Raw genomic sequence first — 110,612 nt, 5'->3', positions numbered from 1 at the left:
AACAGCTTCACCGCCGCCGAAGCCGAAATGCCGAACCGTTTGGCGGCAGACCGGCGGCTTTCACCACTCAAAACCGCCGCCACCACCCGCTCGCGAAGATCATTGGAAAGGGGTCGAGTCATCAGATTCTGGCCTCCACTCCAGCCAGCATCTTGAATCACAAAACCCACAAATCTGGAATCCCCTTCGATTCCATCAAGCCGTGAACCGCTCTAGCGCAGTTCGGTGCGGGGCGCGCGCAAAAATCGGCTCTGGATCAAGGGTTTCCAGGTGAGATTGGCGAAATTCTTTTCGAAGGCGTCCTTCTCCCCGTCACTATACGGGGAGAAGTGCCCGGCAGGGCGATGAGGGCAGCGCAAACCTGAAGCGATCAGGGAGATGTCCGCCGGGCTTCGAACGGCGTGTCAGACCGTGGCCTTGGGCTTCCTGGTCTTCTTGACGGGCGCCGGCGGGGCGGCCTTACGGCCGAGGCCGATTGCCTTCGCCAGTTGCGAGCGCGAGGCCGCATAGTTGGGGGCAACCATCGGATAGTCGGCCGGCAAGCCCCATTTGGCGCGGTAGGCGTCCGGTGTCAGCCCGAAATGAACACCGATATGGCGCTTCAGGGATTTGAACTTCTTGCCGTCCTCAAGGCAGACGATGTAGTCCGGCGTTACCGATTTCTTTGGGTTGACCGCGGGGATCAGCGGCGCTGCCACCGGAACGGCGGGTTGTCCGAGTCCACCTATCGACGCGCTGACGCTCGCGATGAGATCGCCGAGGCCGGAAGCGGGCAAGCGGTTCTTCTCGACGTAGGCGGACACGATGTGAGCGGTCAGCTCGAGAAGGTCGATGTCCTTGCGGGCCTTGTTGCTGTCGTCGGTCAATCTATTTTCTCCGTCCGTGGGGGTCATAGAGTTCCTAGTCGGCAAATCTGCGTAACGCAATGACGCCGAGCCACGTCGCACATTATTTTGAATAACAATACTAACGGCAGGGTCGGTTCAACAGGTCTGACCCCAAACCGCCATAATATCAGATAATCAGGGATTTGTCGCGCCACAGTCGAAACCCACCTTCGAAGGCGCGTGTGTTGTCGCCGCGCCTGCAACCGGCAGGCAACTCGTCGAGTTCGTCGACATTGCCGCCGCCGATGACCACATAGTCAGGCTGCATGGCGGCGCGAAGCCGCTCGATGACGTCGAAGACGTGCTTGCGCCATTTCTTCCTGCCGCGCTTCTCCAGGCCGCGTTCGCCGACATAGTCCTCGAAACTGCGGCCCTTCTTGTAAGGAAGATGCGCGAGCTCCATCGGCTGGGCGACGTTGTCTACGATCATCGCAGCACCCAGGCCCGTTCCCAGACCCAGGAACAGCATGCGCCCACCCTCGTAGCTGCCGACAGCCTGCATCAACGCGTCGTTGATCACCTTCACCGGCTTGCCGAACTGCGCTGCGAAGTCGCATCCGACCCAGCCCTTTCCGAGATTGGCCGGGTCGGTCAGCGGCCGGTTGTGATGCACCGGGCCGGGATAACCCATCGAGACGACGTCGTAGGGCAAGCCATCGGCGAGTGCCTGCACGGCCGCGATCATCTGCTGCGGCGTCAGCCCGGGTCCGGAATCGGCCTTGCGCTCCTCGCCGCCGGCGCTGGTAAGGATCTTGACATGGGAGCCGCCAATATCGATCGCAAGCACGATCTTTTCGCTGTCCTGTGCCGGCTTTTTCGCCACCTTGGCCATTGCGTCGCCTCTCCAATTCATTTCGCCGGATTGATCCAGCCGTTCGGCGGTCCAAACCCGGCCATCGCATCGGCAGGCCCCCATGTCCCCGGCTCATAACGCGGGGGCGGCGTGGTGTCGCCAAGCACCGGGCCGACGATCCGCCAGGCAAGCTCGCTGGCGTCTTGGCGGGTGAACAACTGGCCGTTGCCGTTCATGGCATCGCCGATCAGGCGCTCATAGGGCGGCATGTCGTCCTTGCTGTCGTCGAGCGCGGTCAGCTCGACCTGCTCGCCGATCATGTCGTCACCGGCGGCCTTGCGCTGGGCGCCGATCGAGATCGCTACTTGCGGATCGATGCGGAAGCGCACGTGGTTGGCGTCGTCGGGCTTGATCGGGTCGAAGACGTCGAGCGGCGGCCGCTTCAGCCGCACGATTACCTCGGTGGCGTGCACCGGCATCGATTTGCCGGCGCGGATGAAGAAGGGCACGTCCTGCCAGCGCCATGTGTCGACGAAGAAACGCACCGCCGCGAAGGTCTCGACCGGCGAATTCGGCGCCACCCCGGGCTCCTGGAGATAGCCTTTGAATTGGCCGCGCACGACATCGTCTTTGGTCAGTGTCCGGATTGCCCGCAGAACCTGCACCTTCTCGTCGATCAGATCGTCAGCCGAGCGGCCAACGGGCGGTTCCATGGCGAGCAGCAACAGGATGTTGAGCAAATGGTTCTCGATGACGTCGCGGATGCAGCCGACCTCGTCGTAGAAGCGGCCGCGGCCTTCGACGCCGAAATCCTCGGCCATGGTGATCTGCACGCTTTCGACGAAATTGCGGTTCCAGATCGGCTCGAGAAAGGAATTGGCGAAGCGGAAATAGAGCAGGTTCTGGATCGCCTCCTTGCCGAGATAATGGTCGATGCGGAAGATCGACTGCTCATCGAATACCAGATGCAGCACCCGGTTCAGCCAGCGCGCCGATTGCAGATCGTGGCCGAAGGGCTTTTCCACCATCAGGCGCGCACCCTGGGCCGCACCCGACTGCTCCAGCCCCTGGATGACCGTCTCGAACATGGTCGGCGGAACCGCCAGATAGTGCAGGGGATGCTGCGCGGTCCCCAGCACGCTTTTCAGCTTCTCGAATGTCGCAGCGCCACGGTAGTCGCCGCTGACATAGCGAAGCAGCGAGGCGAGTTTCGCGAAGATTTTTTCGTCGACCTTGCCGGTCGCCTTGACGATGCCGTCGCGGGCTCGCGCCTGCAACTGCTGCAGGTCCCAGGCGTCGAAAGCGACGCCGATCACCGGCTCGGTGAGCGTTCCCTTGGCGACCATGGCGTAAAGTGCGGGGAAGATCTTCTTGTGGGCGAGATCGCCGGTTGCCCCGAAAAGCACCAGCGTATCGGACCGTTCCAGGCTCATGAGCGTGTCTCCCCCGTCACGAGCCGGCCTTCGGCTTTTCGACATGGCCGCCGAAAGCGTAACGCATGGCGGATAGCAGCTTGTCGGCGAACTCGGATTCGCCTTGCGAGGAGAAGCGGTCGAACAGGGCTGAGGACAGAACCGGCGCCGGCACGCCGGTGTCGATGGCCGCCTTCAGCGTCCAGCGGCCTTCGCCAGAATCCGAAACCCGGCCGCCGAACTGCGTCAGCCCCGAATCGGCCTTCAACACGCCCGCCGTCAGATCGAGCAGCCAGGAGCCGATGACGCTGCCATGCCGCCAGACCTCGGCCACCTCAGCGATATCGATGTCGAACTGGTAATATTGGGGATTTTCCAATGGACTGGTTTCAGCATCGGCCGTCCGCTGCCGCTTGCCCGCATTGGCCGACTTCAAAATGTTCATGCCCTCGGCATAGGCGGCCATGACGCCGTATTCGATGCCGTTGTGGACCATCTTGACGAAGTGGCCGGCGCCGCTTGGTCCGCAGTGGAGATAACCGAACGGGGCCGTTCCGGCATCCTTTCCCGGAGCAAGTGCCCCGGCATCGGTGCCCGGCGCCAGGGTCGCGAAGACCGGGTCGAGATGCTGGACCGCACTGTCGGGGCCGCCGATCATTAGGCAATAGCCGCGCTCGAGGCCCCAGACGCCGCCGCTGGTGCCGACATCGACATAGCTCAGGCCTTTCAAGGCCAGACGCGCTGCATGGTCGACAGCCTCGTGATAATAGGAATTGCCGCCATCGATGATGATGTCGCCCGGCTCCATCAATGCGGCCACCTGATCGACGATTCGGCCGGTGATCGCCGCCGGCAGCATCAGCCAGGCGCTGCGCGGCTTGGTCAGCTTGCCGACGAACTCCTCCATCGACGCCGCTCCGATCGCGCCTGCCGTCACAAGGGCTGCGACGCTGGCCGGGTTGATGTCGTAGACCACGCATTCGTGACCATCGCGCAGCAGGCGCCGCACCATATTGGCGCCCATCCTGCCCAGTCCCATCATTCCGATCTGCATGTTTCTCGTCCTGATTCTTGAGGGATAGAAAACCTATTGGCTCTATTGTTGGAGCATGATCTTTTCCGAAAACCGGGTTCCACTTTTCGGGATCATGCTCTAATCCAGCTTGTCGATACCGATGGAAAAGTCGACATTCTCCCAACGGCCGGCATCGGACCAGAAAAAAGTAAAGACGATCGTATTGCCCGGCGAAACATCGGCAACCGGCAGATCCGTGAGATGGATGCCGAAGGCATTCTCGGTCGTCTCGGCGTCATGGGCGGTCGCCCAATTGTCGCTGCTCCAATGCACCACCGCTCGGGCCAGCAGCTCGACGCGCAGCATCTTGCCGGCGGGCAGGATGCGGACCTTGTGGTTGAAGCGCCATGTCCGGCGCGGCGACACGGTCCTGTCTTCGATGTAGCGCTTCACGCCTTGCGGCGGCATGTCGAAGACGGCGCCGTCGCTCAGCGAACGCAGCAGCTTGATGTGCTCCGAATGCGCCCAGACCAGCGGCATGGCGCTGCCCGATGGTCGGCCGCGCCACAATTCCCTTTCCGGCATGTCGGGACCGTCCCAGACCTGCTCGGGCAGCAGGCCGCCAGACCCGGCCGAGGCCTCGAACGTCTTCAGCAGGCTCGCCGCTCTGTCCTTGCGCCCCGCCGCCAGCTCGTAATGCGCGCGCTCGCCGGTGAGCAGCGGCCAAGCGCGACCCTGCCCGGTCCCGTCGAAGGGCGCGCCGTCGGCGTGTTCGCCATAGCCGTCGCCGCTATAGCGATACCAGACAGGCCCCTGCGGCAGGTCGCAGCGCAGCCGCGCATCGATGACCTTGACCGTGTCGACGACGCGCGGATCGTCGGCGGCCCTGAGGCCGAAGCGGACGAGCGCCAGCGCATCCGGGCTGACGATCGCCTCGGCCGGCCGGTCCGTATCGGCGGGCGGTCGGTTCTTGATCGGGACATAACCGTGTTTCGGCGACGCCGCGCCGGCGGTGTCGGGCGGCGCAATACGGACGTAGTAGCCTGCGACGCCAACCTCTTCGCACAGTGGAGTGCCAGTGACATAGGTCCAGCGCTCGATCTGGTCGTTCCAGACATCGGCGGTTTCACGCAGATAATTTGCCGGCTCTGCTTTGCCGCAAACACCGAACATGTCGGCCGCCGCAAGCAGCGCTGCGATCTCGACGGCAAGCGTGAACGGGCTGTAGCCGGCGTCCTCCTCCCAGCGGTCCTCGCCGGTGACCGGACCATTGCGCACGACATAGGAAGCGGCGCGCTCGATCATCGGCATGAAGGCGAGCAGCTTGGCGTGCGGCAGGTGCCCGGCCCGGCGCAGCGCGTCGGCGAGCAGCAGCGGAAAGGCGCATTCGTCCATCTGAATGCCGGGCCAATAGGCTGACCCGTCGAGCCAGGCATTCTGCGGCCAATGGCCGTCAGGCTGCTGGATGGAACGGAGATAGGCGAGAATCTCTAGCGCTTGCGCCGGATCGCCGGCGGCCAGGAAGCCGCCCGCGGTTTCGACTAGGTCGCGCGGCCAGACCAGGTGATAGCCGCCAAGATCGTCGTCGCCCATGCTGAAGCCCCATGGGATCGACAGGCTGGCGACGGCTGCGCCGGATTTCGCGGACGACCGGTGCGCTGCCAAAACAGCCGTGCTGACGCGATAGGTGTTGATCCCGGACACTGCATGCCGGTCGAGCGGAAGCAACCCTTTCTGCCATTTGCGCCATTTTTCGACATAGACCTCGGCAGCGGCATCGAAGCCTTGCTTCAAGCTGGCGGAAGCAACCCCCGCCGCCTCTTGCGGTGTGGCCCCAAAACCCAGCGCCAGCAAGACTTTTGGGTTCTCGGCCGAAAAGCCAATCTCCCCTGTCAGCGCTACATTGCCGTTCTCTGCCCTTTGATAAGCCGGATCGAACCGGCCGTCACAATGGAGTTGCTGCCAGCCGTCGGAGGCGCCGACATAGCCGGCCGAGCAGGCTCCCCAAGGCAGCGACGAGGCGAGCGCCAAGTAAACACCACGCCCCGATGCAAACAGGACAGGCTTTCCCTCGTAGTCGTCGACCCAGGCGGTATTGCCCATGCCGGCGTTGACCAGATGCGGCGCCAGCAGCGCGTAGACGCGGTAGTCGGCAACCGTGCCTCTCAGCAGCGTGAAGCTGATTTCCTGCAGCAAAACAGGACGTTCCGGATCCGTAATGATCCGCTTTTCGATCCGGTAGGTGCCATCAGCCGCGGTGTTGACCAACCTGTAGGCGGGCACGCCGTCCTCGAACGGCTCGATGCTGTGTTCGGCATCGCGCTTCTCTTCCGAGAAATAGCCGCCCGGTCCCGTGACGACCAACCCCATGTCGCGCGTGCAGGCGCTGTCCAGGTGGGGATAGTAGATCTCGTTGAGGATGCCGTGGCTGATCGTGAACGAGACGCGGCTAGCCAGTGAAAGCGCGGTGCCGACACCGCTCTTGGCGCTCGAGGTCCAGCGCGCCGCAATTCCGGGTGCGCCCGGCGCATCAGTCGGCGTCACTGCCATTCGATTTGGGCCTCCAGACCCTTCCCTAGCCCATGAACCAAAGGCTTTTCAATCATGCACCGCAAGTTGATCGCCAACTCTGCGCGGATTGCAGTTGACAGCTTGCGAGCCATCTGCATTTGTCTGACAATAGATAAAAAACAGGGACGCGAATTTTAACAACCATCAGCAGTCAACAAAAGATCAGCAACTCAGGGAGGAGTATGACATGAAGAAAATGCTCGTTTTGGGGGCATTCGCGGCGATGCTCGCGTCAGGCACCGCACTGGCCGATACCAGCGACAAGAAGATCGCCTTCTCCAACAACTATGCCGGCAATTCGTGGCGCCAGGCGATGCTCGACAGCTATGCCATCGTCACCAAGAAGGCGGTCGCGGACGGGGTGGTGGCAGCCGCGGACATCTTCACGACGGCCGACAAGGAGGTGCCGACCCAGGCGGCCCAAGTCCAGAACCTGATCCTGCAAGGCTATGACGCGATCGTCATCAACGCCGCCTCGCCGGATGCGCTCAACGGCGCCGTCAAGCAGGCCTGCGATGCCGGCATTGTCGTCGTCTCCTTCGACGGCATCGTCACCGAGCCTTGCGCCTACCGTGTGGTCGTGGACTTCAAGGACATGGGCAAGCAGGAAGTCGAGCAGATGGCCAAGTTCCAGCCCAAGGGCGGCAATCTGCTGGAAATCCGTGGCCTTGCCGGCACGTCGATCGATGACGCCATCCATGCCGGAATTCTGGAAGGCGTCGCCGCTCATCCCGAGTTCAAGATCGTCGGTTCGGTGACCGGTGACTGGGATCAGACCACAGCACAAAAGGCGGTCGCGACGATCCTGCCGTCGCTGCCGGAAATCGTCGGCGTCGTCGATCAGGGCGGCGACGGCTATGGCGCGGCACAAGCCTTCGCCGCCGCCGGCAAGCCGCGCCCGACCATCATCATGGGCAATCGTCAGGACGAGCTGCAATGGTGGAAGGAACAAAAGGACAAGGACGGCTACCAGACCTGGTCGGCCTCGATCGCGCCGGGCGTATCGTCGCTGGCCTTCTGGGTAGCGCAGCAGGTGCTCGACGGCCGCACCGACATCCCGCATGATCTCTTGGTGCCATACCTCGCCTTCACCCAAGATGATTTCGAGGCCGCGCTGCCGAAAATCCCCAAGGGTGGTGTCGCCAGCCACGAATACACACAGGAAGACGCCATCGCGGCGATCAAAGCCAACATCAAGTGAGCATGGCACATCCAATGCCGCACGCGTTGCCGACCGGATATCGCTAGGGATGCCCGAGGCCGGTGCAGACATCATCCGGCTGGACGGCGCCGAAAAACATTTCGGCGCTGTCCGTGCGCTCGCCGGCGTCGATTTCCATGTCGGTGCCGGTGAATGCGTTGGTCTCGTCGGCCATAATGGCGCGGGCAAGTCGACGCTCATGCATATGGTGGCGGGCACGCTTGTGCCCGACAGCGGCCAGATCGCGGTGCGTGGCGGCATCGAGAACAATTATTCGGTGCCGCGCGCCCAACAGCTCGGCATACGCTGCGTGTTCCAGGAACTCTCGCTCTGTCCGAACCTCAGCGTTGCCGAGAACACGCGTATCAACCACCCGGCGCTGCGCGGCCTCAGTTGGTGGCGCAAGGCGGCCGATCTCATCGCCGCCAAGCTCGACGAGATCTTCCCGGACCACAGCATCTCCGCCTCCGATATCGCCGGCGACCTCTCCATCGGTAGGCGGCAGATGGTCGAGGTGGCGCGTGCCTTCACGGTGACGCAGGATCCGCTCGAACTGGTCATCCTCGACGAGCCGACATCGTCGCTCGACGCGCATACGGCCGGCCAGCTGCTGGCCTTCGTCCGGCGCTTTGTCGCCGGGGGCAAGAGCTGCATCCTGATCTCGCATGTTCTTGGCGAGGTGCTCGGGAATGCCGACCGCATCGTGGTGATGCGCGACGGCAAGGTCGTTGCGTCAGATGCGGCAACGGCTTTCGATCGCGACAGGCTGGTGACGACCATGGGTGGAGCGGAAGCGCGTGAGAAGATCGCGGCCGAAATTGCGACCCAAAAGCCGGAGACCGGCCCGTTGCGGGTCCGGGCCCGCCCAGCGCGGCAGCAGGACGGCAACGAGCTTGTCGCGCATGCGGGCGAGATCATCGGCCTTGCCGGGCTTGCCGGCCATGGACAAACCGACCTGCTGCTGGCGATCTTCGCCGCTGCGGCGCGCTCTAAAACCGGCATCGAGGTGACCGCGCCGGTAGCGCTGGTGGCCGGTGACCGGCAGTCGGACGGGATTTTCCCGCAATGGTCGATTGCGCAGAACATCGGCATCCGCTCGCTGAAGCGATTGCGCAACGGCCTGCTGATCTCGCCGCAGCGCGAAGCCGAGCTCGCCGACTTCTGGCGAGGGAAAATCGGCATCCGCACTCCGGACATGAACAACAACATCTTCTCGCTGTCCGGCGGCAACCAGCAGAAGGCCTTGTTTGCCCGGGCGCTCGGCTCCGACGCGAAGATCGTGCTGATGGACGACCCAATGCGGGGGGTCGATATCGGCACCAAGCTTGAGGTCTACGACCTCGTGCGCGAAGAAGCTGGGCGCGGCCGCACCTTCCTCTGGTACACCACGGAAACCGAAGAGCTCGACAATTGCCACCATATCTACGTCTTCAAGAACGGCCGGATCGTCGCCAATCTTGGGCGCGACGAGCTGACGGAGGAAAAGATCATCCAGTCCTCGTTCGGCGACGCGGCCTGAGATGACGGCAGCACCTGTCGAGACCGGGCTCAAAGGTTCCGCCGAGCGTGACAGGCTAGCGCGGGCGCGCCTGTTGCGCAGCCTGCTGCCGGCTTTATCGCTGGTGCTTGTGCTGCTGGCGATCGCGTGGCTCAACCCGCGCGCCATCAGCTATTTCGGCTTCAGCCTGATGCTCAATTTGGCGATCCCGATCGCCCTGGCGACGATCGCGCAGATGTTCGTCATCGCCGGCAACGAGCTCGACCTGTCGATCGGCACCTTCGTCGGTTTCGTCGGCTGCGTCACGGCGACGTGGCTGAAGGACGCGCCACTGGTCGGCATCTTGATCCTGCTCGGCTCGATCGGTGTCTACGCGCTGCTCGGCGCGCTGATCCATCTGCGCAACCTGCCTTCGATCGTGGTGACGCTCGGCATGAGTTTTGTCTGGCAGGGGCTCGCCATCCTCATCCTGCCGAAGCCCGGCGGCAAGGCGCCGGACTGGTTGCTGTCGCTCATGGCTTTCAAGCCGCCTTTCATTCCCTTTCCGATCATTGCCGCGCTGCTGATCGCGGCGGTCGTTTATTTCGGACTGATGCGCACCTCCTATGGCGTGATCCTGCGCGGATCGGGCGGCAATGCCGCGGCACTCAGCCGTGCCGGCTGGTCGCTGCTCAAGACCAAGATCATCCTGTTTGCACTCGCCGGCCTGTTCGGGGTGCTGTCCGGCATGGCCTTGATCGGCATCACCACCTCGGCCGACGCCAATATCGGCAATGGCTACACGCTGCTTTCGATCGCCGGCGTCATCCTCGGTGGCGGCGAATTCGTCGGCGGCCGGGTGTCGCCGATCGGCGCGGTGATCGGCGCGCTGACGCTGGCGCTGGCCGCGTCGCCACTGCTGACCTTCATGCACATTCCGCCCGATTGGCAGGTGGCCGCCAATGGCGCCATCCTGATCATCGTGCTGGCGGCCCGGGTGCTGATCAGCCGCAGGGAGAGGTGAGCGATGGCATCGTTGCGATTGCTGCTCGCCAAACCGTGGATCTGGTCCTTCATCGGCGCGCTGCTGGTGTGGTTGGCGACGATTGCCTTCACCGGCGGATATGGCGGCGGCGGCATGATCACGGCAGCACTTTCGCTCGCCGTCTTCACCGTCATCGTCGGTGTCGGCCAGATGTTCGTCATCACGCTCGGGCCGGGCAATGTCGACCTGTCGCTGCCGGCCAATATCGGCCTCGCCAGCGCCGTTGCCATGAAGGTGATGGACGGCAATGATTCGATGATCGCCGTCGGGCTTCTGGCGGCGCTGGCCTGCGGCATGGCGGTCGGTGCCGCCAACTATCTCTTGATCTGGGCGCTGCGCATTCCGCCGATCATCGCCACATTGTCGGCGAGCTTCATTATCCAGTCGATCGACATCAGCTATGGTCGCGGCTTGCAGATCAAGCCGCCGCCGGGCTTCGCCAGTTTTACCAACTGGCAGATTCTGGGCATTCCGGTCCTGGCGATCCTCACCGTGCTGTTCACCATCGGCGCTGCCATCGCGCTGCAGCGCATGATCTATGGCCGCTCTGTGCTGGCGATCGGCCAGAACCTCCGCGCCGCGTGGTTGGCCGGCATCAATGTTGGCCGCATCCGCTTCCTCACCTACACGCTGTCGGGCGCGCTCGGCGGCCTCGACGGGGCGTTGCTCGCCGGCTATTTCCGCGGCGCCAATGTCGATATCGGCAATGAATACCTGCTGGCCTCGATCGCCGTCGTCGTCATCGGCGGCACGTCGGTGGCGGGCGGCAAGGCCAATGTGCCGGGTGTCTGGGGCGCGGCGCTGTTCCTGGTGCTGCTCCTGACCATGCTCAACACGTTCGGCGTCAGCGCCGGCGTCCGGCTGCTGCTGACGGGGCTGATCATCGTCGGCGTCATCACCGCCGCCGGCGGCCAGAAGGCGCTGCGCTGATCACACCTTCGTCATCCTCGGGCTTGACCCGAGGATCCTGCCGTGACCCTCGCCGAAGATTGCGGCGGGTACGGATTCTGCACCGCTGCGAAACGCAAGCGTCACGGCATGGATCCTGGGGTCTGCGCCGCGTCGCTTCGCTCCTTGCTCCGCCCCAGGATGACGATCGCTGCTGCCGCGAGGTCTTCCGCGAAAAACATCGCAGTTCCCATCCGGGCATCGGCCCTGTAAATCGTTTCGGCCAACATCATTGCGAGAGGTATGCTTGTCCGATTTCGTGAGCGTTACAAAGGACGGCCGCATTGCCGTCGTGACCATCGACAATCCGCCGGTCAATGCGCTGAGCTTCCATGTTCGCGAGCCGCTGATGCAGGCGCTTGTCTCCTTGCGCGACGAGCCTGATGTCGCGGCCATCGTCATCGCTTGCGCCGGGCGGACCTTTGTCGCCGGCGCCGACATCACCGAATTTGGCAAGCCGGTGCAGCAGCCGGATTTGCGCGCCATCATTGCCGTGCTGGAAACCATCGCCAAGCCGACGGTTGCCGCCATTCACGGCACCGCGTTGGGGGGTGGCCTGGAACTGGCGCTTGGTTGCCATTTTCGCGCTGCGGATACCGGCGCCAAGCTGGGCCTGCCGGAAGTCAAGCTCGGCTTGCTGCCGGGCGGTGGCGGCACGGTTCGGCTGCCGCGTCTCGTCGGCGCGCTGAAGGCGCTCAGCATGATCGTTTCGGGCACGCCGATCGGTGCGGCAGAGGCGCTCGCCGCCGGGCTGGTGGACGCCGTCTTCGAGGATGGCCTGACTGCGCAAGCGGTTCGTTTCGCTAGCGAAATGGTTGGCAGGGGCGGACCGTTCACGCCGGTGCGCGACCGTGACGGCCGTCTCGACCGGGCGGAATTGCCTGAATTCGATAGGCAAGCAGCGGAGCTTGTCAAAAAGGCGCGCGGGCTCGAAGCGCGGATCGCCTGCGCGCAGTCGGTTCGCAACGCCATCACGCTGCCGTTCGACGAGGCGCTGGCGGCGGAACGCGAACTGTTCGTCAAACTCGTTGCTGGTGACCAATCGCGCGCTCAGCGCCATCTGTTCTTCGCCGAGCGCGAGGCGGCGAAGGTTGGGGCTAAAGATATCGTCAGGCGCAAGATCGCGCGGGTCGGCGTCATCGGCGCCGGCACGATGGGCGGCGGCATCGCCATGGCGTTCGCCAATGGCGGGTTTCCTGTGACCCTGCTGGAAACGACGCAGGAGGCACTAGAACGCGGGCTGGCGACGATCGAGAAGAACTATGCCGTCTCCGTCGCACGCGGTTCCCTCAGCGAAGACGCCAAGCGCCTGCGGCTCGGACTGTTCAAGGGTTCCACCGACTATGGCGACCTCGCCGATTGCGACCTGATCGTCGAGGCCGTGTTCGAGGAGATGGCGGTCAAGCGCGAGGTGTTCGGCAGGCTAGACGCGGTGGCCAAACCGGGCGCGATCCTCGCCACCAACACCTCCTATCTCGACGTCAACGAAATCGCCACCTCGACGTCGCGCCCGCAGGATGTCGTCGGCATGCATTTCTTTTCGCCGGCCAACGTCATGAAGCTGCTGGAGATCGTGCGTGCCGAGAAGACCGCGCCCGATGCGCTGGCGACAATCGTCGAGCTGGCGCGGCGGATCGGCAAGGTGCCGGTCGTCGTCGGCGTCTGCCATGGCTTCGTCGGCAACCGAATGCTGGCCGCGCGGGGTTCGGAATCCGAGGCGCTTTTGCTGGAAGGTGCAACGCCACAGCAGATCGACCAGGTATTCACCGATTTCGGCTGGCCAATGGGCCCGTTCCAGATGGGCGATCTCGCCGGCCTCGACATAGGCTGGCGCAACCGCAAGGCGCGCGGCCAGACGGCAATAATCGCCGACACACTGTGCGAACAGGGGCATTTCGGCCAGAAGACCGGCAGCGGCTTTTACCTATACGAGAATGGGTCTCGTATACCGGTAGCCAATCCGAGTGTCGAAGCGCTGATCCGCGCCAAGGCGGTGGAGAAGGGCATCGCACCCCGCACGATTGCTGCTGACGAGATCATCGAGCGCACGCTCTATCCCCTGGTCAACGAAGGCGCGAAAATCCTCGAGGAGAAAATCGCCGCCCGCGCCTCCGACATCGACATCGTCTGGGTCAACGGCTACGGTTTTCCCGTGGGCAAGGGCGGGCCGATGTTCTGGGCCGGTCTCGAAGGGATCGACAAGATCATCGGACGGCTGGACCACTGGCACGAGCGGACCGGCAAGGACGTTTTCAAGCGGGCCCCCCTGCTCAGGCAGATGGCTGAAACCGGCTCCTGGGAAGGCGTTGCCAGCTAAAACTGCCCTGAGCGAAGCCATTTTCGAAATCATTGACTACCGAATCCGCGCGTCGATGATCTCGACGAAACGCGCGAAGAGACCAGCCTGCGATTTGATCTTGAGCTTGCGATAGATGTTGCGGCGGTGGACCTTTACGGTTCCCGGCACGATGCGCATCGCCCTGGCTATCGATTCCGTCGAATGGCCCTGAAGCACCAGGTCGACGACATGTTTTTCGCGCGGCGTGAGCGAAAGGCTCTTCCAGATATGGGCACGTTCGAACTCGTTGACCGGCGCAATCGCCTCGTCCTGCTTCGTCGCTGCCGGTTCGTCGGCCGGAAGGGCCGGCCAACGCAGCCTGGCGAGACCGATCACCGCCGGCGCCATGTCGCGCAGCAACCTGGCATCGGCGGTTCCGAATGGTCCCGAAGCATGCAGTCGCATCAGCGAGACCACCAGCGCGTCCTTTCCCGGCAGCGGCACGAAGAAACCGACCTCCTCGGCCAGCTTGGTCTGGCTATAGTAGGAGCGATAATATTCGCTGGCGTAGAAGCGGTCCGGCGCCAGCTCGCGCATGCGCCAAAAACCTTCCTTGCGCTCGACCGCCGCGTGGTGGAACGGGTCGAGCAGATAAGGCCCTTCCTGGTAGAGCGCGACGAAGACGTGGCTTTCGGCCGGCGAGAACGTCTCGAACAGCAGCGGCGGGCGCGAGGCGCCGCGATAGCCGAAGATCACACAGTGATCGAAGCTGACATGCCGCCGGAGCCAAGCGACCATCGCCTTGCCGAAAAGCTCGCCGCTCGTCTCCCGTGTCGCCGCGATGAGCGCAGCGAGCTGATTGTATTCGTCGCCGCGCGATCCGCTCAATTTATACCCCTTTAAACGAGAAAATAGACCAAATATACCACCTGCGAGGTATATACTAGTCACCGTTGGCTCTGATAGCGTCTTGAAAATCGCCTTCGCTGGAGCCCGCAGCTTTGACCGCAGTGCCAGATATCGAGTTTCGCGGGGTCACCAAACGCTACGGCAGCGTGACTGCGGTCAGCGGCATCGATCTAGCCATCCCGCCGTCTGCCTTTGTCGCCTTGCTCGGGCCGTCCGGCTGCGGCAAGACAACCTGCCTGCGCATGATCGGCGGCTTCGAACAGCCGAGCGAAGGCGCGGTGTTCATCCGCGGCCGCGACATGGCCGGCACGCCGCCCTACCGGCGGCCGGTCAACATGGTGTTCCAGCAATATGCGCTGTTTCCGCATCTGGATGTCGAGGACAACATCGCCTACGGGCTGCGCCAGGCAAGGCCGCGGCTGTCGTCGCGGGAGATCAGCCTGAGAGCAGGCGAGGCGCTCGCCATGGTGCGGCTTGCCGGCTACGGCCGCCGCAAGATCCACGAGCTTTCCGGCGGCCAGCAGCAGCGTGTCGCCTTGGCGCGCGCGTTGGTCAACAAGCCGGCGGTGCTGCTGCTCGATGAGCCGCTGGCGGCGCTCGACAAGAAGCTGCGCTCCGACATGCAGATAGAGCTGCAGAACCTGCAGCGCGAGATCGGCATCACCTTCGTCCTTGTCACGCACGATCAGGAAGAAGCACTGTCGATGAGCGATTTCGTCTGCGTCATGAATGGCGGGCGCATCGTCCAACTCGGACAGCCAAGCGAAATCTACGACGAGCCCGCCGATCTCTTCGTCGCGGACTTCGTCGGCAAGACCAATCTCTTGAGCGGCAAGGTCGCGGGGCATTCGGGCAACCTCGTCGAGGTGGCGCTTGCCGACGGCACCGTCATTGCCGCGCGCAAGCGGACTTCGCTGCGGCAGGACGAAGCCGTTGCCGTCAGCCTGCGTCCTGAATCCCTAAGCCTCGGCGCGCCGGGAAGCGGCCGGCTGAACGGCATTGTCCGCAACCGGATCTTTCTGGGCTCGACCGCGGAATATGCGATCGAGGTCGGCGGTATCGGAACGCTGCTCGCCAAGGCCGATCACCTGATCGGCAGTGGCAACCTCTTCAAGCCGGGTGAACCCGTCGCCATCGGCTTTACAGCCGGAACGCCGCTCGCGTTCCCGGACCCCAAGAATAACGGGACCAACCAGAGGGAAAATAAACATGTCGAAATCATATCGTGACGGACTGCCGATAAGCCCTGAAAAATTCGTCGATCAGTTGATGCGGCTCAAGCGCGGTTCCATCGGCCGCCGCGAGTTCCTTGGCCTCACCGGTCTTGGCATCGCAACGGCGGTGATGGCCCGCGAGCTCGGCATCATGCCGTCGCCCGCCTTCGCCCAGGAGGGTCTTGGCGACCGCATGTCGATCGCCACCTGGCCCAATTATCACGACCCGGCGACGTTCGAGAATTTCAAGGCGGAGACCGGCGTTGCTGTCGAGGTCAATGTGTTCGGGTCAAACGAGGAGATGCTGGCCAAGCTGCAGGCCGGCGCCTCGGGCTGGAGCCTCTTCGTGCCGACCAACTACACGATCTCCACCTACAAGAAGCTCGATATCATCGAAGCGCTCGACATGGCCAAGCTTGCCAATTTCGACGGCTCGCAACAGGACCCGCGCTTCACCGGGGAAGGCACGATCGACGGCGCGACCTACGCGGTGCCGAAGAACTGGGGCACCACCGGATTTGCCGTCAACACCAAGAAGCTCACCAAGCCGATAACGAGTTGGAAGGAATTCTGGGACACGGCCATGGCGGACGGCGACGGCCGGACCATGGTCCATGACTACCAGCTCACCACGATCGGCAATGCGCTGAAATATTTCGGTTTCTCGTTCAACTCGCTGAAGCCGGACGAGCTCGCCAAGGCGGAAGAATTGCTGCTGAAGGTCAAGCCGCATCTGTTCGCGGTTTCCAGCGATTATCAGCCGTCGATGCGTGCCGGCGACGCCTGGATGACGATGTGCTGGACCAATGACGGGGCGCAGCTCCACCGCGACATTCCCGAGATCGCCTATGTCCTTGGCAAGGAGGGCGGCGAGATCTGGACCGACTTCTACGCCATTCCGAAGGATGCGCCCAACAAGCCCGCCGGCTATGCCCTGCTCAACTACCTGATGGACCCGAAAGTCGCGGTCAAGGAGCACCTGGCCAACGGCGCGCCTTCCACCGACGCGCGGGTCAATGCGCTGCTGCCTAAGGAGGTGCTGGACAATCCGATCCTCTACCCGGCGGCGGAACTATTATCTCCGCTGGAATTCGGTGCGGCTGCGACGCTGACCGATCCGGCCCGGGCCGAACTGATGGCCCGCTTCAAGTCGGCTTGAACGGGCCATAAGTCCGATGCAGGCAACGCACCCGGCGGGCAGACGTCCGCCGGCACCGGGGCGGTTTTCAATGCGCAGCAATGTCCTTCGTCATAATCTCCTGACCGCGCTGCTGCTCGGTCCAGCAACCGCGTGGCTGGTGGTGTTTCTGGTCCTGCCGTTCGTCGCGATCGCCGTTTTCAGCGTCGGCGAGCGGGCGCCGGAAGGCGGCTATCAGGCTGCTTTCACGCTCACGCAATATGCCAATCTTCCGGCACGGGCGACTGCCTTCTGGAACACGATGGTGCTGGCGCCGGCAGGCGCCTTGGCCTGTCTCCTCGTCGCCTATCCGGTCGCCTATTACCTCGCCTTGCGCGCGCCGGAGCGGTGGCGGCTGATCCTGCTTGCGCTTGTCGTCATCCCGTTCTGGACCAGCCTGCTGATGCGAACCTATGCCTGGATGTATGTTCTGGGCGGGCGCGGCATCCCGGCATTGCTGGCCTATGTCGGGTTTGAAGACGTGCGGCTGATCAACACGCCGGGCGCGGTCCTGCTCGGCATCGTCTATGGCTATCTGCCGCTAATGATCCTGCCGATCTATGTCAGCCTCGAGCGGCTCGATCGCCGGCTGCTGGAAGCCTCCGCCGATCTCGGCGCCACGCCGATCTCGACATTCCTAGGCGTGACGCTGCGGCTGTCGCTGCCGGGTGTGATGACCGGCTTCTCGCTGGTCATGATCCTGCTGCTCGGCGAATATCTGATCCCGACGCTGCTCGGTGGCGGCAAGGTCTTCTTCATCGGCAACGCGCTGGTCGACCTGTTCCTGCAGTCGCGCAACTGGCCGTTCGGGTCGGCAATCGCGATAACGCTGGTTCTGGTTTCCGTGGTGGTGCTGCTTGCCGCCAACCGAATTTCGACCCGGCTTTCCGGAGCGCGCCGGGTGGACCTGATCTGATGCGCGCCTTCGTCATAGCGGTCTTTGCATTTCTCTACCTGCCGATCGCGCTTGTGGTGCTGTTCTCCTTCAATGCCGGCCGCCACGCCAGCGAGCTCACCGGCCTGTCGGTGCAATGGTACGGCAAGGCGCTGTCGAACCCGTTTCTGGTCGAGGCACTGAAGAACAGCCTGTTCATCGCCACCACCAGCGCCTTGCTCGCAGCACTGTGCGGCACGGCGGCGGCGCTTGGCCTGGCGCGCGTCGGCGCGCGGACACGCGCCGTTTTCGATGCGCTCCTGGGTGCTGCGATCGTTGTTCCGGGCGTCGTCATCGGCATCTCGACGCTGGTCGCGCTCGTCCAGCTGTTTGGGGTCCTCAATCCGTTTCTCGCGTCGCTGTGGCCGAACGACCAGCCGCCGCGCCTCGCACTCGGCTACGGCTCAATTATCGCCGCGCACGGGCTGTTTTCGATGGCGCTGGTGGCAATGATCGTCGGCACACGCCTCGGCAGCCTCGACCGCAATCTGGTCGAGGCCTCAAGTGATCTCTATGCCACCCCGCTGACGACGTTCCGCAGCATCGTGTTGCCGCAGATCATGCCGGCGGTGATCGCCGGCTTCCTGCTTGCCTTCACCTTCTCCTTCGACGATTTCATCGTCGCCTTCTTCGTCGCCGGCGCGCAGACGACATTGCCGATCTATGTCTTTGCCTCGATCCGGCGCGGCGTGACGCCCGAAATCAACGCCATCGCGACGATCGTCCTCGTCGCCTCCGTTCTGCTTGTGGTGCTTGCCCAATGGCAATTGCGCCAACGCAAACCATCAAACTGAAAGTCGCATCATGATTCTGAAAGATCGCATCGCCGTGGTGACCGGCGCCGGGTCGGGCATCGGGCGCGCCGGTGCGATGATCATGGCTAGGGAAGGCGCGGTGGTGGTGATCGCCGACAGGGATCAGGCTGCGGGCGAAGCCACGGCTTTCGACATCCGTACCGCCGGCGGCCGGGCCGAAGCGGTCGCCACCGATGTCGGCGACGATGCGGCGATCGAGCAACTCATTACGGGCACACTGGGCAAACATGGTCGGATCGATGTCCTGCACAACCATGCCGGGGTCCAGGTCGGCGGCACGCTGACCGAAGTCGGCGTCGACGGCATGGATGCCTCCTGGCGGATCAACGTACGGGCGCAGTTCCTCGCGGCCAGGCTCGTCATGCCGTCGATGATCGAACAGGGCGGCGGTGTCATCGTGAACACCGCCTCGAATTCGGGTGTGTTCTATGACCGCGAGATGATCGCCTACGCAACCTCAAAACATGCCGTGGTGGCGATGACCCGGCAGATGTCGCTCGACTATGCCAAGCACAATGTCCGCGTCAACGCACTCTGTCCGGGTTGGGTCGACACGCCCTTCAACGAGCCGTTCATCGCCCAGATGGGCGGGCGCGACGCGATCGAACGCTATGTCCGCACCAAGATTCCCATGCAGCGCTGGGCCGCGGCGGAAGAAATAGCCGAAGCGATCCTGTTCCTCGTCTCCGATCGTTCGTCCTTCATGACCGGCCAGGCGCTGGTGATCGACGGCGGCGAGAGCATCGGCTGACGCAGCCGTTCATATCTCATACGTGCTTGCGTCCGCCGGCCTCGCGAAACCAGCTGTCGGGATAGGGATACCACCAGTCCTGGATCGCTGGCTTGTGGTCGATGATGACCATCTTCGAACGGCGGAAGGCATCGAGGCCCTGGCGACCGCGCTCACGGCCGAGGCCCGACGCCTTCCAGCCGCCGAAAGGCAGCGCGTCATTGTCGATCAGCGGATTGTTGACCCAGACCATGCCGGCTTCGAGCCGTTCGGCGGCCTCATGCGCCTCGGCAAGGTCGGTGGTGAAGACCGAGGCGCCGAGCCCGAACGGGCTGTCATTGGCAAGTTCTATCGCCTCGTCGAAATCCTTGACCCGGCAGATCGCGGCGACCGGTCCGAAACACTCTTCGCGCACGATCGCCATATCGGGGGTGACGCCGGTCAGGATCGTCGGCTCGTAGAACCAGCCAACATTGTGCGCCGGGGGAATGCGCCCGCCGGTGACCGCCTTGGCGCCATTGTGCACCGCATCGTCAACCAGCCGCATGACTTTCGCGCGCGCCGCCTCGCTGACCAGCGGCCCGATCTCGGTCTTGTCGAGGCCGTTGCCGATGCGCAGCGCACGTGTCTTCTGCGCAAACAGCTCGACAAAGCGGTCGTGAACGGCATCGACCACAAAAAACCGCTCGGCCGAAGTGCAGACCTGGCCCGTGAGATGGAACGCGGCGGTGACGCTGCCGGCGGCCGCCACGTCCAGCGGGGCGTGTTGGCTGATGATCATCGGGTCGCTGCCACCCGCCTCGATGACGCAAGGCTTCATGCGTTCGGCGCAGGCGACGGCGACAGCCTTGCCGGCGGCGACCGAGCCGGTGAAGGCGACCGCGTGGATACGATCTGAAGCGATCAGCGCCTGCGCGGTGGCCGCCCCGCCGGGCAGGCAGGAAACCAAGCCATCAGGCAGGGAGCGGAACACGGTCATGTAATCCAGCGTCGACAATGTCGTCGCTTCAGCCGGCTTGATCACGCAGGCATTGCCGGCGGCAAGCGAGGCGGCGACGGTCCAGCACATCAGCAGGATCGGGAAATTGTAGGGCATGATGTGCACCGACGTGCCGTAAGGCTCGTAGCGCGCATACTGGAACGAACCGGCCTGCGTCGTGCCAGCAATCTTGCCGGCATCGTCGCGCGCCATCTCGGCGTAGTAGCGGAAGATCGGCGCGCAATTGGCGATCTCGCCAATCGCTTCCGGATAGGGCTTGCCCATCTCGCGCACCATCAGCTCGGCGCAACGCGTGAAATCGGCCGCCTCGATGGCATTGGCTACTGCATGCAGATGCTTGGCACGGCTCTTGGCGTCGAGTTTTTTCCAAGCCGCTTGCGCCTTGGTCGCCGCGGTGAACACAGCGTCGATCTCGCCATCGGCTGCGGCAGCGATGGCGCCCACGGTTTCGAGCGTCGCCGGATCGATCACCGGTTTTGCCGCACCGGTCATCGGCCGATAGTCCGGATTGACGAAAAAGGTCGGCCGGTCAGCAGAGAATTCCATGGTCTTCCTTTCAACCCCGCTCAGCGGATCATGTAGACCTTCTTGATCGTCTCATGAACGGTGCAGACGCCCTTCCAGTCCTGCGGAAAGAACGCCGCGGTGTCCGGCTCGATCTCGATCACCTCGCCGGATTCGTGGACATAGGTGCAGCGTCCCTCAAGGAAGTGGCAGAACTCGTCGCGGGTGACATGGCAGTGCCATTTGCCTGGGGTGCAGACCCACAGCCCGCATTCGGAGAGACCGTCCGGCCCCTTGTGCAGCAGCTTGCCGGAGGTGCGGGATTCGCCCTCGATCATGGTGGGAATGACGCCCCAGTCGACGAGGTCGGTGATGGCGAGCGGCGATTTCATGATTGGCGTTGGCATTTCGTGAAGCTCCAGTGCGGCAGGCGTGAGTCAGGCCAGCATGTAGACGTTGCGGATGGTCTCATGGACGGTGCATTCGCCGGTCCAACCGGCCGGGAACATGACAAGCGTGGCGGCGGAGATTTCTATCACCTCGCCGTCGTCCGATCTGTAAGTCGCGCGGCCGGCAACGAAATGGCACAATTCGTCGCGCGGAATCGCCAGACGCCAGCGGCCGGGCGTGCAGACCCAAATGCCGGATTCCGGCTGGTTGTTCGGTCCCTTGTGGGCGAGCCTGCCGGTGGAGTGGGACGCGCCTTCCAGCGCGTCGGGCTGGGCGCCCCAGTCGACAAGGTCGGTGCGGGTCGAGGCCTGGTGGAGATGCGGCGCCGAGGAGGTCATGCGGGTGCTCCGGTTCGACGCTCATTTTCGAGATGGCTTCGCTCTACGGCGCCCCCCTCTGTCCTGCCGGACATCTCCCCCTCAAGGGGGGAGATTAGCAGCTTCGGCGCCCTGTTCACTCCTGCGATGCTGGTGATTGGCGAAAGCCGAGGTGACATCCAATCTCCCCCCTTGAGGGGGAGATGGCCGGCAGGCCAGAGGGGGGTGCCTTGGCTCCGCACGTCAAACATCGCGCTCATAGAAGTTGCTCCAACAGCCCCGCCGCTTTCTCCGGGCCGTTCTGCGACTGCATCTGCGCCGAGGTTTTCGCCAGCTTGGCCTTCATCTTGGGGTCCGTCAGGCAGGTTTCGATCTTCGCGATCAGCGCGGCGTCGCTCCAATCATAGCGCGGCATGCCGAAGCCGTGGCCGGTTTCCTCGACCCGTGTAGCGTTGTCGTGGCCGTCCCAGACATAAGGCATGATGATCGCCGGCTTGCCGAAATAGAGGCACTCGGTGAATGAGTTGTTGCCGCCATGGTGGATCACCGCATCGACCTGCGGGATGACCGAGGGCTGTGGAAACCAGCTCTCGACGATGACGTTTTCGGGCACTTGCGCGTACTGGTCCTTGTAGCCGCCGACATTGACCAGCGCCCGGTAGCGCGTCTTGCCTAGCGTCGCGATAATGCGCTTCAGTAGGTCGACATCACCGGCGCCAAGGCTGCCGAAGGAAACATAGAGCAGCGGCCCGTCGTTATTCTTCGTAAAAGTCGGCACCGTGTAGGGTTTCTCCTGCCGCACGCAGCCTTCCAGATACTGGAATTTTGCCGGGTCGAGCGGATGGCGGCGCTTGAACTTTGCCGCCTCGGGATAGAGCAGCAAATTGAGGTAGGGCGAGGCCTCGAAGAACTGGCCGATTGGATAAGGCGCTTCGTTGTTGGCAGTGAGGAACGCGTTGAAGCCGTCATGGATCGGCTTGATGACCGCGTTGAAATGGTCGCGGTAGCGCTGATGACAGGCGTGATCGTTCTCGCCGCAGCCGGACAGATGCGGCGGGATGTCCTCGTCCTCGATCTCGTTCTCCGAGCAGGAGATGACGCGCACCCACGGCTTGCCATACTGCTTGATCGCCGGAAACAGGATGACGTTGTCGACGCAGATGACATCGGGCTTGATCGTCGCAAGCACACCGGGCAGGTCCTTCTCAGCCCATTTGGCGCTGTCGACGATCGCCGTCCAGCAATCCTTCACGTAATTGTCGACCTGGTCATAGGGCGACTTGCGGAAGTTCGGGATATGGCCGTTGATGAAGTCTTCCCAGAACTTGGCCATCTGTTCGGGCGGCATCGGCTCGGAAAGGTTCACCGGATGGGCTTCGAAGCCATAGCCCTTGTAGACGTCGATAAAGCCGGGATCCGACAGGAACACCGCTCTATGGCCGCGCGCCTCGACTGCCTGGGCGATGCCGACGGAATTGAGCGCCGGGCCATAGGCCGCTTCCGGAAAAAACGCGATCGTCTTCTGCGCCATGAAAGCTTCTCCTTCGATCAATCTGCGAAAATTCTGACGTCGGCGGCATCCCAGCCGAGCTCGACTGCATCGCCTGACGAGACCGGGCGCCGGTCAGCGGCGTCGGCGGTGACGCGCACCAGGAACGGCTTTGGCGACAGAGCGGTGCGGACATGCAGCTGCAGGTCGAGCCCCTGATAGGCCAACGCCTCGACGGTGCCGGCAACACGGTTGGCCGTTTCTGGCGACGGGAACAGCCGGATGCGTTCGGGCCGCACCGAAGCAACCGCCGCAGCGCCGGGCGAAAGTGTTGCGGGAACTGTGCCGACGATCCGTGTGCCATCCGCTGCCAACACGCCGTCGCTGGCGGCCTTGCCCGGCACGAAATTCATAACGCCAATGAAGTCGGCAACGAAACGATCGGCCGGATACTCGTATACCGCGTGCGGTGTATCGCATTGCAGCAGCTTGCCGTCCCTCAGCACCGCCATGCGGTCAGCCATGACGAGCGATTCCTCCTGGTCATGGGTGACGATGACGAAGGTGATGCCGACCTCGTGCTGCAGGCGCTTCAGCTCCAGCTGCATGGCGCCGCGCAATTTCTTATCGAGCGCGCCGAGCGGCTCGTCGAGCAGCAGCAGCCGCGGCCGCTTGACCAGCGCTCGGGCAAGCGCGACCCGCTGTTTCTGCCCGCCCGACAATTGCTCCGGCTTGCGGTCGGCGAAGGCGACGAGCTCGGTCGTCGCCAGGATGGCGTCGACACGGGAGCGGATTTCCTTTGCCGGCAAGCGTTCCATTTCGAGGCCGTAGGAGACATTGGCCCTGACGCTCATATGCGGAAACAGCGCATAGGACTGAAACATCAGATTGACCGGCCGTTTGTTGGGCGGGGTCCTGGCGATGTCGCGCCCGTCGAGCAGGATGCGACCTTCATTGGGTGTCTCGAAGCCGGCCAGCATGCGCAGCAACGTGGTCTTGCCGCAGCCCGAAGGTCCGAGCAGGGCGAAGAACTCGTTCTCGCGGATGTCGAGCGATATGCCGTCGACGGCGGTCACCCGGCCGAAGTTCTTCGACACCTTGTCGATCGCCAGCAGCGTGCGGGGCTCGTTCATTGGCCGATGACCCCGCGGTTGAGCCGCTGCGACAGGGTCAACGCGGTGATCGAGACCGCCATGACGATAGTCGCCAATGCATTGATCTCCGGCGTGATGCCGAAGCGGATCATCGAATAGATCTGCATCGGCAGCGTGGTCGAGGCGCGGCCGGCGCCGGCGGTGAAGAAAGCGATGATGAACTCGTCGACCGACAGGGTGAAGGCGAGCAGCGCGCCGGCGACCACCGCCGGCAGGATGACCGGCAATGTCACCCGCCTGAAGGTGGTGAGCGCGGTAGCGCCGAGATCGGCGGACGCCTCGACGATCGACCAGTCGAAGCTTTTCAGCCGGGCGCGCACCACCGAGCAGACGAAGGCGAGGTTGAACACGACATGGGCGAGGAGGATGGTGTGCAGGCCCAGGGTGAAATCGAGCATGGAGAAGAAGCTGAGCAGCGCGATCGCCAGCACGATGTCGGGAATGATCATCGGCGCAAAGATCAGCGCCTCGAGGCCTCTTCCATACTGCCGGCGCATTTCGACGCCGATGGCCAGCAGCGTGCCGAGCAGCGTGGCGATTGCCGTCGAGACAAGCGCCACGATCAGCGTGTTAAGGGCGGCGGAAAGGATCGCGGCGTTTCCGGCGAGCGAGGCATACCATTTCAGCGAAAAGCCCGACCAGACGGTCGGCAGCCCGCCTTGGTTGAAGGACAGCGCCACCAGCACGGCGATCGGGATGTAGAGAAAGGCGAAGACGAACGAAAGCACGAGCCAGAGCGTGCGACGCGTGGCGGGGGAACGCTCAGCCATCGGCGCCTCCTTTCGCTTCGGCGATACGGCCAGCGGCGCGATCTGCGGCCAAAGCCTGCGCGGTCAGCACCAGCAGCATTATAGCGATCAGCGCCATCGCCAGCGCCGCGCCGAAGGGCCAGTCATTGGCGGTCAGGAACTGGTCGTAGACGAGATTGCCGATCATCTGGAAGCGGCCGCCGCCGAGCAGCGCCGGCGTGACGAAATTGCCGATCGACAGCACGAAGACGAAAACCGCCCCGGCGGCGATACCCGGCACCGTCAACGGCAGAATGACCCGGCGAAATGTTGTCATGGCCGAAGCGCCAAGGTCGCGCGAGGCTTCAGCGAGCTCCGGGTTGAGCCGCGACAGCGGCGCGTAGCAGGCCAGGATGACGAAGGGTAAATAATTGTAAACCAGACCGGCGATGACGGCGCCTTCGGTATAAAGCATCGACGGCGGCTCGCCGGTGTAGCCAAGCCAGCGCAAGAGCTGGGTGATCAGGCCCTCGCGGTTGAGCAGCACGATCCAGGCGTAGGTGCGGATCAGGTAGTTGGACCAGAACGGCAAGACAGCGAAGAACAGGAACACCGGCTGCCACCGGCGCGGTGCTGCCGCGATCGCATAGGCAGCGGCATAGCCGATCACCACCGCGATCAGGGTTGCCGTGCCGGCGATGCGTGCCGAGTTGAGGAAGATGCCGGCATAGAGCGGGTCGAACACCAGCCCGAAATTCTCCAGCGTGAAGGTGTATTCGATGCCGCCATAGATGCCGCGCCGGAAGAAGGCGAGCGCCAGCACCAGCGCACATGGCACCACCATCAAGGCAGTGAGCCAGGCCAGCGCAGGCGCCATCAGCAACGAGGAGCGGGAAGGTTGCGTCAAGTCGCACCCCCCTCTGGCCTGCCGGCCATCTCCCCCTCAAGGGGGGAGATTAGCAGTTCCAACCTCTCGCTTACCTTCAAATATTGAAGATTGGCGAAAGCGACGCCACAGCCAATCTCCCCCCTTGAGGGGGAGATGGCCGGCAGGCCAGAGGGGGGCGTGAAGGAACGCAAGTTGACTTCCAGTAATCGATTTTACTGCGCGGCCTTGATCTCGCTGACGATCTTTGAATAGTCGCGCTGGGCGTCGCCGACGTCACGCAACTGCTCGAACTTGACGAGCTCGGCCACCGGCATGCCCATATTGGGAAACTTGGCAAGGAAATCGGCCGGCAGGCTTTCCATGGCCGGCTTGTTTGGCACCTTGTAGTCGATGTTCTGGGCCGCCCAGGCGTGGTTCTTGGCGTCCAGCATGAAGTTGATGAATTGGAACGCGGCGTCCTTGTTGGCTGACGCCTTCATCACCACCATCGTGTCGACCCACAGGTCCGAACCCTCCTTGGGGATGACGTATTTGATCTCAGGCTTCTCGGCGATGCCATAATTGCACCAGCCATCCCATGCCTGCACCATCAGCGCCTCGCCCGAGACCAGCTTCGAATAGAAGGTGGTGTCGTCATAGGCGAGCAAGGTCTTCTTGGCCGAGATCAGCAGGTCCTTGACCTCGGCGAGTTTGGCCGGATCGGTCTCGTTGACAGAATAGCCTTTGGCGAGCTGGCCGGCGGCAAGCAGCCAGCGGTCGGTCGCCAGCATGGTGGTCTTGCCCTTGAGCGCATCGGATGGGGCGAGAAGATCGTTCCAGCTCGCCGGCTCGGTCTTGACCAGATCCGAACGGTAGCAGAGGCCGGTGGTGCCCCAGGTGTAAGGCACGGAGAAATTGTTGCCGGCGTCGTGCGGCAGCTTCGCCGCCTCGGGATAAAGATTGGCGAGGTTGGGGATCTTGGCGTGGTCGATCGTCTCGATCAGGCCGAGCTTGTTCAGCACTTCGGCGAAGGGCGAGGAGACGAAGACCACGTCATAGCCCTTACCGCCCGAAGCGACGAGCTTGCCCATGATCTCCTCATTGGTGGCGTGGACGACGACCTCACCGGAAACGCCGGTCGCGGCCTTGAAGGCGGCCATGGCATCCGGCGCCATGTAGCCATCCCAGTTGGAAATGACGAGGTCGGCGGCAGAAGCCGGCGCCGACAGCGCCAGGGCGAGGCCAAGCGCAATCGAAGATATCTTTAACGGATGGCGCAGGCGGGTTGAGGCGGTCATGACAGACTCCCATTCTGGTTGATCGTCGAATTCAATCAATCGTCGGACCAGCGCTTGCGACCATGCCGCCGCTTCGATCCTGTTCCCCGGTCTTTTTATTGCCGATTGACCTGACAGTACTATTGCAGAAAAAAGTACGTCAATCCATAATTTGGAAAATCGCTGCGAAACCTGGCCGATTGTGTCTGCAAGGGCGATCGGTCAAGCCGCAGCGGTCAAGTCCGTTCATGAGAAATCGCCATGCAAGCCGCTGCCAGACGACCGCGCACCAACCATCTCGATCTCGCTCAGCGCATCCTGGATGTGGCCCGGCAACGCGGCTTCGAAGCCGGTGCTCATCTTCCGGAACAGCAGATCGCGTCTCTCTGCAACGTTTCGCGGACTCCGGTGCGGGCCGCATTGCGCCTGCTCACCGAAAAAGGCGTCGTGCGCTGGGAGGCTGAATCGGGCTACCGCCTTGCGGTGGACCTAACCAGCCAGGCGACTCTTGCCACCGATCTGCCTGTTACCGAGGAGGACGAGCTCGCGGAGATGATCCTGCGTGATCGGTCGGCGCGCCGGCTGGATCAGACGGTGACCATCGGCGCGCTGATGCGGCGGTATGATGCCGAGCGGAAGACGGTACTAAAAGCGTTAAAGAAACTGACAGATGAAAATCTTCTGGACCGCGCGCCGGGTCAGTCCTGGCTGTTCAGGCGGGCGCCCGATGATCCGGAGGCACAAGGGGAAAGCTACGAGTTCCGCCTGCTGCTCGAACCTGCCGCCATTCTGGCGCCTGGCTTCCGGCTGGACGGGACCCGCGCGGCGGCATTGCGCCAGGGCATGGAAGCACTGCTGTCGCTGCCCGATGCCGCATTCGACACCAAAGAGTTCCAGCGCCTGGACATCGACTTTCACGGCCTAATCGCCGATGGCGCCGCCAACCGGTTCGTCACCGACGCGCTGTCCGACCATCTCAGGCTGCGCCGGCTGCCAGGGACCTATGCCGGCGTCAACGTCTTCCGGCTGAAGCAGTCGCTGCGCGAGCACCTGACCATACTCGACCAATTGGAAAGCCGGCAGTATGAGGTTGCGGCCGACCTGGTTCGCGTCCACTTGCGGCTTTCCCGCAGCCAGCGGCCGCAGGCGGCCAGTCGCGGGGCCCCCGCATTGTTCGGCATGATCAGCCGGCCGGCTTGACGAGGACCATAGTGACGCGCAAAGCCAGCCCGACCATCGCGCTGTTTCCCGAAGCGAGCTTTGGCGCGGCGCTCAATTGCGTCGGCATCGCGCAGGCCTTGCGCGCTCGTGGCGCCCGGCCGGTGTTCATCTGCCATGCCGGCTTCTCCGGCGTGTTTGCCGACTATGGTTTTCAGGAATACCAGTTGCCGACCGACGAGCCGCTGACCGACAGCGAACGCCAGAGCTATTGGCAGGCTTTCGTGCGCCGGCATCTGCCGCATTTCAGGCTGAGCCCGATCGACCAGCTCGAGACCTACGTCGCCCCGACCTGGGAAGCGATTGTCGACACCGCCGTCAATGCCGAGGCGCCGCTGCGCCAATTGCTGGCGCGGCTGAAGCCGGACGCGGTCGTGCTCGACAATGTCATCATGTTTCCGGCGCTGGCTTCCGCCGGCTGCCCATGGGTGCGCGTCGTCTCCTGCGCCGAGACCGAGTTGCCCGACCCCGATGTGCCTCCCTATCTGTCCGGTCTCGCCGCCGACGATCCGAGCCGCGCGGCCTTCGAGGCCCGCTATCTGGCAGCGGTCGCTCCGGCCCATGACCGGTTCAACCGGCTTCGGGCGGATGCCGATCTTGCGTCCTTGCCGAAGGGTCTTTTTCTCGAAGCTTCGCCCGACCTCAATCTGCTGCTGACCCCGACGATCGTGCGGCGGGAACGCGCCGAGCCGCTCGACCCGGCCCGCTTCGTCTATCTCGAAGGCTGCGTCCGCTCGGAAGGGCCGTTCGATGTGCCGGTGTTTCCGCGTAATGACGGGCCGCTGGTCTATCTCAGCTTCGGCAGCCTGGGCGCCATGGATGTCGGGCTGATCGAGCGCATGCTCGCCGTGTTCGACCGGCTTCCGGCCCGCTTCATCGTCAATGTCGGCGGTCTGCGCGACACCTATCGCGCGGTTCCGGACAATGTCTATCTCGATGCCTGGTTTCCGCAGCCATCGGTTGTTGCGAAATCCGACCTCTTCATCCATCACGGCGGCAACAACAGCTTTTGCGAAGCGCTGCGTTTCGGCGTGCCGTCGCTGATCATGTCCTATTGCTGGGACGGGCACGACAATGCGCAACGTGCCGAGGAAACCGGCGTCGGCCGCCACCTCAGCCGCGATGGCTGGAGCGACGATGAACTTGAAAATGCCATCCTTGGCCTAATGGCCGACGGCGAAATGCGCTTTCGTCTCAAGGAGAATGCCGCCACCATGGCACGGGCGCCGGGAACGGACGCCGCCGCCGAAGCCATTCTCGCCCTTGTAAGGACGTGACCTGATGCTCAAGACCACAACAACGGATGCACCTGAAATGACCCCAATGGAGGATCCGAAAGGATGGCTGGAGCAGCAGGGGATCAGGGAAGTCGAGTGCCTGGTGCCGGACGTGAATGGCGTGTTGCGCGGCAAGACCTTGCCGACGGCCAAGCTGCTGAAGTCACTCGAGGATCGCGCGCTCTATCTGCCGAGCAGCGCCTTCCTGGTCTGCATCGACGGCCGCTATTCCGGTTCCAACGACGAGGGTTTTGGCTACCAGGACCCCGATATGCGGATGGTGCCGGATGTTGCGACGCTCTGCCTTGCGCCTGGCGCCGGAGCAGGCAGAGCCTATGTCTTTGCCGATGCGTTTCACATGGACGATCGGCCGTGGATGGCCTCGCCGCGTCATGTCCTAAGGGCCGTGCTTGATCTCTATCGCCAGCGCGGATGGCGGGCGGTGGTGGCGCCTGAGCTCGAATTCTACCTGACCGCGCCCAATCCCGATCCTGATCGGCCGCTGACAGCACCGGTCGGGCGCAATGGCCGCTCCGAAACCGTGCAGCACCCCTACGACATGGCGGCGCTGGAGGAGTTCGAGCCGGTGATCCAGCGACTCTACGACTACGCCGCAAAGGCCGGGCTGCCGCTCGACACGCTGATCCATGAATCGGGCACGGCGCAGCTCGAGATCAATTTCCTGCATGGCGACGCGCTGCCGCTGGCCGACAAGGTGCTGCTGTTCAAGCGGTTGACGCGCCAGGCCGCACAGGAATTCGGCATGCATGCAACCTTCATGGCCAAGCCGATCGCAGCACAAGCCGGCAGCTCCATGCATCTCCACATGTCGGTCATCGACGAGGCCGGGAATACGCTGTTTGCCGGGCGTGATGATGCCGACACCGATATGTTTGGGCATTTCATCGGCGGCCTGCAGAAATACATTCCCGAGGTGATGCCGCTGTTTGCACCGAACGTGAATTCGTTCCGCCGCATCCGGCCGAACCACAGCGCGCCGGCCAACATCGAGTGGTCGCATGACAACCGCTCCTGCGGCCTGCGCGTGCCGGCCGGTGGGCGCGCCGCCCGTCGGGTGGAAAACCGGCTGCCCGGCGCCGATTCCAATCCCTATCTGGCGATGGCCGGCTCGCTGCTCTGCGGCTATCTCGGCGTCGAGGAAAAGCTCTCGCGCTCGCCAGAGGCATCGGGCAACGCCTATCGCAGCAAGAGCACGCTGCCGAAAACCATGGAGGAGGCGCTCGACCGTTTCGCCGCGTGCAGTCCGGTCCGGGAGTTGCTCGGCGAGGATTTCTTCCAGACCTATCTGCGCGTCAAAAGCGTCGAACTCGACTTGTTCCAGAGCGTCGTCACGAGCTGGGAACGCGATCATCTGCTGCTCAAGGTGTGATGATGGGCTTCAACTCCGGCCTGGATATCGGCAAGTCCTACTACGTCGCGACGGCCAATCCGGCGCCCGATCAACCGGCGCTGCAAGGCGACGTTGACGCCGATCTGGTGGTGGTCGGCGGCGGCTGCACCGGCCTGTCCGCGGCTCTTCATGCCGCCGAACGCGGGCTGAAGGTGGTGCTGCTCGAAGGCGGCAAGATCGGCTGGGGGGCGTCCGGGCGCAATGGCGGCCAGATCATCCCCGGCCTGCGCAAGGGCGCCAAGGGTCTGGTCAAGCTTTATGGGCCCGAACGGGCGCGGGCGCTGTTCGACCTCGCCTTCGAGGCGCGCGGGCTGGTGCTCGACCTGATCGAGCGCCACGCCATCGATTGCGACCTCCGGCTGACCGGCCACCTCGCCGGTGCGGTCAATAGCTCCGACCTGCGCGACCTCGAAGAAGAGGCCGAGTGCCTTGCCACCGTGATGAATTTTCATGACATCGAGATGCTGTCGGCAGCGCAGGCGCGCGGAATGGTAAACACGCCCTATCACGGCGCGATGTACGAGAAGCTCGGCGGCCATATGCATTCGCTGAACTATACGCTGGGTCTTGCCCGCGCGGCGGCAGCGGCGGGCGTCACCATCCACGAAAATTCGGTGGCGCTGCGGCTGGAGCGGGAACCAGCCATCAGGGTTTCGACGGCCAAAGGCTCGGTCCGGGCCAAGCATGTCGTGCTGGCTGGCGACGCGCTGCTCCAGGGGCTCGAGCCGCGCGTCAACAGCCGCATCATGCCGGTCGGCAACTACATCATCGCGACCGAGCCGCTGGACGACACGAGCGACGTCATTCCAAGCAATGTGGCCGTTTCCGACACACGCTTCGTGGTCAACTACTATCGGCTGTCGGCGGATGGCCGCCTGCTGTTCGGTGGCGGCGAGCGCTACACGCCGTCACCGCCCACCGACATTGCCGGCTTCGTGCGGCCGCATATGGAAAACACTTTTCCGCAATTGCGCGGTCGCCGCATCGACCATGCCTGGGGCGGGCTCGTCTCGGTGACGACATCGCGCCTGCCGGATGTCGGCCACTATGGCGAGGTCTATTTTGCACATGGCTATTCCGGCAAGGGCGTGATCCTGTCGACGCTGTCGGGAAAGCTGCTCGCCGAGGCGATCACCGGCGACGCTTCGCGGTTGGATCTGTTTTCGACCCTGAGGCCAATGCCGTTTCCTGGCGGCACCGCCCTGCGCGGTCCGCTGTATGTGCTCGGCATGCTTTGGTACGCCATGCGCGATCGCATCAAGCATTGAGGATCGGCAAGTGAGTCCGCACCAGGGAAACGCAAAAGAGAAAGCTGCATAGATGGCCGAAGCCTACATCTGCGACTACATCCGCACGCCGATCGGGCGCTTTGGTGGGCAGTTGGCGTCGGTCCGCGCCGACGATCTTGGCGCGATACCCCTGAGGGCGCTGGTCGAGCGCAATCCCAGCATCGACTGGGCTGATATCGATGACGTCATGTATGGCTGTGCCAACCAGGCTGGCGAGGACAACCGCAATGTGGCGCGCATGGCGCTGCTGCTCGCCGGACTGCCCAAGGAGGTTCCCGGCTCGACCGTCAATCGCCTCTGCGGTTCCGGCATGGATGCGGTGGTCATCGCCGCGCGCGCCATCAAGGCGGGCGAGGCGGAGCTGATGATAGCGGGCGGCGTCGAATCGATGTCGCGCGCGCCGTTCGTCATGCCCAAGGCGGAGACGGCGTTTTCGCGCAATGCCGAGATCCACGACACCACCATCGGCTGGCGTTTCGTCAATCCGCTGATGAAGAAGCAATACGGTGTCGATTCGATGCCGGAGACCGGCGAGAACGTTGCTGAGGAGTTCGCCATCTCCCGCGCGGACCAGGATGCCTTTGCCGTGCGCAGTCAGGACAAGGCGGTCGCCGCGCAGGCCAATGGCCGGCTGGCCAAGGAAATCACCCCGGTGACGATCGCGCAGCGCAAGGGCGACCCGGTCGTTGTGGAAAAAGATGAACATCCCCGCGCCGGCACGACGATCGAGGCGCTGGCGAAATTGCCGACGCCGTTCCGGCAAGGCGGCACGGTCACCGCCGGCAACGCGTCGGGCGTCAATGACGGCGCGGCGGCGCTGATCGTCGCCTCGGAAGCCGCCGTGAAGAAATACGGCCTGACGCCGATCGCCCGCATCCTCGGCGGTGCGGCCGCCGGCGTGGCGCCGCGCATCATGGGTATCGGCCCTGTGCCGGCGACGCAGAAGCTGTGTGCCCGGCTCGGTCTGAAGCCGACAGATTTCGACGTCATCGAGCTCAACGAAGCCTTTGCCTCCCAGGGCATCGCCGTGCTTCGCCAACTCGGCATTGCCGAGGACGTGGAGCACGTCAATCCGAATGGCGGCGCCATCGCGCTCGGCCACCCGCTCGGCATGTCGGGTGCGCGCATATCAGGCACCGCGGCGCTGGAGCTTCGCGAGCGCGGCGGCCGCTATGCGCTCGCCACCATGTGCATCGGCGTCGGCCAAGGCATCGCCGTGGCGCTGGAAAGGCTGTAAAACAAACTGCAATCAAACGGTCGCCGCCGCGAGGCGCGGCCCTGCAGCTTCCCGGCAAATTTGACCATGTGGACAAAGGTCGGACGCCGTTCCATAGTTCCCTCGCTGATAATTCAAAGAAACAGCCGGCTCGACACGGCGTCAATCAGAGGGGCATGCAATGGAAAATGGGAAGAGCAAAATCCAATCGAAACGCGAAGGACTTTCGCGACGCAATTTGCTGGAGCTGGGCGCGCTAGGCTTGGCAGCAGCCATGCTGCCGGGCAGTGCCTTGGCGCAGGACAAGAAGCTGAAGGTGGCGGCGATCTTCGCCACGCCGATCGAGGAGCCATGGGACCACCAGATCCATGTCGCCCTGCAGAGGGCCGAGAAGGAACTCGGCATCGAGTACAAATGGTCGGAGAAGGTGCAATCGGCCGATTTCAGCCGGGTCATGCGCGAATATGCGCAAGGCGGCTATGAGCTGGTTCTCGGCGATGCTTTCGCCGCCGAGCGCGAATCCCGCCGAACCGCCAAGCAATTTCCGAAGGTCGCCTTCCTGTTCGGCTCCGGCGCCGGGCCGGCCGAGCCGAATTTCGCAGTCTTCGACAACTGGATCCACGAGCCGGCCTATCTCTCGGGCCTGATCGCCGGAAAGATGTCGAAATCAGGCACGATCGGCGCCGTCGCGGCGATGGGCATTCCTGAGGTCAACCGGCTGGTCAACGCCTTCTTCGCCGGCGCCAGGGAAGTCAATCCGGATATCAAGAGGAAGGTCGCTTTCATCGGCTCTTTCTTCGACCCGCCAAAGGCGAAGGAAGCGGCTATCGCCCAGATCGACGCCGGCGTCGACGTGATCTATGCCGAACGCTTCGGCGTCATCGAAGCGGCGGTCGAGAGGAAAATCCTCGCCATCTCCAACATGTCCGACCAGTCGAGCCTCGGCCCGGACACGGTGATCACCGGCCCGGTCTGGGACATGTATCCGACGGTCGAGCACGCGATCAAGCTGGTCAAGGCAGGGGTCTTCACCGCGCAGGATTACGGCGATTTCTCGCGCATGGCTAAGGGCGGCTCCTTTCTGGCGCCCTACCACAAGTTCGATAAGACGCTGCCCGCCGACGTCAAGCAGCTGGTCGAGAAGAAAAAGGCCGAAATTCTTGACGGCAATTTCCGCGTCGATGTGGATGAGAATACGCCGGTTTCGGATTAGAGCGCTGTCTTTTTTGGGGGTCTGGCGCTTGTCGCACCCCCCCTCTGGCCTGCCGGCCATCTCCCCCTCAAGGGGGGAGATTTGCAGCTTCGCCGACAGCGCCTTTTCTTCAGCGTTGACGATTTGCGAAAGCCGAAGTGACATCCAATCTCCCCCCTTGAGGGGGAGATGGCCGGCAGGCCAGAGGGGGGTGCGGCGCATCCCGTCGATCAAAGCTGAATCGTAGAGCCAATTCCGATCAGGAGCACCCGTGCCGAGGCCCGCCCCACTCATCGAAATGCGTGGCATCTCCAAGAGCTTCGGCGCCGTCAAGGCAAACGAAGCCGTCGATCTGAGCGTGGCACCCGGTGAAATTCTCGGGCTGCTGGGTGAAAACGGCGCCGGCAAGACGACGCTGATGAACGTGCTGTTCGGCGCCTATGCGCCCGATGCCGGCGACATCCTGGTCCAGGGCCGGCCGGTGACGATCAACAGTTCGGCCGATGCGCTTGCCGCCGGTATCGGCATGGTGCACCAGCATTTCCATCTGGCGCCGCGGCTTTCGGTGCTGGAAAACCTGCTGATCGGCATTCCCGGAAAGTCGGGCCGGATCGATCGCGCCGGCGGGCTGGCGCGGCTCGCCGAGATCGGCCGGCAGCACGGGCTCGCGCTGGATCCGGAGCTTCCCGTCTCGGCGCTGTCGGTCGGCGAGCAGCAGCGGCTCGAAATCGTCAAGGCGCTGTTTCGCGGCGCAAGGCTGCTGATCCTCGACGAGCCGACGGCGGTGCTGGCGCCAACCGAGGTCGACGGTCTGTTTTCGGCGCTGCGGTCGATGGCGGCCCAGGGCCTTGGCATCATCTTCATCTCGCACAAGCTCAACGAGGTGCGCGCGCTGACCCATCGCTGTGTCGTGTTGCGGCATGGCCGCGTTGCCGGCCGCGTCGACGCACCTGCCAGCACGACGTCCTCGGAAATGGCGCGACTGATGTGCGGCCACGAGATCGTTCCGCCGGCCAGGGGACCATCGACGCCGGGTGCCGCGGTGCTGACCCTGGACGGCATCTCGACGTCGCATCATTCCGGCATGGCGCTGCGTGACGTGTCGCTCTCTGTGCGTGCCGGCGAGATCCTCGGCATTGCCGGTGTCTCGGGTAATGGCCAGCGAGCGCTGGCGGAGGTGATCTCCGGCATTCGTGCGCCCGATGCCGGCCGGATGACGATAGCCGGCAAAATTGTCTCGCGGTTTTCGCCGCGCGAGGTGCAGGCGCTCGGTCTCGGACGCATTCCGGAAGACCGCATGACGACCGGTCTGGTCACCAACCTGCCGCTCGCCGATTCGATGGTGCTGCCGCGCATCGGCACGGGGGCATTCAGCCGCAACGGCTTGCTCAGGCCCGACGCGATCCGCGCCTTCGCCGAGGCGCAGATCAAGGCCTATGACATACGCTGCCCCGGGCCGATGACGCGGGCAGGCGCCCTGTCCGGCGGCAATCTGCAAAAGGCGCTGCTGGCGCGCGAACTTGCCTTCGATCCGAAGGTGCTGATCGTGTCGCAGCCGACGCGTGGCCTCGACATCGGTGCGGCGCGCTTTATCCATGAAAAGTTCCTCGACATGCGTGCCAAGGGTTGCGGCATCATCGTCATCGGCGAGGATCTCGAAGAGCTGCTCATGCTCTGCGACCGCATTGCGGCGATGTATGAGGGACGCATCGTCGGCACGCTGGACAGCGCCGACGCCACCATCGCACGGCTCGGCCTGATGATGACCGGGGCGGAGGGCCATAGTTGATGTTCCGCTTGGAAACCCGCACCAGCACGCCCGCCTGGTTCAATCTGGCTCTGCCGCTGCTGGCGATCGGGGCGACGCTGGTGCTGTGCAGCGGTCTGATCGCGCTGGCCGGCGCCGGCGTGATCGAGGCCTATGGCGTGATGTTCTCGGCGTCGCTCGGCGACAGCTATGCAATCACCGAAACGCTGGTGCGTGCAGCACCGATGATCTTCACCGGGCTTGCCATCGCCGTCGCCTTCCGCGCCAAATTCTGGAACATCGGCGCCGAGGGGCAGTTACTTGCCGGCGCGGTGGCGAGCTGCGCGGTCGGCGCCATTCCGATGCCGGGGCCGCTCGCCATACTTCTCATGGCAGTGGCGGGTGCTGCAGCCGGCGCTGCGGTCGCCTTGGTGCCGGCGACGCTGCGCGTAAAATTCAGGGTTGATGACGTGGTCAGCTCACTGCTGCTCAATTCGGTCATCTTCTACGCCCTGATGGCGCTGATCGAAGGCCCGTGGAAAGACAGTTTCAGCGGCTACCCGATCTCACCGCCGATCGAGGATTCAGCGAATTTCCCGGTGCTGCTCGAAGGCACGCGGCTGCATCTCGGCGTCGTGGCGGCGTTCCTTGCTGCGCCGGTCATCTGGTTCCTGGTGATGCGCACGACGCTCGGCTTCAGGATCAGGGTCATAGGCGAGAATCCCGAGGCGGCGCGCTATGGCGGCATTCATGTCGAGCGCGTGCTGATCTCGACGGCGCTGCTGTCCGGGGCGCTCGCCGGACTTGCCGGCGTCGGCGAGGTCGGCGGCGTGCATTTCCAGGTGATGAGCGACATCTCGCCGGGCTACGGCTATTCCGGTATCGTCGTCGCCATGCTGGCGAGGCTCAATCCGCTCGGCGTGGTGCCGGCGGCGATCTTCCTCGCCGCCGTCATGACCGGCGCCGAGGCGATGTCGCGGGCCACCGGCGTTCCTGCCTTCCTCAGCGACGTCATCCAGGGAACCGCGCTGCTCGCCATGTTGGTGGCGCTGCTGTTCACCGCCTACCGCATCCGCCGCGTGGGGACAGCCAAATGAACGTGGTGCTCGAACAGATCTTTCAGGTCGGCTTCCTGGCCGCGATCATCCGCATTGCCACGCCATTGGCTTTTGCGACGTTGGGCGAGATGTTCTCCGAGCGGGCCGGCGTGCTCAATCTCGGCATCGAAGGCATCATGCTGTTGTCGGCGATGACCGGCTTCACCGCGACCAGCCTCAGCGGCAGCCTGTGGCTCGGCGTGCTGGCGGCAGTTGTCACCGGTGCGCTGATGGGTGCCCTGCATGCGCTGTTTACGGTGGCTCTCGGCCTCAGCCAGCATGTCTGCGGCATCGGCGTGACACTGTTCTCATCGGGGCTTGCCTATTTCCTCTACCGGCTGATCTTCGGCCAGCAATCGGTGCCGCCCAGCATCAAGAGTTTCGAAACGCTGCCGATTCCTTTTCTCTCCGACATCCCGGTGCTCGGGCCGGCGGTGTTCAACCAGTTTTCGCTGGTCTACATGGCGATCCTTGCGGTTCCCCTGGCCGCCTTCGTTCTCTACCGGACACCATGGGGCCTGTCGGTGCGCATGGTCGGCGAAAATCCGCGCGCCGCCGACTCGGCCGGCGTCAGCGTCATTGCGACACGCTTCCAGGCAGTCATTCTCGGCGGCGCCTTGATGGGGCTGGCTGGCGCCTTCCTGTCGATGGTGCAGTTCAACGCTTTCACCTTCGGCCTCGTTTCAGGGCGCGGCTGGGTGGCGATCGCGCTCGTCGTCTTCGGCCGCTGGGACCCCTGGCGTTCGGCGGGGGCCGCCTTGCTGTTCGCCTTCGTCGATGCCTTGCAATTGCGCATGCAGGCGAGCGGACTCGGCCATATCCCCTATGAGGCGTTCCTGATGCTGCCCTTCATCTTCACCATCGTCGCCATGGCGGTTATGTCTCGCAACGCCGTCGCTCCTTCGGCGTTGCTCAAACCGTTTCGCCGGGAAGAACGCTGACAGCCAGGCGAAATGCCGGGTCCTTAGCTGGCGACAGCGGGCTTCAGTACTTCCTCGCACCATTGGCGGAAGCTGGTGGGTGTGGTGGACTGTGGTGTACGCGGCTCGGCATTGTCGAGGCCCTCGTTCTTGGCCTCCAGCATGTCGACCATGGCCTGCGCGAAAGCCTCGGAGGCGCCGCGCTCGATGAAACCCGCTCTGAATGCCTCGAAGGAGACCTGCTCAAAGCGTACTGGTTTTCCCAGCACCTGCGACATGATCTGCGCCATGTCGTTGAAGGACAGGTCCTCTGGGCCGAGGATTGGGACACGGTCTTGTCCGCTCCAGGTGGGGTCGAGCAGCAGCTTGGCGGCGGCAGCGGCAATGTCGCGGGTGGCGCAGGTAGGGAGCTTGCGGTTCCCGGAGATTGGCCAGAAGAACATGCCCTGGTTCTTGATCGGCACCACCTGGCGCAAGATGTTGTCCATGAACGAAGGCATCGTCAGCGCCCGGTAGCTCACGCCCGTGCTCGCAATCAGATCGTCCATTGCCAGCGACGCCGACACATGTCCGGCCTTCCCGGCCACCGCCGTCCCGTGGCCAAGGGCCGACACCGCGACCACCCGTTTCACTCCCCGGCTCTTGATCGCGTCGCATGCCGGCCGGCTGAAATCCACATAGGCTGCCTCGACGTTCTCGGCGTGGACGTTTGGGGGCACCAGCCAGAACACGGCGTCGGCGCCAGCGAACGCCTCGTTGACGATGCCGATGTCGCCGTGCGACCCCTGCACCACCTCGACGCGCTCGCGTGTGTGCGAGGACAGACGGGAGGGATCGCGCGCGATCACGCGGACGGGTCCGCCGCTGTCGAGGAGAGTCTCGAGGACTTGGCGGCCGATGCTGCCTGTGGGTGTGGTGACGACGATCATATGAATCTCTGACTTGCTGTCGTGGCCGTATTTCGCGATCGACGGGGATAGGTAACTCTCGCGTTCCCTCGCCGATGGCGGTCGCCTGAGTCACTCAGACGACCGCCATGAGCGCAACGGGGCGAGAGTGAGCACCTCTAAATTCAGGCGTTGAGCGCCGCCAGCACCCGCTCCGGCAGGAACGGATAGTGCCGGAGCCGCACGCCGCCGGTGAGCCGCGCCACCGCGTTGGCGATCGCCGGACCGATCGGCGGCAGGCCGACCTGGCCGACGCCTCCGATCGGATTCTCGGGCGTTGGAATCACGGTAACCTGGATATCGGGCGCCTCGGACATGCGTATCACCCGATAGGTGTCGAAGTTTGTTTCCTGCACCTCGCCATCGACGATGTTGATCTGCTCGAACAAGGCATGGCTGGCACCGCCTGTGATCCCGGTAATCATCAGCGCTTCGATGTTGCGCGGTTGTACCGCTATTCCCGGATCGACAGCGCACCATACGGTGTGCACGCGGATCTCGCCGGTCTCGCGATCAAGCGAGACCTCGGCGATCTCAGCGCAGTGGGAGCCAAAGGCATCGGAATAGGCGACACCCAGCGCCCGCCCGTCGCGTTGGCGGTCCCATTCCGCCATCTGGGCGACGGTCTCGATGACCTTGCGCGCCCGCGGCTGGTCCTTCAGGAGCTCCAGCCGAAGCGCCACAGGATCGACCCCCTTGGCGGTCGCGATTTCGTCGATGACACATTCGATGCCGAACCTGGTGTAGCCAACGCCGACCCCGAACCAGAAGCCTATGTCTAGGCCATTATCCCTACGGATATACTCGATCTGATGCGCAGGGACGGCATAGTTGAAATGCGCGCCCTCGGTCACCACACTGTCGTGGCCGCCTTCGCTCTCGAACAGTTGAGGCATCGTGCGGGCAAAAATGGAATCCGCCACGATGCGGTGCCGCCAGCCGATAATGTTGCCGTCGCCGTCGAGCCCGACCTGCACATGTTGCGCTTCGAGCGGCCGGTACTTGCCATGCTGGACGTCGTCTTCGCGGCTCCAGATGACCTTGACCGGGCGGCCCTGCACCGCCTTGGCGAGCGACACTGCATCGATGATGAAGTCGGCCTCGGCTTTGCGGCCAAAACCGCCGCCGAGCAGGGTGGTGTTCACCTTGACCTTGTCAGGGGTGGTGCCGGCCACCTCCGCGGCAAAGCCCTGGGTGCCTGTTGGGCCTTGCGTCGGAGCCCAGATTTCGACCGTATCGCCCGCCACGAGCGCCGTGGCGTTCATCGGCTCCATCGTCGCATGGTGAACATGGTCGCTCATGTAATCGACCGCGATGACCGTTGCGGCCTTCGAGATCGCGGTCTGTGCATCTCCTTCCGTGGCAGCGCTGACGCCGCTTTGGGCGAGGTCGCGGCCAATGCGGCGATACTCTTCCAAAAGCCGATCGCTGGTGTAATTGCGGATCCGCGACGACGTGGTCCACACGATTTTGAGCAGATCCTTGGCCCGCTTCGTCGCCTCGACCGTTTCGCCGATGATGCCGACGCCGTAAGGCAGCGGCACGATGTGCGTGATGCCCGGCACGGTCCTGGCTTCGGCATCGTCGATGGTTGCCGGCTGCTCGCCCTGAACGGGCGCCCGCAGCACCGCTCCGTACAGCATGTCCGGAAGCTGCACGTCGATGCCGAAGATCGCGGTGCCGTCGACCTTCGAGGGTATGTCGATGCGCGGCACCGTCAGATTTCCGATATAGCGCCACTGATCGCTCGGCTTCAGATCGGCGTCCGTCGCCTGCGGCAGCGGATCCGGAAGCGCGCCGGCCGCGGCGACCTCGCCATACTCCAGCGAGCGGCCCGACCGCGCGTGCACGACTCGGTTGGGCTCCGTGGTGAGTTCGCTCACCGGAACGTTGAGCATGTCGGCGGCACTTGCCAGTATGATCTTGCGGGTCTGGGCGCCGACCAGGCGCAACATTTTGTAATAGCCCCGCGTGGATTCGCTGCCGCCGGTGAGCTGCACGCCGTAAAAGCCAGGGTTGCCGTACTTTTCCGCGTCGGACGGGGCCTGGACGACGCGAACCTTGTGCCAATCGGCATCCATGTCCTCGGCGATGAGCAGCGGCAGCGTCGTCATGATACCCTGCCCCATCTCGGATGCGGGTGACATGATGGTCACGGTGCCGTCGGCGGCGATGGTCAGCCAGGCGTTTGGCCGGTAACTGCCCTCGACCGTCGGCGCAATGCTGGCGCCCGAGGCATCCTGGAGCAGGCCTCCGAATGCAACTGCGATGCCGGTGGCACCGGCTGTGATGAGGAAGCTGCGCCGCGACAGCGCTCTGGTGTGCAGCTGCAATGTCTCGGTCATGGCTCAGGCCTCCCGTGCGGCGCGCTGAATGGCGCTGATGATGCGCACATAGGTTCCGCAGCGGCAGATGTTGCCGTCCATGTGTTCGACGATCTGATCGCGGGTGGGGTCGGGGTTGCTCTTGAGGAGCGCCGCGGCCTGCATGATCTGCCCGGACTGGCAATAGCCGCATTGCGGCACCTGCTCGGCGATCCAGGCTTGCTGCAGCGGATGGCTGGCATCCGGCGACAGGCCTTCGATCGTCGTCACCTCCATTCCGGCCACGTCCTGAAGCATGGTCACGCAGGAGCGCGTCGGCTCGCCGTCGACGTGAACGGTGCAGGCGCCACATTGCGCGATGCCGCAGCCGAATTTGGTGCCGGTGAGTTTCAGATGCTCCCGTATCACCCATAGAAGCGGGGTATCTGGCTCGGCGGCGAGATCCACCGCCCGTCCATTGATCGTGAACGCTGTCATGGCTATTGTTCCCTTAACCGGCGCAATCATCGGATTTCTTCCAGTGATGATGGCAACGTTATCCGCTCTATCCGTAAACATTTCTGTACTATCCACGACTATGCCATCATGAATATTTCAAGAATTTGATTATTACTTCAGATGTTTCCACATCGTCGGAGACGTTGTTATAAAATAGCCTGTTGAGGAAATGCGATCTATGCTGTAAAGTCCGTATTATCTTCGCAATCGTCCGGGACGCCCATGGATCCGCTCTCAGATGTGCTGTCGCTGCTAAAGCCGCGCAGTTATGTGTCCGCCGGCTTCGACGCGGGTGGAAACTGGTCGATCCAGTTCTCCGACCAGCACGAACTTATCAAATGCTACGCTGTGGTTTCCGGCGGGTGCTGGCTGTCAGTGGAAGGCGTTGCCGATGCGGTGCGGGTGGAGAAGGGGGACTGCTTCGTGCTGCCGAGCGGGCGGCCTTTCCGCCTCGCAAGCGACATGACTTTGACGCCTGTCGGAGCCGGCACGATTTTTCCCCCCGCGCGGGCTGGCGGTGTCGTGACGTATAATGGCGGCGGTGATTTCTTTCTTGTCGGCAGCCGCTTCGCTGTCAGTGGCAATCATGCCGGCATGCTGCTGGGCATGCTGCCGCCCATCGTGCATATCCGGAAAGAAACGGATCAGGCGGCGCTGCGCTGGTCGGTGGAGCGGATGATGCAGGAACTGCACGAGCCGCAGCCGGGCGGTTTCCTGGTCGCGCAACACCTCGCCCACATGATGCTGGTCCAGGCCTTGCGCCTGCATCTGGCGGAAGGGCTGGGAGGAGGCGTTGGATGGTTTTTCGCCCTGGCAGATAAACAGATGGCTGCTGCGATCAACGCCATCCACGACGATCCGGCGCATCGCTGGACATTGCAGGAGCTGGCGGCGCGTGCCGGCATGTCGCGATCGACCTTTGCCCTGAAGTTCAAGGAGATGGTTGGGACGTCACCGATGGAGTACCTGACCAGCTGGCGAATGCTGCTGGCGGGAGACAGGCTGGCGAATTCCAGCGACCCAATTTCCGTCATTGCCCTGTCGCTCGGCTACGAATCCGAAAGCGCCTTCAGCACGGCCTTCAAGAGGGTCATGAACTGCACACCACGGCAATATGGCCGTGGCCGGAACCCCGCTTCCCCTTCAACGTTCAACACGCGCCCAGAGGACACGGCCGCTGCCCGCTGGCTGAAAGCCGGTTGATCCGGCCCGAGCCGAAGGGAAATCTCAGCCGCCGCTTAGCGCCCGCACCACATTCGGCAGCGCCGGCAGCGTCAACAAAACCGTGCCGGCAAGCCAGATGGACGAGACGACGATGCTTCTGGGCTGCGCCGACCAACGCTCATAGAGCGCGGCCGGCACGCCGGCGAGCATGATGGTTATCGTCGACAGGATCAGCGCACTTGCCATGTAGACGATCTGACTTAGGGGGGGCGCCCAGGCCGGATACCAAACCGGATAGAACAGGAACACCATCAGCACCCAAGGCGAAAAGATACCGTTGACGATTGCGACCGCCATGACAGGCACAAGAGCGTTTCTGTCCATCGCCTCAACCCCCCTGTGAAGTCATCGGCGCGATGCCGAAATTGATCAGCAAGACGAGATAGCTGATGCGCAAGGCCATAAGCCAGAGCACGCTGAAGACGATCACAACCGGCTGGGTCAGGATCGACGGCGTGACGGTCCGCACGATCCGCAGGAATGGGTCGGTGACGGTCTTGAAGAAGCGCCAGATGTAGTTGTCCCAGCTTTCGGGCACGAAGAGGCCGAGCAGGAGACGCCCCATCAGCGTGTACATCACCGCGGCAAGGATGAAATTCGGTAGGTGGAAATACCAGTAAGACCAGAAATCGTTCATGTGGATTTTCCAAGGAGCGGCGGCGCCGCGTTATGCCAGCGACGCCCCCGAAATGAAAGCGGGGTCCGTCGCCGGACCCCGCCTCGAGCGCCGATCGCTATGCGAGATCAGGCGATCTTTTCTTCCATCATCTGCTTGCCGCGAGGCACACGGATTTCCTCGATGAAATCCTGCATATCCCGGGACGGCGCCTTGGTGAGAAGGCTGACGATGATCATCACGGCGAAGCCCACCGGCAGACCAAAGGCCGCCGACGAAATGTTCTTCACGCCCCACCACAGTTCCATATTGGGCGTCGCCTTGTCGAAGTCGGCGCCGTACTGCGTCATGACGAGATAGAAGATGGTGATGCCGAAGCCAGCGATCATGCCGGCGACAGCGCCAGCCGAATTGGCCCGCTTCCACCAAACGCCGAGCACCAGGGCTGGGAAGAGCCCGCCGGCTGCAAGCGAGAACGCCCACGACACCATCGACAGGATGTCCGACGGCTTGGTCGATGCGACGTAAGCAGCCAGCACCGCGACCATAACCAGCAAGATGCGCGACACGATCAGACGCCGCGACGTCGGCGCGTTCTGGTCGATCATCTTGTAGTAGATGTCGTGGCTGAGCGCGTTGGCGATGGCCAGCAGCAGGCCGTCCGCCGTCGACAGCGCGGCGGCAAGACCACCGGCGGCGACGAGGCCCGAGATGACGTAAGGCATGCCGGCCATTTCCGGCGTGGCCAGCACGATCATGTCGGCGTTGAGGTTGATATCGGCAAACGAAAGTGCCGTCACGCCCTTTTCGGCGCAGGCCGCGACGATCGCCGCGGTGTCTGTCGCCGCTTTGCCGCAAATCTGCACGAGCGTATTGTCGGCAGCGGCCCAGCGCATCATCCATCCGGCTTTCTCCGAGATGTTTTCAGGCGTCAGGCCGGACGCCACCAGGTCGAGCATCGTCCACTTGGCGAACGCCGCATAGGCGGGCGCCGTGAAGTAGAGGATGAAGATGAACAGCAGCGACCAGGCGACCGAAACGCGCGCCTCACGCACCGACGGGGTGGTGAAGTATCGCATCAGGACGTGCGGCAGTGACGCCGTTCCGACCATCAGGCAGAGGATCAGCAGGAAGTAGTTCTTGGCATCATAGCCACCATGCACGAATGGCGTGATGTGGTGCACCGTGATGCCCTGCGCCGTCTCAAGCGCGGTGATGTTCGCCAGCGCCTGGCCCTGCATCAATTGCGGGATCGGCACGCCGGTCTTCACCGTCGACATCCAGATGACAGGGATGAGATAGGCGATGATCAGCACGATGTACTGTGCGACCTGCGTCCAGGTGACGGCGCGCATGCCGCCGAGCATCGAGCAGACCAGAATGCCGGCGAGGCCGACATAGACTGCGACGTTGAAGTCGATTCCCAGGAAGCGGGCCGAGATCAGCCCGGTGCCGAAAATCTGCGCGACCACATAGGTGAACGAGCAGGAGAACAGAACGACCACGCCGATCAGACGGGCAAGATTGCCGCCATAGCGCGCCGACAGGAAGTCGGGAACCGTGTAGGCGCCGAACTTGCGCAGATAGGGTGCAACGAGGATGGCCACGAGCACGTAGCCGCCGGTCCAGCCGAGCACGAAGCCGAGGCCGTCATAGCCGAGCAGGTAGAGCGAACCGGCCATACCGATGAAGGAAGCCGCCGACATCCAATCGGCGCCGGTCGCCATGCCGTTGTAGAGCGCCGGCACGCGCCGCCCGGCGACGTAATATTCGCCAACATGCATGGTGCGGCTCAGGACGCCGATCACCGCGTAGATGACGATGGTAAAGCCCATGAACAGGTAGCCGATTACAACGTTTTCGACACCCAAGGCGCTCAAGATAGCCATCAGGATGATGAAGGCTATGAAGCCGCCGGTGTAGATGCCGTAGATGCGGCCGAGGTTGGAGGTGAAATCGCCTCCGCCTGCCGTAGTCGCTGTCGTGTTAGCCATTGAAGCCCCCCCAATCATTCTTCATTGACATGATGCTCTTCGTCGATCGCGTTCTGGCGCCGTGCGAACCAGAACAGCATGACGACGAAGGCGATGAGCGAGCCCTGAGCGGCCATGTAGAAACCGAGCGGAAAGCCAAAAATGACGATGGTGTTGAGTTGCTCCACGAACATGTGGATGACGTAACCGAAGAACACCCACAGTCCCAGCATGACGAACATGAGACTCTTGGTCTTGTTCCAATAACTTACGCGGTCTGGCGTCGCCATAGCGTTGAACCTCCCTTGGTTGGCAGCTTGCGAACCGTCTCGAGCGCAAGGCGCCGTTTAAAGCTTGCCTCTTCCGCTAGCGCGGAAGTCCTCCGGCATATGTTGCGGCCAGGTATAGAATCAGCCGACCGTAACTTTATAGGAGTAACACTTCTTGTCGCTGCTGTTCATACGACTTTAGAATCGGTGGGAGGACTGGAGAATTGGTGAGAGGACTTGAATCGGTAAGAGGGCTGGCGGTGCGGCGTGGCGGAGGCTAAACGGTTAACATCGGTTGGAAACAAAACCGAAGGGAGAGCGCCATGGGCCTGCTGAACGATTTGTTGCCCGAGTTCCTGCGCAAGCCGCAACCGATCGGCAGCGTCGGCGAACTGGCTGACTTCATGGATTCGCGCGCCGCCTTCCTGGCGCAGAAAAGCATCGTCGAGTTCTGCCGCGTCAGGGCGGGGGTCTACTGGCAGAAGCTGTTCAGCGAGAAGGAATTCCAGGCGGCGCTCAACCATTCACGTTGGCGCGCCTACCCTGCGTGCTACGCCATCGTGGCGGAAATGGTGGAGGGCGCGCTGCGCGAACCTGCCGGCTTGCGCCAGCGAGGCCTGCCAGCGGCGCTGGAAAAAGTGGCCCTGGCAAGCTTCTCCAAATATGCCGTTCCGGAGGGCTCGCCCCCTACTTTCTGGGAGGACGCCGCCGAACTCACACGTCAGCGCCTCGCCGCCACGCAGATCGGTCCGCCGCGGCCGGTGCGCGAAATCCCCGAGCCGCTGGCGCGAACGGTTTTCGAGATGGTCCCGATCCACCCCAATCTCCTGACCAACGACTACGATTACATTTTCAACTTCCTGAGAATGAATCTGCTGCGCGCGAATGAGGATTTCCTTGAGCAGGCTGACCGCAGCGCCCTCGTCGACGAACTGCTTGGCGCCGCGCGCATCTGAGCTTTGTTCCTGCCGATATCCAGGGCTTCGCCTTCGGCCTTGCATTGTCCAAGCGTCGCCGCCTATGCGAACATCAGCTCCCGCACCAGGTCGGGTGCCGACTGAAGGCGCTTGATGAGGCTCTTGAGCTCTATTTGCTGCTCGCGCGTCAGGGCATTGACCTCGATGCGGTTGGATACCGGTATACCGGCGTAGATGTCATGCGTCTGCTGAGCGAGCAGCAAGCCGATCAGCATGGCATGACCAGCCAGCATCGCCTTCATGTCGCGCTCGCCGCCAATATCCAGCGCGATTAGTTTCTCGAGCCGGGCACGTGTGCTCCGCTCGCGGATGCCATGGCGAATTGCAAGCGTGCGTGCGGTCGCGACGATCGGAAAAAGCCCATGCTTTTTGATGTTCAGCCGGCCATCTTCAAGCTGAAAGCCGCCAAAAACAGTGAAGGGATTGCCGGTTGTCATCTGCTCGCCGAGAAGCTTTGCGAACACCGGCTCGGCGTGGCCACGCTCATATGCATATTCGATGAACTGCGCGGCCAGCGTCGTGTCGCCGTGAACCGGCCGCAGATCGTAGACGATATCGACGGTGAGCAGGTCCTCCGGCCGTAGGCGGCGAACCCAATCTTCGACGCGCGCCTTCCAGGTGTCGAGACTTCCGCGGAACGCGGCGTTCGCAGCCATTACCCCGCCTTTGCAATACGGCACGCCTGATATGTCGAGCATGTCGGCGAGCTTGGCGCCGAGAATTTTGAACCAGCGGTCTTCGGGCCCGTCCGGCTCGCCTTCTGCGAAGACGATTGCGTTGTCCTGGTCTGGGGCCATCAGGCTTTCGCCACGGCCGCCTGAGCCGAGCACGAGCGTGGCATAGGCGCAGGGCGGCGGGCCGTGGCCTTCGATTTGCATCTGTTGTTCGGCAAGCACGGCGGCGCGGCGGGTAAGGGAGCAAAGTTCGTCGCTGATGATTTCCGCCACCACGCGCGGGTCGATCGCCTCGCCGATCAGCGAACGCACCACGCCCGGCAGCATCGACCAGGTGGCCGCCAGTTCGGCGGCGTCCTTGGCATGCTCGATCGTGTCGTCGAGATCGATGGCAGCGGCGGCGCGGAGCCTCAGCAGGTCACGCGACGAAAGCACGCCGACCAGCATGCCGCCGTCATCGCGGACGGCGAGGTGGCGGACTTTCAGCCGATCCATGCGGCCGATCGCCCGATAAGCGAAGGCGGCGGCGCGGATGCTTATCAGCGGTCGCGTTGCGATGCTTGCGACCGGCATGTCAAAGGCGCGCTCGGCGTCGGACGATATGCGGCGCAGCAGGTCACGCTCGGTAACGATGCCATAGTCCTCAATCGGCTGATCCGGCGCTCCTCGGTCGGACACGAGGACCGAACTGATCTTGCGCTTCACCATGAGGTCGATGACCTGCCTTGTCGGCTTAGTCGACTTCACCACGACCGGCGGGCCGCTCATCAGGCTGCCGACGCGATGGCGATAGGCATAGGGATCAACCGGCTGAAACGCGGGAGCCTGGGGTCGCGACACCGGCTCGGCCCAGCCGGCGCGATGGCCGGCTTCGAGAGCGTCCGAAAGGGCAAGGCAGGCGACCTCTGCCTCTCCGAGTGTTCGGATGTTGCGCTTGCGCAGTTCCGGAATCAGCGCGGCAAAGATGTCTCCCGCCGCGATCGCATCGCCCAGAGCCGAATGGCGGCCAGCTATCTCCAGGCGAAGCCAGGCGGCGATCGTTTCCAGCGAATGGTCTGCCAGATTGGGATTTGCTATGGTTGCAAGAAGCCGGACGCACAGCGCCCGAGGCTTTTTCCAGGGCAAACGGGCGCGTCGGCATTCGCGCTCCCATACCGCCAGATCGAAGCCGATCGAGTGGCCGACGAGGATACGGTCCCCGACGAACTCCTGGAATTGCGCCCATGCGTCCAGGAAGGTCCCAGCCCCGTCAACATCGGCATCCGTGATGCCGTGGACGAGCGAGACCTCGGACGGGATCGCTTCGCCGGGATCGATGAGGAGATCGAGCTGACGTTCCCGGACGACCTTGCCATGCGCGATGCCGATCGCGCCGATCTGGATCACGCGTGCCTTTGTGGCGTCGGGCCCGGTTGTTTCGGTGTCGACGGCCGCAGCCGCAATTGCTATCAGCGGTGTCGCGCCGGTCGCCGGCTTCAATTTCGTCCCTTTCGGCATAGCCGATAGCATTCCTCTGCCGGATGTCCCGGCTTGCCGAGACAGCGCTCTGTCGATGCCGGAAAGGTCGATCTTGCTTGCCCTGCAGCATAGCCGATCCTAGAGAGAAGCGCGGGCCGCGAAAAGACGTTGGCCGCGCAAGTGGAGGGCGGCCGCGATGTCGGCTGTAATGCGCCACAAGCGGTAATTGGGGTCCTCGCCTATCTTCGACTAGCTCGGGCCGGAAGTGGGACCGATCGCTTCCAGCGGTAATCATAGCAGACATTCAGTCGTGCAGGAGCGAAGTTATTGGCTGATCGTTGGGGGCCTTTGCCTTCGCTCAGTAGGAACGTCGCTAAGGGGCGAGACGTGACCCTGGTGGCGGCGCAAGGCGGTGGCTGACGATCTGCCGGCCTCTGACACTAATCCCGGCCCTGACGGTCAAGAGCTTCTCGACTATGCCAAAGGCGGTCACGAATGCCTTGCGATATGTTCGACAAGGCGAGGTGCTTCCTCGGCGATCGCCAAGATGATGCCTGACTTGCGTGTGGAGGCGAAGTCCAGCCCTGCGAAGTAAAGGCCCGGCAGGGCGGCCACGCCATCCGCGTGAACAGGCTGTCCCGCGCTGTCGAGCGCACCGGGAAGCCTCATCCAACTGAAATCGCCCCTAAAACCCGTGCACCACACCACGCTCGTTACGCCGGAGCGGGAGAGATCGAGCGAACCGATCGTCGGGTTCGGCTGACGCATCGCGACCGTCTCCGCCGGGTCGGGCTCCGCAACGGGTGCATCGATCCCGGCGCGGCTGATATAGTCGTCGACATGGCGTTTGACATTTTCGGAGGCTTCATCCGCAAAGCGGGCATTCGCTTCGAGATCGTCGGCAAACGAGAGGCTGCCGCCATCCTCGATGCCGGTGAGGCGCCCAAGAAGCACGACACCCTGGGCGCTCAGCGCCTGAAGGCTTATCGTATGCATCGACCCGAGCACACCACGCGGCGGGATGCGTCCCGCAAGTCGAATGACTTCCTCCCGGCGCACGTCGAGAAACCCGCTTTCGAGCAGCCAGACCATGATGTCGCGACCCCGGTAGCGCCGTGGGAGCCGTCCGACACGACTGGTCGCAAGGAAGACCGTTCGACCCACGTCCGCCAATTCCTCCGCGATCTGAACACCAGATTGGCCGCCTCCGACCACCAGCACCGCTCCATCGGGCAGATCGGCAGCGCTGCGGTAGCCGGAGGCGTCGATCTGGTGGAGAGCTGGCGACAACGCGGTGGCCCAGACCGGGCGCACCGGACAATTCAGGCTGCCGCTTGCGACGATCACATTGCGCGCCCAAAGCGTGCCGTGTGAGGTGGTCAGCCGATAGGCGCCATTCTCGTGCGTGAGTTCGCTTACCGCAGTATCCGGTTCGATCGGCAGCGCGTTGCGCCCAGCGAAATCCTCAAGGAGAGTGACGAACTGATCGCGCGTCAGGGCACCATCCGGATCCGGACCGTCATAGCAATCGCCCGGCATGACGGTCTGGACGTTGGGAGTATTCATCCGAAATGAATCCCATCGCTGTGTAAGCCAGGTCTCTCCTATGCGGCCCCGCTCCAATACGCTGTGGCGCAGGCCCCGTCGCGCCAGCCAATAGCTGACACCCAGGCCGGCCCAGCCGGCCCCGATGACGACAGCATCGAGAACATCGCCGCCGTCAGTCATTTGCTGCGGTGATCTCATAATCGCCCCCCCCGGCGATCTCGCCAGCCCCGCGCAGCATTAAGCCTTGTCCATGGCAATGAGTCCAGCACCGCCGATTTCCGTCCGACTGGCCGAGCGCATTCCGGTTCGCCAGCGCCGCCGGGCCGCGTCGATGGCCAAATTTTAGGCTGTGGCGCTCGCAAAGTGCGCCGGTCGGTCCGGAGCTGCGCCCGCACGTCCATCCGAATCCCGGAGGTTCACCGTCCAGGCGGCATATTCGCCTTAAAGTGATTTGATACGGTCGAAGCGCTCGCACATTGTCGGCCAGTTTGTTGCCGAGGCAGCCGATGGACGAGATCAAGCGGGTTGCTGTGGGATGCATCGGGCGCGCCGTTATGTTCGGATCGCTTGCCATCGGCTGCGTCATGATCGGCTTCTCCTTCAACCCGGTATCCGCCTTCCGCGCCGGCGCGTTCCTTACGCTGACCATGGTTCTGGCGCTGATGTGGAAAGCCACGACCGCAGGCAGCAAGAATCCCAAGCACACCGAAGTCTGGCTCTATCTCGACGAGAAATCGCGCCCAGCCGATGGCCCGGCGCGACGGGTGTTCAGCACCGTCATGAGCGACGTTTACAAACTCTACGCCCGGATCGCGCTCGGCGTTGCGGTCGGCTTCTTCCTGGTGTCGCTCGTGCTGATGCTGTTCGGTCTGGAAGCTTACAGGCCGCCCAGCAAATAGGAGGCCGCTCCGCCCATCCCCGTCCCTCGGCCTGCAGGAGCCCGGGTTTTTATCACTTGGCCGATCAGGCTCGGAAGCACAGCTCTAAGCAGAAAACAAACCAAATTATCATCAGAATTGAGAAAAATATTCTAAGAACCGCTGGAAAATAGCACTCGACAAAGTCTACTGATTTTATAGATTAACCGCCGAAGACGGAGGTCGATATGTCCTATTTCCAGAACGCCCGGACTGCCCGCAAAGGCCAAAGGCTTGGTTCTGACCAGACTTGGCGGCCGGCCTATGCAGGCGCCTTTGCCTACCTCGTTTTTGCCCTTGCGTTTGTGTTCACCGGAGCGGTTGTTCTGGGCCTTATCCCTTGACCATGAAGTCCCGAGCCGTCGGGCCCTGAATGATCAGGGGGTAGCGACCTGCCGCTTTCAGAATACCGGAGTTGAATGAACCGAATTCAGGTGCGCTTTTGCGCGCCCGTGATCCCAACGTGATGGAGGAGATGGCAATGCCGATCGAGTTCACGCATGTTCCCGGTAAAGCTCACCCCGCCGACTCAACCGTGCCGTTTTTCTACGATTTCGCGGAAACCGCGACAAAGCTGTCGCTGGTCGAGGACATCGGTTTCCAAAAGATCGTCGTCGACGATCCGGCTGGGCTGCTGACCAATATGGATATTGCCGCCCAGGCGCTGAGCCGCACCTCGTCGCTGGAGGTCGTTCTCGCACATTGGGCGGGTGTGATCGAGCCGACGGTGGCGGCGCGGCAATTGGCAGCCCTCGACGCAGAAAGTGGCGGTCGGCTGTCGCTCAGGATGCTCAGCGAGCCGCTGAGCGACGACGACGCCGAGGCACGTCCGGTCGGCCATACGGTCGTCTGGCAGCGGATCGACGAATATCTGGTGCTGCTGAAGCGGTTATGGTCGAACGACAGGCCGTTTGATCATGAAGGCGCCTTCTACAGCGTCAGGGCCGGCTATGTGCCGCGCAAGGGACCGCATGGCGCCGACATGACCATCCGCATGGGCGGACAGTCCGGAACGGCCCTCAGGGTCGCCGGGCGGCATGCCGATGTCTTCGAGCTGACGCCGGGTTCGCTCGACGAGATCCGGCAGCTGATGGAGCGGGTGCGCAGTGCCGCCGCCGAACACGGCCGGGCCGGCAAGCTGCGTTTCGCGCTTCCCGTCCGGATCCGTTCGGAGGACAACGCCGCCTGTCAGAAGGCGGTCGAAATTGCCGGGCCTCCGGCGCAGGTCGCGCTGGCGCTGCTTCCTTATGCGGCCTTGGGAATCCAGGAATTCATGATCGTTGGCGTCGACAGGCCGCGCGAAATCGCGACGGCTGGCCGCGAGGTGATCGCGCTGTTGCGCAACTCGCTGGCGCGTCGCGAGGCCGATGCCCCGCAGCCCGAGGCGTTTGCGTCCCGCGTGGTCCGGGAGACACGTGCCGCAGGCTGAACGCTGGTTATTTCAGGACGCGTTCGACAATGTCGCCGAAGGTCGGCGGGTCGAACGCCGGCAGGATGAGAGGCTCGACGAAGCCGTCGCGCCGGGCCGTCAGCACATATTGCAGCATGGCCTCGTTATCAGGCATTTCAAAGACCTGAACGAAGTCATAGGCGCCCAGCGTGGCATAGAAGGCGACGGATTTGCCGCCAAGGGCTGCAACCCGCTCCTCGCTGATTTTCCGGCGATCGGGGCTGCCGGCAAGCTCAGCCAGCCCCTTATCGGTCAACCGCATCAGCGAGACGTAAAGCCGGCCGGTCTTGGCTGCGGCAGGTGTGTCGGCAGTGTCTTCGGGCATATCAGTGCGCCTTGCCGGAGAGTAGCGACAGCGCCGCGATAACGGCGCTTGAATCGGTCAGCGCGCCGAAAATCCCATTTTCGACCGTCACCATGTGGAGTGCAGCCTCATGCGCATATCTGTCGCCGCTGGCGCAAGCATCCGTGATCGTCAGGCACTGGAAATTCCGGTCGCAGGCCTCGCGCAAGGTCGTGTGCACGCAGACATCGGTCGTGCATCCTGAAAACAGCAGATGCGTGATGCCCTGCGCGCGCAGCACGTGCTCGAAATCGGTGTAGGTGAAAGCGCCATTGCAGGTCTTGTCGACGATGATGTCCTCAGGCGCGACGTCGATCTCGGGAACGATCTGGAAGCCGGGGCTCGAACGCAGCAGGATGTCGGTACCCTCAAGGCCGGCCCGCTTGCGGCGCCATTTCTCGTAGGGCGTCATGTCGGCCATGTCGGCCCGGTAGCCTTGCCTGGTGTGGATGATTTTCAGGCCTGCCGCGCGGGCGGCCGCGATCAGGCGGTTGACCGCCGGCAGGATGGCTCGCAGCGGGCTCGGATCGTATCCCTGCTTGGCGAAATAGCCAGATGTCGACAGGAAATCGCCCTGCAGGTCGATGACGACAAGAGCAGTATGTCCAGGCACCAGCCTGCCGTCGTAAGGAAAATCGAAAGGCGTCGCCTTGATCATTTTTCTCTCTTCTCCAGCGAGATATGTTTCGCCGGCTCAAGACCCCCGGGTTTCGTTCGGCAGGACGCCGATAGCGGACGGGTCAATCCGGCAGTCGATGACTTGTCCGGGAACGGCCGCGACGGCTGCTTCCGAGCGCAGCGTCGCCACCATCTGTTCGCCGGTCGCCGTCTTGAGCAGGATGCGTTCCAGCGCGCCGACAAAGGAATTCTCGACGACCGTCGCGCGAAAGCCGATCTCGTCGCCCGTTGCCTGGCCGATGCGGATGTCCTCGGGGCGCACCCAGACTGTGAGTGTGTCGCCGGGCCGCTCACGGCGGCCCTTGACGGCGGCAGAACCGAAGCGCGTGCCGAACGCCTCGACCATCGTCTCGTCATCATCGGCACGATGGCCGGACAGGAAATTGTTCTCGCCGAGAAAACCGGCGACGAAGCGCGTCGACGGTTTTTTGTAGAGGTCGCGGGGCAGCCCGATTTCGACGATGCGGCCGTGGTTGAACACCGCGATGCGATCGGACATGGCGATCGCCTCCTCCTGGTCATGGGTAACGTAGACGAAGGTCACCCCGGTCTCGCGATGCAGCCGTTTCAGTTCCTTCTGCATGGATTCGCGCAGCATGCGGTCGAGCGCCGAAAGCGGCTCGTCGAGCAGCAGGATGCGCGGCCCGAAGGCCAAGGCGCGGGCGATGGCAACGCGCTGCTGCTGACCGCCGGACAGTTCGCGCGGCTTGCGCCCGGCCAGATTGTCGAGGCCGACCAGCGACAGCATCTCGGCCACCCGCGCGGCGATCTTCGGCTTCTCCCATTTGCGGACGCGGAGGGAGAAGGCGATGTTGTTGGCGACCGAGAGATGCGGGAACAGCGCATAACCCTGGAAGACGAAGCCGAAATTGCGGTCCTCGGGGTCGACATTGGTGATGTCCTTGCCGTCGAGGCGGATCGTCCCCTTGCTCGGCGTGGTGAAGCCGGCCAGCGACATCAGCAAGGTCGTCTTGCCGGACCCCGAGGGCCCGAGCAAGGTGACGAACTCTCCCGCCTCGACCGAGAGGTTGATCCCGGTCAAGGCGGTGACCTTGTCATAGGTCTTTTCGAGATCGTCGATGACCAGCAATGCCATCAGTTCGAGACCATATCAGATCGGGTCCCTGATCAGCGGTGCGGTCGAGCAATGCAGGCCGCCGCCGCCGAGCTCGACCGTCTCGTAATTGCAGGTCAGCACGGTGATCCCGGCCGCGTCGAGCCTGTCGGCCAGGCGCTTCGAGCGGCTGCCATGCATGATCACCCGGCCGGGCGCGACGGCTAGGCAGTTGAGCGACATGGCGCTGTCCTCGGGAGGCAGTTCGATCATCTTGATGCCGCGCTTCTCCAGATATTCAATGAACGGGTAGGGCAGTTCGTTGACATTGACGATCGCCGTCTCGACGTCGACCATAATGAAAGCGCCGTCGATGTGAATACGGTATCCGGGCATCGGCACCTTGATCAGCGTCACGCCGAGGCCGGCGAGGATGCTCTCGACCTGCCGCACGCCTTCCGGGTTGCAGGCGATGGAGACCGTGCAGACGGCGGTCTTGGCATCGATGAAGGCAAAGCCGCCGCCTTCGAAGACGGCCGATCCGTGGATGGTGCCGAGAATCGGGCATCCGGCCTTGGCCAGCGCCCGGGTCACCGGCAGTTCCTCGCCACGGCGCACCCGCCGCGCCAGGCGGGTGACGATGGCGCCGCCCGGAATGCCGATGACGCTGTCGCGCGTGTAGATCTGCTTCATCGCGCCGGGAGCGGCCTTGTCGACGAGAATGACGTCGACGCCTTCCGAACGCAGCAAACCGGTGAATTCGTCATGGGCGCGCTGCATGGCGGGCAGGTCCGGCATGGTGCGGCCCATCCAGTACCAGCCTTTTTCCGGATCGCCGAAGCCGCCGACCTCGGGCATCGGCTTGTTCTCGACGACGGAAAGCTCGTCGCCGGGGCGATGCATCAGGACGGCGCGCAGCTTGCCGACATCGTTCGAGCAGCCCCAATGGCGGCCCCATACCGGGATCTGCTCCTCAGCGGTGTCGAAGCCCGGTTCCGGAACGGAGCCGAAGATGCTGAAGAACTTGTTCTCACGGTATTCGTTGTCACTCATCGCGGTGCTCATGGGTATTCCTTCCTTTCGATTGTTCCGAGGTGTCTGAATTAGAATTTCCGTTGCTGTTGCCTGCGTTCAACCAGCGCGCGTGCGACCAGCGCCAGCACGGTGACGACGAGCAGGACAGTGGCGATCGCCGCCAGCGCCGGGTCGACCGCATCCTGGATGCTCGTCCAGATGCGGCGTGGCAGCGTGACGACGGCGCGTCCGGTGATGAACAGCGTCACCGTGATCTCGTCCCATGAGGCGACAAAGGCGAGCAGGGCGCCGGCGGCAACGCCGGGAACGATATTCGGCAGGATCACCTTGCCGAAGACGGTCATCGGCCTGGCGCCGAGGCTTCTCGCCGCCTGCACCAGCCGCTGGTCGAGGTTGGAGAGCGACGCGCCGATGGCCAGCACCGTCAGCGGCAGGGCCAGCACGACATGCACCAGGATGACGCCGGTGTAGCTGTCGAGCAGCGACAGCCGCGCCCACAGCTTGACCATGCCGACCGCGTAGATGATCGGCGGCACGATCATCGGCGACAGCAGGAGGATGCGCATCAGGGACGGCCACCAGCCGCCCGCCGCCCAGGCGCCGACGGCGAAGGCGACGCCGAGAGCCGTGGCGATCGCGGCGCAGGCCAGCGCGATGCCGGCGCTGGTCAGCATGCTTGGCAGCCAGCCCTTGCTCCAGTCGGTCAGTGCCGCGAAATGCTCCATCGAAATGCCGTCCTGCGGCAGCGACAGGTAATCGCGGTCGGTGAGCGCGACCGGGATCACCACCAGGATCGGAACGAACAGGAAGCCGAGCAGGCACCAAGCGAGCAGGCGCGGCAGGCCGACTTCTATGATGCGCCGGAGCCTCATTGCTGCGGCCTCGCGACGAAGGCGGCGCGCAGCGCCGGGCTGCGCATGGCAGCGAAGACAATAATGCCGACCACCAGAAGCAGCATCGTCGACAGCGATGTTGCCAGATCCCAGCGCGAGGTGCTCGATATCTGCACCGAGATGTATTCGGCGATCATCAAGGTTTTGCCGGCGCCGAGCAGAGCAGGCGTGACCAGGAAGCCGAGTGAGAAGACGAAGACGAACAACGTCGCCAGCGCAATGCCGGGCAGGCTGAGCGGCAGCCAGACGCGCCAAAAGATCGTGGCCGGGCGCGCGCCCAGCGAGCGCGCCGCCTGCATGATGCGGCGGTCGATGTCGGACAAATTGGCATAGAGCAGCAGGATGGCGAACGGCATCATGTAGTGCACCATGCCGATGGTCACGCCGAAGAGATTATAGACGAGGTCGAGCGGGCTCGAGATGACGCCCATCTCCATCAAAGCGCTGTTGAGAACGCCGCGCCGGCGCAAGATGGTGATCCAGGAAAATGCCCTGACCAGCACCGATATCCAGAACGGCACCAGCACTAGGAACAGCGAGATGCGGCGCCAGCCTGCCGACATATGGATGATGGCGAAGGCGACGATATAACTCGCCAGCACGGTCAGCACCGTCGTCATCAGAGACACTTTGAGCGTCGTCATGACGACGCGGCCCACGGCTGCGTTGGCGAACAGGCTCTGGTAGTTGGCAAGGCCGAACTTCGGCTCGGTCAGGCTCAATGCCAGAACCTGCAGGATCGGCGCTGCATAGAGGCCGATCGCCACCAGGCTGGCGGGAACGGTCAGCAGCAGAGCTGTTGTCTTGAAATTGCGCATCGGATCAAATTCGCATCGGATGAGGGGCCGCCGCCTTGCCGGCGGCAGCCCTTCCCTGTTGGCTCGTCAATCAGCTCGAGATGAAATCCAGATACTTGTTCTGGAGCTCGGTCTCGTGTTCCGCGTAATAGGCGGGGTTGAGCATGATCTGCGAGGCCGCGTTCTCCTTCGTCGTCGGGTTCACGGCGGCGTCCGCCGGCGTCATCAAGGCCAGGGTCTTGGGATTGGAAGGCCCGTTGCCCATGATCTGCAGCAGCACGAGCTGGCCTGCCGGATCGAGTGTCGAATTGATGAAATCGAACACTTTCTTGCCGGCGGGATTGCCCTTGGGAACCGACCATGCGCTGGCCGAAAGGATGTTCTGTTCCCAGATCCATTTGAACTTGTCGGGCGTCTCCTTGTTGAGCAGGTTGGCACGGGTGTGCCAGATGTTGCCCATCACGACTTCGCCCTCGCGGAACAATTGCTGTGTCTGCGCGCCGCCTTCCCAGAAGATGATGTCGGCAAGCATCGGCTTCAGCTTCTTGAACGCCCGGTCGACATCGAGCGGATAAAGGTCGGCGGGCGCGACGCCGTCCGCCATGAGGACGAATTCGAGCTGGCCCTGGATCCATTTGCACATGGTGCGTTTGCCGGGGAATTTCGCCGTGTCGAAGAAGTCGGCCCAGCCGGTGGGTGCTGTGCCCTTGGTCGCCTCGGCGTCATAGGCGAGCACGTTCGAATAGACATAGTTCGAGACGCCGAACTCCCCGGCGAAATTCTCGGGCACCTGCGATTTGTCGACGATCGTGTAGTCGATCGGCTCGACCAGATTGCCCTTGCCCAGTGTCAGCGAGTCGATCATGCCGCCGTCGGTGGCGTCCCAGATGACCTTGCCGGACTCGACCATGGCCCTGATTGTCCCGACTGCTGGCCCGGCCCCGTCGATCACCACTTTCATGCCGCTCTTCTTGGTGAAGGGGTCGCCATAGGCCTTGGCGAAGGCGTCCGCCGCGGCACCGCCCCAGTTGCAGACGACGATTTCGGAGGCGTCGGCCTGGGCAACACCCGGCTTGAAGGCGGCCGCAAGTCCGAGGCCGCCGAGGGCAAAGAGGAAAGATCGGCGATCGATCTCACCGCGGTTGAATTTTTCCAGCGCGATCTGCGCCGCGTCTTGTGCGAAATGCGAGATTGTCATTTTTCATTCTCCCATTGTTGATGGTGACTGCATGTCTTCGCGGATTTGATCCGTCTCTGTTTAGATTCCCACTCTTGCCGGCGGTCGATTTTCCGCTGAGGCGTTTCCTGCCAGTTTCCAATGCGCCTTGCGCGGCGCGGCCACGGAGTGGCGCACGACAAGCTTCACCGCGACCGGCTCTGCATCCGGAATCTCGGCGCCGTTGATGTGGTCGATCAGCAGGCCGACCGCCCGGCGCCCGAATTCCTCGGCGGATTGGTGGATGGCCGTCAGCGGCGGATCGAGAAGATCGACATTGCGGATGTCGTCGAAACCGACCAGCGACAGCTCGGCCGGCACGGTGATGCCGAGCTTGCGGCAGCCTTGCAAAATCCCCAGCGCCAGCATGTCGGCGGAGGCGAAGATGGCGGTCGGCGGATTGTCGAGTGCGGCGAACTGCAGTATGGCACGCAGGCCTGACTGTTCGTCGTAGTCGCCGAAGAAGACGTGATCGGGATTCACCCTCAGGCCACTATTCTTGAGACTGTCCTTGAAGGCGCCGAACCGTTCCCTGCTGCTGAGCAGCGCCGGCGGGCCGCCGACGAAGGCGATCGTCTCGTGCCCATGCGCCAGAAGATGATCGGTGGCAAGCTGGGCGCCGAGACGGTTATCGGCAAACAGTCGCGGCGCCATGGCGCCCGGAACATCCTCGTCGACCAGGACGACGTTGCTGCAGGCATTGATCTTCTCGACGAGCGCGCCATCGTCCGGATGGTTGGTCATCAGCAGGATGCCGTCCACCTGTGCGTCGTCGATGCGCGACAGGAAGGCCAGTTCCTTGGCGGCGATGTTGCGGCTGTTGAACATCACCAGGCTATAGCCGAGACGGCTCGCTTCCTCTTCCGCCGAACTCGCGATGGCGGCGAAAAATGGGTAGGAGATGTCGGAAACGATCAGGCCGATGGTTTCGCTGCGGCCCTTGCTGAGGCGTCGCGCGATGGCGTTGGGGCGATACTCCAGCTTCGCCACGGCGGCTCTGATGCGCTCGCTGGTTTCCGCGGGCAGCTTGATACGGCCGTTCAGGTGACGTGACACGGTGGTGACCGAGACGCCGGCCGCGTGCGCCACATTCCTGATCGTCGATGCAGCGGGCTTTTTCATCGGAGGCTCGGCCACATTCCTTCAACAGTGCAAACGTCTGCGGCCCTCATATCGACTTCTCCCAACAGCCGAGAGTTCAGCATAGGCAACAGGGTTTGTAAACCGCTTTACTAAACCGGTTTCGTGAATTTGCGATCTGTCTTCGGAAACATAGGGTGGTGCCGCCACTAAAATTCGCGGCAGGGCGTGGTCGTGTGCTGATCCCTAACGGAGCCGGCTAACAGTGGGATCTTCCGACGCTATCTGGCCGCCAGCCGGTAGCGCTTGACGGTGCGAAGGCCAGCGCTCATTGCCGGCCTTTCCACATCAGCACCATGAAATAAGGCCCTCCGACCAGGGCAGCCAGCAGGGCCGCCGGAATCTGCCATGGGAAAATGAGCGTCCGGCCGGCCCAGTCGGCCAAAACAAGGATCATCCCGCCAAGGATCGCGGATGCGAAAAGCGGCGGCAAGGCGCGTTGGAAGCCGAGCATGCGGGCCAGGTGCGGCGCCATCAATCCGACGAAGCCCAGCGGTCCGATGACAAGCGTGGCTACTGTCGTCGGCACCGCAATAAGCACCAGTAGGATGACCCGAACGCGAAAGAGGCTAAGCCCGAGCCCGCGCGAGGCGGCTTCTCCAAGCGGCAGGATTTCTAGCCAGCGGATTGTGAGGGGCACGGTGGCCAGCAGAGCAGCCGCCGTCACAGCTGCGATTGTCGCATCGGCGGCGGTGGCCCGGTAGGTGGAGCCGGATAGCCAGCCGATGAGCGTATCGAGCCGAGGATCGCCGCTGGCGAGCAGCACCGCCGAGAATGCCGATGCCATCGTCGCCACGGCGACACCGGAAAGCAGCAACCGATCATTCGCGATGGGTTGCCGGCGGCCGGTCTGCGAAATCGTTGCCAGGCTGGCCAGAGCGCCGACGAGACCGGCCGCGATCATTGCCGGGCGGCTGACATCAGAAGTCGCTACGAAGAGCAGCAGTATGCCTAGGGAGGCGCCGCCGGAAACACCCAGCACCTCGGGCGCCGCCATCGGATTGCCGGTCATCCTCTGCATCAGCGTGCCGGCCACGCCCAGCATCATGCCAGCGGCAACCGCGACGGCGATGCGAGGCGCCCTGAGCGGCAGGAGGTCGGCAAGTTCGGCGGCCGAGGCCACGTGCCAGCCGGCCGCGCCTCGCCCGACAACAAGCGCGGCGAAGAGAAGAAGCGCCATCACGACGAGCCCAGCCAGCAGATAGACCCACCCGCTTCGCCTGCGCACGGAAGACAGCATGGCGCCGTCCCGATCCGGGCTGGTGCGCAATTTCGGCAGGAGAAGAAACAGCAGCGGCGCACCGAGGAAAGCAGTCGCCACGCCTGCCGGGATTTCGGAGGTGAACGGCACGACCTGCACCAGCCGGTCGGTCAGCCACAACAGCGCGGCGCCCGCTAGGGGCGCCCAGATCATGCGCTGGCGCAAGGTCCGTGCGCCGGCGAGCCTGACCAGCGCCGGCGCCGCAAGCGCCACGAAGCTGATGACGCCGACGGCTGCGACCACCATGCTGCTCAGCGCGACGGCGACAGTCATCCCGGCCAGCCGTGTCACCACGGGTTTCGTCCCGAGGCTTTCCGCACCCTCGTCGCTCAGGTCCAGAAGCCGCAGCGGCCGGAGCAGAAGGAAGGCAGCAACGCCGGCCACCGCGAGCCATGGCGCGAACCCGAGCACCACGGCGTCGCCGTTCTGGATCAGCGAGCCGCTCTGCCAGATGAAAAGCTCCTCGGAATATTCGCGATTGGCTGCCATCAGCAGGGCGCTCGCCGAACTGCATGTCAGGCTGACCACCAGGCCCGAAATGATGATCGCGACCGGCGAGAAACTCCGGCCCTGGGCCAGAGCCAAAACCGCCAGCGTCGACAAGGCGCCGCCGGCGAGCGCCACCCATTCGCGACCTTGCTCCAGCATCCACGGCGCGTAGAGCGTGGCGATCGTCAGGGCGACGGTAGCGCCTGCATTGGTGCCGATGGTCGTCGGCTCGGCGAGCGGATTGCGCAGCACCTGCTGGAGCAGCGTGCCGGTCAGGCCGAGCGCCGCGCCGGCCAGCAGGCTGATCGCCAGACGCGGCAGAAAGGCATGGCGATAGAGCAGCTGCCGCGGATCGGCAAAGTCCGTCGCCCCGAGCGATTGCCACCACATGTCGGCGGGCAACAGGCGCAAAAGCTGGGCAGCGGTAAGATATGCGGCGAGCACCGCCGGCACGCCGACGAGGGCGACGAGCATCCAGCCGCCTGCCACGAAACGAGCACGAGGGCCAGCCGTGGACTGCATGACGGTCATGCCCGGACCAGAAAATTTGCAAAACGGGTAGCGGCGGCAAGTCCGCCAAACGGCCATACCGGCGGGATTGTTCTGACGTTGCCGGCTTTGACGCAGGGAAGATTCGCCCAGAGGCTGCTTTGGTCAATCCTGATCTTCACATGCGGGGGGATCGGATCGAGGGAAATCACGCGAGCCTCGCCGATCGCAACCAGCTCTTCGATGCCCAGCATGGAAAACCCCCAGCCATCGGTCGGCGCCGTCCAGGCATTGGTGAGGCTCAGCCTGTCGAGCACGTCCTGGAACAGACCGCCCTTGCCGTAAACACGGACGTGACGGTCGTCGAACATGCTGACCACCGCGAGCGGTTGCTTTGCCTGTCCTGCCAATTGTGCCCTGATCCGGGTGATTGCCGCCGCCGTCTCCCGGATAAGCCGTTGCGCCTCCGCCTCGCGGCCGAGTTGCAGGCCAAGTTTCAGCGTTTCAATTTCGGCCTGGCGATAAGGCGCCTCGGCACCGTCGTAGAAGGGCACGGTGTGCACTGGCGCGATCCGCTTGAATGGTGCTTCGTCGAGCCCGAAGCCATAGGCGCCGGTGATCAGGTCGGGCTTGAGTTCCAGGAGCAGCTCGAGATTGGGCTCGCCGCGCGAGCCGAGATCGATGCAGCCGGCTGGAAGAGCCGGACCCACGACCCAGTCGCGGTAACCCTTGGTGTCGGCGACAGCGACCGGCCCGATGCCGAGCGAGATGACCATCTCGGCCGAGGTCCATTCGAGGCAGGCGATCCGCGGCGGCGGTGCCGCACGCGCCAGATCGCCGCGCAGACCGAGGCTCGTCGCGGCCAGGCCGGCAAGGCATCGGCGCCGCGTCAGGGGTGCCAATTGGGTCCGGGCCTGCACGCGAGGGTCACCATGTGTACTTTACCGAGCCCTTGATCCGGCGACCCTCGCCATAAAAGCAGCCAAAGCTTTCTGCGAAGCAGGAGGCGACATAGCGCTTGTCGAACAGATTGCTGACATTGAGGTTCAGCTCGGCGCTCTGCCATTTGTAGTGGAGCGCGGCATCGACGAGCGTGACGGCCGGCACCTTGAACGTATTGGCGTCGTCGCCGTAGGTCGAGCCGACATAGCGGATGCCGGCGCCGAGCCCGAGGCCCTCCAGCCTGCCGCTGCCGACAGTGTAGTTCGCCCACAGCGAGGCCGCGTGTGTCGGCACGCCGAAAGGCGTGTTGCCCTGGTTGCTCGTTCCATCCTCGTTGATGCTGGTCGGACTGGTGATCTCGGTGTCGAGATAGGTGTAGGCCGCCCTGAGGTCGAAGCCGGAATCAAGGCTCGCAACGCCTTCCAGCTCGATGCCGCGCGAGCGGATCTCGCCGGTCTGGAAGATGTCGTCGGGTCGGCCAACGCCGCCATAGCGCACGACATTCTGCCGGGTCAGGTCGAAGGCCGAAACGGTGACGAAGGAGTTCCAGCCGACCGGCTGATATTTCAGGCCGATTTCGTACTGCTTGCCGGTTTCGGGGACGAGGGGATTGCCGTTGCTGTCGGGGCCGGACACCGGCTGGAACGATTCGGAATAGCTGACATAAGGGGCAAGGCCGTTGTCGGCGAGATAAAGCAGGCCGGCGCGGCTGGTGAAGGCGTCGTCCTTCTGGCGGGGATCGAAAGCGCCGGCCAGATTGTCGTAGACTTTCGAGTCCGCCCAGTCCTGGCGTCCGCCGAGCGTCAGCCGCCAGTTGCCCAGCTTGATCTGGTCCTGCGCATAGAGGCCGACCTGCGATTGGGTCGTGTCTGTGTCTGTGTAGGGCGTCAGATCGGTGATTGGGCTGCCATAGACCGGATTGAAGATGTCGATCGGATCGACCGTCCCCTCCGAGGCATAGTCACGATAGGTGTAGCGCTTGTAGTCGAGGCCGAGAAGCAGTGTGTGGGCGAGCGGCCCGGTGTCGAAATCGGCCTGCGCCTGATTGTCGATGGTCACGCCGCTCAGCCTGGTGCCGCCGGCATCGGCATAGCGAGAGTATGTGCCATAGGGCGTCCCAGGTCCTTCGGGCGTCTCAGGTTCTTCCTCTAGAAGTCCACCACCGAAGACGCCTTCCTCGTAGTGCTTCAGATAGACATAGCGGGCATGCTGGCGAACCTGCCATGTCTCGTTGAAACGGTGATCGAACTCGTAACCGATCGACACCTGGTCATTGTTGTAGGTGTCGAAGTCCGGTTCGCCGACAAATCGGCTGTTCGGCAGGATCTGTCCGTATTTCGCAGGCCTGATAGTACCGTCCGCAGGCAGATACTGCATCGCCCATCCCGAGCGGTCGCGCTGATAGTTGGCGAGTATCGTCAGGCTGGTATCGGCATCCGGCTGCCAGGTCAGCGCCGGGGCGATGAAGATGCGGTCGTCCTTGACGAAATCTGTCTGGGTGTCGCCCATATGGGTGGCGCCGGTGAGGCGGAACAGCAGCGACTTGTCGGCGTTGACTGCGCCGCTGAAATCGAACTTTCCTTCATAGCGGTTGAAGCTCCCGGCGCCGAGCTCGACCTCGCGGAGGTTCTCCTCGGTCGGGCGTTTGCTGACGTAATTGATGATGCCGCCAGGACTTGCCTGGCCGTAAAGAACCGACGCCGGCCCGCGCAGGATTTCGTAACGTTCGGCGCCGTAGGAATCGAGCGCGGTGAACAGCGTGAAATTGCTTTCTTTGAGCTGCAGCCCGTCCTTGTAGAAGACGCCGCTGGAGTTCGAAATGCCGCGCATCTGCAAGCCGTGGCCACGATTGTCGGTGCCGTAGAGATTGCCGCTGGCGCCTGGAGTATAGCGCAGCGCACTGTTCAGGCTGTCCACCGCCTGCGCTTCCATCTGGTCTCTGGTGACGACCGATATCGACTGCGGCGTCTCGATCAGCGGGGTGTCGGTCTTGGTGGCGGTGGAGCCCTGGGTGGCGACATAGCCGTCGACCGTTCCAAAAGCGCTTTCGACGCGTTCCTGGACGTTGATCGGGGCGAGAGTGGTGGTCGCCTCCTGCGCGACGGCATGGCCGCCGCCAAGCAGCACAGGCAGCGACATCGCCGCGATCAGCAGGTTTCGGCGCGCAGGCATTTCATACCGGATTCTTCCGCGACCAGAACCACTCACCATCTCGGCCAGCCCTACTTTTTCGAATTTCGACGCAGATCCGGCGCGTCACGACATTTTGTTGACTCAAAAAGTCATCTTCATTGTTGACTAGTAAAGTCATGTTTCATAGTCAACCGGGCATCGGCGCCGAAAACCGGATTGCCGAAACCGATTTCGGAAATGCGCGCGCGAAGCCGAAGAGAGGCCAACACCGTGGCTGGAACACATGCCCAGACTGCCTTCCATATCGATGCGGTGCGCTTTGCTGTCGGCGAGCGGACGCTGCTCGGTCCTGTCACACTCGAGCTGCAACGCTCGCGCGTCTATGGGCTGATCGGGCACAACGGCTCGGGCAAGTCGACGCTGATCAAGCTCTTGGCGCGCCAGCAGCCGGCAAGCTCGGGCGGCATCACCTTCGCGCAGCGGCCGCTGGTGCAGTGGGGCGCGCGCGAGCTCGCCCGCGCGCTCGCCTATCTGCCGCAGACGACGCCGGCGGCGACCGGTCTCACCGTGCGCGAATTGGCGACGCTCGGGCGCTATCCCTGGCATGGCGCGCTCGGCCGCTTCGGGCATGAGGACAGGCGCCATGTCGACGAGGCGCTTGTCCTGACCGACATGGCTGACTTCACCGACCGGCTGGTGGACGAATTGTCCGGCGGCGAGCGCCAGCGCGCATGGCTGGCCATGCTGGTGGCGCAAAATGCCGGCGTCATGCTGCTCGACGAGCCGATCTCGGCGCTCGACATCGCCCATCAGGTCGAGGTGCTGGGGCTGGTCAGGGCTCTTAGCCGCAAACGCGATCTGTGCGTCGTCGTGGTGCTGCACGATCCCAATATGGCGGCGCGCTACTGCGACGAACTGATCGCGCTGAAGGATGGCAGGCTGCTGACGCGCGGCACGCCGGACCAGATCATGCAGGGCGACGTGCTCAAAGGAATTTTCGGTGTCGAAATGGGTGTGTTCGCGCACCCCGTCACCGGCCAGCCCATCGGCTATGTGCAATGAGGCCACTGTGAGAATAAGGAAAAAGCCCTTGTCCAGGCATGGTTTGTTCGCCGCGTTGGTCGCATCCGTCATCCTGTCGGCTGGCGGCACGGCCGCCCAGGAGCAACCGGGCGCGGCGCCGGCGATCGAGGCGCCCGCTCCCGCGCCGCCGGCGGAGGCCGCGCCAAACGCCGTCGTGCCGCAGGCGACGCAGCCCGGCGTGACCACGCCCACCCAGACCACACCCATCGAGACTGGTCCTTCGGCGGCGACGTCCCTGACCCTGCCGCATGATCTGTCGCCATGGGGCATGTTCATGGCAGCCGACATCGTCGTGAAAGCGGTGATGATCGGGCTGGCTTTCGCGTCCTTCGTCACCTGGACGATATGGCTGGCCAAGTCGCTGGAGATCCTTGGCGGCAAGCTGCGCGCACGCCGCGCGGCACAAGCCATCGGCAATGCCGCGACGCTGAACCAGGCCGGGCGCGCGCTTGGCCACAATGGTGGTCCCGGCGCCCTGCTGGTGCGGGCGGCGGAGGAAGAGGCAGCGCTTTCGGCCGGCTCGCTCGACCATGTGTCCGGCGACGGGCTGAAGGAACGGGTCACCTCGCGACTGTCACGCATCGAGGCGGCGGCGGCGCGGCGCATGTCGCGCGGCACCGGCGTGCTGGCGACGATCGGCTCGACCGCGCCGTTTGTCGGCCTTTTCGGCACCGTCTGGGGCATCATGAACGCCTTCATCGGCATCTCGCAGGCGCAGACCACCAATCTCGCGGTCGTTGCCCCGGGCATTGCAGAGGCCTTGCTGGCCACCGCGATGGGCCTTGTCGCGGCGATCCCGGCGGTGGTCATCTACAACGTCTTTGCGCGATCGATAGCCGGCTACAGGCAGATCCTTGCCGATGCGTCGGCGGGGGTCGAACGGCTGGTCAGCCGGGATCTCGATTTCCGCACGGTCGCGCCGGCAAAGTCGATGGCCGCGGAATGAACACGGAGCGACGCCATGGCGGCTAGAATTCGAGAGAACATCGACGGCGATCTCGAGGAAAACCACGAGATCAACGTCACGCCGTTCATCGACGTGATCCTGGTCCTGCTGATCATCTTCATGGTCGCAGCACCGCTGGCGACGGTGGACGTCAATGTCGACCTGCCCGGCTCGACCGCGACGCCGGCTCCCCGGCCGGAGACGCCGCTGTTCCTGACGCTAAAAGATGATCTCAGCCTGGCAATCGGCAACGATACCGTGCCGCGCGAAACTTTCGCCGCCACGCTCGTCGGCAGGACAAAAGGCGACAGGCAGACGCGCATCTTCCTGCGTGCCGACAAGGCGGTCGGCTATGGCGATCTGATGGAGGTGATGAACCTTTTGCGCGGCGCCGGCTATCTGAAGATCGCGCTGGTCGGCCTCGAGACGATGCCCGGCGATGCCGCTGCGCCGCAAGATGGAACGGGCCAATAATGTCGCCGGCCGCCGCCCTGCCGATGGCCGATCAGCGTCGTTTCGGCGTGCGCGAGATGGCGTGGTGGGCAGGCGCGGCTGCGCTGGTTCTGGTGGCGCATGCCGCGATCGGCTATGCGATGCAGGGCTGGCGCCCGGCCGCGCCCGATGGCGGGCCGCCGCAGGCGCAGGCGATCGAGTTGTCGCCGATGGCGTTCACGCCGGCCATGCCGGCCCCGATACCGGACGAGGTGACGCCCGATCAGCCCGATCCGGCCGAGGAGCCCGAGATAGCCGAAACGGAGCCTCCGCCCGAACCGCCCGTCGAGCAGGCAGAGTCGGTCGTCGAGCCGTCGGAAACCGCTCCGGCCGACGCAGTCGAGCCCACCCCGCCGACCGTGGCGGAACGGGTCGACCAGCCGCCGCTCGAGGAGGTCGTGCCCGAAATTGCCGAGGCCGTCACGCCGGAAGTGGTCATTCCGCTGCCGCAGCCGAAACCGGTCGACAAGCCCGTCGAGGCCAAGCCAAAGAAGCAGGCAAAGGCCAAGGTGAAGGAGCCGGCTGAGGTCAAGGCGAAGAAGCCGGTCAGAGAGGTCAGACAGCGCCCGAAAAAGGAGAAAGCCGCACCGCCCCGGACAACGGCCAGTGTCGCTGCGAAGCCCGCAACCAGGGCGGCCGCACCAAAATCGGCCAAAGCGGCGGCCTCGAGACGCGGCGACTCATCCAAGTGGGACTCGCGCCTGGGTGCATGGATCAGGCGACACACGGATTATCCGAGGGCGGCGAAAGCCCGGCGCGCGGAGGGTAGTCCGCAAGTCACCTTTACGGTCGACGGATCCGGCCGAGTCCTATCCGCCCGGCTGGCTCGTTCCTCCGGCGATGCCGACCTCGATCGTGCGGCGCTCAGCGCGCTGCAAGGTGCCAAAGTGCCGACGCCGCCGCCGGAACTCGGCTCGCGGATAAGCCGCACGGCGCCTTTCGTGTTCAACCTGCGCAACTAGGCAGCACGACCGAGGACTAGGTTCTTCCGGCTCCAAGTCGTGTTTTGCCGGATGCGGACCAATGCAGTCCGCAAAGACGATTTTTGACTATCAATCGTCATCTGACTGTCATATTTTGGCCATATACATCCATAATTCCGGATTCTAAGATACATGGACAAGAACACCGCTCTTCTCGCATTGGCAGCGCTTGGCCAGGACACCAGGCTCGAGGTGTTTCGCCTGCTGGTCCGGGCGGGCGCAGACGGCGTGCCGGCCGGCGAGATCGCCTCGCGCCTCGGCACGGTGCAGAACACCATGTCGGCGCATCTGAAGGTTCTCGACCATGCCGGCCTCGTGCGCGCAGAGCGCGACGGCCGGACAATCCGCTACGTCGCCGACATGACCGGCTTCCGCGATCTGCTTGCCTATCTCATGGAGGATTGCTGCAACGGTGCGCCGGAGCTCTGCCAGCCGGTCATCCAGGCGGTGACCTGCAACTTTAGAAGGACGCCATGAGTGAGCCATACAACGTTCTTTTCCTGTGCACCGGCAATTCGGCAAGGTCGATCCTCGCCGAGGCGATTCTGAACCGTGTCGGCGCCGGCAAGTTCAGGGCCTATTCGGCCGGATCGCACCCGAAGGGAGAGGTCCATCCCTACGCGCTCCAGCTTTTGAAAACCCTTAACCACGACACGTCCTTCGCCCGTTCGAAAGACTGGCAGGAATTCGCAGCTCCCGGCGCGCCCGAGATGAACTTCGTCTTCACCGTCTGCGACAACGCGGCCAATGAATCCTGCCCGGTCTGGCCGGGACAGCCGATGACGGCGCATTGGGGCGTGCCCGACCCGGCCGCCGTGGACGGCACGGACGCCGAAAAGCACCTGGCCTTTGCCGAAGCCTACCGCATGCTCAACAACCGGATCTCGATCTTCGTCAGCCTGCCGATGAACACGATCGACAAGCTCGCCCTGCAGAAACGACTGGATGAGATCGGCCGCGATCTGCCGAAGGCCGGCTAACATCATGGCGGCTGACATGTCACGTCGCATCGTCGCGGAAGCGCTCGGCACGGCGATGCTCGTCGCGACGGTCGTCGGGTCCGGTATCATGGCCGACAGGCTGACGGATGATGTGGGTCTCGCCTTGCTTGGCAACACGTTGCCGACCGGAGCGATCCTGGTGGTGCTTATCACCATACTCGGACCGATTTCCGGGGCGCATTTCAATCCGGCAGTGACGCTGGTTTTTGCTCTCCGGCGCGAAATCGACGCAAACGCTGCGTTGGCTTACGTCATCGCCCAGATTGTCGGCGGCGTCGCCGGGACGTTGCTGGCGCACGCCATGTTCGAACTGCCGATTCTACAGATCTCCCAAACCGTGCGGACCGGAAACGGACAATGGATTGCGGAGTTGGTGGCCGCCTTTGGTCTGGTTTTCACCATTCTGGCAGGACTTCGCTTCCGCTCGGAGTCCATTCCCTGGCTCGTCGGCCTCTACATCACCGCAGCCTATTGGTTCACGGCCTCGACGTCGTTTGCCAATCCAGCGGTCGCCATTGCGCGGGCGGTTTCCAACACATTCGCGGGCATCCGGCCGATGGATTTGCCGGCGTTTATCGTCGCCGAACTTCTGGGCGCGCTGCTTGCCATGGCCTTGGCAGGATGGCTGCTCACCGAGCCTAACCAATCAGACAGATGAGAGCCGCGAAATGACTATCACCATCTATCACAACCCCGACTGCGGCACTTCGCGCAACACGCTCGCCATCATCAGGCAGTCCGGCGAAGAGCCTGATGTGATCGAGTATCTGAAAAACCCGCCGTCGCGCCAACGGCTGGTCGAGCTGATCGCGGCGATGGGGATGACACCGCGCGAATTGCTGCGCGAGAAGGGTACGCCGTACGCCGAGCTCAATCTCGGCGATCCCAAATGGACCGACGACGAGATCATCGATTTCATGCTGGCGCATCCGATCCTGATCAACCGGCCAATCGTGGTGACGCCGCTTGGCACCATGCTTGCTCGGCCATCCGAAGCCGTTCTCGATATCTTGCCCAACCAGGATATCGGGCCGTTTACCAAGGAAGACGGCGAAGTTGTGGTCGATGCATCGGGGCGGCGCATCGTCTGAGGGCAATCAGATATTTCGGGAATCTTGGAAATAGCACTTGACGGCACGCGCCGGCGGGAGTTACCCTATTTCCATGAAACTCGAACAAGCAGCAAAACAACTTGAAGCGCTCGGCAATCCAACGCGGTTGAATCTTTATCGCACGCTGGTGAGGGCAGGTGAGGCCGGGCGACCGGTCGGGCACCTGCAGGAAACGCTCGGCATCGCTGCGTCGACCCTGTCTCATCATCTCCACCGGCTTATCCTGACCGGCCTGGTTACCCAGGAGCGCCAGGCAACGACGCTGATCTGCCGTGCCAATTATCCTGTCATGAACGATCTCCTCGGCTTTCTTGCCGACGAATGTTGTGCCGATGCCGCGTGCGGCCCGGCTGTCGGCGAGGCGGCTGCGTAACTCTTTTTTTGACCAGTATTTCTATAATCCTAGAAACATAGAAGGTGCGCCATGGTTTCTGATAACGATCTCCCGGTCGCCATCATCGGTGGCGGACCTGTCGGCCTGGCGGCCGCCGTCCAGCTCGTCAGCCGCGGCCTTTCGGTCAAGGTTTACGAGACCAGTTCCGCGGTAGGCTCGAACCTTTTGGATTGGGGCCATGTGCGGGTTTTCACGCCGTGGCGCTATTGTGTCGATGCGGTCGCCCGAAAACTTCTCGAGAGCCACGGCTGGCAAATGCCGGAGCCGGAGGCATTCCCTACAGCCGATGAGATCGTCGGCCAGTATCTCGCGCCGCTCGCAAAGCTCCCCGAACTGGCGCCGTCGATCGAGACCAATGCCCGCGTTGTCGGCATTTCCCGGTGGGGCGCCGACAAGGTGTTGAGCAAGGCGCGCGAGACGCGGCCGTTCATGCTTCTGGTCGAAACGGCGCAAGGCACGCGCCGGGACAGCGCTCGTGCCGTCATCGACGCGTCCGGCACATGGCAGACGCCGAATCCGCTCGGTGCCGGCGGCTTGCCGGCCGAAGGTGAGAGGGAATTCGGAGATCGCATCGCCTACGGCATCCCGGATGTTCTCGGCCGCGACCGTCATCTCTATGCAGGCCGCACGACATTGGTGGTGGGCGCCGGCCATTCCGCCGCCAACGCCTTGCTGGAATTGGACAGGCTTGCGCAAACCGAGCCGGGCACGTCGGCACTATGGGTGACGCGCAGCACCGACCTTGTCCGTATCTATGGCGGCGGCGATGCCGACGCCCTGCCGGCGCGGGGCGAGCTTGGTTCGGATGTCCGGCATCTCGCCGAGAGCGGACGCGTGCGGCTGGTGACGGGCTTTGCCACGGTTGCCATCCGCGAGGTGGACGGCCGTCTCGTTGTCGAAGGGCAGACAAAGGACGGATTGCGCACACTCGGACCCGTCGACCGGATCATCGCCGCGACCGGTCAGCGCCCCGACCTTGCACTGACCCGGGAGCTCCGGCTGGACCTCGACCCGTGGCTCGAAGGCGTCAAGGCGCTGGGGCCGCTCATCGACCCCAATGAACACTCCTGCGGTGATGTCCCGCCGCACGGTCATCGCGAGCTCAGCCACCCCGAGCCCGATTTCTACACGGTCGGCGTCAAAAGCTATGGCCGGGCGCCGACGTTCCTGCTGCTGACCGGCTACGAGCAGGTCCGCTCGGTCGCCGCGGCGATCGCCGGCGACATGGAAGCGGCCGATGCCGTGCAGCTGGTGTTGCCCGAGACCGGCGTTTGCACGGTGCCGGTATCGCTTTCAAGCACGTCGTCCCACGGTTGCTGCGGCGGACCAGCGCCGGCTGCTGTCGATGCCTGCTGTGTCGACGACGCCAAGGCAAAGGCGAGCGGCAAGTCTGGCTGCGGCTGCGGCAGCACGCAAGCGATCGCAGCAGTGCGCAGCGGCGATCTCGAGATTGCGGATGCCGCTCAATGAGCGACCGGAAGATCCCGGCTGCGGCACTCTGGGCGTTGGGGCTGACGCAGATCATCGGCTACGGCACGCTCTATTACAGCTTTAGCATCCTGGTGCCGTCGATCGCGCTCGAGTTCGCCTGGCCGGAACAATGGGTTTTCGGCGCCTTGTCGGCGTCGCTGCTGGTGGGTGGCCTGTTTGCCCCGACAGCCGGGCGCTGGGCCGATCGTTTCGGCGCCGGCCGGGTGATGACCTTTGGCTCGGCAGCCGCGGCGGCAGCGCTTGTCGCTTGCGCGCTAGCACCCGGTCGGGTGACCTTCGTTTTGGCGTTGATGGCCATGGAACTGGCGTCCGCGTTCGTGCTCTACAGCGCCGCTTTCGTGGCGATCGTCCAGGTCGGCGGAGCCAGGGCGCAGCGAAGCATCACCCATCTGACGCTGATCGCCGGCTTCGCCTCCACGCTGTTCTGGCCGCTGACGGCGGCACTGCACGAATACCTGACCTGGCGCGAGGTCTACCTGGTCTTTGCCGGCATCAATGTCGCCATCTGCCTGCCCATCCATGCCTGGCTGGCACGGCTGTCGCATCGGACAGATGAAAGTGCTTCACCGATACCTGCGGCCATTGGGCCGGCAGGCGGTGCGGTTGCCTCGCGCGACCGCAGCAGAGTGTTTCTGCTCATGCTTGGCGGCTTCGCGGTCGAGGGCTTCGTGCTGTCCTCGATCCTCGTTCACATGGTGCCGCTGACGACGGCGCTCGGGCTTGGCTCAGCCGGGCTTGTCGTAACCACGCTTTTCGGGCCGTCCCAGGTGGCGAGCCGGCTGATCAACATGCTGTTCGGCGGCCGGCTGGCGCAGACCTGGCTCGCGGTCATCGGCGCGACCTTGTTGCCGCTCGGCCTTGTCGCCCTGCTGGCGACGACACCATCGGTGGCCGGAGCCATCGCCTTCGTCATCCTGTTTGGATTGGGCTCGGGCCTCGCCAGCATCGTCGGGGGCACGCTGCCCCTGGAACTATTCGGACGGGAGCGCTACGGCGCCCGGCTCGGCTGGGTGACGGCGGCGCGTCAGTTCTCGTCAGCGCTTGCACCCTTTGCCCTTGCCATGGCGATGGCGGGCATGGGCATCCAACCGTCGCTCTGGTTGACCGCGGCGGTCGGCCTGCTCGGCATATTGGCTTTCTCGGCAATCATCCTGATCAGAAGGCAGCCTCTTGGGGCTGCGATCCCTCTTGTGAACGCCAATAGCCGCTGATCCTGATGCATGTTGCCCAAAAGTGCAGCGGTTTTGGGATCACGACATGCATAAAAACAATAACTTAAGGCGCATCGCGTGAATCCTTTCAGACGTGACGCGCTTTAAAAGTCTGCCGCCCAGATCGGCGGATGCCGCGTCGGCCATTGCGTTACCTGCTCCAGCTCATGGGCAATGCGGAGCAGCCGGTGATCCTCATTCTGGCGGGCAACGAGCTGGATACCGATCGGCACGCCGCCCTCGGACTGAAAGAGCGGAAGACTGGCGGCGGGCTGCCCGGTGACGTTGAAGATCTCGGTAAAGGGTGCGAATCCGTAGGCCCTGTTTGCCCATTCCTCATAGTCGAAATGCGCGCCGTTGCCGTTGATTTCGCCCAGGCGGGGCGGCAATTCGGCCGTGGTCGGCGTCATGATCAGATCGAACCGATCGAATTTCCTCGCCATGGCGAAGGATGCCCGATGGGCGCAACTCTGCGCATCGAGGTAATCGGCCGCCGAGGCTTGTTCGAAGCGTTCCAGCGCGTGGCGGCTCAGTCGCTCGATTTCACCGTTTTCCGGCATGCGGCCGATCTCACCGGCTCGTTCCCGGATGGTCAGGCCGATCTCCGACATCCAAAGGAGGCTCCAGCCGTCGCCGCAATCGACCTCGGGTGGAAACGATGCTTCCTCCACCTCGTGCCCCAGCTCCTCGAGCAGCGCCATGGCTTCCAGAAACCGGGTCTTGATTTCGGGCGTGACATCAGTGCCATCGGCTCGCCGTCCCAGGCAGGCGATGCGCAGGCGTTCGCTCGGCGCGCGCAGCCAGTCGAAATAGGAGGGCACGGATCTGGACACGCGGTAAGGCGCCCCCAGTTCCGGGCCGGCAGTCATATCCAGCATGGCCGCGCTGTCGCGGACCGTGCGCGAAAGCACGTTCTCGGCATGGAGTCCGGCTCCGATCTCGCCGCGATAAGGGCCGAGAGGATTAAGGGCGCGGGAAGGTTTTAGGCCGAACAAGCCGCAGCAGGCCGCCGGCACGCGGATCGATCCGCCGATATCGGAGCCATGCGCTACCGGCACCATGCCGCTCGCGACGGCGGCAGCAGCCCCGCCGCTTGACCCGCCAGCCGTGATCGTCAGATCCCAGGGATTGAGTGTCGACCCGCGGAAGGCCGGCTCGGTCACGAAGTCGTTGGCATATTCCGGCGTGTTCGTTTTTCCCAGGGAGACCAGGCCGGCCGTCCGCCATCGCCGAACGATCTCGCTATCGGGCTTGGGCGCGGCATCCCGGAAATAGGCGGAGGAATGCGTTGTCGGCCAGTCCGCCGTGTGGATACCGGTATCCTTTATGAGGAAAGGAACGCCGGCTAAGCGAGCGCTCCGATCCAGGCTCCTTGCGCTGGAGCGAGCGCCTTCGACATCGACCAGTGTCACTGCGTTGAGGACAGGATTGATCTTTGCGATAGCCTCGATTGCCGCCTCAACGACCTCGGCAGCGGACAGGTCGCCGGAGCGAACATGTTCGGACAGCGCAACGGCATCGAGCGCCGCATATTCCTGCAGCTTCATGGCTGGCTCATTTGCCTCGGCTCTTTGTGTGCCGGAAAATGTGCAGAGATCAGCTCGGCGATCAGGGCCGGATCCTCCCAGTGCGGGTTGTGGCCACAATCGGCGGCTTCGACGACTGCGGCGGTGCGAAAGGCTTCCACCAGCCGCTGCCGATGCATGCTGTCGAACAGCGGGTCGCGCCCGCCGTTTACGATCAACGTATCGACCTTGACGCTTCGCGCAGCCGCCGTGAGATCGGTGCGGCGCACCTGCTCCAGTATGGCGCGCCAGCGTGGCGCGGGCATGGTCGACGCCTCCGCCGCCGCCATTGCGAGGAAGTCGCGTGGAACATCCGCCTCGCAGGCGTGCCAATAGGCATAGAACGGGTCCGTCGGCGATATCGGGTCGCGCAGCGATTGCACCCCGACGACCATCGGATGGGCATCGGAGATTGCGGGCTGCAGCGTGCCCGCAAGCAGCACCAGTCCACCGGCCAAAGCCGGATGCCGTGCAACCATCTCGATCGCAATCATGCTGCCCAGAGAGTGGCCCACCAGAACCGGCTGCACGAGCTGCAGCCTGGCAATGAGTGCGGCAAGATCGTCGGCGAAATCGGCCGGCCCGAGGCCGCTCGTCCCGGCCTGCGAGGCGCCGTGCCCGCGCAGGTCCGGGATGATCAGGCGGCGGCCTTCCAGATAGGGCACGAGCAGGGAAAAACTGCGGCTCGTATCGGTAAAGCCGTGAATGAGGACAAGCGGCGGCTCGGCGCCGCCGATCTCGATATAGGCCATGGCGGTCCCGCCGATAGCGACACTTCGCTTGCGGCCGGCCCATCCCTCCTGCGTTACTGAGTTCACAGGCCGAGCTTTGCCTTCACGGCGTCGAGCGCCGGCTTGCCGTCGAAGGTGGTAACGCCTTGCAGCCAGGCGTCGAGCCTTGCCTCATTTTCCGATATTGCCTTCTGCGCGGCATCGAGCGGCGCCATGCCGTCATTGATCAGGTAGCCCATGCCGGTATTCTCGAAGTCGATGTCGAAGCTGAGGTTCCTCAAGAGCTGCGCTGCGTTCGGACAGGCTTCCAGATAGCCCTTGCGCACCTGGGTGCTGACGGTCGCCGCGCCAAAATTGGGTCCGTAGAATTTGTCGCCGCCGGTCAGATATTTGAAATCGTACATCGTGTTCATCGGATGCGGCGCCCACCCCTGGAAGACGATGAAGTTCTTTTCCTTTATCCGATATCCGACTTCCGACAACATGCCGGCTTCGCTCGACTCGACGACTTCCCATCCGTTCAGACCCAGGCTCGGGTCGGCGATGGCGTCCATCATCAACTGGTTCGATCCAGGTTCGATGCCGTACATCTTGTTTCCGAATTTGTCGGCGAACTTCTTGAGGTCGGCCACGTCCTTGACGCCTGCTTCCCAGACATAGGTTGGAACGGCAAATGTGTATTTGGCGCCTTCGAGATTGATGTGGACGGTCTCGACCGAGCTATCCTGCTTGTACGGCGCAAAGTTTGCGACCATCGCCGGGTCCCAATAGCCGAGGAAGACGTCGAGATCATTGTTCTTCAGGGCGGCATAGATGACGTCTATGCCAAGCAGGGTGCTTTGCGGCTTGTAGCCGAGAGCGTCGAACAGGACGGAGGCGACACCGGTGGTGAAGGCGAGATCGTTCCAGCCAGGCTCGGCCATCCGGACGGTTCTGCATTGTTCCGGTTCCGCGGCCTGGCTCACCTGCGGCGCAAGCGCCAGAGCACACAGGGGCATGCTGAGAAGAAAGGTGCGAAGCATTGTGATATCTCCCGTGTTGACCATTTAGTCTGATTATTGTCCCACCGGTCAATTGTTGATCTCGGCGGACTGGAATGTCAATGTGCTTTTGCATCGGGAACAATCATGAAACTCACTCGCCTCAGCGACATCCGCCGCAAGGAGCTGCGCCAGGCAGCATTCGCCGTGCTTCAGCGGGAAGGCATAGCCGGGGCGACGATCGAAAAGGTCGCGGCGCAGGCCGGCGCGTCGAAGGGCATCGTCCTGCATTATTTTAGGGATAAGCGAGAGCTGTTCGAACACGCGATGCGCGAGTCGAACCTGGTGCTGCGGGATGCGGTGGTGGCTCGGCTGAAAGGCGCGCATACGCCTATGGAAAGGCTCGACGCCGTGATCGACGGCAATTTCGAGCTGCATTTCTTCCAGCCGTCGCTTTGTCATGCGTGGCTCTCGCTATGCGCGGAGGTGCCGCGCGACGAAAAATTGAAACGCATTCAGCGCGTGATCCACAGCCGTATGCGGTCGAATTTGCTGTCCGGCCTGCGTGGCCTTGTTGTCGAAGCTGACGCAAACGATATCGCTTTCGGCATCACCACGCTGATCGACGGGCTATGGCTGCGGCTTGGCCTCCAACCCGGCAGCGTTTCGCGCGACTATGCACTGCGCCAAGTCAAGGACTATGTCGCCGCGCGACTGGCAAGCGCTGAATTGCCGCCGGCCACGCGGCCTGCATCGGTTGGCGCCTAGAAGGCCAGCTAGCCGGCGCCTGATGGTTGCGCTCCATCCGCATTCGTCCAGCTTGTGCGCAACAGCGAGCGGTCGGCCATGCGCGCTCGACGGGCCGCGATGCGGTTGATAAGCCCTCTCCCCAAGGAGAGTCGAGACATGACCGTTGCGATCGAGATGGGCCACACGACCGCAGGCGCCCCGGCGGCGCTGGATCTTGAGGAGCTGCTGGCGACCCGCCTTTTGGTGCAGGGCAATTCGGGCTCCGGCAAATCGCATCTGCTGCGCCGGCTGCTGGAGCAGAGCGCGCCCTGGGTGCAGCAGACCATCATCGACCCCGAAGGCGACTTCGTGTCGCTGGGCGACCGTTTCGGTCATCTGGTGATCGATGCCGAGGAGCATACCGAGCGCGGCCTGCAGAGCGCCGGCGAGCGCGCGCGCATCCACCGCGTCTCCACGGTGCTCAATCTCGAGGGGCTCGACGCCGAGAACCAGATGCGGCGCGCCGCCGCCTTTCTCGGCGGGCTTTTCGAGGTCGCCCGCGACCACTGGTACCCGATGCTGGTGGTGGTGGACGAGGCGCAGCTGTTCGCACCGGCCGTGGCGGGCGAGGTGTCGGACGAGGCGCGCAAACTCTCGCTCGGCGCCATGACTAATCTGATGTGCCGTGGCCGCAAACGCGGGCTTGCCGGCATCATCGCCACCCAGCGACTGGCCAAGCTCGCCAAGAACGTCGCCGCCGAGGCTTCCAATTTCCTCATGGGTCGAACTTTTCTCGATATCGACATGGCGCGCGCCGCCGACCTTCTCGGCATGGAGCGGCGACAGGCGGAGGCTTTTCGCGACCTGGAGCGCGGGCAATTCATGGCGCTGGGCCCGGCGCTGTCGCGCCGTCCGCTGGGGCTGCGCATCGGCCCGACCGACACAAGCCCGCGCAATGGCACCCCGCGCCTGATGCCGCTGCCGGAATCGGCGTTGGAGGATGCCCGCGCGATCATCCTGGCAGCCCCGCCGCCGGAAACGGTCCGGCCGCAGCGCCGGTCGTCGCCGGACCTGCTCGATCAGCTGATGGCGGCGAAATCGGCGGCGCTGGAAATCCGCCCCGAACCGGTGGAGCCGCCGATCAGCGCCGAGGATTTGGCGGAGCGGCGGGAGCGCGTGGACCGTGTCCTGCGCGCCGTGCTGGCGCAACCCGATGCGGGCTTCCGTGTCATCGGCGTGCTTTACCAGGAATTCGTGGTCCGCTGCCGGATCGAGGGTCTCGCCTCGGTTGTGCCGGACCTGCCCGCCTTCCGCCGCATGCTGACGCGCGCCCGCGCCGGGCTGGGCTCCGACATGGCAGGGGATGATGCGTGGCAGGATGTCTCGGTGCGCGCCTCGCTGCTGCCCGAGGACATGCAAGGCGTGTTCATGATGATCGCCCGCGCCGCGAAGGAGGGCTGGCCCTGCCCGAGCGACGCGGCGATCGCCCGCGCCTATGGCTCGCACTCGCTGCGCCGCGCCCGGCGCCTGCTGACCTATATCGAGGAGCAGGGGCTGATCGTCTGCCAGCTTGACGGGGTTGGCCGGCGGACGGTGACGCTGGTGGAATTGGCCTGGGCGACGGCACCGGGGGATCCCGGTGCCGCGGAGGTGGAGCAGGGGAGTTTGGCGGTCTGAGGGGATGGTCTAGCGTGCAAGGGGAATGCCACGCGTCAAGGCGATGTATGACCGAGCGGTAGGTACAGCGGCGAGTCTTTTAGAGATCAGCCCCGATCAACTGACGAAGTACAAGAAATACGGCAGGACTGTAGCGCAAATATCTGCCGAAACTACGCTGCCGCCGCCGATTACCCCTTCGGTTCATTCTGTTGACATCTCCTGCTTCTGGAGAGATGGTAAGATACTACGCGGCGGCCCTTTTTCCGAAGATTTTATTCTGCAGCTTTATCAAAGGATTTCGGCAATGCGTTTGTCTCGATCGCGCCGACTTATGGCCGTCGCTTTGACGGCAATCGCAGCCGTTCCCTCTTATGGACATGCCGAGGACAGACTGCTGACAGAAGCGGTGCAGTTCAACGGCACGATCCTGTATCTCTCCACCGAGGTGCCTGGCCTGATCTTCGGCGCCGTGCGCAACGGCGAGACGGCCTTGGCCGGTTTCGGCAAGATTGCCGACGGGAGTGAAAAAGTGCCGGACGGCGACACAATGTTCCGCATCGCGTCCGTGAGCAAAGTGTTCTGCGGCAGCGTGCTTTCCTCGCTGGCGATCGACGGCAAGGTACAGCTCACCGACCGGCTGCAGGATCGCCTTGGCTGGGACGTCACGCTCCCTGAGAAGGATGGCCGCGCCCTCCGCCTGATCGATCTCGTCGCGCAAGCTTCCGGCCTTCCGCGGGAGGTGCCAGTGGCCGAGGCGCCCCCCTCCGACCCCTTCTCGACGAACACCAAAGAGGCGCAGATTGCCGCCCTCAAGGACAATCCGCTGCTATTCGCGCCGGGCACCGCCGTTCTCTATTCGAACTTCGGATACGACCTCCTCGGGGCGGCGCTCGCGAATGTCTCTGGAAAGCCCTATGCCGAGGTCCTGCGGGAGCGTGTCCTCGATCCACTCGGCATGAAAGACACGGTTTTCAACCCAAGACCGGCGGACGAGCCGCGCCTGATGCAGGGCCATAACTTCGGCGGCAGCCCCCTGCCCATCGTGCCGACGAGCACAGCCATGGAGTGCGCCGGTGGATTGTACTCGACCGCGGACGATCTGCTGCGCTGGATGAACTGGCATGTGGACAACAAGCCTTCCGCGGCCGACGCCGAGTTGCGGCTTTTGAACCACGCGGCTTTTTTGTACCGGGACGGGCTCGCGTCGGTGGTGGGGCTGGATGACGGCGGCCCGATGGACGCCATGGGTCTCGGATGGGTCATCATGCTCCCCAACGAGCATCGCCCGCTCATCCTCCAGAAGAGCGGCGGCCTGCAAGGGATGTTTCTCTATGTTGCGATTGCACCGACACGCGGCGTCGGCGCTTTCTTCGTCATGAACGAATTCAATGCCGCCGGCTTCATGGCTGGGGTCAAGACGACGAACGATCTCGTCGCAGAGATCGCTCCACGCTGATTTTCGCGCTGCTTCATGGCGCGGCCCCCTCCGGCTTTGGGCCGGTATAGCGGAGTATCCAGAGGCCCTGGTTCTTGTCGCTGATGTAGATGAAGCCGCGACGATCCACGACGACATCCTCGGTCTGCAGCACCAGCTTATCCTCAGGCATTGGCCCGTAGCGCCGGGTGGGTTCCGGTGGAATGAAATAGCCGACCTCACGCGGGAGCCGTGTGTTCGAAACATCGTAAATTCTGAGCCCGGCGTTGAAATGCGCGATGTAGAACAAATCGCCCTGTTTCTCGACGTCGGGATGATGTTGGTGGTGGTTGATGTTGTGCGGCCCGCGCCAGCCGCCGCGCGTGGTGAAGTCCGAATAGGAAGCGCCTTCGGGCGGCACGGGCTCCGGCAACAGCGACAGCAAGAACGGTTCGGCAGGGTCGGAAATATCGACGATCGACGCGTGATGCATAGGGCCGCGTCCATAAGTGACGTTCTCCGAATTGGCGAAGGCGATGCCCCGCTCGGGTATTGGCAGCACGCCGTGCACGCCGAAACGGGAATGAAAGGGCGGACTGAAGCTCAGGCTGCTGATCTGCTTCGGCTGCGAGACGTCACTGATGTCGAGCACGATGATCCCAGCCGCGCCATAAGGCAGATACACAAGATCGCCGACGACGTAGGGCGGGCCATGCAGCGATATGTCCTCGCCCGTGCTGGCGCAGAAGGCGCCGCACATGCATTGCGGCCGTAGTCGTAGCCGGTAGCGGTCCGACGCCTCCTGTGATGCTGCTGCGGGTTCGGCCGATGGGAAGCTCTCCCCGCCGGCCTCGTGCTGGCCCGGCACCCACCAGCGTCCGACCTCGCGTGGATTGGCGCGGTCCGAGATATCGAGAATGACGTAGATGTTACCCTTGTAACCGGGCATGCCGGCGGCAAGATGAACATAACGCCCGCCGGGATAGAGGTTGCGGTGCGTGCCGTTGCCTCCGGTCCGGTAATGACCGAGTTGTTTCGGATTGACGGGATCAGCGATATCCCAGATCAGGACCCCTTCGCCAAAAGCCGCGTCGGGGTCACCGCCGAAATTCGCGAAAGGTTTTTCGAGGGCCGTCACCATCGTATCGCCGGACAAATCGATCTGCAGCGTCCAGGTGTTCGTGCCCGGATAGGGCACGAACTTGACGACCTCAGGCTTCGCCGGATTGGTCACGTCGACGATGCTCCAGCCAGAGTGCCAGAAGTGTCCGGTATAAAGATACCAGCGCTCGCCGACCTGCCGGATCGCCATCTTGAAGGCAGGGCGATGATCGAGATCGGTATAGCCGATTGCTTCGACATGATGGGCGAAGGCGCCAGGGGGCGCCGGCGAGGCAGCAGGAACTGGCTGTGCAAGCGCCTCACAGACAAGACCGGATTGAGATGCGGTGGCAATCGCCGCACCAACAAGTGGAGCTTTCAACATCTGGCGGCGAGAAATCTCGGCATTCCTCAAGAGCATATCTCCCAGATTTGTGACTGCCTAAGCTTTGCGATTTTCAATATTTCTGTCCAATATTGATTGGAGAGCGATTAATTCGATTCTGGAAATTAAGAGATGGATCACAAGCTGATGCAGTCCTTCGTAGCTGTCGCCGAAGAGTTGCATTTCGGGCGCGCCGCAGCGCGCCTGCATATCTCCCAACCCCCTCTCACCAAGCAGATCCAGCAGTTGGAACAGGTCATAGGCGTGCGCCTGCTGGAGCGCACCAAACGCAAGGTCGAACTGACCGAGGCCGGCCGGGTGTTTCTCGAAGAAGCGAGAGCAGTCCTTCATCAGACCGGGCAAGCCGTCGAGCTTGCCCGCAAAGCCGGTCGTGGCGAAACCGGCCATCTGTCAGTCGGATTTATCGATGCCGCCATCTACAGTGTGGTGCCAGCTGTCGTTCAGCGGTTCACCGAATGTTATCCCGAGGTCGAGTTGAGCCTGACCGATCTGCGCATTCCCAATCAGATAAAACTGGTAGCCGAACGGCAGCTCGACATTGGCTTTGTCCACCCTCCCGTGGTTCACAACGCTCTTCAAGCCGAAAGCATATTGGTCGAACCGCTGATCGTGGCCTTGCCGGAAACACATTGGTTAGCTTCAGAGACCGAGATCGCGCTGGCTGACTTGGCTCAGGAAGCGCTGATCCAGTTCCCGCGCAGCATCAATCCGTCCCTCTATGACGAGATTGTCGGGCTGTGCCGTTCATCCGGCTTCAGCCCGAGGATCGTGCGGGAAGCAACGCCCAAGCAAACGATCATCGGACTTGTATCCGTTGGGCTTGGCGTCTCGCTGCTGCCTGCCTGTCTCGAGAATCTGCAGCGATCCGGCGTCGTCTATCGACCTATTCGGGGCCGAAACCTGTCGATCGATACGTCAGTCATCTATCGGCGCGAACAGCCTTCGCCTGTGCTAAAGGCATTCCTCGACATCGTGCGCGAGACGACAGGCATAGTTCCAGAACATTTTGCTAAGCAGGCCGGCATGTGACGTGGGGCTCATCCATGACGCTGGCAAAGCGCTTCTCAGCTTCCGTCGTTTTTTGTTGCAGAGGACTCTCTACGCCCGAAAGCGAGTTCGGTCATCACCTGCCAATATAGGCGGCTAGTTCGTCCGGCGTTCCATTTGGGAAGGCCTGTTTTAGAAAGTCCAAGCACGCCGACACCCGCGCGCTGAGCAGCCGCCGAGATGGGTAGAGCGTCCAGAGAGCGATCTCGGGGCCGTCGATATCCCCCAATTTACCAGTGTGCCGTCAGCCAAGCCGTGGCTCACCAACGAAATGGGAAGACGTCCTGCACCGACGCCGGCTCGCACCGCATCCCGGACCATGATGAGCGTTGACAAAGCGAGGACCGGCTCGATTCTACTTGTTGACCGGCCACCGGGTGTCTTCACGTGCCATGTTTGCCGATCGCCTGCGCCGCGTCCAACGGCAGGAGCGGCGCGTCCACCGGTCGTGCGAGGAACATTCGGGCTCGCCACGACGACCAGGCGGTCGCGGAGAAACGCCCGCGCCTATGGCTCGCACTCGCTGCGCCGCGCGCCCGGCGGCTCTTGACCTATATCGAGGAGCAGGGGCTGATCGTGTGCCAGCTTGATGGGGTTGGCCGGCGGACGGTGACGCTGGTGGAATTGGCCTGGGCGACGGCACCGGGGGATCCCGGTGCCGCGGAGGTGGAGCAGGGGAGCTTGGCGGTGTGAGGCTGATGCGGTTTGGGCGAAAGCTGACGTGGCTCAACATCAGCAAAGCGCTAAAAGCCGCCCGGGTGGGTGGTCGATCAGAGTTTTCGCAATCTCTGTCGCCACGACATGCTCGAAAAATGCCCGCCCTTGGCGAACAGATCCCAGTCTGTCTCCGCGACCTGTCTTTAACGCAGGTGGCTCAATCGGCAATGTGGGTTTACATCGGCCGCCAAGTCCCTAGTTTTAGAGTTTCGCGCCGCGCACCTTAGTGCGTGAATGATCGAAAACGGGACCCGTGAACTCTGGCCGGTCCCTCAAAAACTCCCAAAGGATGACTGCCATGACACAGGCCAAGAATGGCGACACCGTGCGCATCAATTATACTGGACGTCTAGCCGACGGCACTCAATTCGATTCTTCTGGCAGCGAACCGCTGCAATTCAAGCTCGGTGAAGGGCAAGTGATCCCCGGCCTTGAGACCCATGTCGAGGGCATGGAGGTCGGCGCGAAAAGCACCGTCACCATTCCCGCCGACGCCGCTTATGGCCCCCACCGCCCCGAAGCGGTCATGACCGTCGACCGCGCCAGGGTGCCGGACAACATCAATGTCGATATCGGTACTCGATTGCAGGCCAGAACCACCGAAGGGCGCCCCATGCAGGTGACGGTCGTCGGCGTCGACGACGCCAGCGTCAAGCTCGACGGCAATCATCCGCTAGCCGGAAAGGATCTGGTGTTCGACGTTGAACTGGTTGAGATCGTTCAGGCGGCGTAGGGTATCCATGCGGCCAAAGGCCGTGGTGGCTATGATTTCGGGTGACGGACTTCCGCCGGAGGTTCGGCGGTTTGTGCCACCTGCCGCCCTGCTTTCCGCGCTTAGGCGATCGCCAAAACCGTGCCGACCTTCGTAAGGTTCGACGCTGCATCTGGAAGGGGACTGGCAGGTTCTGGAGAGCGAGGCCAAGAAGGCAGACTTACGCGGTAAGCCGCGCCGGGCATCCGGTGAATCACAGCTCCAGAGGCGTGTCTTGAAAGTATTTTCCGGGAGAGGCACCGAAGGCCGCCCGAAAAACCGCGATGAAGGCGCTGGGGCCTGAGTAGCCGAGTGCAAAAGCGATGTCGCCGACGCTTCGGCCACCGGCGAGCCACTCCACCGATTTCAGCAGTTTCGCCTGCTGTCGCCAGGCGCGGAAACTCATCCCTGTCTCAGATTGGAAGTGACGCTGGAAGCTACGTGGGGACATGGCCGCACGTGACGCAAGCTCATCGAGGGGCCAATCTGCGCCCGGCTCATTCCGCATGTCTGCGGCGATGTCCCGGAGGCGTTCGGATGCCGGCAACGGGAGAGACAACGGTGCGACCGGACTCGTCTGGAGCTGGTCGAGAATGACTGCCACAAGTCGTTCGGCGCGGAGGCTGCCCGCGTCCGCGCGAGGTATTTCCAGAAACGCCAGGATTAGCTCGCGCAGGAGCCGCGTCGTACCGATCACGGAGACTTCCGGTGACAGGCTCGCCACCGCGTCGGGGCGGAAAAAGAGATAGCTGCGCTCCGTCTCCTGCAGGTAGGTCACCTCGTGGAGGACCCCGGACGGCACGAACACGGCGCGTTCGGGTGGGATGATGAAGTAACCCCGCTCGGTCTCCAGCCTCAGCGAACCCCGCACGATCTGGAAAAGCTGCGCCCGGTGGTGCGTATGAAAAGCGTAGGTCCGCCCGGCGGGCTCTGCTCCGCCCTGAGCGACAGCGGTATGCGGATAATCTCCGAACCCGTCTTCCGGCAAATGAACGTTGATCAGGTTGTCGCGGGCAATCATGGCGGCTCAGAGACATAATTTGTCAGACTGCCGATAACACGTCTGACGGCAATTCACTAGGTTGGCATTAACTCAGCACAACTTGGACGAAAGTCATGACACTGGAATTCCAAATAGCCGAAATCCCGGATCGCCTTGCCCGCGGCCTTCTGACGAAGCTACCAGCTTTGAGGTTCGGAGCCTCCGTCGTTGTGGGCTGGTGGCAACGGAGCGAGACCGAACACGCACTACACCGACTATCGGATCGTGATCTGGCGGACATAGGTATTGCGCGTCGCGATATTCGCGAGTTCGCTTGGACTGGCACCGTCGCAGCCAACGAGCGACGAAACAGATCACCGGCCGCTGCCATGGATGCGCTTGCCTGCGGGGAATCCCATGCCCCGAGCGGATGGATGGAAGCTGATCCCTTTCGCGACGGCTCACGAATTAATGCGATGTCCACGAAGCCGCGGTCAACGCGATAGCGCCGCCGGTCTTGAAACAAGCGTTACCAGAGAGGCAGACAGAATGCATGATGACGGGCTTTTCGACGAGAAGATCGCTGCGACCTACGATGATGATAAAGGCATCTCTGCGCCAGAGGTGATTGAGCCGGCCGTTGACCTCCTGGCCGAGTTCGCTGGAGGCGGGCGCGCCTTGGAATTCGCGATCGGAACCGGACGCATCGCACTTCCTCTCGCGCGGAAAGGGGTGCAGGTGGAGGGCATCGAGCTTTCGAGGCCGATGGTGTCTCGCCTTCGCGCTAAAGAAGGAGGCGCGGAGATCTCGGTAGCGATCGGCGATATGGTAACGACGGATGTCGCGAGACGGTTCTCACTCGTCTATCTGGTTTTCAATACGATAAACAACCTGACATCGCAGGACGCTCAGCTCGCCTGCTTCCGGAACGCAGCCGCGCATCTCGAACCTGGCGGACACTTCCTGATTGAGGTCGGCGTGCCACCGCTTCAGCGGCTGCCGGTTGGCGAGACGATCCTGGCGTTCGACCACGGCGAAACGCATTGGGGCGTCGACGAGTACGACGTGGTGAACCAGAATTTCTCGTCCCATCACATCTGGCTCCGTGACGGAAGCTATGAGCGATTCTCAGTACCGTTTCGTTATGCCTGGCCAGCTGAATTCGATCTTATGGCGCGACTGGCTGGTTTAAGGCTCAAAGAGCGTTGGGGCGGCTGGAAAAAGGAGCTGTTCACGCAGGTCAGCGATAAACATGTCTCCGTCTGGCAGAAGGTTGAAGGTTAGGACGCGTGGAGCGAAGCGTCATCACCCTCGTCCGCAACGCGCCGATGGGAAGCCGGCCGCTTTCAACGCCATGCCGCTGCTTCCGGTCACACGCAGCAGGCAACGAGAGCATCTCCTGCATCTTGGCTTTATCGTTGGCGTGTCCGCTTTCAGGATATGTTGAAGCCAGCCCAAACGACCGACATTAGGCGCAAAGCTGTCATGCACGGCTCCGTTTGCGAGAGTCTGCTTCGGTCAAAAGCAGCCCCGGCTCCAGCGGTTCCCCTACCGATCCTCGATAATCCGCAAATAAGCCGCCGTCACGAACAACACGATCAGCCCGAACAGAATCCGCCGCGCGCCTTCGGGCATCTGCAGGATGGTCAGCAGCGTCGTCAGCACGGTGAGGATCAGCGCGCCGATGATCGTGCCGGTGTAGCCGCCGCGGCCGCCGAAGATCGAGGTTCCGCCGATCACGGCGGCTGCCACCGAAGGCAGCACCAGCGGCTCGGCCAGCGACAGCGACGGCGCCTTGATCAAGCCGATATAGAGCAGACCGGTGATGCCGGCGAGCACGCTCGAGATGACGTAGAGCGCTGTGATCACCTGCCAATAGCGGACGCCGGACAGGCGTGCCGCCCCTTCATTGTCGCCGACCGCGTAAAGCAGACGGCCGAAGCCGGTGCGGTTCAAGGTGAAGACGATGAGGACGGCGATGGGCACGAACAGCAGCAGCGCGTTGGGCACGCCATAGGTCAGGCCAGTGCCCAGCCAGGCCAGGAACGGCGGAATCTTGGCGCCTGAAGCGATGACGGTTCGCTGGTAGACCTGCAGGCAGCCGGTGCCGATCAGGCTGGTGCCGAGCGTCATGATCAGCGGGTGCACGCGAAAGACGCCGACGCCGATGCCGTTGACCAGGCCGATGAGCACCGCCGGCACCAAGGCGATGAGGATCGCCACCGCCGGGTCATGATTGACGACCTGCGTCGCCATGATGAAGGCGCTCATCGTCGCCACGGTGCCGACCGACAGGTCGATGCCGCCGGTCAGCATGGTCATGGTCTGGCAGCCGGCGAGGATTGCCAGCGGGATGGCGAACTTGACCGTGTTGGCGAGCCAGCGCTCGTTGACGATGCCGGGGCGCAGGATCTGCAGGATCACCACCAGCATGACCAGCAGGATGATCAGCGGGATCAGCGGCCGGTCGGCCATGAAGCGCTTGAGGCGGCGGCCGAAGGGGACGGGTTGGATCACTGATATGCTCATGAGATTGCTCGCAATTGGGGTGGCGCGATGTTGGTGCCGGGAGAGGATGGTGCTCTACGGCGCCCCCCTCTGTCCTGCCGGACATCTCCCCCTCTTGGGGGGAGATTGGCAGCTTCACACTCGGCGCCCTTCTTGCACCTTCGGAGATTGGCGAAAACCGTAGCGACGGCCAATCTCCCCCCAAGAGGGGGAGATGTCCGGCAGGACAGAGGGGGGCGCGAAGGATCGCTACGCTCATGCCGATCTGCCAGCGTCACGGCATTGCTCATGATTGCCGGCTCCGCATGGTGATGAAGGCGCCGAACATCACAACGGCGACCATGATCGCGCCCTCGATGATTGCGGTGACGTTGGGATCGATGGCCAGAAGCGTCAGGTCGGTGCGCACCAGGCGCAGCACGAAGACCGCGACGATCGGGCCGAGCAGTCCGCCCTTGCCGCCGCCAAGTGCGACGCCGCCGAGCACCACCGCAGCCACGCTGGCAAGAAGATAAGGGCCGGGAATGGGGGCGCCGATGCCAGTGCTCATGGTCAGCGCCAGCCCGCCCATGGCGCCGAAAAGCCCCGACAGGGCGTAGGCGATGATCTTGGTGCGCGCGACGGGCACGCCGCTGCGAAATGCCGCCAGCTCGCTGCTGCCGATGGCGTAGATCGAGAGGCCGAGCTTCGAGCGCTTGAGCGGTATCCAGATGATGCAAAGGCAGACGACAAGCAGGACCAGCGCCTTCGGTATCCAGGCAGAGATCCCGGGCAGCCCCGGAATCGGGACGGTGCCGATGATGGTCGCCCTCAGCCATTCGGCCACCGCGCCGCCGGGCGCACCGAGGACGAGCAGGGCCGCGCCCTGCAGAACGAAGAGGGTGGCCAGCGTGACGACGATATCGGGCACGCGGGTGACGACGATCAGCATGCCGTTGACGGCGCCGAGCACCAGGCCCATGGCCAGCACGAACGGCACGACGAAAAGCGCGTATTCCTCGCTGGCGCCGTCCATCATCGAGGCGGCGGTGACGCTGGTCAGCGCCATCATGGCGCCGACGGAAAGATCGATGCCGCCGGCGATGACGACAATCGTCTGGGCGGCCACGGCAAAGGCGTAAGGCAGCACCGCGCGCACCAGCGAGCCGAAATCGCCGCTGCCATAGCCCGGCTGGATCAGCCTGGTGATCACCAACAGGACCACGAACAGGACGAGCAGGCCGGCGACCCAGCCCTGACGGCGGACGAGGCGGGTCAAGGTTTCGCCACCGGGCTTGAATGGATATCGGCAAGAATGCCGACATCCTCCTTGGCGCCGCGGGGCAAGCCGTAAGCGGCGCGCATCAGCGCCGGCTCGTCGGCGAGCTCGACGGGGAAGACATCGACGACGCGCCCCCCAAAGATGACGATGACGCGATCGCAGACACGCTGCACCTCCTCGAGCTCGGATGTATAGAACAGCACCGACTTGCCCTGGTCGGCGAGTTCGCGCAGCAGCTTGTAGATCTCCTGCTTGGTGCCGACATCGATGCCGCGCGTCGGGTCGAAGCAGAGGACGGTCTGTGCTTCTGCGGCGATCCAGCGGGCGATCGTCACCTTCTGCTGGTTGCCGCCGGACAGGCGCTGCACCTCGCGTTGGGCGCGCGTGTCGATCTGCAGACGCTCGATCGCACTGACGACCCTGGAGCCTTCCTGCCGCATGTTGATCGGCCCCCAATTGCGCAAGGCGGCGCTGAACGGGAGCGCGATGTTTTCGCGCACCGAGCGCTGCATGGTCAGAGCTTCGGTGCGGTCGCCGGGCACATAGGCGATGCCGGCGCGAATCGCATCCGCCGGATGCGCGAACCTGACCGGCTGCCCGTCCACCTCGATGGTGCCGCCGGACGGGCGGATGGAGCCGGCGAGGGCGGCGAAGAGCTCGTCCTGGCCTTGGCCCTCAAGCGCGACGACGCCCGCGACCTCGCCATTCGCCAGATCGAACGAGACGTCGTTGAGCTTGGTGCCGACACGAAGGTTCGCCACGCCGAGGCGCGGACGGCTATCCCCAGGCGAAGCGGCCTGGCTGGCCTGGCGCGACGTCACCCGCGTCTTTTCGATCCTGGCGCCGAGCATCATCTCGACGATGCGCTCCTCGACGCCCGGCTCGATGTCGACGACGCCGACGGTCTCGCCGTCGCGAAGCACCGTGGCGCGGTCGCAAAGTGCCGATATCTCGACAAAACGGTGGGAAATGAAGATCACCGAACGACCGCTGTCGCCCTGGCGGCGAACGACTTCAAGCACCTTTTCGGCAAGGTTTGCCGGAAGTGCTGCGGTCATCTCGTCGAGCAGCAAAACGTCGGGCTCGACGGCAAGAGCGCGCGCCAGATCGAGCACGCGCAGTACGGCCAGCGGGATGTCGCGCGCGATGTCGCGTATGTCGAGGTCGGGAATGCCCAGCTCGCGCACCCAGGCGCGGAATGGCTCGACCGGCGTGCCGGTCAGGCGAAGGTTGGAGGCGACATCGAGATCCGGGATGAGCGATGGTTCCTGATAGACGGGAAGCAGGCCGGCGCGGCGCGCATCGGCGGGCGAGCGCACGTCGCGGGCTTCGCCGCGGATCAGGATATGCCCGGCATCGGCGCGGATGGCGCCGGTCAGGATTTTTACGAGCGTCGATTTGCCGGCGCCGTTGGCGCCCATCAGCGCGTGAACCTCACCCGGCAGCACCGACAGCGACGCATTGCGCAACGCCACCACGGCGCCGTAGGTCTTCACGACGCCGGTGGCGTCCAGGAGGGGATTGGTGGTCAAAATCGCGTTGCTCTCGTTTCAGAAACTCTCTTGCTGGCGCTCTACGGCGCCCCCCTCTGTCCTGCCGGACATCTCCCCCTCAAGGGGGGAGATTGGCTGTCACCTCGGCTTTCGCCAATTTTAAACGGCGCAAGACGAGGGCTGACACCGCAACTGCCCAATCTCCCCCCTTGAGGGGGAGATGTCCGGCAGGACAGAGGGGGCGCCGTAGAGCGCCAGTCTATCAAATCTTTGCGTAGCGAGGACGGCAGCCCGCCGTCCTCGCTACGCAATTCAAAGCAGCAACTACTCGCCCGGGCCCTTGCAGGCGATGATCTGGTCCTTGGTGTAGGTGGTCCAGTCCGGAATGGAGATCGAGACCGGCCATTCCGGGCTCAGCGACGGATCGGCCGCGCCCTTCAGCTTGGCCTTGCCCTCCTCGGTGGCATTCTCCCAGAGCTGCGGCTCGACCAGCACGGTCTGTTCCGCCGGCTTCTTGCCGTTCAGGATCTGGAGAGCCAGCGTCACGCCGGCGCCGCCGATCGAGCCGGGGTTGGTCACCGCCGCCCCGACAAGCCCTTCGACCGAGTTCAACTGGCCGACGAAGCCGGCATTGTCGGCGCCGACCACCGGCACCAGCGGCGTCTGCGACTCGACCAGCGCATCGACGATCACATTGTCGATGCCCGAGGTCCAGATGCCGTTGAACGGCGATCCGGTGGCGATGAAGTCGAGGATCTGCTGCTTGCCCTGATCCTGCTGCCAGCCGGTGAAGACCTCATGCACGACCTTCACATCGGGGAATTCCGCAAGCGCCTTCTTGAAGCCCTTGTCGCGGTCGCTGTCGGCCGAGGCGCCGGCGGCGCCGCGCATGTAGACGACGTCGCCCTTGCCGCCCATCTGCTGGAACAGCCATTTGGCGCCGAGATAGGCGTATTGTTCCTGGTTGTTGGAGATGATGTAGGCCGAGGGCTCGGTGACCGCCTGGTCGACGGCGACGACAACGATGCCGGCCTTGGTGGCTTCTTCCAGGGCTGACTTGATGCCGGCTGGATCGGCCGGGTTGACGACGATGGCGTTGACCTTGGCGCTGATCAGGTTGCGGATGTCCTCAAGCTGGCCGGCGGCATCGGTGTTGCGATGGGCGATGTTCAGCTTGGTCACCTCGCCCGAGGCCAGCGCCTGCGCCTTCATCGCGCAGATCATCTCCTCACGCCAGCCATTGCCTTGCACCGTGTTGGAAATGCCGATCGTGTATTTGCCTTCAGCGGCCGAGACGCCCACCGAAGCCATGAAGGCCGCGCCGGCAAGCAGCGGGACCATGGTCAAAAGTTTTTTCATTTCAGTCTTCCTCCACAATGTTTTCAGTTTCAGGGCCTGATCCTGTCGACCTGAGACAGGATCAAAGCCAAGCTGTTTGCGCCGTCACTTCACGAAGGGGCGCAGCACGTCGCGGGCGAGTAGAAAACCCCGCTTGACGTTGTCGTCGCTCCCCTCAAACCGCCGGTCCTCGTGCTCGATGATAACAGGCCCGTCATACCCTGCGCGATAGAGACCGGAGAAGATCACATTCCAGTCGACATCGCCGAGCCCCGGCATGCGCGGCACCTGCCAGCCTATGCCGGCCGAGAGGATGCCGCGCTCGTAAAGTCCATCAGGATCGATCATCAGGTCCTTGGCATGGACATGCAGCATGTACGGACCGAATTCTCTGATGAAACGGGCCTGGTCGATCATCTGCCAGACCAGATGCGACGGGTCGAAGTTCATGCCGACATCGCCGCCCCAGGCTTCAAGGATGCGGCGCCAGATATAGGGCGAATAGGCGATGTTGTGCCCGCCCGGCCACTCGTCATAGCTGAAGATCATCGGGCAGTTTTCAAAGGCGAGCTTCACGCTATGGTCTCGCGCATGGGCTGTTATGGCGGGCCAGACCTTGAGCGCCTCTTGCCAGTTGGCGTCGATGGTTTTCGAAGCGTCGCCGCCGCAGAAGGTGTTGACGACAGGCACGCCCATATGGCTCGCCAGCACGATCACCTTCTTCAGATGGTCGATGATCGCCGCGCGATGCGCCGCATCAGGGTGCAGCGGATTGGGGTAATAGCCGAGGCCCGACACAGTCAGGTTCTTCTCCGCCAACGAGGCGACGATTTCCTTGGCCTGCGAGGCCGATGTCGAGGCGGCATCGATATGGCTGGTGCCGGCATAGCGCCGGGCGCCGCCGGAGGATTTCGGCCAGCAGGCGATCTCCAGCGCCTCGAAGCCGGCAGAACTTGCCCAGTCGGAAACCTCGCCAAGCGAGGTGTCCGCAAACGGTGCGGTGAGCAGTCCGAGCTTCATATTGCCTCCCTTCCCCTTACTATGCCGATTGTGCGGGCCGCTTCAACCGGGCAACCTCGGGTTGTTCCAAACTTCGCCTGACGACTGCCATCGGGTTGTCTGAGAGCAGGCCGTCGAGGGCTGATGTGATAGCCCTGCGGAAATCGCCATTTGCGGCAAGCTCCGGATCGAAGATCGTGTCGATGGCGAGGATCGCGGCTGCCAAAGCCCTCGTGTCGGCGCCGACCGCGTCGGCAATGCCGGCGATTCTGTCGGCATAAGGATCGGACACCGGCCGGTGCCTGCCGAACCGTGCCGAGGAGCGGATCAGATAGGCCATCCAGCCTGCGACCGGGACCGACAAGAGCGCGATGCTTTCGCCGCGCCGCAACCGGTCGCGGATCGGGTTGAGAAGCCGCTGCACGATCTTTTGCGAGCCGTCGGTGGCGATCTGGTGGTTGCGATGGCGGATCGCTGTATTGCGCAGACGAGCGAGGCTTTGCTCGACATAGGCTTCCGGCGAGACGCCGGGCATCGGCATCAAGGTCGGCAGCGTCTCGTCGATCAGCATGCGCCGGACGAAGGCGGCGAGCAGCGGGTCGGCGATGGCATCCGACGTGTGCTCCAGGCCCGCCAGCACTCCGAGATAGGCAAGCGTGGTCTGGGCGCCGTTGAGCACCCGCATCTTGAGGTGCTCGAAGGGGGTGACGTCGCCGACGAACGTCGCGCCAACCCGGTCCCATCGCGGCACGCGGCCGGCGAATTTCTGCTCGATCACCCATTGCCGGAACGGCTCGCCGACGACGACGGCGGCATCGCGGTAGCCGAAATGCTGCTCCACGGTCTCGATATCGGCCTCAGAGGTCGCTGGCGCGATGCGGTCGACCATGGCCGAGGGAAAGGCGACGTTGGCCGCGATCCAGTCCGACAGGCCATTGCCGCGCCGGCTGGCCAAAGCCTGCACGACGTTCTCCAGGATGATGCCGTTGGTCGGGATGTTGTCGCAGGAGAGCAGCGTCACCGGACGGCTGTGCGAGGCCATGCGCAATTCAAGCGCCCGCGCCAGAATGCCCGGCACGCTTCGCGGTTCCAGTGGATTGGCGAGATCGTGGACGACGTCCGGGTGGGTCACATCCAGCGCGCCGCTGGACGGGATATGGCAATAGCCTTTCTCCGTCACAGTCATCGTGACCATCTCGATGCCGGCGGAAGCCAGCACGTCGATCGCGGGTGCCGCACTCTCCTGGCTGTCGACAACCCTGACGATGCTGCCGATGATTCGCGCCTCGACTTGGCTGTCTTCGCGGATCAGGCGCGTGTAGAGGCCGCCCTGCCAGCCCAGCGTTTCCGACAAGTATGGTGCGCGGATGTTGATGCCGACCACGCCCCAGCGATCGAAACGGCGCGAAAGAAGATCGTCGGTGTACTCCGCCTGGTGGCAGCGGTGGAAGGCGCCGACACCGATATGAGCCATCCCCGGGACAAGTGCGGCCCGATCATAGGATGGTTTTCGGACGGAGGAAGAAAGCCGGCTAATGAGTTCTGGGCCGAGCGTTTCGGGGGGCGTTGAAGTGCTCACCGGTTCGCCCCGACGACCCATTGCTCCTGGTCGATCAGGGCGCCGGTCATCGGCCCGGAGGCGTCGGAGAGCAGGAACACGGCGAGGTTCGCCACTTCGCCGGCCGCCAGCAGCCTCCCGAAAGGCTGCGACGCATTGGCGGCGTCGAGCCAGCCTGGGCCGTGGCCCAGCGTCTCGGCCTGCATGATGCGTTCGGCCGGCGTGTCGGTCCAGCCGACATTGATGCCGTTGACGCGGATGCGGTCGAAGCGGTGCGCATTGGCGGCATTGCGGGTCAGCGTGGCGAGCGCGCCCTTGGTGGCGGAATAGACGGCCAGTTCGGGCGAGCCGCAATGCGCGTTGATCGACAGGATGTTGACGATCGCGCCGCCTTGACCTTGCTTGCGCATCTGCGTGATGGCCGCCTGCATCAGGAAGAAGGGCGCCCGCGCGTTGACGGCGAACAGCGCCGCCCAGTCGTCGAGGCCGGCATCGAGAAACGAGGCGTGGTTGGTCAGGCCGGCGGCGTTGACCAGCGCGTCGATGCGCCCGAAACGGGAAATGCAAGCCTTCACCAGTTGCGCCGGCGCCTCGGGGTCCACCAGATCGGCTGCGACGAAAGCGGTCGGCGTGCCTATCTCTGAAAGCGCTGCGGCGACTTCGGCGCCACGCACCGGCTCGCGGCCCGTGACCAGCAGGCCGCCGGCACCAGCGCGCGCCAGCGCCTCGGCGATCGCCCGGCCGATGCCTTGCGTCGCGCCGGTGACCAGCACCACCTTGTCGTCTAGCCGAAGCTCCATTCCTCCTCCCGGAATAAAGTTTCCATTTTTCTAGATATGGAACCTCAATTCCCGATAGTCAATCGCATCCGTCTCAGGCCGTGCGGCGCGCGACGACACCGTGGACAAGGGCCATGCCGACGGCGAGCGAAGCGGCAAGCGAGCGGAAGCCGGCAAAGTCGGACTCAACCACTTCCAGCCATGTGTCCGACAGCTTGACCAGGGGAGAAAACGTGCTGTCGGTGATGGTGACGATCCGCGCCTTTCGCTCATGGGCGACAGCGACGAGGTCTGGCGTGATCGAGTTGTAGGGGCTGAAGGATACCGCCAGCACGACGTCGCGCTTGCCGATGCAGCCGACCTGGTCAAGCGCGGTGGAACCGACATTGTCGACCAGCACGTTGCGCACGCCCTGTTGCGACAGAGTGAGCGAGAGATAGGTGGTGACGGGAAAGGCGCGTTTGCTGCCGATCACATAGATCAAGTCGGCTGCCGCCAGCAGGTCGACCATGCGCTCGAAGCTGGCAATGTCGAAGTTATTGTCGATGCGGCCGAGCGAAGCCTGCGAGGCGCCGACCATGCCGTTGAGAAAATGCAGATTGGCGTTGGGCTCGGTGGCCGCCCGTTCCTGTCCGTCGCGCCCCCGTCCTTCGGGCCAGGAGCCTTTGACATGGTCCTTAAAGAGACCCTGGAAATCGGAAAATCCGGCATAGCCGAAGATCTGGGCAAAACGAACAAGCGTCGAGGGCTGCACACCGGCCTGCTCGGCGACCTGCGCGATCGTGCCGAGCGCGACGTCGCTCGGATGCTGCCACAGGAAAATGGCAACCTGGCGCAGGCGTTTTGGAAAATGGACGGTGCCGGACGACAATACCGCGCGCAGTTCCTCATAGGTCTGCGGCTTGGTGTAGCCGAGCGCGGCAAGCGAGCGGCCGCGCTTGCGGGTCGCCGCCTCGTCGGCAATAGACCGTCCGGATGCTTTGCCCGCCTCACTCATGATTTGGAGGCTAGCGCGGTACGATCGTATTACAATATGGAAATTGGAAATCTTGTCGAAAGTGCTGGGGATCGATCCGGTGATTTGGCTGACTGGAGGGCTCTCTGGTGGCCGGGCGCATTGTTCTCGGACCCCAAAATGCCTGTTGGTGTTATTTCACTGCGGTGACCCTGCCCGCCGCATCGAGGCGACAGCCGACCCGCGCCCGCCGAACTTCGATGCCGCCTTGTCTTGTGTAGTCTATTCGCACCTCGATCGGCGCCGTGAGTGCGCTCCGACGTTGACGCAAGGCGCCTGCGCTTACCGCGTGGACACCGACGGCGCCAAGCGGCGTCGCAGCGGATATGATCGCCGCGCGGCAGGCTCGCACGACCGCAGCTGGCGTACCGGGTTTCGCTTTCAGTGGTCTCAAAGATCCAAAGGGATACCCCTTCGTGGAGTCACCCTCACCGGCTTTGGAAGGCCTGAGAGCGGGTGGCAGGGCGATCGATTGCTTGCCGGTCTTGGCAGAGGCAGTGGCTGCCGTGACTGCGGCCGGACTACCGGGAGCGGTACTCGTTCCGTTTTCGGCGGACGGATCGTCGCCCACGCCGACACCCGTCGAAGGGCTAACGCCTGCGTCGAGTGATCCTGCGCCGACCGAAGCTCCAACGTTTGCTCCACCCACACCGTCGACGCTCGTGCCCACCCCCACAGATGCGCCTTGCGAGCTGGCGCTCACTCCGGCACCGACCCCGAGGCCGCCGGCCTTACCGCCTAAACCTGCGTCAAGAGCCGAGGCAGGCCCGATTGCGATCCCGATCGTCAACACGGCTGCGACGTACTTTTTCATTGTGATACTCCCCTGCGGCATACATTTCGCTCACTAGTCTTCACTGGCATAGGTCGAGCTTCACAGTGGTCGCGTCGGGAGCAATGCGGCGGGAAGAGCGATGGTTGCCGGCAGAACAGGATGTGGTGACTTTTTTGCCTTCACTTTCCGTTTTTTCGGCAAGCCCGGTTTATGGGCTGGTTGGGCGCCCGAACGCGATAGCGTACTTGCAAGTGGGGTACGTGATTTCGGCGCGCGCTCCAAAGCCGCAGTGCGACGCTTATCCTTGACGATGTCGATCGCCTCACGCGCGGCACTGAGGCTGCGGCCTAGACCGATAGCCCTTTCACGCTCTTTCTCCAGCGCCGCACTCAACTCTGCCGAGATCTGTTTTGAAGCGTCGCGTTCCTTGCGAACAATGTCGAGGTCGCGCGCAGCTAAATCTGCTCGTTCGCGTTCCAGTTCGAGTGCTTCTCCAGCTTGCTTTAGAGCGGTCTCGACCACCGATCGGTCCTTTATGGCGTTGCTCTTCTCGACCGCGGCCAGGTTTGCGCCTGTCTTAAGAGCGTCGATAGTTTGGCGAGCCGTGGTGAGTTCTTGTTCCAAGAGTTCAACCTTGTGCCTCTCCTCATCAAGCGCTTGCTTCGCAGCAACCTGAGAGGCTTCCATAGAGGGGTGCGCTCCGGCGGCCTTCTCGCGGTCCCAGAGAATGGCTTCGGCCCTAAAGTCTTCGATAACGCGCTGCGCCGTCTCCAGCGCTTCGTCTATTTGCTGCTGTTCTTTTAGGGCTTGTGCTTGCTTAGCCGCCGTGTTTGCCAGTGCGTGTGCCTGGGCGCTTGCGTCACGTGCCTCGCGCTGCATAATTTCTAGCTCCGCTCGTGCTGCGGCCAATTCGCGGCGTAAAGCCATTTCATGCTCGCCGGGCGGCGTCTGCACACCCTCCTTGAGTTGCGCGGCGCTGGCAACGCTGACTCCCGCGGCGGCGATGACGGCAACCGCGACGGAACGAAATGTGGACGAAATCTTCACGATGGGAGACTCCTCAAGATCGCCGCCTACCTAGCGCGACGGACACATGTCGAAGTCCGGCTGATAGCCACCTTCGCGGTAAAGGTTCTCTGCGACGTAGCTGCCTTTCGCCCTTTCCAGCACACCGGGTCCAAGATGGATTCCTCGGGCATCTGTAAAGACCTACTGCTGCCATCCGCGGTGCTCCTTATTTTACCCCCCGGACAGGATGATCCCGTAGACGCCTGCGAATGTCGCCCTTCATTGTGATGAAGCGACGCGCCGCGCGCGGCCAGGTGCCCGGTGTCGTCGACGACGCCCTGGCGTGAAGTTCGTCGCGGCGGCCGTTGCCTCGAATTCCGCAAGTAGGGGCCTGGACGCCTGCTTTGTTCCCATGTGTGCCGAGCATGCAGGTCCCAGAACGGTCAATAAATACAGCCGCATCTACGGCCACACGGGATGCGGCCGATTTCACCGGTGAAGGGGTTCTGTGCAGTGGCCGGCACTTGGCATCGGTCAGCGCGCGGATCGATCCAGGGGTGCAAAATAGTTGCCGTGAAAGCCAAAGGGGATGTGATGCGGGACGGAGGCCCGGGCGCGTTTGGCGAGCGTCGCGGCGTCGAGCACAAGCAGGAATGACGTGCCGGCGCCGACATCGAGCACGACGGACAACAGGACGCCGTCGTCTTCCTCGGCGCCGGTCGGCCGCGCCACATAAACAGGCTCGCCAGCATAGCAGCCCGGTTCGGCCCAGGTCGTCACGGTCGCCGGCGCGGTGGCTGAAAGCTCGACCTTGGCTATAGTGTCGAGGAAGCTGTCCGGTTCACTTTGGCCGGCTCCCCATACGCAGCGATACGATCTGCCGGCGCGGCGGGAATAGTCGATGCGCGGCAACTCGATGCGTGTGCCGCAGAGCGATTCCGGCTCGATCTCGACAGCCGCAGAAGGGCTACCGTCGAGCGGAATGCGGTACCGCGTCAAGGTCGAGGTCGGGTTGACCTGCGCTCCGGAGCGCAGCCGGTCGAGGCGCAGCTCGTCGATGATTCTCGCATCGGGATAGGCGAGGAGGTCCACCAGCAGCGCGCCGTCCGCCTCGAAGGCATTGACGTGGTGAAAGCAGAAGCACGACGCCGCCCTGGCACGGGCGGCGACAGCGCCGGTCGACTTATCGATCACTGTGAATACGGTGCCGAACTCCGGTTGCCAGCGATAGTTTGTGATGAAGGGTCTGCCTGAGAAGACGAGCTTGAGCGGGTTCACCCGAAGCGGAAACTCCGTCAGCACCAAATAGCGTTCCGACATGCCGAAGGAATGCATGTAGCTCGGCCGATCGACGGGCAATTCGGCCAGGACACGCTGCATGCCGCTTTCGTCGACGAACAGGCGATACGTGCTGCGGCGCCCCATCTCGATGACGTACGAGTAGCCGCGCTCGCCGTCGCTGTGCGGATGCGCAGTCGAGATCTGCCCCTTGATCGCCCGACTGAATTGGAGCCGGCCGTGCGTTTTGAGCGTGTGCGGATCGAAGCGGATCGGCATCGGCGTCTCGGTCAGCGCGACGATCTCGCCGGCCAGCACGGAGACATTGACATTCGCATTGTCGGTCAGCTTTGGGTTGAAGATCGCCATCACGCGGCCGAAAAGTGTGCGGCACGGATCCGTCATGAATTCGCCGCGCGCGATGCGACCCTTCTCCATCGCCTCGCAATAGGATTGCGAGCGGATGAAGCGGTTGGAATAGCGGACCGCGCCATCGCTGAAGTCGAAGGCGTGGAGCATGGCGAGACCGTCGAACCAATGCGTATAGGCTTGCCGGCCCACCTCGAATTTCGCAGGCCCGGTTCGGAGAAGCCGGCCGGTGAGCCACGCCGGCAATTCGCCTTCCACCTGCAACGGCAGTTGATCGACCTCCTGTTCGAGTGTGGTGAAGCCCAGTGCGTAACGGCCCTTCGCTTCAGGCATTCCAGCCTCCTTCACTTCGCCTGGTGCCTCCGCCCTCCCTGCCGTTTAACGCGTCAGCGTCGCCGATGTTTCGCATCCGAGCCGTAGAGCCGGACCAACTTCCTGCCAAGTTCCTGACGCAGCGGGATCAATCAGCCTCGCCAGCAGGTCGCCGATCTTGTTTGTGATCCAGACAGAACCGGGTATGGCACGATCCTGGGCGTCATAGGCCGTCGGCGCGGCGGTGAACCTTCGTCATCCGCCCGTATGCAACTGCCGCCGTGCCGGACAAGGGATGACCGGCTGAGCGAACCACAGCCCCAGCCAACGGAAAAACCGTTCGCTGGCAGCGAAATCAGATATTTGGGATATCCCGCTGGTGGAGCTGAGGAGGATCGAACTCCTGACCTCGTCATTGCGAACGACGCGCTCTCCCAGCTGAGCTACAGCCCCGTCCAGCGGATGGGCGCATTTATCGGGCGTGGCGGTTTCCTGTCAAGACGGCGTTTTGCCCAAAAAAGCCGCGCGGCGAGCCATCGACGTGGCCTGCCGCGGACAGCGGCTCTTGCCGCTTTCGCCCGTAATGGCTACATGTCGGCAACAATCGGAGACCGGCATGATAGCCCTCATTCAGACCATTGTCCTGGCGCTTGACATTTATTGGTGGATCATCATCGCTTCGGCGATTTTCTCGTGGCTCTACGCCTTCAACGTCGTCAACTCGCGCAACCAGTTCGTCGATAGCGTCAGCAACATGCTCTTCCGGCTGACCGAGCCGGCGCTGCGGCCGATCCGCCGCTTCTTGCCCGACCTCGGCGGGATCGACATTTCGCCGATCATCCTGCTTCTGATCCTGTTCTTCCTCCGGCAGTTCCTGCTCACCACGGTGGCGCCGCTGGTCGTCTGACGGCCATTCGATGACTGGGCCGTTTCGCCCACGTAACGACGGCGTCGACCTATTCGTCCGGCTGACGCCGAAAGCGGCGATGGACAAGCTCGAAGGCATCGAGATTTCGGCAGACGGGCGAAGCCATCTGAAGGCTCGCGTCCGCGCCGTGCCGGAAAACGGCGCCGCCAATCAAACGCTCGAACGGCTGGTCGCCAAGGCGCTGGGAGTGCCGCGATCGGCCGTTTCGGTCGTCGCCGGCGGCACGGCCCGGCTGAAGACGCTGCGCATCCTTGGCGATCCGGCTACGCTGGCGAAAGCCATCGAGGCGCTCAGCAGCGCTTGAGGCATCTCATTCCTTCGCGCGCCCCGTCCCGCCGGACATCTCCCCTCCGAGGGGCAGGCAGTCGCATTTGGATTCTTGCGAAGATGGACCCCCACCCTAACCCTCCCCACAAGGGGGAGGGAACGCTGCCGCGCGCCTCCACTTTGGTGCCGAAAGGCAGGCAATTTGTCGAGGTCAGCGCTAGCGGAAGTCTCCTTCCCCCTTGTGGGAAGGGGTTAGGGGTGGGGGTGCATCGTAGAGCGAAAGCCGTGGCTTTCCACCTGCCATAGCCCTGCCCACAAGGGGTGAGATTGGCAGCTTCGTTGTTCAGACCAGCCCGCGCTTGACCATCATCGCTTCGGGCGACGGCATCTTGCCGCGGAAGGCGGTGTAGAGTTCTTCCGCGTCCTTCGAGCCGCCGGCGGCATAGACGTTCTTTCTGAGCCGCTCGGCCAGCGCCGGATTGAACGGGTCGCCTGTTTCCTCGAAGGCGGCGAAGGCGTCGGCGTCGAGCACCTCCGACCACATGTAGGAATAGTAGCCGGCCGAATAGCCGTCACCGGAAAATATGTGCCCGAATTGCGGGGTGCGATGGCGCATGGCGATGGTGTCGGGCATATCGAGCTTCTCGAGCGTTTCGGCTTCGAAACGAAGCGGCTGGTCCGGCGCATCCGGCCGCGCATGGTAGGCCATGTCGACCAGCGCCGACGCGGTGAATTCGACCGTTGCGAAGCCGGCGCCAAACGTGCGCGCCGCCAGCATCTTGTCGACCAGCGCCTTCGGCATCGGCTTGCCGGTCTTCACATGCAGCGCATGCTTTTCCAGCACCGCCGGCACGGTCAGCCAGTGCTCGTAGAGCTGCGAGGGCAGCTCGACGAAATCGCGGCTGACCGAGGTGCCCGCGACCGACGGCCAGGTGACGTCCGTCAGCATGCCATGCAGGGCATGACCGAATTCGTGGAACAGGGTCTTTGCCTCGTCGACCGACAACAGCGCGGCCTCGCCTTCCGGCGGCTTGGCGAAATTCATGATGTTGTAGATGACGGGCTTGGAGCCATGGCCAAGCTTGTAGCCGGATTTCAGCGCGCTCATCCAGGCGCCCGAGCGTTTCGAGGGCCGCGCGAAATAATCGGCCAGGAACAGACCGCGCTCGCTGCCATCTGCATTCCTGACGACGAAAACACGCGCGTCCGGATGCCAGGTGGCGATGCCTTTCTTCTCCTCGAAGGTGATGCCGAACAATCGTGTCGCTACGTCGAAACAGGCATCGATGACGCGGTCGAGCTGCAGATAGGGCTTCAGCTCGGCCTCGTCGAAGGCGAACTTCTCGGCGCGCAGCTTCTCCTGATAGAAGCGCCAGTCCCAGGCAGCGAATTTTTCGTTGCTGCCGGCCTCGGCCGCCAGCCGCTGCAACTCGGTCTGGTCGCTTGCGGCCTTTTCCAAGGCTTTTTCCCAGACCGGGTCGAGCAGCGTGTGCACGGCCTCCGGCGTCTTTGCCATGGTGTCGTCGAGCTTCAGCGCGGCGAAGGAGGCGTAGCCGAGCAGCTTCGCCTTTTCGGCGCGCAGGCGCAGCATATCGCGCACTACCGTTGTGTTGTCGGTGGCGCCGCCATTCTGGCCGCGCATGGTAAAGGCGCGGAAGGCGATCTCGCGCAAGTCGCGGCGCTCGGAGAAGGTCGAGAACGGCTCGTAGATCGAGCGCGACAAGGTGACGGCATAGCGGCCCTTCTGGCCGCGCATCTCGGCGGCCTCCGCCATCGCGCTTTTCAGGAATTCGGGCAGGCCGGCAAGGTCGGCCTCGTCGAGGAACAGCGCCCAGTCGCGCTCGTCGGCAAGCAGGTTTTGGCCGAACGTCGTGCCGAGCGACGACAGTTCCTCGTTGATCGACGCCAGCCGCTTCTTGCCCTCGGCGTCGAGTTTGGCGCCGGAGCGGACAAAGCCTTTCCAGGTCTTTTCCAACACCCGCAGCGTTTCGGCATCGAGCTTCAGGGTTTCCCGGCGCTGGTAGAGATCGTCGATACGGGCGAACAGCCTCTCATTCATGGAGATCGCCGAGAAATGCCGCGACATCTTTGGCGAGATCTCGCGCTCCAGCGCCTGGATCGCCTCGTTGGTGTGAGCGCCGGCCCGGCACCAGAAGATCGACGAAACATGGTCGAGCGCCTCGCCGCCAAGCTCCAGTGCGGCGAGTGTATTCTCGACGGTCGGTGTCTCGGCATTGCCTGATATTGCCTCGATCTCGGTCTCATGCGCCTTCAATGCCGCATCGAAAACCCCGGAAAAATCGCCGTCGCCGATGCGGGTGAAATCGGGCAGGCCGAGCGGCCCTTGCCAGGTGGTCAGCGGATGGGCGGCGAGGTCGACGGCTTTTGTGGACGGCATGGACAGTCTTTCGCTGAGAGAGGGGGCTTTCGCTGAGTGGGAGAGCTTTCGCTGAGTGGCTGTAGAGGCAGGGCGGGATCATCACCGATGTAAGGCGCTGGCTTGCCGCACGCAATATCGCAGCTGCTACCCTCTCAGTAGCCGTCGCAGTTTTCCGCGATCGCCGCCTGCGAACTGGCGGTGATTTGGTTGTCGGTGATGGCGAAGGTTTCCTGCATCAGCATGTCGTTTTTGGGAAAATCATAGCAGGCGATCACCGTGGTGACGCCGCCTTCGGTCTTCTCGATCCGATGCCGGATCTCGGCTCCGGCGACAGCGCCTTTCCATTCGTCGATCGAGGCGATGAACTCCTGCTTGGTCTGGACGACGCCGAGGTCGTCGAGTTTAATCCGGACGTCATCGGCAAGCAGGTCCGACAATTCCGTGCGATCGGCGACCAGCAGCGCCGCATACCAGCGGCCGATGAGCGCGCCGTCGTCGGCGCGGGCGGATACGATTGAAAACAGCAGCGCCGCTGCGGCCAAAGCGATCGAACGGCATACCATGCAATCCTCCTATGTCATCTCCGGCCTCTCGAAGTCACCGGTCTCCTTGTTCATCACCCAGAGCTCGCCGGTCGAGATGTCGAACCAGGCGCCGTGCAGCGACAGCCGTCCCTTGCCTTCCAGGATCGAGACGCAGGGAAAGGTCCTGAGGTTGGCGATCGAATAGCGGATCGAAATGCGCTCCAGCGCGGTCTGGCGCTCCGTCGCCGTCATGAAGGTGCTGGAGGACACGGTCTCGGCCGCCGGCGCAATCAGGCTCATCCATTTGCCGATGAAGTCGCCGGGCGACAAGGGCGCGGCCGTGCTGTCGAGTGCCGCGCGGATGCCGCCGCAGCGGCCATGGCCCATCACCACGATGTTCTTCACCTTGAGGCTCTGCACGGCAAACTCGAGCGCCGCCGAGGTCGAGTGGAACTGGTCGTCGGGCGCATAGGGCGGCACCAGATTGCCGACATTGCGCAGCACGAAGAGCTCGCCGGGGCCGGCGTCGAAGATCGCTTCGGGAGCCGCGCGGGAGTCGCAGCAAGCAACGATCATCGTTTCGGGGGACTGGCCCTCGCGAGCGAGCGAGCGATAGCGCCCGCTTTCGGCGAGATAGCGGCCGCTCATGAAATTGCGATAGCCGGTGAGCAGATGATCAGGGAGATGAGGCATGGGCGGCGTCTGGAGCCTTTCCGGGTTAGGCGGCAGCTCTTTTTAAGTCAGGAAGGCTCTAGCGGCAAAAGCCGGTCGCGAGCAATGCCGAATCGCGGATGGCTGCATTGCCTCGCCGATAGATGGGGCGAGGAAATTCATGCCCAGATCGCCACAGGGATGCCAAAACGGTCGACGAGCGGCGGATCCGGAAACGGCCTTGCCTCACCGTTGGCGATACGGCCGGCGATCAGCATCATCACTGCGGCGTCGAGAAAGTCGTCGGCAGCAGCGCCTCGCGGCGGCGTCCGGTCGAGAAAGCCCCTGATATAGCCGTGCCGGCAGAGCAGAGCCTTGCGTTCCGCCATGCCGGCCGGGTTGATGGCGCCCTTGATCTTCTTCGGCAAGCACATTGCCTGATCGCCATTCAGTCGGCAGAAGGCGACCTCCGGATGCGATTCGAACACGCGGCTGCGCAGTTCGGGGCGCGCGATCAGCACGGTATCGATCTCGCGGATCTTGGTAAAGATGCCGAAGGCCTGGATCGAGACGCCGCGCGACGGATCGGAAGTCGCCTTCGCCACTTCGCTTGCCTGGCGATGCGCGGCATACCATGCCTCGATCGTGGTGAAGCCGTCTGTTTGCGCATAAAGCGCCGCACGCGAAGGGATGGCGAAGACGCTGGATTGCCTGTTACCGAGCAGTGGCCGCACCAGCGCCTCCGGCCCGCGACCGCCCTTTTGCGAAAGTTCCGGCAGACCGATCGGCATGTCGACGGCGACCGTCGCATCGGCCGGCAATGCGTCGAGAAGTGCTGCGAAGCTTGGAAAAACGGCTACCGAGGGCGCAGCACCGGGGTTACGAGGTGTCGAACCGGGATCGCGGCGAACGGCGATCCAGCCGGCCTTGCAGCCGTCGACACCGACAAAGGTCACGCCCTTTTGTCCCGCCCAGGATGCAGGAGATGGCGAAGCTGCACCATCGCCATCGGGTGAGACAGGCTCTGCGCGTCGGTTTCGAGCTGCAATTCGTCGCCGCCGCGCTTGGCGGTGCGCGCCAGGATCTCGTAGACCGCCGCCGTGGTCGACTGCAGTGCCTTGATCGCCGGCTGGCCGGACAGGATGCGTGCCAGATAGACGGCCGCCGTCAGGTCGCCGAGCCCATTGGGCGGCTTGTCGATGAGGCGATGCTCGGCCAGCAGCGCCTGGTTGCCGTTGAGCAGCAGATTGCCGGTGCCGCCGGCCATCATCGCCGGCGCCGAGGTGACCAGCATGGTCGCTGGCCCGGCATGAAGGGCGGCCGCCATCACCGCTTTCAGGTCGGGCAGCGGCGCTCCCGCCATCCATTCCAGCTCGGAGCGGTTGGGCGTGGCGATGTCGGCGATCGGCATCAGCCGGTCGCGCATGGCGATGGCGGTGGTTTCCGGCACATAGAGCCCGCCTGAATCGCCCATCACCGGATCGCAGATATAGACGGCATCCGGCGTCTTCGCCTTGACCGCGCCGACCAGCGAGGCGACGGCATCGGCTTGGCCGCCTTCGCCGAGATAGCCGGACAGCACCGCGCCGACCTCGCCCAGCCACGGCGCGCGCTCGAGATCGGCCATCAGCGCCTTGAATTGATCGAGCGGCGGCACGATGCGCGTCGCCCGTCCATGGCCCGGATGCCACGGCAGGATGACGGTCGGCACCGCCCACACCGGAAAGCCCAGCGTCTCCAGCGCAAAGACCGCGGCGCGGTTGCCGACCGAACCGCGCGCGACATGGCTGGAAATGACGATGACCGCGCGCGGCGCGTCGTGTTCTTCGGTGCTCACGGGGTTCCTAACTTTGGATGACGAAAAGCACGAGCCAGATCAACAGGCCAATGGCGATAATGAGCCCTAGCGCCCGGCCAATGCGCGTGCCCCAGTATTCGATCGGGTCCGACTGGTCGGCATCCACTGCTGCGACGTGATCGCGCGCGCCCTTCGCGGTCCGCGCAATGAACGAGGTGCCGCCCGGGTCGGTCTCACGTGCCACGCGCTCGATGATGCGGCGCGATTCGTCGTCGCTGTCCTGGCGTCCCGCCATGGCGATGTCCTGTTTTCGCGGCGACTTTAACCCGTTCGCCCGGCCAATCACAGGGCCTTGCAGCGAATGATAAAGAACCAGTAACGCTTCCGGGTGGAGGTCATGTTCTTGCGCGCGGATTGTGGTAATGCTTCGCCTGTCAGTCTTATTGAGGGATCTTACCATGCTTGCCCAGCGTCTTTCCTCCCCTTTCGTCTTCCGCAACCTGCCAGCCTTGCTGATGATGGCGATCGTGCTGCCGCTGCTTGCCGGCTGTGGCTACAACACCATCCCGACGGCGGAGGAAAACGCCAAGGCCGCATGGAGCCAGGTGCTGAACCAGTACCAGCGCCGCGCCGATCTCATTCCCAACCTGGTCGAAACGGTCAAAGGCTATGCCGCGCACGAGAAGGATACGCTCGATGCCGTGGTCGAGGCGCGCGCCAAGGCGACGCAGGTGACGGTGACGCCGGAAACGCTGAGCAATCCGGAGGCCATCAAGAATTTCCAGGACAGCCAGGCCGGGCTGACCAGCGCGCTGTCGCGGTTGCTGGCAGTGGTGGAGAACTATCCGGACCTCAAGGCCAACCAGAATTTTCTGGCGCTGCAGGCGCAGCTCGAAGGCACCGAAAACCGCATCGCGGTCGCCCGCCGCGACTATATCCAGGCGGTGCAGGAGTACAATCTGACGCTGAAGACCTTCCCGTCGGTGATTTGGGCGACCCTGTGGTTCCGCGGCAATCAGCCGTTCGCCAACTTCACCATCGAGGAAGACAAGATGCAGACGCCGAAGGTCGATTTCGGCACGACGCAGGGCGGGTGACGAACAGCTGGTGAGCGTGGTCCCTATTGGCCTTGCACTCCGTCGCACCCCCCTCTGTCCTGCCGGACATCTCACCCTCAAGGGGGGAGGTTTGCAGCTTCGACCCCGCCGCCAATCTTGCAACGTTGGAGATAGGCGAAGGCAGGAATGACATCCAATCTCCCCCCTTGAGGGGGAGATGTCCGGCAGGACAGAGGGGGGCGCGACGGAGTGCCAACCTCTCGCTTCTAGGCGTCACTCTAGTTCTGCTTTGCCTTAGCCTCTTCCTGCCCCTCACCGCGCTTGCCGCCGAATTGCCTGCCCTGACCGGGCGGGTCGTCGACAATGCCGGTATCATCGATGCCGCGACCGAAGCGACGCTGACCCGGAAGCTCGCAGATTTCGAGGCCAAGAGCTCGGACCAGGTCGTCGTCGCGACGATCAATAGCCTCGACGGCGAGGAGATCGAGCCCTACGCCAACCGGCTGTTCCGCGCCTGGAAGCTCGGCCAGGCCGGCGAGGACAATGGCGTGCTTTTGCTGGTCGCCCAGAACGACCGCAAGATGCGCATCGAGGTCGGCTACGGGCTGGAAGGCACGCTGACCGACCTGCACACCAAGCTGATCATCGAAAACGACATGGTGCCGGCCTTTCGCGCCGGCGACTTCTCCGGCGGCATAGCCAAGGCCGTCGACGACATGGTCATGGTGCTGGAAGGCAATCCCGAAGAGCTGGAAGCGCGCGGGACCCGCAACCAGCAGGCACCATTCAACACCGACGATCTGTTCTTTGCGATCTTCATAAGCATCTGGGCGATCATCTTCTTCGGCAGCATCGCCGCCTCCATCCTGCCGCCGATCTTCGGCCAGAAGATCGGTCCTGGCCGCTATCGCTGGCTGGGCATGACCTTCGAGCCGAGCCGGCGGTCTTCCAGCGGCTGGTCGGGCAGTTCCGGCGGGGGATGGTCATCGGGTTCAGGCGGTGGCGGCTTTTCCGGCGGCGGTGGCTCGTCCGGCGGCGGCGGCTCGTCAGGAAGCTGGTGACGACATGACAAGACGCGCCATCCGTCCACCAGCTTCCGGCCGCTTCGCCGCGACGATCGGCGCTGCCCTGGTGGCCGTGGCGGTGCTGCTGCTTGTCGGCTTTACCGCGCTTGCCGCCGAATTGCCTGCCCTGACCGGGCGGGTCGTCGACAATGCCGGTATCATCGATGCCGCGACCGAAGCGACGCTGACCCGGAAGCTCGCAGATTTCGAGGCCAAGAGCTCGGACCAGGTCGTCGTCGCGACGATCAATAGCCTCGACGGCGAGGAGATCGAGCCCTACGCCAACCGGCTGTTCCGCGCCTGGAAGCTCGGCCAGGCCGGCGAGGACAATGGCGTGCTTTTGCTGGTCGCCCAGAACGACCGCAAGATGCGCATCGAGGTCGGCTATGGGCTGGAAGGCACGCTGACCGACCTGCACACCAAGCTGATCATCGAAAACGACATGGTGCCGGCCTTTCGCGCCGGCGACTTCTCCGGCGGCATAGCCAAGGCCGTCGACGACATGGTCATGGTGCTGGAAGGCAATCCCGAAGAGCTGGAAGCGCGCGG

102 protein-coding genes, 1 tRNA gene and 3 pseudogenes are annotated in these 110,612 nt (G+C 63.4%); 48 read left to right on the top strand and 58 right to left on the bottom strand.

Translation table 11 applies throughout. The features are described from left to right. From EN885_RS33835 to EN885_RS06640, 6 genes and pseudogenes are all read right to left on the bottom strand, one after another. Window positions 1-122, bottom strand: a pseudogene (locus EN885_RS33835) (IS630 family transposase); the annotation flags it as partial. Between the two features lie 282 nt (window positions 123-404). Next, the gene (locus EN885_RS06660; RefSeq protein ID WP_095485124.1) at window positions 405-866 is read right to left on the bottom strand and encodes a MucR family transcriptional regulator; all 462 of its coding nucleotides are present in this window, start codon (window positions 864-866) and stop codon (window positions 405-407) included. A 148-nt stretch (window positions 867-1,014) separates the two neighbouring features. After that, window positions 1,015-1,719: an ROK family protein gene (locus EN885_RS06655; RefSeq protein ID WP_095484947.1), complete on the bottom strand. Its 705-nt coding sequence runs from the start codon at window positions 1,717-1,719 to the stop codon at window positions 1,015-1,017. 17 nt (window positions 1,720-1,736) lie between these two features. After that, window positions 1,737-3,113, bottom strand: coding sequence for a glucose-6-phosphate dehydrogenase (gene zwf, locus EN885_RS06650; protein ID WP_128243499.1), 1,377 nt, complete (start codon window positions 3,111-3,113; stop codon window positions 1,737-1,739). Window positions 3,114-3,129: 16 nt separating this feature from the next. Continuing rightward, window positions 3,130-4,146, bottom strand: coding sequence for a phosphogluconate dehydrogenase (NAD(+)-dependent, decarboxylating) (gene gnd / locus EN885_RS06645; protein WP_095484949.1), 1,017 nt, complete (start codon window positions 4,144-4,146; stop codon window positions 3,130-3,132). Window positions 4,147-4,245: 99 nt separating this feature from the next. Then, on the bottom strand, window positions 4,246-6,657 hold the full coding sequence (locus tag EN885_RS06640; RefSeq protein ID WP_128243500.1) for a glucan 1,4-alpha-glucosidase: 2,412 nt from the start codon (window positions 6,655-6,657) through the stop codon (window positions 4,246-4,248). Window positions 6,658-6,865: 208 nt separating this feature from the next. On the opposite strand from EN885_RS06640, the gene EN885_RS06635 reads away from it, so the two are divergent. The 5 genes from EN885_RS06635 (at window position 6,866) to EN885_RS06615 (ending at window position 13,666) form a co-directional block, all read left to right on the top strand. Continuing rightward, window positions 6,866-7,879, top strand: coding sequence for a substrate-binding domain-containing protein (locus tag EN885_RS06635; RefSeq protein WP_127288251.1), 1,014 nt, complete (start codon window positions 6,866-6,868; stop codon window positions 7,877-7,879). Window positions 7,880-7,928: 49 nt separating this feature from the next. Further along, window positions 7,929-9,398 carry a sugar ABC transporter ATP-binding protein gene (locus tag EN885_RS06630; RefSeq protein ID WP_128243501.1) on the top strand — a complete coding sequence of 490 codons (1,470 nt, stop codon included), beginning with the start codon at window positions 7,929-7,931 and terminating at the stop codon, window positions 9,396-9,398. 1 nt (window position 9,399) lies between these two features. After that, window positions 9,400-10,380: an ABC transporter permease gene (locus EN885_RS06625; protein WP_095484953.1), complete on the top strand. Its 981-nt coding sequence runs from the start codon at window positions 9,400-9,402 to the stop codon at window positions 10,378-10,380. A gap of 3 nt (window positions 10,381-10,383) precedes the next feature. Beyond that, window positions 10,384-11,331, top strand: coding sequence for an ABC transporter permease (locus EN885_RS06620; RefSeq protein ID WP_128243502.1), 948 nt, complete (start codon window positions 10,384-10,386; stop codon window positions 11,329-11,331). Between the two features lie 265 nt (window positions 11,332-11,596). Continuing rightward, window positions 11,597-13,666, top strand: a complete 2,070-nt coding sequence (locus EN885_RS06615) for a 3-hydroxyacyl-CoA dehydrogenase NAD-binding domain-containing protein (protein ID WP_128243503.1) — start codon at window positions 11,597-11,599, stop codon at window positions 13,664-13,666. A 36-nt stretch (window positions 13,667-13,702) separates the two neighbouring features. Here the strand turns inward: EN885_RS06615 and EN885_RS06610 are convergent, their stop codons facing one another. Then, complete coding sequence (locus EN885_RS06610; RefSeq protein WP_128243504.1) at window positions 13,703-14,515, bottom strand: LuxR C-terminal-related transcriptional regulator; 813 nt, start codon at window positions 14,513-14,515, stop codon at window positions 13,703-13,705. Window positions 14,516-14,628: 113 nt separating this feature from the next. Here EN885_RS06610 and EN885_RS06605 point away from each other — a divergent pair, with 113 nt between their 5' ends. The 5 genes from EN885_RS06605 (at window position 14,629) to EN885_RS06585 (ending at window position 19,427) form a co-directional block, all read left to right on the top strand. After that, complete coding sequence (locus EN885_RS06605; RefSeq protein ID WP_128243505.1) at window positions 14,629-15,765, top strand: ABC transporter ATP-binding protein; 1,137 nt, start codon at window positions 14,629-14,631, stop codon at window positions 15,763-15,765. Next, a complete protein-coding gene (locus EN885_RS06600) occupies window positions 15,746-16,909 on the top strand; it encodes a spermidine/putrescine ABC transporter substrate-binding protein (protein ID WP_128243506.1) in 1,164 nt (387 codons plus the stop codon). The genes EN885_RS06605 and EN885_RS06600 overlap by 20 nt, the downstream gene beginning before the upstream one ends. Window positions 16,910-16,979: 70 nt before the next feature. After that, window positions 16,980-17,843, top strand: coding sequence for an ABC transporter permease (locus tag EN885_RS06595; protein WP_127315220.1), 864 nt, complete (start codon window positions 16,980-16,982; stop codon window positions 17,841-17,843). Continuing rightward, complete coding sequence (locus EN885_RS06590; protein WP_128243507.1) at window positions 17,843-18,655, top strand: ABC transporter permease; 813 nt, start codon at window positions 17,843-17,845, stop codon at window positions 18,653-18,655. Before EN885_RS06595 ends, EN885_RS06590 begins: the two co-directional genes overlap by 1 nt. Window positions 18,656-18,665: 10 nt before the next feature. Beyond that, on the top strand, window positions 18,666-19,427 hold the full coding sequence (locus EN885_RS06585; RefSeq protein WP_128243508.1) for a glucose 1-dehydrogenase: 762 nt from the start codon (window positions 18,666-18,668) through the stop codon (window positions 19,425-19,427). A gap of 16 nt (window positions 19,428-19,443) precedes the next feature. Here the strand turns inward: EN885_RS06585 and EN885_RS06580 are convergent, their stop codons facing one another. The 8 genes from EN885_RS06580 to EN885_RS06535 form a co-directional block, all read right to left on the bottom strand. Then, the gene (locus EN885_RS06580) at window positions 19,444-20,952 is read right to left on the bottom strand and encodes an aldehyde dehydrogenase family protein (protein WP_128335164.1); all 1,509 of its coding nucleotides are present in this window, start codon (window positions 20,950-20,952) and stop codon (window positions 19,444-19,446) included. 20 nt (window positions 20,953-20,972) lie between these two features. Further along, window positions 20,973-21,317 (bottom strand): cupin domain-containing protein, encoded by a 345-nt coding sequence (locus EN885_RS06575; RefSeq protein ID WP_128243510.1) that lies wholly within the window; start codon window positions 21,315-21,317, stop codon window positions 20,973-20,975. 30 nt (window positions 21,318-21,347) lie between these two features. Continuing rightward, complete coding sequence (locus EN885_RS06570) at window positions 21,348-21,698, bottom strand: cupin domain-containing protein (RefSeq protein WP_095484964.1); 351 nt, start codon at window positions 21,696-21,698, stop codon at window positions 21,348-21,350. A 235-nt stretch (window positions 21,699-21,933) separates the two neighbouring features. Then, the gene (locus tag EN885_RS06560) at window positions 21,934-23,208 is read right to left on the bottom strand and encodes a glycosyltransferase (RefSeq protein ID WP_128243511.1); all 1,275 of its coding nucleotides are present in this window, start codon (window positions 23,206-23,208) and stop codon (window positions 21,934-21,936) included. A gap of 17 nt (window positions 23,209-23,225) precedes the next feature. Next, a complete protein-coding gene (locus EN885_RS06555) occupies window positions 23,226-24,299 on the bottom strand; it encodes an ABC transporter ATP-binding protein (RefSeq protein ID WP_126104396.1) in 1,074 nt (357 codons plus the stop codon). After that, on the bottom strand, window positions 24,296-25,090 hold the full coding sequence (locus EN885_RS06550) for an ABC transporter permease (RefSeq protein WP_128243512.1): 795 nt from the start codon (window positions 25,088-25,090) through the stop codon (window positions 24,296-24,298). Before EN885_RS06550 ends, EN885_RS06555 begins: the two co-directional genes overlap by 4 nt. Next, a complete protein-coding gene (locus EN885_RS06545; protein ID WP_126107309.1) occupies window positions 25,083-25,925 on the bottom strand; it encodes an ABC transporter permease in 843 nt (280 codons plus the stop codon). Before EN885_RS06545 ends, EN885_RS06550 begins: the two co-directional genes overlap by 8 nt. A gap of 224 nt (window positions 25,926-26,149) precedes the next feature. Further along, on the bottom strand, window positions 26,150-27,214 hold the full coding sequence (locus EN885_RS06535) for a spermidine/putrescine ABC transporter substrate-binding protein (RefSeq protein WP_126104398.1): 1,065 nt from the start codon (window positions 27,212-27,214) through the stop codon (window positions 26,150-26,152). A 240-nt stretch (window positions 27,215-27,454) separates the two neighbouring features. Between EN885_RS06535 and EN885_RS06530 the strand changes: the two genes are divergently transcribed. The 9 genes from EN885_RS06530 to EN885_RS06485 all read left to right on the top strand — a co-directional run bounded on the left by EN885_RS06530 (window position 27,455) and on the right by EN885_RS06485 (window position 38,581). Next, window positions 27,455-28,393, top strand: coding sequence for a GntR family transcriptional regulator (locus EN885_RS06530; protein ID WP_128243513.1), 939 nt, complete (start codon window positions 27,455-27,457; stop codon window positions 28,391-28,393). An 11-nt stretch (window positions 28,394-28,404) separates the two neighbouring features. Continuing rightward, a complete protein-coding gene (locus tag EN885_RS06525; RefSeq protein ID WP_126104400.1) occupies window positions 28,405-29,688 on the top strand; it encodes a glycosyltransferase in 1,284 nt (427 codons plus the stop codon). A 4-nt stretch (window positions 29,689-29,692) separates the two neighbouring features. Further along, on the top strand, window positions 29,693-31,078 hold the full coding sequence (locus tag EN885_RS06520) for a glutamine synthetase family protein (RefSeq protein WP_164547079.1): 1,386 nt from the start codon (window positions 29,693-29,695) through the stop codon (window positions 31,076-31,078). Continuing rightward, complete coding sequence (locus EN885_RS06515) at window positions 31,078-32,367, top strand: FAD-binding oxidoreductase (RefSeq protein ID WP_128243514.1); 1,290 nt, start codon at window positions 31,078-31,080, stop codon at window positions 32,365-32,367. The genes EN885_RS06520 and EN885_RS06515 overlap by 1 nt, the downstream gene beginning before the upstream one ends. A 52-nt stretch (window positions 32,368-32,419) precedes the next feature. Then, entirely contained in the window at window positions 32,420-33,625 is a 1,206-nt protein-coding gene (gene pcaF, locus EN885_RS06510) for a 3-oxoadipyl-CoA thiolase (protein ID WP_128243515.1), read from the top strand. Window positions 33,626-33,785: 160 nt separating this feature from the next. After that, the gene (locus EN885_RS06505) at window positions 33,786-34,817 is read left to right on the top strand and encodes a BMP family protein (protein ID WP_128243516.1); all 1,032 of its coding nucleotides are present in this window, start codon (window positions 33,786-33,788) and stop codon (window positions 34,815-34,817) included. A 277-nt stretch (window positions 34,818-35,094) separates the two neighbouring features. Further along, window positions 35,095-36,585: an ABC transporter ATP-binding protein gene (locus EN885_RS06495; RefSeq protein WP_128243550.1), complete on the top strand. Its 1,491-nt coding sequence runs from the start codon at window positions 35,095-35,097 to the stop codon at window positions 36,583-36,585. Beyond that, on the top strand, window positions 36,585-37,640 hold the full coding sequence (locus tag EN885_RS06490; protein WP_128243517.1) for an ABC transporter permease: 1,056 nt from the start codon (window positions 36,585-36,587) through the stop codon (window positions 37,638-37,640). Before EN885_RS06495 ends, EN885_RS06490 begins: the two co-directional genes overlap by 1 nt. Then, on the top strand, window positions 37,637-38,581 hold the full coding sequence (locus tag EN885_RS06485) for an ABC transporter permease (RefSeq protein ID WP_128243518.1): 945 nt from the start codon (window positions 37,637-37,639) through the stop codon (window positions 38,579-38,581). The genes EN885_RS06490 and EN885_RS06485 overlap by 4 nt, the downstream gene beginning before the upstream one ends. Before the next feature lie 23 nt (window positions 38,582-38,604). Here the strand turns inward: EN885_RS06485 and EN885_RS06480 are convergent, their stop codons facing one another. The 3 genes from EN885_RS06480 to EN885_RS06470 form a co-directional block, all read right to left on the bottom strand. Beyond that, entirely contained in the window at window positions 38,605-39,489 is an 885-nt protein-coding gene (locus tag EN885_RS06480; RefSeq protein ID WP_128243519.1) for an NmrA family NAD(P)-binding protein, read from the bottom strand. Between the two features lie 143 nt (window positions 39,490-39,632). Continuing rightward, window positions 39,633-41,852: a molybdopterin cofactor-binding domain-containing protein gene (locus EN885_RS06475; protein WP_128243520.1), complete on the bottom strand. Its 2,220-nt coding sequence runs from the start codon at window positions 41,850-41,852 to the stop codon at window positions 39,633-39,635. A gap of 3 nt (window positions 41,853-41,855) precedes the next feature. After that, complete coding sequence (locus tag EN885_RS06470; RefSeq protein WP_128243521.1) at window positions 41,856-42,308, bottom strand: (2Fe-2S)-binding protein; 453 nt, start codon at window positions 42,306-42,308, stop codon at window positions 41,856-41,858. A gap of 243 nt (window positions 42,309-42,551) precedes the next feature. On the opposite strand from EN885_RS06470, the gene EN885_RS06465 reads away from it, so the two are divergent. After that, complete coding sequence (locus EN885_RS06465) at window positions 42,552-43,532, top strand: AraC family transcriptional regulator (protein ID WP_128243522.1); 981 nt, start codon at window positions 42,552-42,554, stop codon at window positions 43,530-43,532. 24 nt (window positions 43,533-43,556) lie between these two features. Here EN885_RS06465 and EN885_RS06460 read toward each other — a convergent pair whose 3' ends face one another. The 4 genes from EN885_RS06460 to EN885_RS06445 all read right to left on the bottom strand — a co-directional run bounded on the left by EN885_RS06460 (window position 43,557) and on the right by EN885_RS06445 (window position 46,432). Next, on the bottom strand, window positions 43,557-43,877 hold the full coding sequence (locus tag EN885_RS06460; protein ID WP_126104409.1) for a hypothetical protein: 321 nt from the start codon (window positions 43,875-43,877) through the stop codon (window positions 43,557-43,559). Between the two features lie 4 nt (window positions 43,878-43,881). Next, window positions 43,882-44,190: a YggT family protein gene (locus EN885_RS06455; RefSeq protein WP_095484982.1), complete on the bottom strand. Its 309-nt coding sequence runs from the start codon at window positions 44,188-44,190 to the stop codon at window positions 43,882-43,884. A 107-nt stretch (window positions 44,191-44,297) separates the two neighbouring features. Then, on the bottom strand, window positions 44,298-46,163 hold the full coding sequence (locus tag EN885_RS06450; protein WP_126104410.1) for a sodium:solute symporter family protein: 1,866 nt from the start codon (window positions 46,161-46,163) through the stop codon (window positions 44,298-44,300). A 14-nt stretch (window positions 46,164-46,177) separates the two neighbouring features. Continuing rightward, complete coding sequence (locus EN885_RS06445) at window positions 46,178-46,432, bottom strand: DUF4212 domain-containing protein (RefSeq protein ID WP_095484984.1); 255 nt, start codon at window positions 46,430-46,432, stop codon at window positions 46,178-46,180. Between the two features lie 302 nt (window positions 46,433-46,734). Between EN885_RS06445 and EN885_RS06440 the strand changes: the two genes are divergently transcribed. Then, on the top strand, window positions 46,735-47,367 hold the full coding sequence (locus EN885_RS06440) for a hypothetical protein (RefSeq protein ID WP_128243523.1): 633 nt from the start codon (window positions 46,735-46,737) through the stop codon (window positions 47,365-47,367). A 62-nt stretch (window positions 47,368-47,429) separates the two neighbouring features. On the opposite strand, the gene EN885_RS06435 is transcribed toward EN885_RS06440, so the two are convergent. Next, window positions 47,430-49,559 carry a DUF294 nucleotidyltransferase-like domain-containing protein gene (locus tag EN885_RS06435; RefSeq protein WP_245493010.1) on the bottom strand — a complete coding sequence of 710 codons (2,130 nt, stop codon included), beginning with the start codon at window positions 49,557-49,559 and terminating at the stop codon, window positions 47,430-47,432. A 450-nt stretch (window positions 49,560-50,009) separates the two neighbouring features. Next, window positions 50,010-51,248, bottom strand: a complete 1,239-nt coding sequence (locus EN885_RS06430; RefSeq protein WP_128243524.1) for an NAD(P)/FAD-dependent oxidoreductase — start codon at window positions 51,246-51,248, stop codon at window positions 50,010-50,012. A gap of 326 nt (window positions 51,249-51,574) precedes the next feature. On the opposite strand from EN885_RS06430, the gene EN885_RS06425 reads away from it, so the two are divergent. The 3 genes from EN885_RS06425 (at window position 51,575) to EN885_RS06415 (ending at window position 53,414) form a co-directional block, all read left to right on the top strand. Continuing rightward, on the top strand, window positions 51,575-51,967 hold the full coding sequence (locus tag EN885_RS06425; RefSeq protein WP_128243525.1) for a hypothetical protein: 393 nt from the start codon (window positions 51,575-51,577) through the stop codon (window positions 51,965-51,967). A 206-nt stretch (window positions 51,968-52,173) separates the two neighbouring features. Beyond that, window positions 52,174-52,329 (top strand): hypothetical protein, encoded by a 156-nt coding sequence (locus EN885_RS06420; RefSeq protein ID WP_082982575.1) that lies wholly within the window; start codon window positions 52,174-52,176, stop codon window positions 52,327-52,329. A 137-nt stretch (window positions 52,330-52,466) separates the two neighbouring features. Next, window positions 52,467-53,414, top strand: coding sequence for an LLM class flavin-dependent oxidoreductase (locus tag EN885_RS06415; protein ID WP_128243552.1), 948 nt, complete (start codon window positions 52,467-52,469; stop codon window positions 53,412-53,414). Between the two features lie 7 nt (window positions 53,415-53,421). Here EN885_RS06415 and EN885_RS06410 read toward each other — a convergent pair whose 3' ends face one another. The 11 genes from EN885_RS06410 to EN885_RS06360 form a co-directional block, all read right to left on the bottom strand. Continuing rightward, entirely contained in the window at window positions 53,422-53,760 is a 339-nt protein-coding gene (locus EN885_RS06410; protein WP_128243526.1) for a GYD domain-containing protein, read from the bottom strand. A gap of 1 nt (window position 53,761) precedes the next feature. Beyond that, window positions 53,762-54,436 carry an isochorismatase family cysteine hydrolase gene (locus EN885_RS06405; protein WP_128243527.1) on the bottom strand — a complete coding sequence of 225 codons (675 nt, stop codon included), beginning with the start codon at window positions 54,434-54,436 and terminating at the stop codon, window positions 53,762-53,764. 36 nt (window positions 54,437-54,472) lie between these two features. Continuing rightward, entirely contained in the window at window positions 54,473-55,552 is a 1,080-nt protein-coding gene (locus tag EN885_RS06400) for an ABC transporter ATP-binding protein (protein ID WP_128243528.1), read from the bottom strand. Window positions 55,553-55,567: 15 nt separating this feature from the next. Continuing rightward, window positions 55,568-56,575: an arginine deiminase family protein gene (locus EN885_RS06395; RefSeq protein WP_006327249.1), complete on the bottom strand. Its 1,008-nt coding sequence runs from the start codon at window positions 56,573-56,575 to the stop codon at window positions 55,568-55,570. Between the two features lie 38 nt (window positions 56,576-56,613). Continuing rightward, window positions 56,614-57,417: an ABC transporter permease gene (locus tag EN885_RS06390; RefSeq protein WP_128243529.1), complete on the bottom strand. Its 804-nt coding sequence runs from the start codon at window positions 57,415-57,417 to the stop codon at window positions 56,614-56,616. Beyond that, the gene (locus tag EN885_RS06385) at window positions 57,414-58,256 is read right to left on the bottom strand and encodes an ABC transporter permease (RefSeq protein ID WP_128243530.1); all 843 of its coding nucleotides are present in this window, start codon (window positions 58,254-58,256) and stop codon (window positions 57,414-57,416) included. Before EN885_RS06385 ends, EN885_RS06390 begins: the two co-directional genes overlap by 4 nt. Before the next feature lie 70 nt (window positions 58,257-58,326). Further along, window positions 58,327-59,433, bottom strand: coding sequence for an ABC transporter substrate-binding protein (locus EN885_RS06380; protein WP_095484994.1), 1,107 nt, complete (start codon window positions 59,431-59,433; stop codon window positions 58,327-58,329). Window positions 59,434-59,493: 60 nt separating this feature from the next. Further along, window positions 59,494-60,573: a LacI family DNA-binding transcriptional regulator gene (locus tag EN885_RS06375; protein WP_128243531.1), complete on the bottom strand. Its 1,080-nt coding sequence runs from the start codon at window positions 60,571-60,573 to the stop codon at window positions 59,494-59,496. A 286-nt stretch (window positions 60,574-60,859) separates the two neighbouring features. Further along, the gene (gene fhuB / locus EN885_RS06370) at window positions 60,860-62,815 is read right to left on the bottom strand and encodes a Fe(3+)-hydroxamate ABC transporter permease FhuB (RefSeq protein WP_164897792.1); all 1,956 of its coding nucleotides are present in this window, start codon (window positions 62,813-62,815) and stop codon (window positions 60,860-60,862) included. 53 nt (window positions 62,816-62,868) lie between these two features. Then, complete coding sequence (locus tag EN885_RS06365) at window positions 62,869-63,750, bottom strand: ABC transporter substrate-binding protein (RefSeq protein ID WP_245493009.1); 882 nt, start codon at window positions 63,748-63,750, stop codon at window positions 62,869-62,871. A 7-nt stretch (window positions 63,751-63,757) separates the two neighbouring features. Continuing rightward, window positions 63,758-65,944, bottom strand: a complete 2,187-nt coding sequence (locus EN885_RS06360) for a TonB-dependent siderophore receptor (protein ID WP_245493008.1) — start codon at window positions 65,942-65,944, stop codon at window positions 63,758-63,760. 231 nt (window positions 65,945-66,175) lie between these two features. Between EN885_RS06360 and EN885_RS06355 the strand changes: the two genes are divergently transcribed. The 11 genes from EN885_RS06355 to arsK all read left to right on the top strand — a co-directional run bounded on the left by EN885_RS06355 (window position 66,176) and on the right by arsK (window position 74,618). Continuing rightward, entirely contained in the window at window positions 66,176-66,967 is a 792-nt protein-coding gene (locus EN885_RS06355) for an ATP-binding cassette domain-containing protein (RefSeq protein WP_164897791.1), read from the top strand. 28 nt (window positions 66,968-66,995) lie between these two features. Next, window positions 66,996-67,934 carry a tonB-system energizer ExbB gene (gene exbB / locus EN885_RS06350; protein WP_128243534.1) on the top strand — a complete coding sequence of 313 codons (939 nt, stop codon included), beginning with the start codon at window positions 66,996-66,998 and terminating at the stop codon, window positions 67,932-67,934. Between the two features lie 15 nt (window positions 67,935-67,949). Continuing rightward, the gene (exbD, locus tag EN885_RS06345; protein WP_128243535.1) at window positions 67,950-68,408 is read left to right on the top strand and encodes a TonB system transport protein ExbD; all 459 of its coding nucleotides are present in this window, start codon (window positions 67,950-67,952) and stop codon (window positions 68,406-68,408) included. Further along, the gene (locus EN885_RS06340) at window positions 68,408-69,388 is read left to right on the top strand and encodes an energy transducer TonB (protein ID WP_128243536.1); all 981 of its coding nucleotides are present in this window, start codon (window positions 68,408-68,410) and stop codon (window positions 69,386-69,388) included. Before exbD ends, EN885_RS06340 begins: the two co-directional genes overlap by 1 nt. A 153-nt stretch (window positions 69,389-69,541) precedes the next feature. Next, a complete protein-coding gene (locus EN885_RS06335; RefSeq protein ID WP_128243537.1) occupies window positions 69,542-69,886 on the top strand; it encodes a helix-turn-helix transcriptional regulator in 345 nt (114 codons plus the stop codon). After that, entirely contained in the window at window positions 69,883-70,389 is a 507-nt protein-coding gene (locus EN885_RS06330; RefSeq protein ID WP_123148882.1) for an arsenate reductase ArsC, read from the top strand. Before EN885_RS06335 ends, EN885_RS06330 begins: the two co-directional genes overlap by 4 nt. Window positions 70,390-70,393: 4 nt before the next feature. After that, entirely contained in the window at window positions 70,394-71,068 is a 675-nt protein-coding gene (locus EN885_RS06325) for an MIP/aquaporin family protein (RefSeq protein ID WP_128243538.1), read from the top strand. 10 nt (window positions 71,069-71,078) lie between these two features. Continuing rightward, window positions 71,079-71,501, top strand: a complete 423-nt coding sequence (gene arsC, locus EN885_RS06320; RefSeq protein WP_128243539.1) for an arsenate reductase (glutaredoxin) — start codon at window positions 71,079-71,081, stop codon at window positions 71,499-71,501. A gap of 73 nt (window positions 71,502-71,574) precedes the next feature. Continuing rightward, a complete protein-coding gene (locus EN885_RS06315; protein WP_128243555.1) occupies window positions 71,575-71,895 on the top strand; it encodes a metalloregulator ArsR/SmtB family transcription factor in 321 nt (106 codons plus the stop codon). Window positions 71,896-71,946: 51 nt separating this feature from the next. Beyond that, on the top strand, window positions 71,947-73,386 hold the full coding sequence (locus EN885_RS06310) for an NAD(P)-binding domain-containing protein (protein ID WP_128243540.1): 1,440 nt from the start codon (window positions 71,947-71,949) through the stop codon (window positions 73,384-73,386). Next, complete coding sequence (gene arsK, locus EN885_RS06305) at window positions 73,383-74,618, top strand: arsenite efflux MFS transporter ArsK (RefSeq protein WP_128243541.1); 1,236 nt, start codon at window positions 73,383-73,385, stop codon at window positions 74,616-74,618. The genes EN885_RS06310 and arsK overlap by 4 nt, the downstream gene beginning before the upstream one ends. Before the next feature lie 104 nt (window positions 74,619-74,722). On the opposite strand, the gene EN885_RS06300 is transcribed toward arsK, so the two are convergent. From EN885_RS06300 to choX, 3 genes are all read right to left on the bottom strand, one after another. Continuing rightward, on the bottom strand, window positions 74,723-76,165 hold the full coding sequence (locus EN885_RS06300; RefSeq protein ID WP_128243542.1) for an amidase: 1,443 nt from the start codon (window positions 76,163-76,165) through the stop codon (window positions 74,723-74,725). Continuing rightward, a complete protein-coding gene (locus tag EN885_RS06295) occupies window positions 76,162-76,935 on the bottom strand; it encodes an alpha/beta hydrolase (protein WP_128243543.1) in 774 nt (257 codons plus the stop codon). The genes EN885_RS06300 and EN885_RS06295 overlap by 4 nt, the downstream gene beginning before the upstream one ends. Window positions 76,936-76,997: 62 nt before the next feature. Then, complete coding sequence (gene choX, locus EN885_RS06290) at window positions 76,998-77,936, bottom strand: choline ABC transporter substrate-binding protein (RefSeq protein ID WP_128243544.1); 939 nt, start codon at window positions 77,934-77,936, stop codon at window positions 76,998-77,000. A 105-nt stretch (window positions 77,937-78,041) separates the two neighbouring features. On the opposite strand from choX, the gene betI reads away from it, so the two are divergent. From betI to ampH, 3 genes are all read left to right on the top strand, one after another. After that, window positions 78,042-78,662: a transcriptional regulator BetI gene (gene betI / locus EN885_RS06285; RefSeq protein ID WP_127206151.1), complete on the top strand. Its 621-nt coding sequence runs from the start codon at window positions 78,042-78,044 to the stop codon at window positions 78,660-78,662. A 138-nt stretch (window positions 78,663-78,800) separates the two neighbouring features. Beyond that, window positions 78,801-80,300, top strand: a complete 1,500-nt coding sequence (locus EN885_RS06280; protein WP_127206150.1) for an ATP-binding protein — start codon at window positions 78,801-78,803, stop codon at window positions 80,298-80,300. A gap of 25 nt (window positions 80,301-80,325) precedes the next feature. Beyond that, the gene (ampH, locus tag EN885_RS06275) at window positions 80,326-81,738 is read left to right on the top strand and encodes a D-alanyl-D-alanine-carboxypeptidase/endopeptidase AmpH (RefSeq protein WP_245461550.1); all 1,413 of its coding nucleotides are present in this window, start codon (window positions 80,326-80,328) and stop codon (window positions 81,736-81,738) included. A gap of 13 nt (window positions 81,739-81,751) precedes the next feature. Here the strand turns inward: ampH and EN885_RS06270 are convergent, their stop codons facing one another. After that, window positions 81,752-83,212, bottom strand: coding sequence for a hypothetical protein (locus EN885_RS06270; protein ID WP_206532279.1), 1,461 nt, complete (start codon window positions 83,210-83,212; stop codon window positions 81,752-81,754). A gap of 102 nt (window positions 83,213-83,314) precedes the next feature. Here EN885_RS06270 and EN885_RS06265 point away from each other — a divergent pair, with 102 nt between their 5' ends. Next, window positions 83,315-84,232: a LysR family transcriptional regulator gene (locus tag EN885_RS06265; RefSeq protein ID WP_128243545.1), complete on the top strand. Its 918-nt coding sequence runs from the start codon at window positions 83,315-83,317 to the stop codon at window positions 84,230-84,232. Between the two features lie 94 nt (window positions 84,233-84,326). On the opposite strand, the pseudogene EN885_RS06260 reads toward EN885_RS06265, so the two are convergent. Further along, window positions 84,327-84,754: pseudogene (locus tag EN885_RS06260) on the bottom strand (LysR substrate-binding domain-containing protein); the annotation flags it as partial. Between EN885_RS06260 and EN885_RS06255 the strand changes: the two are divergent. After that, window positions 84,750-84,943 (top strand): annotated as a pseudogene (locus EN885_RS06255) (ATP-binding protein); the annotation flags it as partial. The pseudogenes EN885_RS06260 and EN885_RS06255 sit on opposite strands and share 5 nt — an antisense overlap. A 322-nt stretch (window positions 84,944-85,265) precedes the next feature. Continuing rightward, the gene (locus EN885_RS06250) at window positions 85,266-85,700 is read left to right on the top strand and encodes a peptidylprolyl isomerase (protein ID WP_126104427.1); all 435 of its coding nucleotides are present in this window, start codon (window positions 85,266-85,268) and stop codon (window positions 85,698-85,700) included. A gap of 232 nt (window positions 85,701-85,932) precedes the next feature. On the opposite strand, the gene EN885_RS06245 is transcribed toward EN885_RS06250, so the two are convergent. Beyond that, a complete protein-coding gene (locus EN885_RS06245) occupies window positions 85,933-86,739 on the bottom strand; it encodes a helix-turn-helix transcriptional regulator (protein ID WP_126104428.1) in 807 nt (268 codons plus the stop codon). Between the two features lie 95 nt (window positions 86,740-86,834). Between EN885_RS06245 and EN885_RS34655 the strand changes: the two genes are divergently transcribed. Both EN885_RS34655 and EN885_RS06235 read left to right on the top strand, forming a co-directional pair. Next, the gene (locus tag EN885_RS34655) at window positions 86,835-87,206 is read left to right on the top strand and encodes a DUF1127 domain-containing protein (RefSeq protein ID WP_127206148.1); all 372 of its coding nucleotides are present in this window, start codon (window positions 86,835-86,837) and stop codon (window positions 87,204-87,206) included. A gap of 43 nt (window positions 87,207-87,249) precedes the next feature. Beyond that, window positions 87,250-87,984 (top strand): class I SAM-dependent methyltransferase, encoded by a 735-nt coding sequence (locus tag EN885_RS06235; protein ID WP_126104430.1) that lies wholly within the window; start codon window positions 87,250-87,252, stop codon window positions 87,982-87,984. Between the two features lie 264 nt (window positions 87,985-88,248). Here EN885_RS06235 and EN885_RS06230 read toward each other — a convergent pair whose 3' ends face one another. The 11 genes from EN885_RS06230 to EN885_RS06170 form a co-directional block, all read right to left on the bottom strand. Beyond that, a complete protein-coding gene (locus EN885_RS06230) occupies window positions 88,249-89,229 on the bottom strand; it encodes an ABC transporter permease (RefSeq protein WP_128243546.1) in 981 nt (326 codons plus the stop codon). A gap of 265 nt (window positions 89,230-89,494) precedes the next feature. Beyond that, window positions 89,495-90,466, bottom strand: coding sequence for an ABC transporter permease (locus EN885_RS06220; RefSeq protein ID WP_128243547.1), 972 nt, complete (start codon window positions 90,464-90,466; stop codon window positions 89,495-89,497). Then, entirely contained in the window at window positions 90,463-92,001 is a 1,539-nt protein-coding gene (locus tag EN885_RS06215; RefSeq protein ID WP_095485020.1) for a sugar ABC transporter ATP-binding protein, read from the bottom strand. The genes EN885_RS06220 and EN885_RS06215 overlap by 4 nt, the downstream gene beginning before the upstream one ends. A 285-nt stretch (window positions 92,002-92,286) precedes the next feature. After that, entirely contained in the window at window positions 92,287-93,321 is a 1,035-nt protein-coding gene (locus EN885_RS06210; protein ID WP_128243548.1) for an ABC transporter substrate-binding protein, read from the bottom strand. A gap of 84 nt (window positions 93,322-93,405) precedes the next feature. Continuing rightward, window positions 93,406-94,320, bottom strand: a complete 915-nt coding sequence (locus EN885_RS06205) for a sugar phosphate isomerase/epimerase (RefSeq protein ID WP_095485022.1) — start codon at window positions 94,318-94,320, stop codon at window positions 93,406-93,408. Window positions 94,321-94,339: 19 nt separating this feature from the next. Continuing rightward, window positions 94,340-95,899, bottom strand: a complete 1,560-nt coding sequence (locus tag EN885_RS06200) for a mannitol dehydrogenase family protein (protein ID WP_095485023.1) — start codon at window positions 95,897-95,899, stop codon at window positions 94,340-94,342. Then, window positions 95,875-96,657 carry an SDR family oxidoreductase gene (locus EN885_RS06195; RefSeq protein ID WP_128243549.1) on the bottom strand — a complete coding sequence of 261 codons (783 nt, stop codon included), beginning with the start codon at window positions 96,655-96,657 and terminating at the stop codon, window positions 95,875-95,877. Before EN885_RS06195 ends, EN885_RS06200 begins: the two co-directional genes overlap by 25 nt. Before the next feature lie 73 nt (window positions 96,658-96,730). Beyond that, window positions 96,731-97,633, bottom strand: a complete 903-nt coding sequence (locus EN885_RS06190; RefSeq protein ID WP_095485025.1) for a MurR/RpiR family transcriptional regulator — start codon at window positions 97,631-97,633, stop codon at window positions 96,731-96,733. 892 nt (window positions 97,634-98,525) lie between these two features. Then, window positions 98,526-99,473 carry a hypothetical protein gene (locus tag EN885_RS06180; RefSeq protein WP_127206554.1) on the bottom strand — a complete coding sequence of 316 codons (948 nt, stop codon included), beginning with the start codon at window positions 99,471-99,473 and terminating at the stop codon, window positions 98,526-98,528. Between the two features lie 495 nt (window positions 99,474-99,968). Then, window positions 99,969-101,414: a carotenoid oxygenase family protein gene (locus EN885_RS06175; RefSeq protein ID WP_095485027.1), complete on the bottom strand. Its 1,446-nt coding sequence runs from the start codon at window positions 101,412-101,414 to the stop codon at window positions 99,969-99,971. Between the two features lie 356 nt (window positions 101,415-101,770). Beyond that, a tRNA-Ala gene (locus tag EN885_RS06170) sits at window positions 101,771-101,846 on the bottom strand. 163 nt (window positions 101,847-102,009) lie between these two features. On the opposite strand from EN885_RS06170, the gene EN885_RS06165 reads away from it, so the two are divergent. Together EN885_RS06165 and EN885_RS06160 are read left to right on the top strand one after the other, a co-directional pair. Beyond that, window positions 102,010-102,300: a YggT family protein gene (locus EN885_RS06165; RefSeq protein ID WP_023800489.1), complete on the top strand. Its 291-nt coding sequence runs from the start codon at window positions 102,010-102,012 to the stop codon at window positions 102,298-102,300. Window positions 102,301-102,310: 10 nt separating this feature from the next. Then, complete coding sequence (locus EN885_RS06160) at window positions 102,311-102,625, top strand: DUF167 family protein (protein WP_095485028.1); 315 nt, start codon at window positions 102,311-102,313, stop codon at window positions 102,623-102,625. A 306-nt stretch (window positions 102,626-102,931) separates the two neighbouring features. Here the strand turns inward: EN885_RS06160 and EN885_RS06150 are convergent, their stop codons facing one another. The 6 genes from EN885_RS06150 to EN885_RS06125 all read right to left on the bottom strand — a co-directional run bounded on the left by EN885_RS06150 (window position 102,932) and on the right by EN885_RS06125 (window position 108,236). Then, on the bottom strand, window positions 102,932-104,986 hold the full coding sequence (locus EN885_RS06150) for a M3 family metallopeptidase (protein WP_127206569.1): 2,055 nt from the start codon (window positions 104,984-104,986) through the stop codon (window positions 102,932-102,934). Window positions 104,987-105,120: 134 nt separating this feature from the next. After that, on the bottom strand, window positions 105,121-105,531 hold the full coding sequence (locus tag EN885_RS06145; RefSeq protein ID WP_095485031.1) for a hypothetical protein: 411 nt from the start codon (window positions 105,529-105,531) through the stop codon (window positions 105,121-105,123). Window positions 105,532-105,540: 9 nt separating this feature from the next. Beyond that, a complete protein-coding gene (locus EN885_RS06140) occupies window positions 105,541-106,185 on the bottom strand; it encodes a carbonic anhydrase (RefSeq protein WP_095485032.1) in 645 nt (214 codons plus the stop codon). Window positions 106,186-106,322: 137 nt separating this feature from the next. Then, window positions 106,323-107,099 (bottom strand): DUF429 domain-containing protein, encoded by a 777-nt coding sequence (locus EN885_RS06135; RefSeq protein ID WP_128241812.1) that lies wholly within the window; start codon window positions 107,097-107,099, stop codon window positions 106,323-106,325. Continuing rightward, window positions 107,096-107,980 (bottom strand): pyridoxal kinase PdxY, encoded by an 885-nt coding sequence (gene pdxY / locus EN885_RS06130; protein ID WP_128241811.1) that lies wholly within the window; start codon window positions 107,978-107,980, stop codon window positions 107,096-107,098. The genes EN885_RS06135 and pdxY overlap by 4 nt, the downstream gene beginning before the upstream one ends. A gap of 7 nt (window positions 107,981-107,987) precedes the next feature. Beyond that, entirely contained in the window at window positions 107,988-108,236 is a 249-nt protein-coding gene (locus tag EN885_RS06125; RefSeq protein ID WP_128241810.1) for a hypothetical protein, read from the bottom strand. 163 nt (window positions 108,237-108,399) lie between these two features. Here EN885_RS06125 and EN885_RS06120 point away from each other — a divergent pair, with 163 nt between their 5' ends. The 3 genes from EN885_RS06120 to EN885_RS06105 all read left to right on the top strand — a co-directional run. Next, window positions 108,400-109,038, top strand: coding sequence for a LemA family protein (locus EN885_RS06120; protein WP_128241809.1), 639 nt, complete (start codon window positions 108,400-108,402; stop codon window positions 109,036-109,038). A 167-nt stretch (window positions 109,039-109,205) separates the two neighbouring features. Then, window positions 109,206-110,060, top strand: a complete 855-nt coding sequence (locus EN885_RS06110) for a YgcG family protein (RefSeq protein WP_128335163.1) — start codon at window positions 109,206-109,208, stop codon at window positions 110,058-110,060. 4 nt (window positions 110,061-110,064) lie between these two features. Beyond that, the coding region (locus tag EN885_RS06105; protein WP_164897794.1) for a YgcG family protein at window positions 110,065-110,612 on the top strand (548 nt) is incomplete at its 3' end.

This window comes from Mesorhizobium sp. M6A.T.Cr.TU.014.01.1.1, from assembly GCF_004022765.1.
In the GTDB taxonomy this organism is placed as follows: Bacteria; Pseudomonadota; Alphaproteobacteria; order Rhizobiales; family Rhizobiaceae; genus Mesorhizobium; species Mesorhizobium mediterraneum.
This window is presented reverse-complemented; position numbering and strand designations above follow the sequence as displayed.

What these genes read in the sequence shown, in the direction of transcription:
- EN885_RS06485 (WP_128243518.1), top strand. Translation starts at nt 37,637, where the DNA reads ATGAACGTGGTGCTCGAACAGATCTTTCAGGTCGGCTTCCTGGCCGCG.
- EN885_RS06490 (WP_128243517.1), top strand. Translation starts at nt 36,585, where the DNA reads ATGTTCCGCTTGGAAACCCGCACCAGCACGCCCGCCTGGTTCAATCTG.
- EN885_RS06575 (WP_128243510.1), bottom strand. Translation starts at nt 21,317, where the DNA reads ATGCCAACGCCAATCATGAAATCGCCGCTCGCCATCACCGACCTCGTC.
- gnd (WP_095484949.1), bottom strand. Translation starts at nt 4,146, where the DNA reads ATGCAGATCGGAATGATGGGACTGGGCAGGATGGGCGCCAATATGGTG.
- EN885_RS06310 (WP_128243540.1), top strand. Translation starts at nt 71,947, where the DNA reads ATGGTTTCTGATAACGATCTCCCGGTCGCCATCATCGGTGGCGGACCT.
- EN885_RS06595 (WP_127315220.1), top strand. Translation starts at nt 16,980, where the DNA reads ATGCGCAGCAATGTCCTTCGTCATAATCTCCTGACCGCGCTGCTGCTC.
- arsC (WP_128243539.1), top strand. Translation starts at nt 71,079, where the DNA reads ATGACTATCACCATCTATCACAACCCCGACTGCGGCACTTCGCGCAAC.
- EN885_RS06600 (WP_128243506.1), top strand. Translation starts at nt 15,746, where the DNA reads ATGTCGAAATCATATCGTGACGGACTGCCGATAAGCCCTGAAAAATTC.
- EN885_RS06570 (WP_095484964.1), bottom strand. Translation starts at nt 21,698, where the DNA reads ATGACCTCCTCGGCGCCGCATCTCCACCAGGCCTCGACCCGCACCGAC.
- EN885_RS06555 (WP_126104396.1), bottom strand. Translation starts at nt 24,299, where the DNA reads ATGAACGAGCCCCGCACGCTGCTGGCGATCGACAAGGTGTCGAAGAAC.
- EN885_RS06560 (WP_128243511.1), bottom strand. Translation starts at nt 23,208, where the DNA reads ATGGCGCAGAAGACGATCGCGTTTTTTCCGGAAGCGGCCTATGGCCCG.
- EN885_RS06640 (WP_128243500.1), bottom strand. Translation starts at nt 6,657, where the DNA reads ATGGCAGTGACGCCGACTGATGCGCCGGGCGCACCCGGAATTGCGGCG.
- EN885_RS06630 (WP_128243501.1), top strand. Translation starts at nt 7,929, where the DNA reads ATGCCCGAGGCCGGTGCAGACATCATCCGGCTGGACGGCGCCGAAAAA.
- EN885_RS06655 (WP_095484947.1), bottom strand. Translation starts at nt 1,719, where the DNA reads ATGGCCAAGGTGGCGAAAAAGCCGGCACAGGACAGCGAAAAGATCGTG.
- EN885_RS06410 (WP_128243526.1), bottom strand. Translation starts at nt 53,760, where the DNA reads ATGCCCGAAGACACTGCCGACACACCTGCCGCAGCCAAGACCGGCCGG.
- EN885_RS34655 (WP_127206148.1), top strand. Translation starts at nt 86,835, where the DNA reads ATGACACTGGAATTCCAAATAGCCGAAATCCCGGATCGCCTTGCCCGC.
- EN885_RS06450 (WP_126104410.1), bottom strand. Translation starts at nt 46,163, where the DNA reads ATGGCTAACACGACAGCGACTACGGCAGGCGGAGGCGATTTCACCTCC.
- EN885_RS06230 (WP_128243546.1), bottom strand. Translation starts at nt 89,229, where the DNA reads ATGAGCATATCAGTGATCCAACCCGTCCCCTTCGGCCGCCGCCTCAAG.
- fhuB (WP_164897792.1), bottom strand. Translation starts at nt 62,815, where the DNA reads ATGCTCGTCGCCCTCGTCGGCGTGCCGGCGGTGCTCGCCGCATATCTT.
- EN885_RS06335 (WP_128243537.1), top strand. Translation starts at nt 69,542, where the DNA reads ATGGACAAGAACACCGCTCTTCTCGCATTGGCAGCGCTTGGCCAGGAC.
- EN885_RS06515 (WP_128243514.1), top strand. Translation starts at nt 31,078, where the DNA reads ATGATGGGCTTCAACTCCGGCCTGGATATCGGCAAGTCCTACTACGTC.
- EN885_RS06635 (WP_127288251.1), top strand. Translation starts at nt 6,866, where the DNA reads ATGAAGAAAATGCTCGTTTTGGGGGCATTCGCGGCGATGCTCGCGTCA.
- EN885_RS06520 (WP_164547079.1), top strand. Translation starts at nt 29,693, where the DNA reads ATGCTCAAGACCACAACAACGGATGCACCTGAAATGACCCCAATGGAG.
- EN885_RS06120 (WP_128241809.1), top strand. Translation starts at nt 108,400, where the DNA reads ATGCTTGCCCAGCGTCTTTCCTCCCCTTTCGTCTTCCGCAACCTGCCA.
- EN885_RS06330 (WP_123148882.1), top strand. Translation starts at nt 69,883, where the DNA reads ATGAGTGAGCCATACAACGTTCTTTTCCTGTGCACCGGCAATTCGGCA.
- EN885_RS06395 (WP_006327249.1), bottom strand. Translation starts at nt 56,575, where the DNA reads ATGAGCACCGCGATGAGTGACAACGAATACCGTGAGAACAAGTTCTTC.
- EN885_RS06535 (WP_126104398.1), bottom strand. Translation starts at nt 27,214, where the DNA reads ATGACCGCCTCAACCCGCCTGCGCCATCCGTTAAAGATATCTTCGATT.
- EN885_RS06280 (WP_127206150.1), top strand. Translation starts at nt 78,801, where the DNA reads ATGACCGTTGCGATCGAGATGGGCCACACGACCGCAGGCGCCCCGGCG.
- EN885_RS06245 (WP_126104428.1), bottom strand. Translation starts at nt 86,739, where the DNA reads ATGATTGCCCGCGACAACCTGATCAACGTTCATTTGCCGGAAGACGGG.
- EN885_RS06415 (WP_128243552.1), top strand. Translation starts at nt 52,467, where the DNA reads ATGCCGATCGAGTTCACGCATGTTCCCGGTAAAGCTCACCCCGCCGAC.
- EN885_RS06360 (WP_245493008.1), bottom strand. Translation starts at nt 65,944, where the DNA reads ATGCCTGCGCGCCGAAACCTGCTGATCGCGGCGATGTCGCTGCCTGTG.
- EN885_RS06425 (WP_128243525.1), top strand. Translation starts at nt 51,575, where the DNA reads ATGGACGAGATCAAGCGGGTTGCTGTGGGATGCATCGGGCGCGCCGTT.
- EN885_RS06435 (WP_245493010.1), bottom strand. Translation starts at nt 49,559, where the DNA reads ATGCCGAAAGGGACGAAATTGAAGCCGGCGACCGGCGCGACACCGCTG.
- EN885_RS06200 (WP_095485023.1), bottom strand. Translation starts at nt 95,899, where the DNA reads ATGGGTCGTCGGGGCGAACCGGTGAGCACTTCAACGCCCCCCGAAACG.
- EN885_RS06405 (WP_128243527.1), bottom strand. Translation starts at nt 54,436, where the DNA reads ATGATCAAGGCGACGCCTTTCGATTTTCCTTACGACGGCAGGCTGGTG.
- EN885_RS06585 (WP_128243508.1), top strand. Translation starts at nt 18,666, where the DNA reads ATGATTCTGAAAGATCGCATCGCCGTGGTGACCGGCGCCGGGTCGGGC.
- EN885_RS06295 (WP_128243543.1), bottom strand. Translation starts at nt 76,935, where the DNA reads ATGGCCTATATCGAGATCGGCGGCGCCGAGCCGCCGCTTGTCCTCATT.
- choX (WP_128243544.1), bottom strand. Translation starts at nt 77,936, where the DNA reads ATGCTTCGCACCTTTCTTCTCAGCATGCCCCTGTGTGCTCTGGCGCTT.
- EN885_RS06385 (WP_128243530.1), bottom strand. Translation starts at nt 58,256, where the DNA reads ATGCGCAATTTCAAGACAACAGCTCTGCTGCTGACCGTTCCCGCCAGC.
- EN885_RS06125 (WP_128241810.1), bottom strand. Translation starts at nt 108,236, where the DNA reads ATGGCGGGACGCCAGGACAGCGACGACGAATCGCGCCGCATCATCGAG.
- EN885_RS06165 (WP_023800489.1), top strand. Translation starts at nt 102,010, where the DNA reads ATGATAGCCCTCATTCAGACCATTGTCCTGGCGCTTGACATTTATTGG.
- EN885_RS06460 (WP_126104409.1), bottom strand. Translation starts at nt 43,877, where the DNA reads ATGGACAGAAACGCTCTTGTGCCTGTCATGGCGGTCGCAATCGTCAAC.
- EN885_RS06495 (WP_128243550.1), top strand. Translation starts at nt 35,095, where the DNA reads ATGCGTGGCATCTCCAAGAGCTTCGGCGCCGTCAAGGCAAACGAAGCC.
- EN885_RS06475 (WP_128243520.1), bottom strand. Translation starts at nt 41,852, where the DNA reads ATGACCGAGACATTGCAGCTGCACACCAGAGCGCTGTCGCGGCGCAGC.
- pcaF (WP_128243515.1), top strand. Translation starts at nt 32,420, where the DNA reads ATGGCCGAAGCCTACATCTGCGACTACATCCGCACGCCGATCGGGCGC.
- zwf (WP_128243499.1), bottom strand. Translation starts at nt 3,113, where the DNA reads ATGAGCCTGGAACGGTCCGATACGCTGGTGCTTTTCGGGGCAACCGGC.
- EN885_RS06175 (WP_095485027.1), bottom strand. Translation starts at nt 101,414, where the DNA reads ATGCCTGAAGCGAAGGGCCGTTACGCACTGGGCTTCACCACACTCGAA.
- EN885_RS06470 (WP_128243521.1), bottom strand. Translation starts at nt 42,308, where the DNA reads ATGACAGCGTTCACGATCAATGGACGGGCGGTGGATCTCGCCGCCGAG.
- EN885_RS06300 (WP_128243542.1), bottom strand. Translation starts at nt 76,165, where the DNA reads ATGAAGCTGCAGGAATATGCGGCGCTCGATGCCGTTGCGCTGTCCGAA.
- EN885_RS06340 (WP_128243536.1), top strand. Translation starts at nt 68,408, where the DNA reads ATGTCGCCGGCCGCCGCCCTGCCGATGGCCGATCAGCGTCGTTTCGGC.
- EN885_RS06400 (WP_128243528.1), bottom strand. Translation starts at nt 55,552, where the DNA reads ATGGCATTGCTGGTCATCGACGATCTCGAAAAGACCTATGACAAGGTC.
- EN885_RS06190 (WP_095485025.1), bottom strand. Translation starts at nt 97,633, where the DNA reads ATGAGTGAGGCGGGCAAAGCATCCGGACGGTCTATTGCCGACGAGGCG.
- EN885_RS06580 (WP_128335164.1), bottom strand. Translation starts at nt 20,952, where the DNA reads ATGGAATTCTCTGCTGACCGGCCGACCTTTTTCGTCAATCCGGACTAT.
- EN885_RS06455 (WP_095484982.1), bottom strand. Translation starts at nt 44,190, where the DNA reads ATGAACGATTTCTGGTCTTACTGGTATTTCCACCTACCGAATTTCATC.
- EN885_RS06480 (WP_128243519.1), bottom strand. Translation starts at nt 39,489, where the DNA reads ATGATCGTCGTCACCACACCCACAGGCAGCATCGGCCGCCAAGTCCTC.
- EN885_RS06430 (WP_128243524.1), bottom strand. Translation starts at nt 51,248, where the DNA reads ATGACTGACGGCGGCGATGTTCTCGATGCTGTCGTCATCGGGGCCGGC.
- EN885_RS06380 (WP_095484994.1), bottom strand. Translation starts at nt 59,433, where the DNA reads ATGACAATCTCGCATTTCGCACAAGACGCGGCGCAGATCGCGCTGGAA.
- arsK (WP_128243541.1), top strand. Translation starts at nt 73,383, where the DNA reads ATGAGCGACCGGAAGATCCCGGCTGCGGCACTCTGGGCGTTGGGGCTG.
- EN885_RS06235 (WP_126104430.1), top strand. Translation starts at nt 87,250, where the DNA reads ATGCATGATGACGGGCTTTTCGACGAGAAGATCGCTGCGACCTACGAT.
- EN885_RS06140 (WP_095485032.1), bottom strand. Translation starts at nt 106,185, where the DNA reads ATGCCTCATCTCCCTGATCATCTGCTCACCGGCTATCGCAATTTCATG.
- EN885_RS06315 (WP_128243555.1), top strand. Translation starts at nt 71,575, where the DNA reads ATGAAACTCGAACAAGCAGCAAAACAACTTGAAGCGCTCGGCAATCCA.
- EN885_RS06445 (WP_095484984.1), bottom strand. Translation starts at nt 46,432, where the DNA reads ATGGCGACGCCAGACCGCGTAAGTTATTGGAACAAGACCAAGAGTCTC.
- EN885_RS06150 (WP_127206569.1), bottom strand. Translation starts at nt 104,986, where the DNA reads ATGCCGTCCACAAAAGCCGTCGACCTCGCCGCCCATCCGCTGACCACC.
- ampH (WP_245461550.1), top strand. Translation starts at nt 80,326, where the DNA reads ATGCCACGCGTCAAGGCGATGTATGACCGAGCGGTAGGTACAGCGGCG.
- EN885_RS06590 (WP_128243507.1), top strand. Translation starts at nt 17,843, where the DNA reads ATGCGCGCCTTCGTCATAGCGGTCTTTGCATTTCTCTACCTGCCGATC.
- EN885_RS06620 (WP_128243502.1), top strand. Translation starts at nt 10,384, where the DNA reads ATGGCATCGTTGCGATTGCTGCTCGCCAAACCGTGGATCTGGTCCTTC.
- EN885_RS06210 (WP_128243548.1), bottom strand. Translation starts at nt 93,321, where the DNA reads ATGAAAAAACTTTTGACCATGGTCCCGCTGCTTGCCGGCGCGGCCTTC.
- EN885_RS06375 (WP_128243531.1), bottom strand. Translation starts at nt 60,573, where the DNA reads ATGAAAAAGCCCGCTGCATCGACGATCAGGAATGTGGCGCACGCGGCC.
- EN885_RS06530 (WP_128243513.1), top strand. Translation starts at nt 27,455, where the DNA reads ATGCAAGCCGCTGCCAGACGACCGCGCACCAACCATCTCGATCTCGCT.
- EN885_RS06265 (WP_128243545.1), top strand. Translation starts at nt 83,315, where the DNA reads ATGGATCACAAGCTGATGCAGTCCTTCGTAGCTGTCGCCGAAGAGTTG.
- EN885_RS06545 (WP_126107309.1), bottom strand. Translation starts at nt 25,925, where the DNA reads ATGGCGCCTGCGCTGGCCTGGCTCACTGCCTTGATGGTGGTGCCATGT.
- EN885_RS06205 (WP_095485022.1), bottom strand. Translation starts at nt 94,320, where the DNA reads ATGAAGCTCGGACTGCTCACCGCACCGTTTGCGGACACCTCGCTTGGC.
- EN885_RS06390 (WP_128243529.1), bottom strand. Translation starts at nt 57,417, where the DNA reads ATGAGGCTCCGGCGCATCATAGAAGTCGGCCTGCCGCGCCTGCTCGCT.
- EN885_RS06160 (WP_095485028.1), top strand. Translation starts at nt 102,311, where the DNA reads ATGACTGGGCCGTTTCGCCCACGTAACGACGGCGTCGACCTATTCGTC.
- EN885_RS06145 (WP_095485031.1), bottom strand. Translation starts at nt 105,531, where the DNA reads ATGGTATGCCGTTCGATCGCTTTGGCCGCAGCGGCGCTGCTGTTTTCA.
- EN885_RS06625 (WP_095484953.1), top strand. Translation starts at nt 9,400, where the DNA reads ATGACGGCAGCACCTGTCGAGACCGGGCTCAAAGGTTCCGCCGAGCGT.
- EN885_RS06550 (WP_128243512.1), bottom strand. Translation starts at nt 25,090, where the DNA reads ATGGCTGAGCGTTCCCCCGCCACGCGTCGCACGCTCTGGCTCGTGCTT.
- EN885_RS06440 (WP_128243523.1), top strand. Translation starts at nt 46,735, where the DNA reads ATGGGCCTGCTGAACGATTTGTTGCCCGAGTTCCTGCGCAAGCCGCAA.
- EN885_RS06195 (WP_128243549.1), bottom strand. Translation starts at nt 96,657, where the DNA reads ATGGAGCTTCGGCTAGACGACAAGGTGGTGCTGGTCACCGGCGCGACG.
- exbD (WP_128243535.1), top strand. Translation starts at nt 67,950, where the DNA reads ATGGCGGCTAGAATTCGAGAGAACATCGACGGCGATCTCGAGGAAAAC.
- EN885_RS06420 (WP_082982575.1), top strand. Translation starts at nt 52,174, where the DNA reads ATGTCCTATTTCCAGAACGCCCGGACTGCCCGCAAAGGCCAAAGGCTT.
- EN885_RS06465 (WP_128243522.1), top strand. Translation starts at nt 42,552, where the DNA reads ATGGATCCGCTCTCAGATGTGCTGTCGCTGCTAAAGCCGCGCAGTTAT.
- EN885_RS06250 (WP_126104427.1), top strand. Translation starts at nt 85,266, where the DNA reads ATGACACAGGCCAAGAATGGCGACACCGTGCGCATCAATTATACTGGA.
- EN885_RS06325 (WP_128243538.1), top strand. Translation starts at nt 70,394, where the DNA reads ATGGCGGCTGACATGTCACGTCGCATCGTCGCGGAAGCGCTCGGCACG.
- betI (WP_127206151.1), top strand. Translation starts at nt 78,042, where the DNA reads ATGAAACTCACTCGCCTCAGCGACATCCGCCGCAAGGAGCTGCGCCAG.
- EN885_RS06505 (WP_128243516.1), top strand. Translation starts at nt 33,786, where the DNA reads ATGGAAAATGGGAAGAGCAAAATCCAATCGAAACGCGAAGGACTTTCG.